At 41.5% G+C, this 115343-nt stretch carries 87 protein-coding genes, 2 tRNA genes and 2 pseudogenes (1 of these 91 running past the window's edge); 18 read left to right on the forward strand and 73 right to left on the reverse strand.

Annotated features, from left to right (window positions below):
* Positions 1 to 80: 80 nt before the first annotated feature.
* The 22 genes and pseudogenes from G608_RS0103545 to G608_RS0103655 form a co-directional block, all read right to left on the reverse strand.
* The gene (locus tag G608_RS0103545) at positions 81 to 1247 is read right to left on the reverse strand and encodes a hypothetical protein (protein WP_330366889.1); all 1167 of its coding nucleotides are present in this window, start codon (positions 1245 to 1247) and stop codon (positions 81 to 83) included.
* Positions 1248 to 1270: 23 nt separating this feature from the next.
* Positions 1271 to 4561 (reverse strand): DEAD/DEAH box helicase family protein, encoded by a 3291-nt coding sequence (locus G608_RS0103550; protein WP_026494871.1) that lies wholly within the window; start codon positions 4559 to 4561, stop codon positions 1271 to 1273.
* A 154-nt stretch (positions 4562 to 4715) separates the two neighbouring features.
* Positions 4716 to 5849: a protein kinase gene (locus tag G608_RS0103555; protein ID WP_026494872.1), complete on the reverse strand. Its 1134-nt coding sequence runs from the start codon at positions 5847 to 5849 to the stop codon at positions 4716 to 4718.
* Positions 5850 to 5898: 49 nt separating this feature from the next.
* Positions 5899 to 6093: a hypothetical protein gene (locus tag G608_RS0103560; RefSeq protein WP_026494873.1), complete on the reverse strand. Its 195-nt coding sequence runs from the start codon at positions 6091 to 6093 to the stop codon at positions 5899 to 5901.
* A 158-nt stretch (positions 6094 to 6251) separates the two neighbouring features.
* Complete coding sequence (locus G608_RS0103565) at positions 6252 to 6683, reverse strand: hypothetical protein (protein WP_026494874.1); 432 nt, start codon at positions 6681 to 6683, stop codon at positions 6252 to 6254.
* Positions 6684 to 6693: 10 nt separating this feature from the next.
* Complete coding sequence (locus G608_RS22160) at positions 6694 to 7863, reverse strand: restriction endonuclease subunit S (protein ID WP_051208788.1); 1170 nt, start codon at positions 7861 to 7863, stop codon at positions 6694 to 6696.
* 92 nt (positions 7864 to 7955) lie between these two features.
* Positions 7956 to 8192 (reverse strand): hypothetical protein, encoded by a 237-nt coding sequence (locus tag G608_RS23525; protein WP_026494875.1) that lies wholly within the window; start codon positions 8190 to 8192, stop codon positions 7956 to 7958.
* 240 nt (positions 8193 to 8432) lie between these two features.
* Entirely contained in the window at positions 8433 to 9932 is a 1500-nt protein-coding gene (locus tag G608_RS0103585) for a class I SAM-dependent DNA methyltransferase (RefSeq protein ID WP_330366870.1), read from the reverse strand.
* A 12-nt stretch (positions 9933 to 9944) separates the two neighbouring features.
* A complete protein-coding gene (locus G608_RS0103590; RefSeq protein WP_026494877.1) occupies positions 9945 to 11003 on the reverse strand; it encodes a Fic family protein in 1059 nt (352 codons plus the stop codon).
* 817 nt (positions 11004 to 11820) lie between these two features.
* Entirely contained in the window at positions 11821 to 12498 is a 678-nt protein-coding gene (locus G608_RS19745) for a hypothetical protein (RefSeq protein ID WP_051208790.1), read from the reverse strand.
* Between the two features lie 70 nt (positions 12499 to 12568).
* Positions 12569 to 13549, reverse strand: coding sequence for a phosphotransferase enzyme family protein (locus G608_RS19750; RefSeq protein ID WP_081677284.1), 981 nt, complete (start codon positions 13547 to 13549; stop codon positions 12569 to 12571).
* A 42-nt stretch (positions 13550 to 13591) separates the two neighbouring features.
* Positions 13592 to 14482: a mechanosensitive ion channel family protein gene (locus tag G608_RS0103605; RefSeq protein WP_026494878.1), complete on the reverse strand. Its 891-nt coding sequence runs from the start codon at positions 14480 to 14482 to the stop codon at positions 13592 to 13594.
* Between the two features lie 23 nt (positions 14483 to 14505).
* A pseudogene (locus tag G608_RS0103610) lies at positions 14506 to 14892 on the reverse strand (PrsW family glutamic-type intramembrane protease); the annotation flags it as partial.
* A gap of 187 nt (positions 14893 to 15079) precedes the next feature.
* Complete coding sequence (locus tag G608_RS22165) at positions 15080 to 16093, reverse strand: diguanylate cyclase (RefSeq protein WP_051208792.1); 1014 nt, start codon at positions 16091 to 16093, stop codon at positions 15080 to 15082.
* Positions 16069 to 16272, reverse strand: a complete 204-nt coding sequence (locus G608_RS0103620) for a hypothetical protein (protein WP_026494880.1) — start codon at positions 16270 to 16272, stop codon at positions 16069 to 16071. The genes G608_RS22165 and G608_RS0103620 overlap by 25 nt, the downstream gene beginning before the upstream one ends.
* A 173-nt stretch (positions 16273 to 16445) precedes the next feature.
* Complete coding sequence (locus G608_RS0103625) at positions 16446 to 19583, reverse strand: InlB B-repeat-containing protein (RefSeq protein WP_026494881.1); 3138 nt, start codon at positions 19581 to 19583, stop codon at positions 16446 to 16448.
* A gap of 87 nt (positions 19584 to 19670) precedes the next feature.
* Entirely contained in the window at positions 19671 to 22046 is a 2376-nt protein-coding gene (locus G608_RS0103630; protein WP_026494882.1) for a transglutaminase-like domain-containing protein, read from the reverse strand.
* Positions 21976 to 23043: a DUF58 domain-containing protein gene (locus tag G608_RS0103635; protein ID WP_026494883.1), complete on the reverse strand. Its 1068-nt coding sequence runs from the start codon at positions 23041 to 23043 to the stop codon at positions 21976 to 21978. The genes G608_RS0103630 and G608_RS0103635 overlap by 71 nt, the downstream gene beginning before the upstream one ends.
* Positions 23040 to 23963, reverse strand: a complete 924-nt coding sequence (locus tag G608_RS0103640) for an AAA family ATPase (protein WP_026494884.1) — start codon at positions 23961 to 23963, stop codon at positions 23040 to 23042. Before G608_RS0103640 ends, G608_RS0103635 begins: the two co-directional genes overlap by 4 nt.
* 65 nt (positions 23964 to 24028) lie before the next feature.
* Complete coding sequence (gene rsgA, locus G608_RS0103645; RefSeq protein WP_026494885.1) at positions 24029 to 24931, reverse strand: ribosome small subunit-dependent GTPase A; 903 nt, start codon at positions 24929 to 24931, stop codon at positions 24029 to 24031.
* Positions 24931 to 26955 (reverse strand): Stk1 family PASTA domain-containing Ser/Thr kinase, encoded by a 2025-nt coding sequence (gene pknB / locus G608_RS0103650; protein WP_026494886.1) that lies wholly within the window; start codon positions 26953 to 26955, stop codon positions 24931 to 24933. Before pknB ends, rsgA begins: the two co-directional genes overlap by 1 nt.
* Complete coding sequence (locus tag G608_RS0103655; RefSeq protein ID WP_026494887.1) at positions 26952 to 27695, reverse strand: Stp1/IreP family PP2C-type Ser/Thr phosphatase; 744 nt, start codon at positions 27693 to 27695, stop codon at positions 26952 to 26954. The genes pknB and G608_RS0103655 overlap by 4 nt, the downstream gene beginning before the upstream one ends.
* Positions 27696 to 27934: 239 nt before the next feature.
* On the opposite strand from G608_RS0103655, the gene G608_RS0103660 reads away from it, so the two are divergent.
* Positions 27935 to 29236 (forward strand): hypothetical protein, encoded by a 1302-nt coding sequence (locus G608_RS0103660; protein ID WP_026494888.1) that lies wholly within the window; start codon positions 27935 to 27937, stop codon positions 29234 to 29236.
* 218 nt (positions 29237 to 29454) lie between these two features.
* Here G608_RS0103660 and G608_RS0103665 read toward each other — a convergent pair whose 3' ends face one another.
* Together G608_RS0103665 and G608_RS22170 are read right to left on the reverse strand one after the other, a co-directional pair.
* Positions 29455 to 29679: a DUF6718 family protein gene (locus G608_RS0103665; protein WP_026494889.1), complete on the reverse strand. Its 225-nt coding sequence runs from the start codon at positions 29677 to 29679 to the stop codon at positions 29455 to 29457.
* A 440-nt stretch (positions 29680 to 30119) separates the two neighbouring features.
* A complete protein-coding gene (locus tag G608_RS22170) occupies positions 30120 to 30998 on the reverse strand; it encodes an Ig-like domain-containing protein (protein ID WP_026494890.1) in 879 nt (292 codons plus the stop codon).
* A 543-nt stretch (positions 30999 to 31541) separates the two neighbouring features.
* Between G608_RS22170 and G608_RS0103675 the strand changes: the two genes are divergently transcribed.
* The 6 genes from G608_RS0103675 (at position 31542) to G608_RS0103700 (ending at position 37033) form a co-directional block, all read left to right on the forward strand.
* The gene (locus G608_RS0103675) at positions 31542 to 32000 is read left to right on the forward strand and encodes a PBECR2 nuclease fold domain-containing protein (RefSeq protein ID WP_026494891.1); all 459 of its coding nucleotides are present in this window, start codon (positions 31542 to 31544) and stop codon (positions 31998 to 32000) included.
* An 827-nt stretch (positions 32001 to 32827) separates the two neighbouring features.
* Positions 32828 to 33733 carry a DUF5688 family protein gene (locus G608_RS0103680; RefSeq protein ID WP_026494892.1) on the forward strand — a complete coding sequence of 302 codons (906 nt, stop codon included), beginning with the start codon at positions 32828 to 32830 and terminating at the stop codon, positions 33731 to 33733.
* Between the two features lie 61 nt (positions 33734 to 33794).
* Positions 33795 to 34265: an AAA family ATPase gene (locus G608_RS0103685; RefSeq protein ID WP_155833206.1), complete on the forward strand. Its 471-nt coding sequence runs from the start codon at positions 33795 to 33797 to the stop codon at positions 34263 to 34265.
* Between the two features lie 27 nt (positions 34266 to 34292).
* Positions 34293 to 34793 carry an AAA family ATPase gene (locus G608_RS0103690; RefSeq protein ID WP_026494894.1) on the forward strand — a complete coding sequence of 167 codons (501 nt, stop codon included), beginning with the start codon at positions 34293 to 34295 and terminating at the stop codon, positions 34791 to 34793.
* Between the two features lie 14 nt (positions 34794 to 34807).
* Positions 34808 to 35164 (forward strand): hypothetical protein, encoded by a 357-nt coding sequence (locus tag G608_RS0103695; RefSeq protein WP_026494895.1) that lies wholly within the window; start codon positions 34808 to 34810, stop codon positions 35162 to 35164.
* 564 nt (positions 35165 to 35728) lie between these two features.
* On the forward strand, positions 35729 to 37033 hold the full coding sequence (locus G608_RS0103700) for a tyrosine-type recombinase/integrase (protein WP_026494896.1): 1305 nt from the start codon (positions 35729 to 35731) through the stop codon (positions 37031 to 37033).
* Between the two features lie 59 nt (positions 37034 to 37092).
* On the opposite strand, the gene G608_RS0103705 is transcribed toward G608_RS0103700, so the two are convergent.
* Positions 37093 to 37166, reverse strand: a tRNA-Met gene (locus tag G608_RS0103705).
* 339 nt (positions 37167 to 37505) lie between these two features.
* Here G608_RS0103705 and G608_RS0103710 point away from each other — a divergent pair.
* Positions 37506 to 37913: an alpha/beta hydrolase gene (locus G608_RS0103710; protein ID WP_081677285.1), complete on the forward strand. Its 408-nt coding sequence runs from the start codon at positions 37506 to 37508 to the stop codon at positions 37911 to 37913.
* A gap of 193 nt (positions 37914 to 38106) precedes the next feature.
* On the opposite strand, the gene G608_RS22175 is transcribed toward G608_RS0103710, so the two are convergent.
* The 7 genes from G608_RS22175 to G608_RS0103745 all read right to left on the reverse strand — a co-directional run bounded on the left by G608_RS22175 (position 38107) and on the right by G608_RS0103745 (position 51880).
* Entirely contained in the window at positions 38107 to 42780 is a 4674-nt protein-coding gene (locus G608_RS22175) for a BspA family leucine-rich repeat surface protein (protein WP_051208794.1), read from the reverse strand.
* A gap of 73 nt (positions 42781 to 42853) precedes the next feature.
* The gene (locus tag G608_RS0103720; protein WP_026494898.1) at positions 42854 to 45097 is read right to left on the reverse strand and encodes an InlB B-repeat-containing protein; all 2244 of its coding nucleotides are present in this window, start codon (positions 45095 to 45097) and stop codon (positions 42854 to 42856) included.
* Between the two features lie 236 nt (positions 45098 to 45333).
* Positions 45334 to 47103 carry an arginine--tRNA ligase gene (argS, locus tag G608_RS0103725; protein ID WP_026494899.1) on the reverse strand — a complete coding sequence of 590 codons (1770 nt, stop codon included), beginning with the start codon at positions 47101 to 47103 and terminating at the stop codon, positions 45334 to 45336.
* Between the two features lie 36 nt (positions 47104 to 47139).
* On the reverse strand, positions 47140 to 48177 hold the full coding sequence (locus G608_RS0103730) for a M42 family metallopeptidase (RefSeq protein ID WP_026494900.1): 1038 nt from the start codon (positions 48175 to 48177) through the stop codon (positions 47140 to 47142).
* A 61-nt stretch (positions 48178 to 48238) separates the two neighbouring features.
* A complete protein-coding gene (locus tag G608_RS0103735; RefSeq protein ID WP_051208796.1) occupies positions 48239 to 49663 on the reverse strand; it encodes an MBOAT family O-acyltransferase in 1425 nt (474 codons plus the stop codon).
* Between the two features lie 2 nt (positions 49664 to 49665).
* Positions 49666 to 51180, reverse strand: a complete 1515-nt coding sequence (locus G608_RS0103740; RefSeq protein ID WP_026494902.1) for a hypothetical protein — start codon at positions 51178 to 51180, stop codon at positions 49666 to 49668.
* Between the two features lie 22 nt (positions 51181 to 51202).
* Positions 51203 to 51880, reverse strand: a complete 678-nt coding sequence (locus G608_RS0103745) for an epoxyqueuosine reductase QueH (protein WP_026494903.1) — start codon at positions 51878 to 51880, stop codon at positions 51203 to 51205.
* A gap of 146 nt (positions 51881 to 52026) precedes the next feature.
* Between G608_RS0103745 and G608_RS0103750 the strand changes: the two genes are divergently transcribed.
* On the forward strand, positions 52027 to 52494 hold the full coding sequence (locus tag G608_RS0103750; RefSeq protein WP_026494904.1) for a GNAT family N-acetyltransferase: 468 nt from the start codon (positions 52027 to 52029) through the stop codon (positions 52492 to 52494).
* A 56-nt stretch (positions 52495 to 52550) separates the two neighbouring features.
* On the opposite strand, the gene G608_RS22180 is transcribed toward G608_RS0103750, so the two are convergent.
* From G608_RS22180 to G608_RS0103810, 11 genes are all read right to left on the reverse strand, one after another.
* Positions 52551 to 53822, reverse strand: coding sequence for a glycoside hydrolase family 25 protein (locus tag G608_RS22180; RefSeq protein WP_051208797.1), 1272 nt, complete (start codon positions 53820 to 53822; stop codon positions 52551 to 52553).
* A complete protein-coding gene (locus G608_RS19775; protein WP_051208799.1) occupies positions 53819 to 55417 on the reverse strand; it encodes a CapA family protein in 1599 nt (532 codons plus the stop codon). The genes G608_RS22180 and G608_RS19775 overlap by 4 nt, the downstream gene beginning before the upstream one ends.
* The gene (locus G608_RS0103765; RefSeq protein ID WP_242829327.1) at positions 55410 to 56048 is read right to left on the reverse strand and encodes an RNA polymerase sigma factor; all 639 of its coding nucleotides are present in this window, start codon (positions 56046 to 56048) and stop codon (positions 55410 to 55412) included. The genes G608_RS19775 and G608_RS0103765 overlap by 8 nt, the downstream gene beginning before the upstream one ends.
* Positions 56049 to 56127: 79 nt before the next feature.
* Positions 56128 to 57855 carry a vWA domain-containing protein gene (locus G608_RS0103770; protein WP_026494906.1) on the reverse strand — a complete coding sequence of 576 codons (1728 nt, stop codon included), beginning with the start codon at positions 57853 to 57855 and terminating at the stop codon, positions 56128 to 56130.
* A 131-nt stretch (positions 57856 to 57986) separates the two neighbouring features.
* Positions 57987 to 58259: a leucine-rich repeat protein gene (locus G608_RS0103775; RefSeq protein WP_026494907.1), complete on the reverse strand. Its 273-nt coding sequence runs from the start codon at positions 58257 to 58259 to the stop codon at positions 57987 to 57989.
* Complete coding sequence (locus G608_RS0103780; protein ID WP_035794627.1) at positions 58260 to 58739, reverse strand: NUDIX hydrolase; 480 nt, start codon at positions 58737 to 58739, stop codon at positions 58260 to 58262.
* A gap of 66 nt (positions 58740 to 58805) precedes the next feature.
* Positions 58806 to 60176, reverse strand: coding sequence for a sodium-dependent transporter (locus tag G608_RS0103785; RefSeq protein WP_026494909.1), 1371 nt, complete (start codon positions 60174 to 60176; stop codon positions 58806 to 58808).
* Between the two features lie 195 nt (positions 60177 to 60371).
* The gene (locus G608_RS0103790) at positions 60372 to 62231 is read right to left on the reverse strand and encodes a leucine-rich repeat domain-containing protein (RefSeq protein WP_026494910.1); all 1860 of its coding nucleotides are present in this window, start codon (positions 62229 to 62231) and stop codon (positions 60372 to 60374) included.
* Positions 62232 to 62567: 336 nt separating this feature from the next.
* On the reverse strand, positions 62568 to 64034 hold the full coding sequence (locus G608_RS0103800; RefSeq protein ID WP_026494912.1) for a leucine-rich repeat domain-containing protein: 1467 nt from the start codon (positions 64032 to 64034) through the stop codon (positions 62568 to 62570).
* A 146-nt stretch (positions 64035 to 64180) separates the two neighbouring features.
* The gene (locus G608_RS0103805; protein ID WP_026494913.1) at positions 64181 to 65188 is read right to left on the reverse strand and encodes a GTP-binding protein; all 1008 of its coding nucleotides are present in this window, start codon (positions 65186 to 65188) and stop codon (positions 64181 to 64183) included.
* Complete coding sequence (locus G608_RS0103810) at positions 65188 to 66174, reverse strand: dipeptidase (RefSeq protein WP_026494914.1); 987 nt, start codon at positions 66172 to 66174, stop codon at positions 65188 to 65190. The genes G608_RS0103805 and G608_RS0103810 overlap by 1 nt, the downstream gene beginning before the upstream one ends.
* Before the next feature lie 120 nt (positions 66175 to 66294).
* Here G608_RS0103810 and G608_RS0103815 point away from each other — a divergent pair, with 120 nt between their 5' ends.
* Both G608_RS0103815 and G608_RS0103820 read left to right on the forward strand, forming a co-directional pair.
* Entirely contained in the window at positions 66295 to 66858 is a 564-nt protein-coding gene (locus G608_RS0103815) for a TIGR01440 family protein (RefSeq protein WP_026494915.1), read from the forward strand.
* Between the two features lie 254 nt (positions 66859 to 67112).
* Positions 67113 to 68051 (forward strand): Uma2 family endonuclease, encoded by a 939-nt coding sequence (locus tag G608_RS0103820; RefSeq protein WP_035794630.1) that lies wholly within the window; start codon positions 67113 to 67115, stop codon positions 68049 to 68051.
* Between the two features lie 53 nt (positions 68052 to 68104).
* Here the strand turns inward: G608_RS0103820 and carB are convergent, their stop codons facing one another.
* From carB to G608_RS0103870, 10 genes are all read right to left on the reverse strand, one after another.
* Positions 68105 to 71389 carry a carbamoyl-phosphate synthase large subunit gene (carB, locus tag G608_RS0103825; RefSeq protein ID WP_026494917.1) on the reverse strand — a complete coding sequence of 1095 codons (3285 nt, stop codon included), beginning with the start codon at positions 71387 to 71389 and terminating at the stop codon, positions 68105 to 68107.
* A 74-nt stretch (positions 71390 to 71463) separates the two neighbouring features.
* On the reverse strand, positions 71464 to 72663 hold the full coding sequence (locus G608_RS0103830) for a carbamoyl phosphate synthase small subunit (protein WP_026494918.1): 1200 nt from the start codon (positions 72661 to 72663) through the stop codon (positions 71464 to 71466).
* Positions 72664 to 72685: 22 nt separating this feature from the next.
* Positions 72686 to 72874 (reverse strand): hypothetical protein, encoded by a 189-nt coding sequence (locus G608_RS0103835; protein WP_026494919.1) that lies wholly within the window; start codon positions 72872 to 72874, stop codon positions 72686 to 72688.
* 53 nt (positions 72875 to 72927) lie between these two features.
* Entirely contained in the window at positions 72928 to 76803 is a 3876-nt protein-coding gene (locus tag G608_RS0103840) for a phosphoribosylformylglycinamidine synthase (protein WP_026494920.1), read from the reverse strand.
* A gap of 63 nt (positions 76804 to 76866) precedes the next feature.
* Entirely contained in the window at positions 76867 to 77454 is a 588-nt protein-coding gene (locus G608_RS0103845) for a TetR/AcrR family transcriptional regulator (protein ID WP_026494921.1), read from the reverse strand.
* Between the two features lie 17 nt (positions 77455 to 77471).
* Positions 77472 to 77939, reverse strand: a complete 468-nt coding sequence (locus tag G608_RS0103850) for a hypothetical protein (protein WP_051208801.1) — start codon at positions 77937 to 77939, stop codon at positions 77472 to 77474.
* A gap of 225 nt (positions 77940 to 78164) precedes the next feature.
* On the reverse strand, positions 78165 to 82253 hold the full coding sequence (locus G608_RS0103855) for an InlB B-repeat-containing protein (RefSeq protein ID WP_026494923.1): 4089 nt from the start codon (positions 82251 to 82253) through the stop codon (positions 78165 to 78167).
* Positions 82254 to 82438: 185 nt separating this feature from the next.
* Positions 82439 to 83263: a 4Fe-4S binding protein gene (locus tag G608_RS0103860; RefSeq protein WP_051208802.1), complete on the reverse strand. Its 825-nt coding sequence runs from the start codon at positions 83261 to 83263 to the stop codon at positions 82439 to 82441.
* On the reverse strand, positions 83263 to 83406 hold the full coding sequence (locus tag G608_RS23120; RefSeq protein WP_242829328.1) for a CD1871A family CXXC motif-containing protein: 144 nt from the start codon (positions 83404 to 83406) through the stop codon (positions 83263 to 83265). The genes G608_RS0103860 and G608_RS23120 overlap by 1 nt, the downstream gene beginning before the upstream one ends.
* Positions 83407 to 83423: 17 nt before the next feature.
* Complete coding sequence (locus tag G608_RS0103870) at positions 83424 to 84194, reverse strand: TlpA family protein disulfide reductase (protein ID WP_026494925.1); 771 nt, start codon at positions 84192 to 84194, stop codon at positions 83424 to 83426.
* A gap of 250 nt (positions 84195 to 84444) precedes the next feature.
* On the opposite strand from G608_RS0103870, the gene G608_RS0103875 reads away from it, so the two are divergent.
* A complete protein-coding gene (locus tag G608_RS0103875; RefSeq protein WP_026494926.1) occupies positions 84445 to 84993 on the forward strand; it encodes a VanZ family protein in 549 nt (182 codons plus the stop codon).
* Positions 84994 to 85123: 130 nt separating this feature from the next.
* Here the strand turns inward: G608_RS0103875 and G608_RS0103880 are convergent, their stop codons facing one another.
* The gene (locus G608_RS0103880; protein WP_051208804.1) at positions 85124 to 86866 is read right to left on the reverse strand and encodes an alpha-amylase family glycosyl hydrolase; all 1743 of its coding nucleotides are present in this window, start codon (positions 86864 to 86866) and stop codon (positions 85124 to 85126) included.
* 400 nt (positions 86867 to 87266) lie between these two features.
* Between G608_RS0103880 and amrA the strand changes: the two genes are divergently transcribed.
* Both amrA and amrS read left to right on the forward strand, forming a co-directional pair.
* Positions 87267 to 88784 carry an AmmeMemoRadiSam system protein A gene (gene amrA, locus G608_RS0103885; RefSeq protein ID WP_026494928.1) on the forward strand — a complete coding sequence of 506 codons (1518 nt, stop codon included), beginning with the start codon at positions 87267 to 87269 and terminating at the stop codon, positions 88782 to 88784.
* A 67-nt stretch (positions 88785 to 88851) separates the two neighbouring features.
* Entirely contained in the window at positions 88852 to 89706 is an 855-nt protein-coding gene (gene amrS / locus G608_RS0103890) for an AmmeMemoRadiSam system radical SAM enzyme (protein WP_026494929.1), read from the forward strand.
* 75 nt (positions 89707 to 89781) lie between these two features.
* On the opposite strand, the gene G608_RS19780 is transcribed toward amrS, so the two are convergent.
* The 6 genes from G608_RS19780 to G608_RS0103920 all read right to left on the reverse strand — a co-directional run bounded on the left by G608_RS19780 (position 89782) and on the right by G608_RS0103920 (position 93835).
* Positions 89782 to 90237 carry a hypothetical protein gene (locus G608_RS19780; RefSeq protein ID WP_051208805.1) on the reverse strand — a complete coding sequence of 152 codons (456 nt, stop codon included), beginning with the start codon at positions 90235 to 90237 and terminating at the stop codon, positions 89782 to 89784.
* Complete coding sequence (locus tag G608_RS0103900) at positions 90234 to 91076, reverse strand: metal ABC transporter permease (protein ID WP_026494930.1); 843 nt, start codon at positions 91074 to 91076, stop codon at positions 90234 to 90236. Before G608_RS0103900 ends, G608_RS19780 begins: the two co-directional genes overlap by 4 nt.
* Positions 91069 to 91821 carry a metal ABC transporter ATP-binding protein gene (locus tag G608_RS19785; RefSeq protein WP_051208806.1) on the reverse strand — a complete coding sequence of 251 codons (753 nt, stop codon included), beginning with the start codon at positions 91819 to 91821 and terminating at the stop codon, positions 91069 to 91071. The genes G608_RS0103900 and G608_RS19785 overlap by 8 nt, the downstream gene beginning before the upstream one ends.
* 17 nt (positions 91822 to 91838) lie before the next feature.
* A complete protein-coding gene (locus tag G608_RS0103910; RefSeq protein WP_026494931.1) occupies positions 91839 to 92891 on the reverse strand; it encodes a metal ABC transporter substrate-binding protein in 1053 nt (350 codons plus the stop codon).
* Between the two features lie 67 nt (positions 92892 to 92958).
* Positions 92959 to 93282 (reverse strand): hypothetical protein, encoded by a 324-nt coding sequence (locus G608_RS0103915; RefSeq protein ID WP_155833208.1) that lies wholly within the window; start codon positions 93280 to 93282, stop codon positions 92959 to 92961.
* 61 nt (positions 93283 to 93343) lie between these two features.
* Positions 93344 to 93835 carry a hypothetical protein gene (locus tag G608_RS0103920; RefSeq protein ID WP_026494933.1) on the reverse strand — a complete coding sequence of 164 codons (492 nt, stop codon included), beginning with the start codon at positions 93833 to 93835 and terminating at the stop codon, positions 93344 to 93346.
* Between the two features lie 252 nt (positions 93836 to 94087).
* Between G608_RS0103920 and G608_RS22185 the strand changes: the two genes are divergently transcribed.
* Positions 94088 to 95368, forward strand: coding sequence for a sensor domain-containing diguanylate cyclase (locus G608_RS22185; protein WP_026494934.1), 1281 nt, complete (start codon positions 94088 to 94090; stop codon positions 95366 to 95368).
* A gap of 91 nt (positions 95369 to 95459) precedes the next feature.
* On the opposite strand, the gene G608_RS23125 is transcribed toward G608_RS22185, so the two are convergent.
* Positions 95460 to 95531 (reverse strand) — tRNA-Trp (locus tag G608_RS23125).
* Between the two features lie 81 nt (positions 95532 to 95612).
* Positions 95613 to 96308, reverse strand: coding sequence for a metallophosphoesterase (locus G608_RS0103930; RefSeq protein WP_026494935.1), 696 nt, complete (start codon positions 96306 to 96308; stop codon positions 95613 to 95615).
* Between the two features lie 176 nt (positions 96309 to 96484).
* On the opposite strand from G608_RS0103930, the gene G608_RS19795 reads away from it, so the two are divergent.
* Positions 96485 to 97558 carry a putative glycoside hydrolase gene (locus G608_RS19795; RefSeq protein WP_051208808.1) on the forward strand — a complete coding sequence of 358 codons (1074 nt, stop codon included), beginning with the start codon at positions 96485 to 96487 and terminating at the stop codon, positions 97556 to 97558.
* 202 nt (positions 97559 to 97760) lie between these two features.
* Positions 97761 to 98945, forward strand: coding sequence for an acyltransferase family protein (locus G608_RS0103940; protein WP_026494936.1), 1185 nt, complete (start codon positions 97761 to 97763; stop codon positions 98943 to 98945).
* Positions 98946 to 98991: 46 nt separating this feature from the next.
* Here the strand turns inward: G608_RS0103940 and G608_RS0103945 are convergent, their stop codons facing one another.
* The 4 genes and pseudogenes from G608_RS0103945 to G608_RS0103955 form a co-directional block, all read right to left on the reverse strand.
* On the reverse strand, positions 98992 to 99765 hold the full coding sequence (locus G608_RS0103945; RefSeq protein WP_026494937.1) for a hypothetical protein: 774 nt from the start codon (positions 99763 to 99765) through the stop codon (positions 98992 to 98994).
* A 29-nt stretch (positions 99766 to 99794) separates the two neighbouring features.
* Positions 99795 to 100709, reverse strand: a complete 915-nt coding sequence (locus tag G608_RS24405) for an NADAR family protein (protein WP_242829343.1) — start codon at positions 100707 to 100709, stop codon at positions 99795 to 99797.
* A gap of 24 nt (positions 100710 to 100733) precedes the next feature.
* Positions 100734 to 101234 (reverse strand): annotated as a pseudogene (locus tag G608_RS24410) (macro domain-containing protein); the annotation flags it as partial.
* Positions 101235 to 101446: 212 nt separating this feature from the next.
* On the reverse strand, positions 101447 to 101809 hold the full coding sequence (locus G608_RS0103955; RefSeq protein ID WP_026494938.1) for a hypothetical protein: 363 nt from the start codon (positions 101807 to 101809) through the stop codon (positions 101447 to 101449).
* Positions 101810 to 102061: 252 nt separating this feature from the next.
* On the opposite strand from G608_RS0103955, the gene hflX reads away from it, so the two are divergent.
* Positions 102062 to 103387, forward strand: a complete 1326-nt coding sequence (hflX, locus tag G608_RS19805) for a GTPase HflX (RefSeq protein WP_035794634.1) — start codon at positions 102062 to 102064, stop codon at positions 103385 to 103387.
* A gap of 49 nt (positions 103388 to 103436) precedes the next feature.
* Here the strand turns inward: hflX and malQ are convergent, their stop codons facing one another.
* The 7 genes from malQ to G608_RS19820 all read right to left on the reverse strand — a co-directional run.
* Positions 103437 to 104951 (reverse strand): 4-alpha-glucanotransferase, encoded by a 1515-nt coding sequence (malQ, locus tag G608_RS19810; RefSeq protein WP_035794637.1) that lies wholly within the window; start codon positions 104949 to 104951, stop codon positions 103437 to 103439.
* Between the two features lie 192 nt (positions 104952 to 105143).
* Positions 105144 to 109577: a hypothetical protein gene (locus G608_RS0103970; protein WP_026494939.1), complete on the reverse strand. Its 4434-nt coding sequence runs from the start codon at positions 109575 to 109577 to the stop codon at positions 105144 to 105146.
* 226 nt (positions 109578 to 109803) lie between these two features.
* Positions 109804 to 111456: an aminoacyl-histidine dipeptidase gene (locus G608_RS0103975; RefSeq protein ID WP_026494940.1), complete on the reverse strand. Its 1653-nt coding sequence runs from the start codon at positions 111454 to 111456 to the stop codon at positions 109804 to 109806.
* Positions 111457 to 111650: 194 nt separating this feature from the next.
* Entirely contained in the window at positions 111651 to 112289 is a 639-nt protein-coding gene (locus tag G608_RS22190) for a sortase (protein ID WP_051208809.1), read from the reverse strand.
* Between the two features lie 118 nt (positions 112290 to 112407).
* Positions 112408 to 113628 carry a Cna B-type domain-containing protein gene (locus G608_RS0103985; protein ID WP_026494941.1) on the reverse strand — a complete coding sequence of 407 codons (1221 nt, stop codon included), beginning with the start codon at positions 113626 to 113628 and terminating at the stop codon, positions 112408 to 112410.
* Positions 113629 to 113638: 10 nt separating this feature from the next.
* Positions 113639 to 114511: a class C sortase gene (locus tag G608_RS0103990; protein WP_026494942.1), complete on the reverse strand. Its 873-nt coding sequence runs from the start codon at positions 114509 to 114511 to the stop codon at positions 113639 to 113641.
* Positions 114512 to 114716: 205 nt separating this feature from the next.
* Positions 114717 to 115343 carry the 3' portion of an isopeptide-forming domain-containing fimbrial protein gene (locus G608_RS19820; RefSeq protein ID WP_051208811.1) on the reverse strand. It continues 957 nt past the right edge of the window, so only the last 627 of its 1584 coding nucleotides appear in the window; the start codon falls outside the window, past its right edge; the stop codon is at positions 114717 to 114719.

The raw sequence follows: 115343 nt of genomic DNA on the forward strand, positions 1-115343 counted from the left end.
AGGCTCTTTCCGGATGTCTTTAGTAACAATTAAATAAGTTTGTGGTGACTCCCTGTAAGTTTTCTCTTGACAGGAGGTCATTACATATCAGTTAATTCAGCATCACTTAAGATACGACCATAATAGTTTCTAAATATATCTTCAGCATTGCGAATAGCCTTAAATCCTTCTTCAACAGATCTGATGCCTACCAAGAACGCCAGTCTTGCATTACCATTAGCTATCTCTGATATTTTTTTCAAATATTCAGGATTAAGAATTCCCAAATCTGTTTTCAAAATGTCCTTAATCTCTTCATCAGTGAGTCTTCCTATCTCTATTACTTCTGGAGTAGAATACTTTGATACTGTAGAAATCACTCGTTCGCGAGCATAATCACGTACAGTGATCAGTATTTTAATTTCATACCCATCAGGAAGCGTCAAAAGAGTTTGTAAAACATTATCCAAGCTGACTACCATATTGGCATCATCAAGAAATATCACGTATTTCCCAGGATCATCGATATAAAACTTTATATCTTCATACAAAAAATTACCATTGCTTCGAACGCAAAAAACCTTATATTCTTTGTCATCCTGTGCACGGCATGCTTCAATCGCCAATCTGGTTTTCCCTATTCCAGACGGTCCTGTCAAAACTGTAACTGTATTATTGCTGATGCTCTTACATGTAGCATCTATTTCTTCTTTTCGATGCAGGAAATTGCAATCAATCGGTGCATTGATACCATTTGCATCATAAACTTTGACAAAATCCTCAATATCAAAAAACTGATTTGTATCAATCTCTACACCTAGCTGATTCTTGGCTATGTGCGGATATATTAATGCCAAATCATGAGAAAGTGTATCAATTCCAATAAGCTCTATTTCAACCCCCTCTAAAAGCTCCATAATGCTATTAAATTGTTCTATATGTATATTTGTTGAACAGTGTCCACAGATAATCTTTTTGATTTTATCTTTCTCTAATGATAATTTGGCAGTATTGAAGCATGACAAAATATCAGCCCGTATTTTATCTGCGGGCTGAGAGCTTACGCTTCCGTAGTTAATCAGTATATACTTCCCATCTTCCGTCAACACATACGCATCCGGAGTTCCCTTTGTCGGCTTATTAGTCGCAGTCTGCACGCCTAAAGTTTGAATATTTGTAAATTTATATTTTTTATAAAGATACTCATCAAACAACGACTGAAAAGCTCCACCTTCCAGCTGCATGATTTTACTTTGTATAGTATTCACATTACCCAATTACATACACCTTCTTACGCTGCTATCGCGTTATCATTTATGCTTTCAATAGCTTTCCGGATTCCCATCCAGACATTTAGATCTGTAAATAACTCAACTACGCTTCCCTGATCAGTAAAAGGCGATTCCTGAAGCACGGACAGATCTTTCATCATGCCATTGTGAACAATATACTCGACAATCTGGTTCACAAAGTATATCTGCCGGCTGTCAAGATAAGTGCCTTCCAAGTACTCTGAAAACGCCGCTTTAGCTGCATTCATATCAAGGCCAACGATCTCACGCACGAGCTCACCCAAAGGCTTAGAACCGTACTCCTGCTCATATTCTTCCTTTGTGCCAAGCTCAGACCAGAGAACTTTTTCCAATGCTTCAATATCATCGTGGGATAACGGTATGTTGGACTTAAGTTTCTTGATTGCCTCATTATCCTGATGCTCACGGATATAGTATTCCGCTTTTGCCTTGTAATTCTTCAGATCATCATTTTCAAGCTCCGACTCGTTCCATGTGACATCAAGAATATCATCCTCAAAGTTTGTATCATAACGAAGTTTGGTATGAGGAATATACTTCATAAGATTACGAAGTTTTTCTCTGATTTCCTCAAACTCATTAATGCCGCAGTTATCGATGTAATCCGTATGAAGTATCTTATCGATAAGTTCTGCCTGTACCTTTATTTCCGGTATGTTTGCAACGCTGGCGATACCCCTGACACGCTTAAACAAATCGCTTCGAGCTTTTCCGTATTTCTTGCCCACAAGGTATGCAAGCTCTATTCCATACATAAGTGCATCGAAACGTACCGCACTTGCTTCGTCATCGTTCGGAAGAATCAGAGGCGCAAGTTCTTCACGTACTATCAAAGTATCTTCATACGTCAGAGTCTGATAATTCACCTCATTTGAATACAAATCAACATATTTCAGGTGCTGCCTTACCGCAAAATTTTCACGCGGAAGTTCCTGCACCTTACCGGTCATCATTTCTACCAAGGCATTACGATATGCTATAAGCCTGTCCACCTGATATTCCAGATCCTGTAGCTTATATGTAATCTCGAACTGTAAGTTAAAGATTGCTCCCTGAAGCGCAATCATATTAGCAGTAGGTTTTCCCTTGCTCATGCGGAAGAACTCAAAGTTACCGCAGAAATCAAAAATGTAAAACTTGCTCTTGTCTTCTCCATCAATAAGTCCCGGACATAGTCTAGTACCGCGTCCGATCATCTGCCAAAACTTAGCATAGCTCATTACCTTCTTAAAGAAGACAAGGTTCAATACCTCCGGTACATCGATACCGGTATCCATCATATCAACGGATATCGCAATCTGAGGCAGCTTATTAGGCTCAGAGAACTCATCAATAAGAGTCTGAGCATAGTTGATCCTATTATCGATTACCTGAGCAAACCCGTTCAAATGTGGGTAGTCCTTATTGAAGATTTCAAGGATTTTTTCGGCATGATCATGATTCTTTGCAAAGATAATAGTCTTTCCAAGCTTCTGACCATAATCTATCTTGATCCCCTCTGTCATAACGGTATGAAGAACCTGACGAATGGTATCTTCGTTAAAAATCCATGAGTTAAGTGCTGATGAACTTATAGCTTCTGGAACATCTCCGTCTTCCATCTCAAAAGTACTTTCATAAATTGCTTTATCTTCCTCAGAAAGATCTGCGTACACGATTCCTTGCTCTATGAACTTAAGCTTTGTCTCTACAGACAAGAAATCCACAAGATATCCATCGGTTACAGCCTGTCCAAGCTCATAACCGTAAGTCGGAACGCCGGGTTCCAATTCAAATATCTCATATGTATTCTTATCGATATCATCCTTAGGTGTAGCCGTAAGACCTACCAGTGGAGCATCAAAGTATGTAAAGATGTCTCTGTATTTGTTATAGATAGACCTGTGTGCCTCGTCGCATATTACAAGGTCAAAATGGCCACTGGTAAATAGTTTCTGATCCTCAACCTTTACAGAATCAATGCAGTTCATCATAGTCTGATACGTAGAGAAAACGCAGTGAGCATTATAGTTATCCTTCTCTTCACAAAGGTTTGTCACCGAAAGGGATGAATAGTTGTTTACAAACGCCCTCTTTGCCTGAGTTACAAGCGATGTCCTGTCCGCAAGGAAAAGGATATTCTTAATCCATCCTGCATCAAGAAGTACATGGCACAGTTCGATTACAGTTCTTGTCTTACCGGAACCAGTTGCCATGACAAGAAGGGCTTTTCTACGGTTCTTCTTATCGAAGCTGTCACATACTGCTTTAATTGCAGCTTCCTGATAATAGCGACCGGCAATCTTCTTATCTACATTTATATGATCAAGGGATGTCCGCATCCTTCTAAGATTGAACATCTTTTCAAGGTCTGCCTTGGAGTATATGCAGGCAACCTTTCTCTCCGGATACTGTCCATCTATAATTCTTGTTTCAAAACCATTTGTTAGAAAAACACACGGTCTTCTCTTATACTGTTTCTCCAAAAGATCCGCATAAAGCTTTGCCTGCTGACGTCCTTTAGATACATCGACGCAGGTTCTCTTTGCTTCTATAACAGCAAGCGGCTTATGAGTATTGTCATAAAGAACATAATCCGCATAGCCGACTTCGGATTTATTTGGCATTCCCGGGAGTTCTACTTCATTGATCCAGTCGGAGCCTTCTTTCCAACCGGCATCCATAAGCATGGCATCAATATAAATCTTTCGTGTTTTATACTCGGAAAGATCCAGAGGCTTCGGAACATAGGTCTCGGCCTGCTCTTCGCGGCGGGATGTCAGTTCTTTCTTTAACGCTGAATTCTCTTCAATGAGCTTCTCAATATCAACGTCAGGGAAATCCTTTTTAACCTGTTCGTTTTCGTCTTTTTTGAGCAAAGACTTGTCAAAACTATGCTCTTCGTATTCATCAGCATAGCAGTAGCATACGAAATCTAAGAAAATCTGAAGGTTCTCAAGGCAGAGTATCGCCTGATCTTCTGTAATCTTCTTGCCGGAGTGAGCCGCATTGTTACCCATCTTACGGATGAAATCCATACGCTTCATAAGGTCTTCATCGATGATATCTCTGAATTCCTCTGTGCTCATAAGACTTATCAGATTATCCTGATACGGCATGGTAAGTGATGCGTCAACCGAATACATCCACTTTATCGCAAACTCCATCGCCCTCCGGCAGTTGATGATGCAGGAGGTAGGGTCTATATATAATATTTTTTCAGCCGCTATTGCCACATCAGAAAATGTGTTGAATTTCGGCTCCTTTTTAAGATAATCGAAATTTGTCATAGCTACGAGAAACACATGACCGCGGAGACGGTTGAAGCAGGACATGCAAGCTTGCTTGCAATGGACTGCTTTAATCGGATCAGCGGGCTGTGTGGCGACAGCCACACAGCGAAAAAGCCGCAGGCTTTCGAGCGGTCATGCCCTATGCCTCCTTTCAGTTCAGAATCTCATGTACTCTTTCCTGTACCATTTTACTGATTAGTTTTAATCTATCCGATGAATAATTATATGCACCTACTTTTTGTAGGTTATATGTTAACATCTTTCTCAATTTTTCTTTTAATCTGCTGTCCATTACCTTTTTTGCCTCTTCCATATAATCTTCATATACACAAGGAAGTAATGTCTCGGCATATTCCTTAAGTAGTTTCTCATCTGCCCAGTTTTCTTCTCCTGCTAGATTAAACAGGGAATTTCCATGGTCAAACAGTGGTGCCGGAGCTATTATCTTATTTGTTTTACTATCAACAAGCACTCCGAAATTGCCAAAGTGCCTGTCAGTATTGTAGATCACTGCATCTAACACTATCATATCGTTAAGTGCATCTACATATTCAGATCCAAGATTCTCATAATACTCTCGTACTGCCCTCATCCCACCTGTTTTTACTACCCGACCTATAGGAACAAAAGCTATATCTTTACTCGTAAATAATTCACATGCAGAGCACAATTGCTTCTTCCATTTTGAAACCTTGTAAGGAACAACATTCATACCCAAGGCTGTCCCTATCTCATATGCATATAATTCCGAATACGGCTCATTTCCCGTATTGGATGCTCCCGATGTAGCTCCTTTATAAAGATAAACTTTCCCGCTAATTCTTCTCCAACATTTTGGAAGCATTCCGTTTGTTGTAAACTCCGGCGAAGATGCCAATGAAGATCTGGCACTGCTCCCATATCCGGTAAAAGCAATCATGGCAAGCACACGGCTGAAATTATTCTCATAGAGATTATTATCTCCAAATGTTCCTGCAAATCCTTCTTCCACTACCCAGTATGAATCATTTAAGGATAAACCTCTGCAAACTGAGATTACATCCATAGGCCTGTTGGCATTAAGACCACACTTTGCAAGGAAGGCATTAACATAGGCTCGGTTTTTGGGAATAGTCCTGTTCTTCAGCCAAGAAGCAATGCCTTTGTCGCTTAGTTCCATGCCTAAAGGAAGCAGATGCTTTTTCTTTTCATTTATCCATGTAATCTGTAACACAGGATCAGACAAGTTCTCAATGATTTTAAATTTAATTATATCTACGTCAAATAGTTTTAAAATGTATTCCATAAAAAAGCTCCCTATTGGGCATTCAAATTAATCAGGTTCGCTATTATATTCACCGTCTAAAATACCGGTCAAGTAATTGACAAAAGTTTGCAAAGCCGACAGTGCCAAGTAATTCTCCCGCCAACTTTTGTTGCTGAACAGGAGCAAGCAGTCGTATTGACTCTATTGCCTTTAGCATATCGCTTTTAGCCTTTCTGTACGCATCCGTTGGCTCAATTTCAACTGAAATCTTATAATCATTCATGGCCTTTCCTCCTTGTTTTTTGATAATATGATAAAGCCTTACCTAAAGATTAACAATGAAGTTTTCATGCCATTTGAGTGCAGTTTTCGTAACATCTCAAGCAACTATTTATATCGCCAAGTATCATGTATGCTGTGATAGTCATAAACAAACCTCATTTACAAATCACTTTCAAACATCCCTATAGTCAAATCAGTTCTTATCTTGTATTTTCTTTTATAATTATCATGAATGGTAATATCTATCTTATCAGCCGGATTGCACAGCTTTTCCATTCCAGCCTTATGATAAGACTGTACTACACTGCTTCCATTAAAGGTAATTCTATCCACTCCGCTTGGTTGTATACGGAGTTCCTGCAATCCATCACGGATATCCACATAAAAGACATGAGTATCAATGCTAAACACTATTTTAGTTATAATCACAGTCCGCATAGAGTCATTAGTTGCATATATAACAAATCGAGGTGCATACTCTGCCTTAATTAGCAACTTCTTTGTATTTTCATACAAATTTAACCATATTCCAATGATTCCAACACAAGTAGCTCCGATTGTTCCTATTCCCGTTATTGCATCCCAGTTCATAATCTTTCTCCTATCCAAAATATTCCTGCATCAGACTATCAAAAAGTGTCTGCGTTTCATCCAACGCCTTCTGCACGGCAACTTTTGATGTGTCGACTTGTTCAATAAATTCAGCAAACTGATCTTGGAGTTCCATTGACGGCACTATAAAAACCTTTTCCTCCAATTTTGACTTAGACAAAATTCCTTTTAATGCCATATTGATATCCTCTACCAAATAATCTTTGGAAATCTGAAGCAAAGTATATAGGAATAAAGTGTTATATTGTTCAGGAACAATGGCATTGATTTGCTGATTAAAAGCAACCCTTCTGTCAGTCACACAAACTCTTCCAATGCTGGCAATACTTCCTGCAATGCAAGCCATTAGTATGGAATTTTCATCCACAATTCTACCTTCTTCCGCACCGGATTCTGATAAGCATTCTGCGGCTTTAGTTGGATTTAACACTCCTGAAACAATATTGTCGGTTTTTATCCATTCCATGTAATCCCCGTAGTACTCGGAAACTTTTCTAGATGGTGTGTTTCCTGTAATTACTTTGCATGTTTTTCCTATTTCTTCAGTATCATATCCAAATGGATTTATTCTCGGATCGCCAAACATCTCGACAAATCGGGCTTTGATGAGTTCATCAAGCATCTCTAGCTCAAGTTGTCTTTTCTTAATTATTACCTCCAGTTTAGAAATACGCTCTATTATTTCTTTTTGCTGGTCCAGTGGTGGCAAAGATATCTCCATCTTATTAGCAGTCTGAATAGTAAATGTTCCCACTGTTGTTCCACTAGAATTTTTGGATATAAAATCCTTTACTTCTTTTGAGTCAAATGCCTTTACAAGGTATTCAGGCAATATCCTATCTGGAGCCTTTTGTTTAAACCATAAGATATTTCCATCTTTGAAATAGAACTCATCTCCTGGTTTTACTACGTAACAAACACCCAAAGTACCAACACCAGTTACCATCACATCACCTGGTTGTGGCTTACCATATCTTTCTGTATATTCTTCATACAAATCTTCATCGATAAATAACTCGTTATCTACATAACCATCCTCTGATAATCGGGCTATTTCCCTTGCTCTATAAAAAGGTACTCCTTCTTCCCTCCATTCAGATTGAAAAACTCTTTTACTAGAGCCAATATCATAAAGATTACTTAGCTTTTCTTTAACCATATCATCCCTACAAATCTCAATTTGAGGTTTGCCTTTCCTTTATGCTGCAAAAATTCTGCTTACTAAAGTCATAATACTGTTTTACCTTCCAATTATATTTTACTAGCTTGAATCACTATCTCTTGCAAGCATTGATCTATCGCCATTTGCTGATACTCCGGCGATACCTTTCGAGCAGCTTCACAATAATCCCTTATAGCCTTTCTCATCTCTAAGATATTCTTTTGTTGTTCTGCTTGATGTTGTTGTAAACTGCTATTATTCTGTTGTCCATAATTTAGTAACGAACTCTGATTAAAAATACTATATGGATAGTTGTTATAATTCATAATTCTCCTTTTTTGTTCTCACTTTGCTACTTTAAACCTCTCTCATCCAACATAAGTTTTCCGACCTTTACCTTCTTCTTTAGTCGTTCTATATGTTCTTTCTCGATTTGCTGTATACTTTCTTCGGTGTTGGTAAATCTTCCGGCATAGTTCCACCAATTTCCCGACCTCAGGAAATTGGTCTAAAACCCGTGACAACTTGTCACGCCTTCAACCGTTTACATATTTCAACTAATTGCGTCACTGCGCCAGCAGTTTTTCCAGCTCATCCATTTCCTGACTGATCTGCTTCTCGATTTCTCTGATATTTGCCATAATCTCTGATGTCGGAGGATATTCTATCGCAACATACTCAACTTCCTTATACTTGTTGATAGAGAGATCGTAGTCGTTATCTGCAATCTCTTTCTTGGATACCATGAAGGATTTATCCGTACGTTTTCTGTTTTTTTCAGCCTCTAGATTCTTGAAGCGGCTGATAATATCCTGAATATCATTATCCTTAATTTCAGTCCGCTTATCATCAAGGCTAAACCCATCCGCTGTCATATCATAAAACCACACATCATCTGTTCCACCATGACCAGTCTTAGTAAAGATTAGTATTCCGGTCGAAACGCCGGCATATGGCTTAAACACACCGGAGGGCATAGAGATTACCGCTTCAAGTCGCTGATTTTCTACAATTTCCTTTCTTATAGCCTTATGTGCATTGGAAGATCCAAAGAGCACTCCATCAGGAACGATACAAGCGCATCTTCCGCCAATCTTAAGCATTCTCACAAACAATGCCAGGAATAAAAGTTCTGTTTTCTTGGTCTTGCAGACCTTCTGAAGGTCTGTTGATATAGTATCCGCATCAAGGTTTCCCTTAAACGGCGGATTCGCCAAAATAAGGGAATACATATCCTTATCAGGGTTCTGGTCAGACAAGCTGTCACGATACTCGATAAACGGATTCTCAACGCCGTGGGTCATCATATTCATGGCACCGATACGTAGCATTGTTCTGTCCATATCATATCCGTGGAACATGTCATTCATGAAATGATTTCTGTTCTGTTTATCAAGAAGGACTTCCTTCTTATATTTTTCTCTTAAGTAGTCACCGCTGGTAACAAGGAATCCTGAAGTTCCGCAAGCTGGGTCGCAGATAAAGTCTGTCGGCTTCGGATCCATCATCTCCACTATCATACGGATGATATGTCTCGGAGTTCTGAACTGACCGTTAACACCGGACTGAGCAATCTTAGAAAGGAGGTACTCATATACATCACCACGGATATCGGTCTGGTGAAGTTCTTCCATCATGGAATATATTTCATCCATAGCGTCAACAATCTTGGAGAGCATCAAAGGAGTGTTTACCTTAAAGATTGCGTCATCCATGTATTTGCTATAGGCTGAGTTCTTGTCTCCGTGAAGATTCTTTATAAAAGGGAATACCCATTCCTGGACAACTGAATACATTCTCTGTGCCGGGAAGTCGTGGAAGGTAGACCACTTAAGCTGATTACCATCAACCTTACGGTCTCCGATCTCAACTTCATCTGCAAATATGCTCTTGTAAGAAAGCCCAAGCATGGCAGCTTCCTTTGCCCGGAGGTTATCTGTATCATCCAGATCCTTTATGAACATGAGGTATGTCATCTGCTCAACAACATCGAGCGGATTGGTGATTCCTCCGTTCCAAAAGATTTCCCACAAACTATCAATCTTATTACCAAGTTCTCCGGTCATTATCGTTCTCCTTTATTCCTTATCTCTGTTCCAAACGTATTTTGTATATCTACCGCCACCAATCTTTATTATGCTTTCCGATGACAGAAGTTCTGACAGTGCCCTTTCAACAGTTATGCGGCTTATGTCAGGGCATTTCTCCATAATCTGCGACTTCGTGATTTCGCCGTAAGTATTTTTAATCAGTTCAGCCACACGCTCCGGCTTTGAAAGACCACTGGTAACTAAAGTCTCTACCCTGTCAGAGAAATCTCTGTATGCAGCAACAACAACACCGAGCGTATACTGAACAAACGGAACGTAATTGTTCTCTTCCTCATGCCAGTTAAGGGAGCTTTCCTGCAGGCACTCATAATATGATGTCTTAGTCTTTTCTATCAGATGTTCTATACTGATATACTTACCAACGATGTATCCGGCTCTGTATAACATCAGCAACGTAAGCAGTCTGCTCATTCTTCCGTTGCCGTCATTAAACGGATGGATGCAAAGGAAATCCAATATAAACATCGGTATCAAAAGCAGTGGATCTATTGTTCCGGTTCCGAGAGCTTTGTCAAATTCATTACAAAGATTCTCGATTGCCTCAGGCGTTTCCCAGGCAGGAACCGGTCTGAATCTCACAAATTTGTTGCCCTGTTCGTCTTCTTCCTCAATGATATTATCCGCCGCTTTATACTTTCCGCCGATATCATAACCTTCAAATTTATAAAGATCTCTATGAAGCTGTAGGATCATATTTGGTCTTATCGAAATATAATCATGACTCTCATGGATTGTATTAAGTACATCCCTGTATCCGGCTATTTCGCGCTCGTTTCTCGTCTTAGGCGTAGTCTTATCTTTAACTAGTGCTTTCAGTCTCGCATCGGAAGTATAGATACCTTCAATCTTGTTGGATGCTTCGGTACTCTGAATCTTCGCAATCTCAACAAGTTGCGTCAGCGAATCTGCCTTCGCTTCTATAAAAAGTGACTGCTCACCTTTATACTCATGGATCTGCGTAAGCAGTGCCACTATTTCCGGTGTCAGTAGTTTTTCCCACTTTTTACTGTAATCAAAATTTCTCATTTTAATATCCTCATTTATACATCAATTTACTCATAAGCGGATATAATGATGCATTTAAATAATAACACTCATTATACTCATTATCAACGCTAATTGCATCAAATTTGCAAAAATGATGCAATTAAGCAATTGATGATATAATTAAATAGTTTATCTAAAATAGTCAAATCGTATTAGATTCCGAATTGATTGCTAAGGATCTTCAATACGACATTGTTGTAATATAAACCGACACTTTTGTTTTTACTTCGCATCATATCTGTTCTCTTTTTGCTACCTTATTTGCTACCTTATTTGCTACTTTATTTGCTACTAACCTAAGAAAAAGCACCCTGCATCACACAGAGTGCTCTCATCATTCATCGGGTGGCTCACCTTCAAAAGGTGTAAACGGGGTGTAAATCAGATACCACTCCGCCCACAAATGGCTTATTTCCGCTATTCCTCGATTTGGCATTAAATCCTGCCGTGGCAAACAAATAGTATTCTAATCATTGCTCTTTTTACCTCTATTTCTGCGTTTTCTTGTTTTTCCTGATATGATCTCATTAGCATATTAGGGCATATTATAGCATGTATTATCCGGCAAAGGGGGCAAAAAAAGGTGCAAATCTACAGAACTTGCACCTCGAATTTTCTTTATGCTTGCAAATTTATCTATTACCCGCTGCATTACAATTCTTTTCCTCCATTCTTTTGAGAGAAAGTACGTATTCTTATCTTTTCAGTTCGTAGCATCTTTCATGTACTTCTCATGGTCATTGTTCATTTCATATCTCAATATTCAAAGATCTATTAGAGCTGCTTAATCTAATCATTATCTTTGGTTTTTAAAACCTTCATATCTTGGTTCGTATTTGTAATGTAATGCCGCTTCCAAAAGATTCAGAGCAAAAATGCCAAGCGAAGCATCAAGAAGAATATCGATTCTTCTTGTGTTCTTCTTAATCCAGTCCCCAACATTTAATTCGTTAATGCCGAGCCCCTGCATTTCACTATCTTTCAAAATAGATTTCGACAGATTGCTGTTGGAGCTTTTCGGTAAATAATGCTGGCTTTCAAACCTTGCATTACTACTAGGCCCCGCTTCTCCTATCTTCAAAAATTCACCATTATAGTTAAATGTGTATATACCCATTTTGCCTTTTCCAAGACTCTTAGGTGTATGTGGCATTCCACGATCGATGATCTCATATCCAGATTCTATTGGCTTACCGGCAGCTCTCGTCACTTCACGTATTATCTCATCAAACTCGCTGACATACTCTGAAACTTCTTTAATCTCTTTTGTCCCGATATTATCTGTACTGACACCAATGGGGTAATACCTTTGTGGTGTATAATTTCTATCCACAGTAACCTTATGAGTAAGCTCGAGATTGTAAAGCTCATTATAAATATGATGCGAATTCTTATCGAAAAGGGCAGTTATCTCCGGAGCAGTAATTCCGGGATTCTTGAAAATAACATCTAATATCTGAGCTCCTATAGTCATAGTTTTCACCTCCATCAGTCACACAGATTCATCTTTCTAAAGCGATCACTATACAGTTCACGATGGCCCCTCAAAAATATGGTATATGCTTTATCAGGCATTCCGCGGCATCTTCGATATCCTCAGGATCAAGCTCTTCTCCTTCACGTGCACAGCACTCAAATTCGTCAACTATGTTTTCGATAAGTACCATGTCAATGAACAGCTGTAGCTGAGAAAGCTCATCGTCGGAAATATCAGTCTCACTCCTGTATCCTGCAAGTACTGTATCAAAATAGCCTTTCATCCCATCCATGCGTTTTCTGGGATCCGGTTCATTTTGAAACCATCCGGTTCCGTGAATCCAAAGATTAGCCAGGTCAAACATGTACCAGCAATACATACAGTTATCAAAATCAAATACCGTGATGTCACCGGTATTCATATCAATATGGTAATTTCCATCACTAAAATCAAAATGCACAAGTCCATAAACGCTCTCGTTCACAGGAAGCTTGTGAAAATCTTCCAGGCGCTCTCCGATCGCTATTTTGAGATCCTTATATTCATCAGGTATCAATTCTTCGATATACTCCTGATTGTATTTATCAAAAAGCTCCGTTCTTTTGTTCAGTGGCTTATATACCTTCGAAAGTCTGTGAATTGCGCCAAGCGTTTTACCCGTGTTGTAAAAGTACTCATCAAGTGGTGCCCCTTCTCTGTACCTGTATCCATTATCTGAAATCAGTATTCCTTGGGCAAAAGAAAACAGCATTACGAAGCACTCTGTTCCATCCTCAAAAAAAGACTCAACAAGATTTTGGTTTAAAGAAGAAATCACATCCGCCACAGGAGCTCCTGCTTCTGCAAGATAATGAACAAACTCTGCCTCAGCCAGATACTCTTCTCTTTTCCTGTCGCCAAGTACTGAAAAGCGCAAAACATATTCCGGTATTCCGTTTCTTTTGCAAATATAAATTTGATTCCTTCCACCTTCGTGGCCAGGGGCTCTACTTAGTTCATATTCTTTTAGACCATACAGACTCTTTGCATTTTCAAGAAATTTGTCCAATAATAACTCTCCTTTTGCAGATTTTGGTCCAGGGGACGGGGTTCATTTTTGCATTACAACACTTGTATATGGATACGGTATCTCGATGCCTGCAGCAGTCAGAGCCTCGAATACTCTTGTATTTATGTCGTCCTTTATAACCTCAGTAGCTGTACCCGGCTTAAAATACACAGTTACTTTCATACAAAGAGAGCTGTCATCTATAGCTATGAAATAGACAGGTCCGTATATCATCTCACCGTTTTTTGCCTTTTTACCGGGATAAGAATATGGGCTCTCTTCTATAGCATCAAAAATTACCTGCTTAGCTTTCTTTATGTCAGATTTATAGTCTACAGGAAAACTAAACTGCACGGATCTTGGAACATAATCATAACTGTAATTCTTAATTGTCTCAGTATTTATGGTACTGTTTGGAATCATCAGCACAATTGTATCTATCAATCGAAGTTCTATATGACGCATAGTGATTCTTTCAACTATACCTGATGTTCCATCCGGAAGCTCAATCCTGTCCCCAAGATCAAAAGGCTTATAAACGCTTATCTGAATACCTGCGAGAATATCCTTTATTACATCCTGCGCAGCGAAGCCTACTACAGCAGCCAAAACTGCAGCACTACCCAGTAGCGAATGCCCGATTTTGTCTCCACCAAGAGGAATTACAACAAATATGATAATAATGGCAAGTTTGACCAGGCTCTCGGCAAACTGAATATGTATCTTTTTGCCCTTCTTTTTTTCTATGGATGCAAAGATCTTTTTACTGATTTTCAGGCATACCCAGCCAATGAAGAAATAGAACCCCAAAAGCAGAATTGTAATCAAAAAAATTATTAGGATTGTCGCCAAAAAGCCACCTGGATTCTCAGACAAATACTGCATTATCTCATCTTTGTGAGTTTCAAAAATCTCAGTTATAAAAGTGTTCATTTGAATTCCTCATGTTTTAATAATCAAAATTGGCCACTAACTCCGTCTCCGTGAGTGTTGATCAGCATAACAGGCTTATCAGTGAGTTCCTTAGCAAGTTCCAGGGCATTAGGGCAATTCGCACCGCCGCTTACGGCAAACTCGATATTTTCCAGAACAGTGAAGCCCAGACCCACGAGAACTGCTGCGATGATCATATCATGCCAGCTCTTCGCCTCCGTATTCTTTAATAGTGCAAGTCGGAAAAAGATATATTTAGCGACTTCCTCCATCAGCGCCGCAGTAAGTAAGGCTGTAAGAAATCCCGCCACTACAGGATTAAAGCCAAAAAACATATCTCTTTCAATAGGGGTTACAATCGAAAATCCAAGTGCTGCAACAACAGAAAGTGCGCCAAAGCCAAGAAATCTTGCTACCGTCTTTTTTGAAAATGGCTCCCCCTGTTTTCCTCTTAAGAAGCCACTTCAGTAAAAAAATAGCATACTACCAATTCTAGAATCATTAGTAAAACATTTTTTCATCCTCCTCATAAAGAAACATAAATAAATGTTACAATATTTATTCATGTTTAAAAAGTTCTTTTTATATTGTTGCCAATCATTCCCTCCTTACTACTCTGTTTCTACCACTTTCCTTGGCAATGTAAAGGGCCTCATCCGCTCTTTTAACAAATGATTCAAGATTGTCTCCCGGCTTATTCTGCCCAACGCCAAAACTCATGGTGATATGCTTCACGGTTTCAAAATAACTTTCTTCAATCTGCTTCCTAAGATTTTCAGCAAACTCAGCAGCTTCACTAATTTCCATATCCGTAAGCACATAGATAAATTCCTCCCCTCCCCAGCGGCCAAAAACATGCCTTGGTCCGAGATTTTCTCTGATAACATCAACAGATGCCCTTAGCACCATGTCTCCAACGTCATGTCCATAGGTATCATTTACATGTTTGAAATGATCTATATCCATAAAAATAAGACATGCCGGAGTGTTATCTGTATTACAAAAATCCAGCACCTCGTTTATCTTGTGTTCTAGCTCCCACCTGTTATATACCTTAGTCAGCTGATCGGTATAAGCAATTCTTCCAAGCTCTTTATTAACCGCATCAAGCTCTGTGGAAGTTCTTTCAAGAAAATGAAGAATTCGATCTATAAAAGGAATATAATCTCTTTCATCATTTTGATCATCATCCTCTATAAGATTCACACAGGCTCTTATTTCATCTTCCATATCGGAATTCTCAGAAAGCCCCACTGCCACCATCGCACTGTTCAGTGCACCTCCGTCACCGGTTGATGACATGAAAAGTTCTGCATAACCTATGGCAACTGAAAACTCCGAAGTAATCTCTTTATAACTGTTTGTCTCACAGGAAGCCCTCTCTTTAAGGAACCTGACTCTGTTTCCACATTCAAACAAAAATACCGCTTCCGGTTTAAAGCTCTTCATTCCCTCAACCGACTTACTTATTACCGCCAGAAGATTATCGGCATTGCCGTAAGAGAGCCTGAATTTTTCGCCCTTTATCACATCCGATGTAAAATGGATTGAGTTATTCTCTCCGTAAGCGGATGGAACTCTTGCAATTACGCAGTCATTCCTATAAGACATGCGTTACTGCAACCGGCAATTATATAATCCACTATCTTTTCATCATCCGCATCTACCTTTGGATTATAAAGCTGCATAAGAACACCTGAAGCATTGATATAATCTTCAGAATCTTTAATTCCTTCTACTATCGGTTTTAGTTCATCAAAAGCATGGAAAACGTATCTTTTCTGGATCATAGAAGTGCTATCCTCTCCGGGGCATAGCCACCAATCAGAACAAGTGTTAAGCTCATTTTAGCATAATTCATTGCATAAAATTATAAAGTGTTCATCAAATTTTCTATAAAAAAATCCGACCAATCAAATTTGATTAGTCGGATTTTGATCAACTCATATTCCGGTGTTTATCTTTAACCCTTTTTAAACTTGAACTTTGCTTTTCCGGCGCCGGCTTTTTTCAGCTTCTTCACCAAACTGTCAAAGGTTTTCTTATCCTTACAGATAATTGTAATCTTTGCTGCCTTCTTTATTCCTTTAAAGCTGCCCTTGCCGACAACCTTGAGATTATTACCCACAATAGTAATCTTCTTAAGGTTCTTACAGCCTGCAAATGCATTTGCGCCAATCTTTTCAATATTTGATCCGATATTGGCACTGGTCAGCTTCTTGCAATTCTTATAAGCATTCTTCTCAATCTCAACAACCTTATAAGATTCGCTTCCATATGTTACAACTTCGCCTGTGGAAACAGTTTTGGCATTTTTATTTGTTGAAGCATGAACTGCTGCCGTTCCTGAAGCGGAAAGCTGGTATTCTTTTCCTTCAACTTCGATTTTGCCATCCTCAGGGAACGCTACCTCTTCAGAGGTGTTCTCTGAAGGATTATTCTGCACAGCATCATCCTTTGCAGGAGCATTTTTTGCAGGAATATTCTGGGCAGGAGTATCGTTTTCTTTGGAAGACTGCTCGTTGTTTACATTTTCCTTCTCTTCAGATTTCTGTTCTTTACCTGCGTTCTCAGTTTCCTCAGATTCCTGCTCTTTTCCTGCGTTCTCAGTACCCTCAGATTCCTGTTCTTTTCCTATATTCTCAGTCTCTTCGGTGGGCTGCTCATTCTTTTCCCAGACTGCATAAAGATACTGGTCTCTATAGAAATATGCAGTATAGCAATAATATATTTTGTCGGGATACTCGCTCCAGCCCTTAAAGGTATATCCGTCTCTTACAGGTTTCTCGATGGATGAAAGATCTGTTCTGGTATCGTATAGCTCCTTCAATACCTTCACAAAACTATCATCACTAAAGCTTCCACCATTCGCAAAAAGTGTCAACGTCTGAGGCTTAGGTGTCCACTGAGCATATAAATTCAGCTCTTCCACATCACCTATAACTATATTCTCTGAAACTTTCTCCTCAGTGTAGTATCCGGTATACCAGCCTTTAAACGTATGAGTTTCTCTTGAAGGCATTATTATCCGGTCAATCGCATCACTGATGGTCTTTCCCTGCTCAATTTCTACCCTCTGAAAAGCTACTGAACTGTTATCCGAATGAAAATATACGGTTGCTTTTTTAACGGTATGATTCTCTTCATTCTCCTGGGGCGTTTCTCCCTCAGTCGTTTCTCCCTCAGTTGTTTCTCCCTCAGTTGTTTCTCCCTGGTTTTCTCCCGTAGATTCATTTTCTTCGGGGATCCACTTTGCATACAGCCAGTGATCATTATAGTCAGTAACTATGCTGTTTGACTTAACCTTTTCGTTATAGTCTTTATTAAAATACCAGCCATCAAATGTAAAACCGGTTCTCTCCAAATCAGGAAGATTATCATAGTACTCATCAAACAGAACTTTTATTTCCTGATACTGCTCGTCATAGCAATTATCAAGCTTTACAGTGACTTCTATTGGAACCCATTTTGCATATAGCCTGTGTCCATTAATTCTTTCAACTACTGTATCTGCAGTAATCTCAGTTTTATAACTGTAATCTGTAAACCAACCGTCAAAAATATAGCCGGGTCTTGTAGGTACAGCCAGTTCACCGTATTTTTCATGGTATCTGACTGTTATCATCTGAGCATTATGGTCATAACCATTTACGAGGCCTACTGTAATCTGTGCCCCTTTCCAACGGGCATAAACAGTTGGTGCTGTATCAAAAGCTGTATCCTCAGTTACAAGCTTGCCACCTGTTTTCTCAGTATACCAGCCATCAAATTCATAATTATCCAGCCTTACATCCGTAGGAATTTCTATTATTTTTCCCTCATATGTACAGGTATCACCATAAGGAAGATATATATATACATCATCTTCAACACCATCAAAGGTAACAGGAAATACCTTCTTGACATTTCTAAATGACTTTGCTTTACCTTTCCCTTCAGGGGCAGTCAAATACCCCATAATTTCTTCATCTCGAAAATGTGTAGAAGTTCCATGCCAATTGGGAATATCATTAAAGTTATGATCTTCAAATTCCGCCGTGGTACGATTGAAAAATTCATGACTAAGCAGCATGAAATATTTGTTTTCAGGATCCTCTTCCCTGTCATCCCATGTAACATCTACATCGTAATAATCATTTCCAAGCTTAACAACATTCCATGCATGCAAATCACCATTACCATAACCGCCAACTACATGACATTCAATTCCCGCTTTGTTAAGAAGCATTTTGAACGCCTTGGCATAGCCATCACAAACAGGCATATTATCAACAAACGCACCATAGGCCGTATGAGCCACGTGCCCTTTTATATTTCTATCCGCAGCTTCATCATTGTAAGTCATGGTCTTCATAAGAGCATCATGTATTATCAATTCTTTGTTAAAATCATCTCCGGATAAATTCAAATTACTGTAGAAGCTTTCAAAAGCATTCTGGAGCTGGTTCTCCATCTGCGCAAGCTGCGCTCCTGTGTAGGTTTGTTTAGGAGTGAAAAATGCATAGTAAACGTATTTGTCTCTGTTGTTTACTTCAGTTACAAAAGGTTGAACATTATATTTATAGACAACACTCTCAAGTTCTTCAGGATGATCATATGCAAGAGCAGAATGAACCGTCTGAACGTGATGATAAAAGTCATCATCATATCCCTCATAAACCTTAACTCCGTAAATAGCTGCATTATTTTCATCTAAGTATTCAGTCGCACCTTTATTTGCCTTGGATAATTTCAGGTATGCATCATAGTATGCCTTCTCAACTGTATTAAGCTGTTTATAATAAAAATCATCTGTACTGAATGAGCCATTTCTTGTTACCAGCTGAGGTTCGCTTTCTTCTAATTCATCAAAAGCTTCAGGCGATATTCTTATAGCATCAGCTATCTCTACGTCTACTGTATCAGCATCACCTGTAGGTAAATATTCACTATACTCATCCTCTGTAGCTATACCCCTGGCAGCTTCATTATTATCCTCTGCTGCCTCGTTATATGTAGCAGCCATTACAGGTGAAGCATCAGGTATGATCATCGAAAAAGCAAGCGCCAGTGACAAAGCCCTTGCTATCCCTTTTACCTTATTACCAAGTATTTCCTTCATTACTTAATTGTCCTCCGAAATCCATTTCATAAAACACATCACATTTTAGGCATACGAAAGCAATTGTATTTTAATTTATGATTATTGTCAACGATCGATTATCGTCCCTGAACCAAGTTTTTCCCTTACCATTCTGGCAAGGTCATTTTCTTTAGCTGTCACTGACGCGGCATCACTACCGCCGTAAATCATTCTGTAATAGGCATTAAATACTATTTCAAGATCAGCTCTAACTTCATCCGGCGCTGCGTCTGTGTAGTCAGATAAAAGACCTCTGTCTGTAAACTCATTCTCTGCTTTCTTCAAAATGAGCTTCTTTATGACTTCTACATCCATGGAGAGCTTTTTCTCCGGGGTGCCATGCTTATATCTAAACCATGTTATGGCAGAGGTTCCAAGCACCAGCACAATCAAAAGAAGTACAATACTAAGCGCAACAGGCCATGCCACCTTAAATATTCTGACAGCCAGCTTTTCTTCCTCTGCATCTACAGAAGCCTCAGTTTCAGAATCTATGGTTACCGATACTTCGGGGATTGCAGGCAATTCTACAGGGTATTCGTAGTTATATGAATCTGCAACCTGGGTCTCCGACTCCACCTTAGCTTTTCTGTGCCAGCTGTGATCTGTCGCAGTGCTGTAGGCTTTTGTTGGCTCGAATGGAATCCAGCCTGCATCCTTCATAAAAGCTTCAGGCCAGATATGTGCGCAGCTACTGCTAACCACGTATTCCTTCCGGGCATCAAAAGGAAATGCGTATCTGTAGCCAACGCATACTCTTGCAGGAATCCCCGAAAGTCTCAGCAGCATTATCATGGATGCCGCGTAGTGAACACAGTACCCCTGCTCTGTTTCAAATAAAAATCTGTCGGCTATATCTGCTATTCCCTCAGAGGTGCTCATATCAGAATCAGGATCATGGCCTCCAACAGCGTTAGTGCTGTATGTATACTGTCTAAGGTACCCTTCGATAGCCTTACATTTGTCGTAATCATTTTTCGCACCGGAGGTGATCTCAGCTGCAAGCTTTTTCATCCTGTCGCTTGCGCCATCTGTGTCTGTGTACTCCGGATAAAGATCTTTATACGCTATTTCTCCATTACTCAAATCACCTTTCTTAGAAGTCGTACTGAGACTATGCTCTATCTCAGAAAGGATTGCCTCGAACTCCCCCCGGTCCAAAAATTTCTCTAAACCGATTCCATAAAGCTCCTTCATATAGCCAGAAGCAGTTTCATAAGAAAAGCTATCACTTACCGAAGTATCAACGTTTTCTCTAAGTAGCCCAATCAAATATGGGCTTCCATAATCAATGTCAATAAAACGCGCACTTATGCTATATCCTTTTTTATGCTTGGTGGTGCTTCCTTTGCTGATAGCTTCGCCTTTTGAATCCGTTAACAGAATAGAGTTAACAGGCGCAATCTCATCTGCGGTATCAAGATATGCATACTCAATATCCATGTGAGATAGCTGTGAAAAAAGCATAGCCATCTCTTTATCAGCGCCTCTTTCATACAGAAACTTAAGGAAATAAACCAACTGCTTTTTATCAGCACCTCGCCCGCCCTGAAGGTAAACAGTACGTCTCATTTTCATGTTTGTATCGGTGTCGTCATCTGTATAAATATGAAAGGGCTTATCCTCCGTCCGTAAAATAAGCTGTGTTTTCTCCGTTCTCTTAATGCTGTTACCGGTGACTCCGAGGGAGCTGTAACCGGTGACATAGGAGCCCTCGCCAAAGGTAAATGAAAGATAGTAGGACACATCATCCGCCGCATTCCTTACGCCCTGTACAATCCGAACACCCGCATCAACGACAGGCGTCCAGTCAATAGGTTTATTCCCCATGGGAAGAGCCAGTACGATAATCCCTACAATCGCGAAATAGTAAAAAGGAAAAGCATCTTCTCTAAGGGCGTATATCAGCTTTTGTAGTGCCGACAAGGTCAGAACAGTAAGGCAAATAAAAAGCAGCTTATCCGTATAATACTTTCCGCTAAAAGCTTTCCATTCAAAGAAAAGGCATAGCGCTGCAATATCCAACACAAAGCATCCCCACAAAAGCACAAGCTCTTTTTTCCGTATAAAAGCAAACAGAACTCTTAGGACAGCTGCCACAACAACTGCAATATCAAGGTATGGCCACGCTTCGTTATCCTTTAAAAGCGCAAATAGCAAAAGCGCAGGAAGTATATGAAAAACTGAAGATATGCTACTAATTATAAAAAATCCAAATAGGTACTCAAGCGCCGAGAAGAACAGGAAAAAGGAAATTACAGACATGATAAAGAAGCCTCTTTCAAGGTCTGTTTCATTACCCTTGAGAAGCAAAAAAACTTCTGTGCATATACTTACAAGAGAAAGCACAAACAGATGAAGCCTAAGCTCATCAGCAAATAACGAAGTGACTTTCTCCGGGCTTTGGATCTTCTCTGATGACGATCCTTGTATCCTGGGCATAATCGCTGCTCCTTTTATCCTCTGTCATATTCATGAGTTCTTCAAATTCTCTGTCCGATCTGTAGAATATGCCATCCGCTACCTGTCCGTAAAAATCAAGAAAACTATCATAGGAATCAACTGTGGCTTCTATGATTGTTCCTGAAGGATAGATCAGTCTAACGGGAACACCCTGCTCTCCAAAATGCCAGGCAGCCGATACCGCAAATTCAAGGAAGAAATCCCGCTTTTTCAAAAATTCAATATCCTGTTCTCTCTCAGGAACATTTGCTGCCTGCATCAAAATGGTAACTCTTCGCTTTTCCATCCTGTCAGGGACTCTTGTCATGAGTGTTCCAAGTCTTGCAGAAACCTTCCAATTGATAGAATTAAGGGCATCACCCTTTTGGTAGGATCTGATATCGCTCCCGGGAGCGTCCTCATAGATTTTGTTACTTTTAAGCCCGGTGCTGTTTATGAGATTTTCAAGCTCTAAAGCTGAGCTTGCCACATCCGTTATCTGCGGACTCACAACTGCTCTGAAGTTATATGGAATGTCAAACTCCGCCGTAAAAATATTGAAGGGGTCCGTAAAAGCCACGCGCTTTATCCCTACATCATAGGATCCCGCATACTTACAGCTTATGCCTGAATTCAGTTCTTTTTTCTCATGGATATCAAGAGACAGACTCTGACCGTTTTCTATCTCATACAGATTGCATCTGTCATCATAGATGAACATTTGCATATTATGAACCGGGAGAAATCCCGCATTTTCGATTGTTGCCCTGTAGTTATGGTCCTCACCCCTGGTGAGCTTATGAACTTCTATTTCCTGGAAAATTCGAAGAAAGCGGAAATTCAGAAAAATATATACCGCAGAAAAAGGCACAAGAAGCAGTACTGCATAAAGCCATGCAAAAGAAACCGGACCTCCGTAAAAGCTTGCAAATACAAGGCTCGCTGCAACGACGATAAGATGTATGATCATGCCTTTTTTATTTACAGAAATATTCATGGCACCTTCACTTGCTCAAGAATCTTTTTCACCAGATCCTCCTTTGTTACTCGGCTAAGTCTTGCCTGGGCTGAGAGGATCAGTCTGTGGGGAATTGTAAGTAATGCTGCTTCCGTAATGTCCTCGGGAATACAATAATTTCTGTCGTTTATGTAGGCGATTGCCTGTGCACACCTTAGCATGGAAAGAAGAGCCCTCGGGGATGCGCCGTAGGAAATCTCCGCTTTGTTCCTGGTGGCATCAACGATATTTACCGCATAAGCTCTTAAGTTTTCATGAATTGTGACAGAGGCAGTCTCCTTTTTCATGGCAATTATGTCATCACCTGAAAGGACAGGGCTTGTCTCATCATGAAGATCGCCATCCAGGAAACGTCTCGCCATATCCTCAGATGCAGAGGCATCGGGATAACCAACAGAGAGCTTCATCATAAATCTGTCCAGCTGTGACTCGGGAAGCGGATAGGTTCCCGCCATTTCCGCAGGGTTCTGGGTTCCTATCACCATGAAAGGCAGCGGCACCGGAATCTCTTTTCCGTCAATCGTAACCTTATATTCTTCCATCACTTCAAGCAGTGCCGACTGGGTCTTGGGTGATGTTCTGTTAAGCTCATCTGCAAGAACAATGTTGTTTACTACAGGGCCGGGAACAACCGTAAACTTGCCATCTGCGGGGCTATAAACTGAAAGTCCCGTAATGTCCGAGGGCGTGGTATCAGGTGTACACTGTATCCTGGAAAAAGAAACAGATAGCGAATCGGCAAGCGCCTTTGCAAGAGATGTTTTACCGACTCCGGGTACATCCTCAAGCAAAAGATGTCCGTCAGCCAAAACAGTGATAATGATCTTATCGATCACATCACCCTTGCCGACTATACGCTGCTCCATGCTATCTTTAAGTCTCTTTGCCTTCTCGTTCATAAGTTCCCCATCCTTTTCCCAAAAAAGCTGCAATATTCTAATATGATGGAATTTCCGGCGAGTCTCTATCTGTAAACAGGCTTCTGATTCTTTAATTCCTCGTAGATAATTCTGTAGTTATCGTATCTTACCCTTGAGATTTCTCCCTTTTCCAGGGCGGTCTTTACGCCGCAGTCAGGCTCAGCGATATGACTGCATCCGCCAAATCTGCAGAAGGGTTCATAGGGCTCAAATTCAGTGTAATACTGTGGAAGTTCCTCCGCAGTGATATCCTTTAATGCCAGCGATGTAAATCCCGGTGTATCGAGGATATAGGTCTTCTCCTTATCATCTGAAAGTGCTGATACGAAGAACATCTCGGAATGTCTTGTTGTATTTCTTCCTCTTGCAATCTTCCTGCTAAGCTCCCCGGTCTCCATTTCAGCCTCAGGGTGAAGCTTATTAAGGAGAGACGATTTTCCAACGCCGCTTGGTCCAGCAACAACGGAAGTTTTTCCTCTGAGCTTTTCGCATAGCACATCAAGCCCCGCGCCTTCGTGTACACTTATGAAAATAACTTCATATCCGCATTTTTCATAGGCATCCATCAGCTCCTGCTGTTCTTCCTTTGTGGCTATGTCCTGCTTGTTAAAACAGATGATAACCGGCAGATTGTTTCGCCTCATCTGAATAAGGAACTTATCAAGAACGTTATAATTGGGATCCGGCTTTACTATTGCAAACAGAACAACCGCCTGGTCGACATTTGCGACCGGCGGTCTTATAAGCATGTTGCGGCGAGGCAAAATCTCGGTGATATTGCCTGTGCCGCTCTCTTCATCAATTATCTCGATATTTACATCATCCCCAACGAGAGGCTTAATGCCGTCTTTTCTGAAAATACCTTTTGCCTTGCATTCATAGACGCGCTCGCTTCCGGTATTCACATAATAAAAGCCGGCTATTCCTTTTACAATTCTCCCCTGCATCAATTCTCCTGAGTAAATGTAACTGCTCTTGTTACTGTGTACTCCTGCGTTGTTCCTTCGATAATGTTACCTTCAGCATCGGATGTGGCGGGAGTAGACGCCAGATACTTAAATGTTATAACACCTGTAGGAGACGTAAGTCCTGTTCTGCTTACACCTGCAATCGGGAAAGAAGCAGTCTCTGTGTCAAGAAGTGATGTACCGTCAGCTGTCACAAAAGAAACATGAACGCTGATGCCATCAGTATAATTCTGACCCTCAGTAGGAGCTGCTATATCTCCTGAAAAAGCATAGGTTGTAGGGCTTGAAGGTCCTTTGGATTTCTCCATATTGATCTTGGTGCCCTTTTCAAGCATCGTTCCAACAGGCTGGCTCTGTGCTGTTATGGTGTCAACAGGATACTGCTCATTATTTACATCAATGATTGTTCCCTGAACAAGTCCTGCTTCTGCAAGGGCTGCAATAGCCTCATCTACAGAAAGGCCAACAAGATTAGGCATTGCTACCTGGTTGGATTCAGGCTCTTCCTCAGAGGAAGCCTCTTCTGCAGAATCGCTTGTTTCTGTACTTGCACTTGCAGAGGTCTCAGCATTTTTCTCTCCGCCTGTACTAACTGTGATGGTAACAGTTGAACCGCTCTCAGCAAATTCGCCTGCTTCCGGTGACTGTGAAACAACAGTATTCTTGGAAGCTGAACTGGTCTCATCATCAATCTTGGCTACCTGGAAGCCTTTGCTGTTAAGAATAGATACAGCCTGTGCATAAGACATGTTACCGCTTACGACATCAGGAACCTCTATTCCGTTCATAACATCGTTCGGATTATATTCACCTTCAAAAATAGTTACATCCGAATAATCATCTGATCCAAATAATCCAATTCCCTTACCAACAAGGAAAATAACAATTACTCCCACAAGAACAGCAGCTACTATAGCAAGTGCGATGGTGATCTTCTCCATGCGGTTACCATACGCACCTGAATGTCTGTCGTACTCGTCCTCATCATCATCATAGTCGCCATTGTCATAGCCACGTCCTGATGAACCGCGTCTCTTCTGCTGTTCATACTCACGCATCACATCAGCATTAAGACGCATCTGCTCTGTGTCAGACATTCCGCCTATGCTCTTCTGCTCTGCCTCTGTGGCAACTCTTGTGGCGCTCTCTTCATCGGGATCCACAAGATTTACAAAATCATCATCAGGTGTGATAAGTGATCTCTTAAGGTCAGTTATAAGCTCTGCAGCATTCTGATATCTTCTGTCAGGACTCTTCTGACAGCACTTCATAACTATCTTCTCAACACTGATAGGAATATCTTCGTTAAACTCAACCGGTGTGGGAAGGTCCTCCTGAATATGCTTTATGGCAATTGCAACAGTTGTATCCCCATTAAAGGGAAGACGTCCTGTAAGCATTTCAAAGAGTGTGATACCGAGTGAATATATATCACTCTTTGCATCCGAATAACCGCCTCTTGCCTGCTCAGGTGATGTGTAGTGAACAGATCCCATTACATTGGAGGTAATTGTGTTACTGGTGGCAGCTTTGGCAATACCAAAATCTGTAACCTTAACCTTTCCTTCCTTTGAAATGATAATGTTCTGAGGCTTAATATCACGATGAATTATGTGATTATTGTGGGCAGCCTCAAGACCCATCGCCACCTGAATGGCAATACTGACAGCTTCCTTAACCGTAAGTCTTGATTTTTTCTCTATATATCTCTTAAGGGTGATGCCGTCAACAAGCTCCATTACTATGTAATGAATGCCGTTCTCATCACCTACATCATAGACATTAACAATATTGGGATGCATAAGGCCTGCAGCAGCCTGGGCCTCAACACGGAATTTGGAGACAAAATTGTCGTTCTCCGAAAACTCCTGCTTAAGAACCTTAACCGCAACCGGTCTGTTCAATTTGTGATCTTTTGCTCTATAAACGTCGGACATACCACCGGTTCCTATTTTTTCAAGGATCTCGTAGCGATCTCCGATCATCATTCCTATTTTTATCATTCAGCTCCTCCGTCAGCAAATGGTTCTATCAAGATAACGGCAATGTTGTCTTTACCGCCATGCTGGTTAGCCATATCAACCAACTTCTGTGCCTTCTCTATTATGTCTCTCTGCCCACTGACTATCATGCGAATTTCCTCGTCCTCGAGCATATTTGTAAGCCCATCAGAACACATGAGCACAATATCCCCCTTCTCGAGTTCGACATTAAAGAAATCCACATCGACGCTATCATCCGCACCTATGGCACGGGTAATAATATTCTTCTCCGCATGAGATCTGGCCTCATCCGGGGCGAGTCCGCCGGCACGTACCATCTCCTGAACCAGTGAATGATCCCTTGTTATCTGTCTGATATTCTCTCCGATAACATAGAGTCTGGAATCACCTACATTAGCGACCTGCAAATACCTACCCATAACAGTGGCTGCCACAACTGTAGTCCCCATTCCGTAAAGATGCTCATCTTCCGCTGCTTTAATCCTAAGCTTCTGATTAGCCTTCTTGATCGCATTCTCCAAAATGCGCACGGGGTTCTGTTCAAGAGACCTTTCAATCTCTTCTACCATAGTATTTACCGTATATTTAGATGCGTAGTCCCCGGCGTTGTGTCCGCCCATACCATCCGCAACAATAAATACGTTAGAGAGATTCCCAATTCGTCTCTCGGAGGTAAACACGTAGTCTTGATTAAGTTTTCGTTTCTGACCCACGTCAGTTATTGAAAATGTTTTTAGCAAGGATGCCTCCGATAAATTTTTTATTGGCATATATATTAGTAAGATATCGTTAAAAATCAATCTATGCCAATTAAAAAATATACCACAAATGGCTCTGATTTACAAATCTTGGCATAACTTTGCGAAAAAACGCTTTTTCTTTTTCAAATTATTAACAACGGTTTTATAAAGCCTTAATTATTGAAGCTTATAATTATGCTATGTATGATCACTTTTTATTAAAAAGCGGAGGATACCACATGAAAACAGGAAGAATAATACGTTCTATTTTTTCATTATCACTGACGTTTTTTCTACTGGCACCGGCTCTTAAGGTGAATGCAGCTTACAATGCACTAAGCTATGCTTCAAGATATTCAAACGATTTCCAAACTCTGCGTCCAGTCGGATATGACGAAGATGTAACCATCCACACTGTAACAGTCGAGGGCGAGACCTCCACCACCTATGACACTGAGTATATAAACAGAACAAATCAGGAATCCTATCAGGACTATCTGCAATATTCAATAGCACAATACGCCATTCCCGAAAAGCTGAGAATACCCGTAGGCGAATATACCGACTTATCACTGACTTTCATAAACGGGATAGCCGAGGTAAGTTCACCGGAATCCGGCAGCAGTGCAATCCTTAAAGTCAGAAACCTTCATACAAAGTCAGTATGCGATGAAAACAATAAGACCATGTTCAGCGGATATGACCTTGAAAAGGACGGCACCTACAATTACTACTATTTCAATGATGAATGCAAAAAGATATATGTGGGCTACTATGCAAATCTTCCCTCTGCTTCCGTTACATCAGTTAAATTCAGATTGTTCGCCAAAAAAGAAGGCAATACAACCATTAAATTTTCAACCTACAACGATGACGGAGAAACTGTAAAAACATATAAGATAAACGTGACAGCTACTGATACAACTCCATTTAAAACAATAACCTTTGGAGGCAAAAATCTTTGGTACAACGGAGAGCCCGGAGCAGATAATAAGAATTATATTTATCAGGGCAAAAAGAGATTCTGCGAGAAGAGCAGCGGAAAGCTGGTCATCAAAATGAACAGCGGTTTCAAACTAAAAAAGATCGAGTACGGAACACTCTACAATGAAGAAACCGGAGCACCTTGGGGATACGATGAAGCGGATTACAACATGTCCTCCACAGATGAAGACGGAACAACCACAACTGTCTCCTACTCAGGAATTTCACAGAGACACAAGGTGGATCTTAACAATGATGGTGATACCCTTGACATTGTAGACGGAGTAAGTGAGAGCAACGTCCTTTTCAGGATGAAAAGAATACGCAACAATAAAAAGCTTACGCTCAGTAAGATTTCACCACTTACCAATTACGAGAATGGCATCAAAGTAACGACCACAACTTACAAGAATGGTGCTCAATCCCAAAGCATTGAGACCTCCGCCAGCGGTAAGGAAAATCTGGCACCAACACTGCTTAAGATTACGTTCTATGATGCAACAGAAAAGCAAAACTACGAGTATGAGACTGTACTAAATAGGAGAATCAAGAAATGATGAGCATGGGATGATAAACGGACGCGAGAGGGGGATTCGATCTCCGCTCAAAATATTTGGTAAACGGACGCGAGAGGGGGATTCGAACCACTTCTCGCTACGCAAATACCAGTAAAATAGCGGATGTTCATGATGTCACAGCCCAAATGTATTCAAAATGTATTCAAAAAATCTAAGTCAGCTATCTACCGCACAGCGGAAAGATGCTGACTTATTTTTTACATATTCATCACTGCTTCTTTAAGCTCATCCTCTGTCTTCACAAAGCTGTAAGGCTCATATTCTCCATACGCAGCTGGTCTGCTTATTGTAACAAGCTGTATTCTTTCCAATCCAACTTTTGAAATCAATTCTTTTTTTAAAGCTACAAGTGCCGGACCATGCTTTGTTTTATAAGCAATACAGCCTCGCTTATTTATATCTTTAGCTACAAGATAACACATTCTTAAGCATCTCCTCAAAATCCAATAGTTGTATTGTATCCATAACAAAATCCTTATTTAGTGTTAGCTTTAATATATCATAGTCAGGTTTTTTCGACAATCAAGCCATGACAGCTCATTACAATTTGAAATGTGTCTGATAATCAAGTACTGTAGAAAATGATTATGACATGTCATAATCCAGAAACACTCTATAATTCTTTACTAGATGATCATTAAAATCCGCTTGTGAAGCCGATTATGACACATTATGACATTGTCATAGCATGTCATAATCCGATATTTATGCATATTTCAACAATTAAAAGAAAATGTGTGTTGAAACAGAAATTATTTATGATAACACAATTTGCATGTAATTTTCAGTGGAAGTATGTAGATAATTAGTATAAAAAATTCCCACTTCACGGATTTTATCCGCAGAGTGGGGGATGAGTTTGTTATTCATATCTAGTTGCAATCCATTTTAAAGGATAAGAACCAACGGGTACGAATTCAGTATCACTTTGCTGAAGCCAGGAGGCTAATATTGTTGCTGATGTTATTTTATATTGTCTGCCCCATGCAACAGTACCGCCAACGTTTCCGTCCGCTGTTGTGACTATATCTCCATTTCGTGCAATAACTATTCCAGCATGAGGTCCAGCAGGTCCTACATAACCCACAACATCGCCAATCTTGATGTCGTATAGATTGTTGTGTCTGCGGATGGGCGCTGTCACACCAAATACTGTGTCCTGAAGAAGCGCAGCAAATGCGCCACAAGCTACACATCTCTCATTGGTCGCTTCCCAAAAATATGTTTTATCCATACCCCAGGGTGTTCCATCAGGATACTGGGATTTCAGTGCCATAATTTTTGCCTGAGCTTCAGCTTCTGTGAGCTGAACAATTTCTTCTTTATCTGTTTCATATCCGCAGACTTTGCATTTCTTGCATTTGTATGCGCCATGTTCTGATGTTGCAGGAATAGTTGTTTCTACATATTTGTGCCGCTTGCAAAAGACTGAAAGCTGACACTTGTAGGTCTTGCCACCTACTTTAGCCTTGATGGTTGTCTTACCAGGCTTCTTGCCAGTTACGACACCCTTGTTTGAAACAGTGGCGATCTTCTTTTTGGAAGAAGACCATTTGACTTTAGCGCCTTTAGCACCTTTGATTTTGAGCTTTGTGGTCTTTCCTACCTTGACTGATGCTTCTGTCTTGTTGAGTTTCACGGCAGCTTCAGCTGTTACGGGATTCATGATGCTGAGTGTGAGCGTGAGCATCAGGACAGAGAAGAGGCAGGAAAGCAGTGATTTGTTGTTTGCCTTTTTCATTGGTTATTTCTCCTTACATTCTGACAAGCAAACGTTGCTTATCAAAATTATATTTATCTTATTATTTTTATCTATATAAAAAGTAACCCATTCCGGTGCTTCTTTTGGGTTACTTTTTCATGATCAATGTCATTATGACATGCTATGACAATGTCATAATGTGTCATACCAGAATAAGCAGCCCATACAGGTATATCCAAAGGGGTTACTTTTAAATAATTAACCCATATAGGGACACTAAAGGGGCTACTTATAATAAATAGCCCCTTTGGAGACCCTCATGTTGCATTATTATATCACAGCGACAAGAATTAATAAATGCACGTCTTAACTTAATACAATGCATACCTTAATTTATATAGGTCCGTTAATTTATTTTTGATAGAGAAACTTTTTATATTTGCATTTGTTATCCGGGCTACTTAGTGCACAATGAAGAAACTTTAGATAAATATGTTTACCACAATAAAATATTATTCTTGTACCAATGGTGCAGTCACCCATATAATAGAATGCGACATCAAATTAAGGAATGTAACATAAATGAAAAGATGTACAGAATTATCAGTCGAGCAAATACTTAAAGAAAAGTGCATATCAATTGGAACAATCCCAAAAGAGATTGCAGAATTCATTACAACTAAAAAGCCTGATCTTCATATAGATACTACGTCAGAAATATCATTTTGGGATAATCGTATTACACATACTGAAAATCATAAAGATGATTTTATGTCCGATATAATGTATGACGATTGTTTCAGGTCAATTCCTGACTTCATCAAGAATCCTGATGTAATAAGTATAAAGAAAGACAACAGCAGCATTTCGTTTATTAAAAGGTTGACACAGGATATAAGTGTTGTTGTCAGGATCACTAACAAAGGAACGTATTCTTATCGTACAATGTATCCGCTTATGTCAGCGCAGCTAGATAAATATCTAGCAGATGGCACAGCATGGGAATATCCCAAAAACGATATTGACTCAGAGAATGAATAGGTTATAATAAAATTACCAAGAGATAGAAGCTGAGGACGGAACAGGCAGCCGTCGCGCCCTTGTGGTCTTAAAATGAGATGCTGGATTGCCACCCAGCCTCTTCTATCTTAACGACAAAAAAGTTCCTATCTTCTGTAAATATGCAGAAAGACGAGGAGCTTTTTTGTTGCCTTTTTAACTGCTATGTTGCAATTATTATTGTTCACAAAAAATATCCATCGATATGCCAAAGGCATATTCTTATATCTTCTCTATTACATCACGGTTGTGATGTCAATTGTCTCCTTTTTTATCACGAGCGTGTGACCAACCATCCATCAGTAAGCCACACGCTGTACTGCGTTGTAACTATATATCGTCCACAATATATCTTTATTGTGATATCACCACCACTTAGAGTGCGTGACATGAGGGTGGTTCAAAACTTAGAGTCCACGATTGCTGAAACGCAGTAATACTGCCCATCTTCTCCAGAGACTTAGAGTCTCTAAGGCGACTTAGAGTTGAAAAAAGATGACGACTCTAAGTCACATAACGCAGACAGAATCTGGGCTTGAATAAAAAACACTCTCTGACCACATATAATGTGGTCCAAAACTAAAAGAGCATAAGAGTCAGCAACACACCCTAAAAATGCACAGCATTTTTGTGTGCTCGGCACAGCCGAGGCTGACCGTGACATTCGCTCTATTCGATGTGTATTCTGCACGTGATATTTTCCTTTTTTTCGCAACTCTAAAGCGTGCTATCTTTGTTTGCCCATTTTGAAAATGGGCCGGTGGGAATAATGAAACTAATAATAACATTTATCCAAAAGGAGGATAAAAATGAACGCAATTACATTTAACGAAACAATCAAAACAAAAGTCTCAAACATTCTCGCTGCAAGGCATCTCGATGTAGATGTTAATGTTGAACATCTAACTAAGGCAAATGGTATTGAATATGATGCCTTAACTTTCACCGGAAAAGATATGCTTCAACCTGTGATCAATTTGAATCAGTTCTTCCATTCTTATCAGTGCCACGATTCTAATATTGATGATATTGCAAATGATATCGCAGATATATATGAAGAATCTTTCCTGCCAGATGACGATTACAAAGTAATCTTCAACTTTGAGCAGGTAAAGAATAAGATATTTCCCTGCCTGTATAACACGGCTATCAACAGCAAAATCAGTGACCAATATATTCATCGTGAATACTTAGACTTGTCAGTATATTATTATGTCACTCTACCTATCAAGAATGATGGATCTGGCACCATTCTTATCAGTAGGAAGTTGCTTGATCTCTGGAATATATCAATTGAGGAGTTGGATCAGACAGCCTTCAATAACCTTCATGTAAATAAACATCCTCAAATAACCTCTATGTATGATTTGTTCAAGGATGAAAATGATGAAAAAGATATATCATACATAGATGATCTGTCTCGCAATATGTTCATTCTTTCCTGTAAAAGTGATACCAACGGAGCTATATACATGACAGATACCGGAATATTAGACCAGCTTTCAAGTATGACTTCATCTGATTTAATAATTCTGCCTTCAAGCAGGCATGAGCTGATTGTCCTGCCATCATATCTTATGAAATCACATGCTGAAATAAATGATTTCAGATCAATGGTACACGAAGTCAATTCAACTGTGCTTCGTCCTGAAGACTTCCTCTCTGACAATGTATATTGCTATTCTGCAGAGGATCATGAACTTAATATAGCTTAATCCAAAAATGATTGACCGAGCCTGGCGCACAGCGCTGGGCTCTGAAAGGATAATAACAAAAATGTATAACGGAAAACTTAGACCTATAAGTTATGCAACACCATCCATTACAGATAAGGCTTACTATAAACCTGCTTTTTACAAGGATGAATTTGCTATGTACTATGACAATCATGGTGATTCTGAAGTCCTCAAAACTCCTCAAACCATATATGAATACCTTGATACGTACGTCTACGGGCATGACTACTATAAAAAGATGCTTTCTGTTTTTGTATGGAAATGCGTTAATAATCACCGACCTACCGGTGCTCTCCTAGTTGCAGGGCAATCAGGAAGTGGTAAGACAGAAATGATCCGAGCTTTAAACGAGATATACGACAATATCTACATATGCGATGGTAGCAGCATCACGCCTCAAGGCTATAGGGGAAACAGTAAGCTTTATTCAGGACTTCAAATGTTAGACATGACTAAGGATGCTCCTATGCCCATATGTGTTATAGATGAAGTCGATAAGCTCATTGACTGATCGCAGTCCGGATGGAATGGAACCGGTTTGGTTGCTGAACTTTTAAAGCTCCTTGAAGGAGGCAATGTTAACATCGGTACTGAAGAAAAGCCTAAGATAATTGATACTTCAAGAATTGCCTTTATTTTGCTTGGTTCCTTCTCTTGCCTTGATAAAAAACATGCATCTTCACCAATAGGCTTTTCTACAGAAAATAGCGAGAAAAAATCAACATCCTTAAATAGAGATGAAGTACTAGCCATGATTCCGCCTGAGCTGAAAGGTCGAATTGAGCAGACTATCATCCTGGATAACTTTAGTGAGGATGACTATTTCAAGATAATGAAAGATGAGAGATATTCGCCCATTAAACGGATAGAGCGCGAATTTAGTATATCTATTTCCATATCCAACGAAAAAGTCAAAAAGATATCTCAGGATGCCTTTCTCAATAAAACAGGTGTCAGAAGCATGAATAATGAAATCAATGAATTTGTGAACCAGCAATTTTTTGAGAATCCTTCTGTAAAAAAGATACAGATGGATTAAGGAGGCAGAATATAATGGAACTTGCTTTAAAATACGATAATAACCGAATAACAGATGTTCATATCGCTCCTACCAAGGAAGAAAATGTGAAGCAGCTGTATGATCTATCTCAGGAACTACTAATAAAAAATCCAGCTGTTGAATTTGCAGATAAAGCTAAAGCGGGAAAATTCAATACCTTGTCTGAGGATGAATACTCATATGCCTTAGATGAAATAGCGGCTATCAATCAACTGTTCTACTGTACTGATGAGCCAAACAAACAACTAGCAGAAATTAACATTTTCCTACTGCTTGAAAGATTACTTCTTGCATATTTGAGGCATATTGAAATCTATATAAGAGATGTAAAAGTATTTAAGCGTTTGTAAATCCAAAATTCATGCTTTAGCATTGTCTGTAAAATTTGGTAATTTTTACCAACAGCTGCCATATTAATATAATATATAGCGCTTTGGTTATCCTTCACGAAATTTTAGAATTGCTGTAAATATCGTTGATTTAGTATGTTCTCTATGCGTACAATTAATGTTGAGATATAAAAAAAACACTAGGAGGTATATAAATACGTCTAGGGACGACGACGGTTCCCCTTCCGCTTGATTCGCACAGGGCGGATGGATCTGCTGTAAAAAAACAGTAATAGATCTTCGCAATTGTTGATATGGCTTAGTGCTGGATGTGCCACATTAGGACGTCGTATATTTATACGCATGTGGGAAACCGCTAATAGATATCTGAATCAGTATCTATTTTGCACAGAAACCGACAGACTAATTACATAGCCTGCTAACCACCCGAACCAGCACAGTTGCAGAACCAAAGTGTAGTATCGCGTGTTAGTGACGCATGCTGACAATAAACCTTCTGTAGCTGTGCGTGTGTATATCAGGGTGGTTTTGTTTTGGATCCTGTTTTTTATAGGAAGGATTATTATGGCTGATAAGGATTCCATAATGCCAGAATTAGCGGAGATTGAATATTACTTTAGAATTGGAATAATACAAATTGATGACATCATGAACTCCGACAAGGAGATAATCATGAACAAAATACTTAAACAAATACACAAATATAAGATCATGCCACCTCGAGATAAATCTGGTAGGTGGAGCACTTATGTACCTGATATAAAAAGCCCCCATGGAAGAAGGCTGATACGCAAGAAAACAGAAACACAACTTTATAGATACTTACTTGAATTCTACCAAATAGACGACAAAAAATCACAAATGACAGTTAAATCACTCTTAATGGAATGGATCGAATTCAAACGAACATTTATAGGCGTACCTAATCAAAAGCAAGCCCTGTCACCAACAACTATTCGCCGTTACGAGAGGGAGATCGACAAATATGTGGCTAATACAGATTTAGCAGAGATGCTTATCAGCGAAGTAACAACTCCTAAGCTCACAAGCCACATGTCTGATATCATCAAAAATAATGATTTATCTGAAAAAGCTGCAGGGAACTTTATTGGATATGTAAAAGGTGCCTTTGCATATGCTTATGAGTCTAATTACCTCGAGAAAGACCCTGCTGCACGTATGAACCGCAAGCTTCTTTTATCAGTCTGTAAATTTACTCCGCCAAAAAGTGACCACGAGCGCGTAATCTCAGAAAGCGAAATAATCGATTTATCATTTGCCATAAGAGACCACGAAGCCCAGTATCCTCATTACATGCCCGATTATGCCATAGAGCTTGCGCTTCTAACCGGTATGCGTGTCGGCGAAATAGTCTGCCTTAAATGGGATGACATTGACGAGGATCATCTTGTAATCCACATCTTAAGATCAGAGCACAGGTTGGATTATTCGGACAAGCCTTCGGAAATTGTGATTGGAAGAACAAAGAATGGCAAGACACGTACATTCCCTCTTACATCAGAGATATCCGAACTCTTAGCCAGGATTAAAGCGCTTAATCATTACAGCTCAGAAGGGTACATCTTCATTCGTGAGGATGGTCACAGATATACCGGGCATGACGTTGGCTGTGCTGTATGCCGCAGAGCAAAAGAAGCCGGAATAGATAAGACTTCAATTCACGAAATCAGGCGAACATTATCATCGCACTTAAATACGAAGCTTGGTCGACCAGCAGTCGCTGAGATGCTCGGACATAGCCCGCAGGTGAATGCATATTACTATGACTACTCAACTGCCAGCAATATGCAGAAAATGGGGGCTTTGAAGGATGTGTATTCAAGTGTATTCAAAAATAAAGACAAGTAAAAGCAACAAAAAATACGAGAAACGGCTTATTTAAGCTATTTCCCGTATTTACTAAATCGTAGCGAGAGGGGGATTCGAACCCTCGACACCGCGGGTATGAACCGCGTGCTCTAGCCAACTGAGCTATCTCGCCATATTCTGTTCGTCGGCTTCTCTCGTCGACCGACTAGGCTAGTATATAACTTGGGGATATTATTGTCAACAAGAATTTTTAAATTTTTTTAAAATATTGTTACTATTCAGAGTTTATCAGCATCTTGCCGTTCTAAATCTTCCATCCGCTTCTTCTCCAACACCACTCCACAAAGCATCTGGCAGATTCGATAAGCTGCAAATAGTAACAATACGATTTCATTCTTTTTTCTTCCTATGCTTATAAGAATTTTATCTTATCATGCTAAAGTAAAAAATGGGTTATGAACAAGAAACCGTAAATTTGTTTATTTAAGCAGGTAAACATGCAAATAAAACGATAGACACAATTAACGATAATTTTAATTGCCCTGACGACATCGAGGAGTTTTTTGATCTCGCGTTTATGGATGGAAAAGGAAATGCGCTGGCTGCCGATATGTATCGACCAAAGATGCAGGACGGCAGCCTGCTTCCTGTTATTATTTTTTCTCATGGCGGAGGTCTTTTTGTAGGAACAAAGAGAATGAACAGGCTGTTTTGTGAAATCATTTCCAGAATGGGATTTGTTGTTTACAGCCTGGATTACAGACTCATTGATAAATCAGATGGGCTGGAGGAAATATCCGATATATGTGCAGCTTTTCGATTTATAAAGGAAAACCTTCATGAGCATGGAGGCGATCCTGAAAAAATTTTTGTCTGTGGAGAAAGTAGGGCATCCTGTCAAGCTGGTATATTACAGTAATTCCAGACATTTAATACACGCTTTCCCTTCACTGGCGCCGCTAGCTCCGGAAACCGCCGCGGTGATGACTTTGCTTAAGAAATGGATGAATGATGTTCTTAAAAAAGAAGAATAGACAATTGCCGCCTTCCGGGAAGCCAAATTTTCCCCGGAAGGCGGTCATTTTTCCTGGCTGTTTTTTTACAGAAAGTGCCTATTTTACAGTCACCTTGCACTTAGCTGTTTTACTCTTTCCTGCTTTGTCCTTGATTGTTACGGTGATCGTGCAGGTACCTTTCTTTTTAGCGGTTACAACTCCGTTCTTTGAAACAGCAGCAACCTTTTTGTTATCTGATTTAAAGGTTGTGCTCTTTATGGTAGCGTTGAAAGGCTTAAATCCTGATACCAGTGAGTAGGTACTTCCTACTGTCATGGTCAGCTTTTTCTTATCAAGGGTGGCCTTTTTAATCTTGACAGGATCCTTCTTGACGGTGAGGTCACATTTAGCTGATAACTTTCCGTCTGCTGTAGTAACCGTGATTGTGCAGGTGCCTTTCTTTTTAGCTTTAATCAGACCATCATTACTTACTGTGGCGATTTTGCTATCACTGCTTAACCAGTTAAGGGCCTGCATATCTGCATTTTGCGGCGCAGGTGTCGCTTCAAGCTTAAAGGATCCGCCTTTACCTAAAGTCAGTTTTGAATAGCTTAAGCTAATTCCAGTTAGCGCGATTTTGTTTTCCACAGAAGCTTTTTGTTCACCTGCAGTATGATTCTGGTCAGTTTTTCCATTGTCGGTGTCTTGTCCACCTGCTTCCGGATCGTCTCCTATCGCCGGTTCCTCACCTGTTCCAGGATCATCTCCTCCGGTTCCTGGCTCAACAGGCTCTTCTTTTCCATCGTCAGTTACAGTTGCTACTATCTTACCATTCGAATCAGTAATACTCAGTTCATAATCATAAGGCTCTACCTCACAGCCAACAGTGGTAATGAAATTCTTGTCAGTTTCAAGTTCAATATTTTCGATCACTCTGGAGTTTTCAAAGCTAATATTGTTTCCATCATACTGTTCTTCCTGGAAACGGATTTCCATTTCACCGGTATCATTGCCTACAAGTTTAAGATCATATTCCTTTTCGCCTGACAGGATTACAAATTTGGAATCGCCAAGGGCCAGTGCAGAAACATCCTCATTGCCTTCAGCAACAATCTTATTGTTAACTACGGAAGCAATTACTACTCCGCTGTCGGGATCCGTTACATAAACATCAACAGGACAATATATACAGCAAAGTCTATGCTTTTTTGCCCAGCTGACATTTGAAGCAAACATACCGCTATCAAAGTCTGCCAGCAAACAGGCCATATATGTTTCACACACATGGCGTTTTAAAGGCCGGATATCACCATTTCCATATGAGTCACCGGTGAGCTGATTATAATAATATTTCATACGGTCACTGGTGTGACCAAGATAATAATCTCTACCATACCGCATGGCTTTATAGTTTTTCTTCTCATATAACTGCAAATATGCAGCCAGATTTCCTATAGCCGACTGATTAAACTTATTTCTTAAAGCACTTTGCAGCATATTTCCATAAGAATTATTTGTCATCGGGACAGCATCTTCGTAGCGAAGAAAATTCATGGTAAAGCCATAGGTCGTAGGTGAATTGTCATAAGACCAGGTTGTCAGAGGGCTGGCATAGGTATAGCAGGTAATATCATTTGCATAACATCCTCCCTCCGCCATAAGCAGGTACTGCAGCAGATTAACGGATGCACCGCCCAGGCTATGACCAGTAAGCAGATACCTGTTGTTGGAATCATTTATTGAATTGATGCCTCTTGCCTTTAGGAATGCCTTCAAATCATTGTAAATATTAGATGCTGATAATAAGAAGCCATCCGGAAGTGCATCCAATGTCATATCGCCATCTCCCGGCGTAGTTCCTCTGCAAACAACAGTTATTATGTTATAGGTATTTTTCCCCTGCTTATATTTTGTAAGCGCAAAGGTATGCGCTGCCACGCTGGGATTATAGATGCCATACATATAATGTGTTCTATTATAATCATTCACCTGATCAACAAGCCCGAGTTCCAGCAGATCCTCATCCAGAGCATTACTACTATTGGTATTACTTCCATTCTCCGACTTGGCACTAAGAATAAGGCATATCTGAGCCAGGTCCTTCTGCGGTATATCAGAACTGTTTAATAGTTTTTTCAAGCTCCAGTTTGGGAAAGTAAAAGAACTCTCACGCATATAATGAAGCGCTGTGACATGGTTATACATAAGATTCAGCTTGCACACGATGTTTTGTTCATCTCTTGTAACCAGAATGTAAAAATAGTGATCCTTCTTACTTGTATCAAGCTGAACGATATGATCCTTTATAATAGCTTCGTCGCTAAAAGATGCATCTGAGTACAGATTCCAGGAGGCACCGGCTGTTACCTCACAGTCAATTTTCGCAGATTTCTGAAATTCCTCTATTTTAAATGTATAAAGCACTATACCAAGCTCCACACTCTTAGAATAATTCGAAGATGGCGCTGTGAATTTTTTAATTCTAAGGACGGGATCATAAACAGGTTCCTGGCTCTCAGGATCCTGTAAGGAGTCGGTATCAGAGCAGATTATAGTTACCGTATCACCAAGCTCATATCCGAGCGCCTTCCACTCAGCAGTTGTCAGCGGATAATAAATAACTGTGTTATAAACACTTGAAAGTGCATAGTATTCATATTTCCAGGACTCAGGAAGATAGATAGCCTCTATTTCTTCACCATAAATCAAATATTTCAGATTACAGTTTTCCAATATTGAAAAGCCACTAAGATCCAGATATTTAAGCTTGTGACAACCACTAAACATGCACTCCATGTTTATTACACCTGAAGTATCGAAGCTTGTAAGATCTATTGCTTCAAGGCCGCTACAACCACTGAACATATAGCCCATTGAAGTCACATTCGCTGTATCAAAGCCGGACAAATCTATAGCTGCTAACGAGGTACATCCTTCAAACATACCCCACATAGTAGTAACAGCAGAAGTATCAAGCTCATCAATTTTTAGCTCTGTGAGACCTGAACAACCATTAAAAAGCTGTGCCATATCCGTCACTTTTGATGTTTTGAATTTACTTAGATCAAGACTTTTTAATCCGGAGCAACCCCGAAACATGCCACCCATACTAGTCACATTGCTCATATTAAAGCCACTGACATCAAGCGTTGTAAGGCTGCTACACTCGTCAAACATCCAGTCCATGTTTTTAACATTAGAAGTATTAAACTTCTTCAAATTAAGTGATGATAATGCCTTACATCTATAAAACATCTCGTTCATATCTACCACCTTCCCGGTATCAAAGGTAGAAAGATCAATGGATGTAACAGCTTCACAGTTCTTAAACATCGCTGATATATCTGTAACATTTGATGTATTAAAGCCATTAAGATCAAGCGTTGTAAGTGACGTGCACCCACCAAACATATCCTGCATATCAGTTACATTTGATGTATTAAAGTGCTTTACATTAAGACTTTTTACAGATTTACATCCACAGAACATGCAGTCCATATCTGTTACACTGGAAGTATCAAAGCTACTTAAATCTATAGATTCAAGTGATTCGCAATTACCAAACATATCACGCATATTGGTAACGTTTGAAGTATCAAAAGAACCTATATTCAGACTCTGCAGTAAAAAACATCCTGAAAACATGCAGGACATATCTTTTACTTCCGAGGTATCAAAACCGCTTAGATCAAGACTCTTAAGTTTGTTGCATCCACCAAACATCTGATCCATAGTTTCCACATTGGAGGTATTAAAATTACTGAGGGATAATTCTTCCAGACTTGAGCAGCCATTAAACATAAAACTCATCTCTTTTGCAGATGCTGTACTGATTTTATCCATCGTTATCTTTTTTAGTTTATAACATCCCTGAAATACACCATGCATGTATTGAACATTTGATGTATCTGATAATTCATTAAGATTGATTTCTTCAAGGTTTCTACAATCGTCAAACAGCTGACGCATATCAACAACTTCAGATGTATCCAATCCATTAAACTCGACACCGGTAAGATTTTTGCATCCGTAAAATAAATTGCAAAGACCTGTTGCCTTGCAGCCCTCTTCAAATGTAACGGAAGTAACCTGTTCGCATCTTTCAAATATATAACCGCCTATACTCGTAGGATATCTTTTTCCATCCTTCTCGGCATAGGCAGGTACAACAACATCCGAATCATTGCCATGGTAATCCCATAACATCAGCACAGAATTATAGTCATCAAATGCATATCCGAAATCTTTATACCACTCAGGATTGTCATCTGCAGCATTTCGTACAGAAACCTCAAGCTCGCTTTCATCAGATGCACTTTCAGCTTCGTCATCCTTTTTCAGCTCGTCCGATATACTGCTATCAGCTGCAGCTTGTGAAGGTGCCTCCTCAGCAGATGCTTTGCTTGCAGAATCTTCTGTATTAGTCTCACTAGCCGCTTCGCTCTCAGATGCTGCATCCTCAGAATTACTGTTCTCAGATGAATTTTTGTCAGTGACTGTTTCATCTGCGGCATCAACAGCTGTAGCTTCTTCGGAAGAATTTTCAGCCGGATCATTCACATCCGACGTATTCGTCTGCGAATCGTCAACCTCAAAAGTGCCAGCATCTTCTGCCGGCTCATCAGCAACCTGTCCCATATCTTCAGTTTTTTCAGGCAACAAATCAACATCTGTCTCCACGGCAGATTCCTGATAATCAGATGCAGCATATACTTTGTTCTGAAAATTCATCTGTGACAAAGATGTAAGAATGGTGAGACTTAGAACTACAGAAAGAACCCGTTTCCTCATTTGCATACCCTCCTTCGTGTAACAACACACTGAAAACAGTATAGCATAAGGAAACGGGATAAAATAGTTTCTATCACTTTCTTTTAATTTTTACCGATTTGGCAATACCTGACTTCTGAATCAGCTTTTTGCTGGTATTAAAATCCTTCTTGCCGGCTTTGATCTTGATGGTTGCCTTTTTATTGATGTTCTTAAAGGCATTTTTATCGACAGTTGTAAGCTTTCCCTTAAAGAAAAAGGTTTTAAGATTTTTAGCACCCTTAAAGGTGTTTTTCCCCACATCAGTCAGATATTTTCCTGTGGTCATGGAGGTTATCTTTTTATTGTTCTTAAAAACTCCATCACCTATTTCCACAACCTTATAGGTTATATCCTTTGCCTTGATGGTAGCGGGAACTTCCACCTTTTTCTTTTTGCCATTGTAGGACACAAGTGACACCTCGCTGATGGACAGGCACTCAAAGATCATATTTTCAACAGTATCACCGTTCTTATCAACAGAGATAACAGAAATAAGCATGGCACCTTCCGGAGTCATTTTCGTCTCTGTAATAGTTTCAGAACCGTCGCTGTTTTTCTGAGCTTCGGAATTGCCGCCTGAATTCCCTCCGGGATTAGTTCCTCCACCGCTTCCATTTCCACCGGAAGAATCTCCGGATCCGCCGGTAGTAATACTATAGTCTACATAGGCTGTAACTCCGCCTGCGGATACCCTTGCCCTGTAATCACCTGCAAAAATCGGCGGTACGAAGCCTTCGGGATAATTGGTCTGGTTTATGCCAACATAGGTCACATAGTTATCCGATACAGAAAATCCTGTGGCCTGGTTAAACTCCTTTAGTCCGATAAGCTTGGCATTGGCACCTCCTGCAGCACCGGGCGTAGCAATGTCAGGCGGATCAATTCTCAGTGTGATCTTATAGTCATTTCCTGCAAATGGGCAAAACTCGTGGTTATTGCAGGTCGCTATAATAGCGTTTCCGCTTGCGGAATAGGTAAAGCTATGCTTGTGTGTTTCCCACTTAGCATATAATGTATAGTCTTCACCGATACCATTTGAAAATGAGAATTTATTCCCATATCTGTCAAACCATCCCGCAAAACAGTAATTTCCTTTTACCGGCTTTTCCGGTTCATTGACTTTTTCATTTGTGTAAATCTTCTGTGAAGGAACAGAGCTTCCTCCATCAGTGTTAAAGCTGACTGTATGGATATTTTCTTTAAGAGCAAGAACAGCTTCATTTCCTCTTCTTCCAACTGCATATTTTGAAGCTTTATCTGCATAAAAAGCTGCTGCATTTCCTCTGCTTGTAAGACCATTTGTTATAGGTACGGGCAACGAGGAATCAGAAACATTCTGCAGGGTAACACCTATTTCGGCATCATCATTAAGGGCTGAAATGATATTAATCTTTTTTCCATCTCCAACTAAAACATTGATCTTCGTAGCCGCTACCGCAGATGGGTTGTCAGTAACAACAGCGCTTCCTCCAATATTAAGGGTTCCACCGGCATAGTTTATGCCTTTAAGCAGACAGCCGGTGATACTTCCGCCTGTCATATTCATAATTCCGCTTTGCGACAGATGAACGCCTCCGCTGGCTGCAGTTATTGCTCCTCCGGTCATATTAAAGGTACCGCCCTTAACAATAATTCCGCCCATGGTATCTCTGGAATTAGCGTTGTTTACGGTTCCTCCTGTCATATTGAAGGAACCCTTGGTCATTTCTATCGCAGCATTTTTAATATTGGATATCTTTCCGCTTGAAAAATTCACATTGCCCCGGGAAAAGATACCATACTCGGAATTCTCAATGGTCACATTGGAGATGTTGGTTGTGAAAGTCTGATTATCACTGACCCTTATAGCTCTGTAGGGTGCATTTTTGATTTTTAAATTTTCGATAGTTACATTTCCGTTGGCATAAATGACCTGCTTAGCCTCATCTGCGTCGGTAATTTTAGAATAGTCAATTGTGAGATTTTTTATGGTCACATTGGCATTTCCGTTTATGAGAATAGAAGTTTTCGTATACTCCTCCGGATAACCGGTCTGCCTGTCTACCCAGTCGTACCAGGCAGTGATGGTATGGCCCTGTCCATCTATGGTTACATCCCCGCCATTTATTATAAGCATTCCTTTTTGCTTAATATCTTCCGGAATATAAACTATACATGAATTTGAAATAACCCGATTTCCCTCACCGCCATAAATCACAAGTTCACCAGCCTTTGCTGAAATTCCAAAGGCCGTAATCATCCCGGTAAGTATAAGTAATGATAATAAAATATTTAAATGGATCCTTCTGATATCCATAAACATATTCTCCAAGTCCGGCAAGTGCCATTATATTTTTGTCAGTAAAAATAAAATGAATATACTAACCAAAATCTATATCGGCATAAATCGCAGAAAACATTATCACTAAAAAAGCCCTCGAAACTTTTAGGGTTTCAAGGGCTCGAATTTAACAAGGAAGCTCTGCTCTCGCTACGCTCGCCAGAGCAACTCCAAAATACTAAGCTCGATAATACCTCGCTAAGTATTTGGGGTTACATCCTGTCCGGTGCGCTGAAGCCAAGAAGATCAATTCCTGTCTCCAGAACCTTAAGTGTTACGTTAAGAAGTGCGATATAGCCGCTCTTCTTTTCTTCATCTGCCTCTGTAAGAATCTTTGTTGAGTGATAGAAGCTGTTAAGTGCATTGGACAGTTCGTAAATATATGCACAGATTCTGTTGGGCATAAGATCTCTTGCAGCACTCTCGACTGCATCAGCAAATCTTGTAAGGAGAAGCATAAGGTTCTTCTCATCAGGAGACTGCGCATTTCTAAGAAGAGCTCCCTTAACGTCTCCGCCTTCCTTCTCATATTTTGAAAGGATAGACTTGATACGTACCATTGTGTAAAGAATGTACGGACCTGTATCTCCCTCGAAGGAAGTGAACTTATCAATATCAAAAATGTAATCCTTGGAAGGCTGGTTTGAAAGGTCGCCGTATTTGATGGCAGCAAGAGCTACCTTGTGGGCTGTATCCTTTGCCTCGTTATCATCAATATCCTGATTGCCTTCCTTGATGCGGCTGTACATCTGCTCATCGATCTCCGCAATGAGCTTCTCAAGACGCATTACGCCGCCCTCTCTTGTCTTGAAGGGCTTGCCGTCCTTGCCGTTCATGGTACCAAAGCCTACAAAATGAAGCTCTGTCTCGGGAAGAACAAGCTTTGTCTTTCTTGCACAGCGGAATACCTGTGTGAAGTAAAGCTCCTGTCTCTTATCTACAACATAGATGAGACCATCGGGCTTAAACTCTTCCATACGCTGCTGGATAGTAGCAAGGTCTGTTGTATTGTAAAGAGATGCTCCGTCTGACTTAAGGATCATGCAGGGAGGAATCTCCTTGGTATCTGTCTCCTCAGCAACATCAACAACGAGTGCTCCCTGGCTCTCGTGAGCGTAGCCGTGCTGTTTCATGTAATCAACCATTCCGGGGATTACTTCATGAACGTCTGACTCACCTCTCCAGAGATCAAAGTTTACGTTCAGGTTCTTATAGTTTTTCTTAAGGTCATTTACAGACACATTCATGATATGGTGCCACAATGCGCGGTAGCCCTTATCGCCGTCCTGGAGAAGCTTTGTAGCCTCCATTGCCTCAGCCTTGAATGCTTCGTCCTCTTTGGACTTAGCGCTTGCTGCGGGATAAATTTCCTCAAGCTCGCTGATAGTAAAGGGAGCTTCCTTGGGGAACTGTCCCTTGTGATCCTTATCAAAATAAGGAAGATCCGGCTGACGGTGCTTAAGCTCTGTGATGATAAGTCCCATCTGAAGTCCCCAGTCACCAAGGTGAATATCGCCTGTGATCTTGTAGCCTGCATACTTAAGGATTCTCTTAATACTCTCACCGATAACTGCAGAACGAAGATGTCCGACATGAAGAGGTTTAGCAACGTTAGGTCCGCCGTAGTCGATCATGAACTCAGGCGCATGAAGCGGTGTGGATACACCAAAATGATGCTCGTGAAGCATTTTTACGATATAACCTCTTACGAAATCCTCGCTTACCTTAAGATTGAGGAATCCGGGCTTTACGGATTCTACTGATGAAAAAATCTCGCTGCCCTCAAGCTTTGCAGCTACATCATCAGCTATCATAAACGGTGCCTTACCATATTTTTTTGCACCGGCCATAGCGCCGTTACACTGGTATTCGCAAAGATCAGGCCTGTTTGAAAGCGTAACCTTTCCAAGCTCTGCATCATAGCCTGCTGCCTCAAACGCAGCTGACACCTCTTTTGAAATCAACTCTAATATTTTCTCCAATTACTTGTCCTCCTAAATATACACCTCAAATTTATATCACTTTGCCACATACTCTGCAAGGAGCTTATAGGTATTCTTAATTCCATCGATATGAGTTCTCTCATAACCGTGGCTTGCTCTTGTGCCGGGTCCGATTGCGCCGTGTCTTACATCGAAGCCTGCAACCAGAGCGGGATCTGCATCTGTTCCATAATGAGGTGTGAAAATATCTGCAACATAGTCAGCGCCTGATTTTTTACCTGCTTCCTCAAGCTCTCTTATCATATCGATATTGTAAGGGAAACGGCTGTCCATGCAGAACACTGAAACCTTGTGCTCGGAGCTTGTCTGCTCGGGTCCGATGCATGCAATATCCAGAGCAAGGAAATCCTTTACATCCTCAGGAATGAAGGATCCGCCGTGGCCAATCTCCTCATAGAAAGAAACATATATGTAAACCTTGCGGTTAAGCTCGATCTTACCATCCTTAACATCATGAAGAAACTCCATAAGAATAGCCAGAAGTGCCTTATCATCTATGAAATGGGACTTGATATAACCGTTTGCATAAGTAAATCTGGGCTCTACAGCAACGTAGTCGCCAATCTCGATTCCAAGCTTTCTTACATCATCTGCACTCTTAACATCCTCATCAAGAACTACGAATGAGTTACAGTCAAATGAAGGAACCTCTTTATTAAGCTCATCCTCTGTAACATGAACCGATGCATTTTTTCTCTGAACGCAGCCGGTAATAACCTTGCCGTTTCTGGTGTGGATACGGACATTCTCACGCTCTGTATGATATGCATAAAGACCGCCAACCTTGTAGACCTTAATGGTGCCGTCCTCGTTAATATGACGTACCATCATTCCGATCGTATCGCCGTGGGCTGTAATAAGAAGAGGATTTCCCTCGCCGCCGATTTCAGCGATTATGCCACCTTTATTTAATGTAGCAGTCTTAAAACCAAGACCTTCTATTTCTTTTACAAGATAATCCTGAAGCTCATGATACTGGCCTGTCACTGAATCTATGGACAGCTCATTTTCAAGCTCATCAAGAAAACGTTTCTCATTAAGTTCGTAGCTCATTTCAAAATACCTCGCAATTATTATTTAAGACAAATCTGATTATAGCACAAAGCTATTGTCCTCAAAATGACATATAGTAAAAGGCGCTGGGATCAACAGTTCCTCCGTAAACACCGAATATCATGGTGTAGAAAAGAATTGCCAGTGTAAAAACAACCCTGAAGGCTCTGCCCTGGGTGCTCAGCCACTGATCTACACGAAGGTCTCTCTTTGCAGTCACATAATCCATTCCGAATAAAACCGGAAGAGCAAGCATCAGAATTACAATTTCCTGTATATTAAGTCCAAGTGAAAACAGCTTATCCGTATCTGACAGTATCCAGAAATCCGGCACAGTGAGCATCTGCCTTATGTATAAAAGGGCCATCTTCGCAGAGTCCGCCCTAAAGAAAATCCATGCAAAATCCACAAAGATAAAGGTTCTTGCAGCGTGAAGAAATCTGCTTCCAAAGGACAGCTCCCCGGTTTTTTTCTTTAATAATCCGTGACTCATAAGGAAATTATCTGCAATAACATATATGCCATGGAGTCCTCCCCAAATAAGGAAAGATATCCCGTTGCCGTGCCAAAGTCCGCTGACAATAAATGTAATAAGGAGATTTATGTACTTCCTGATCTTCCCCTTCCTGTTTCCTCCAAGAGTTATATACACATAATCCTTAAGCCATGAGCTAAGAGATATATGCCATCTTCTCCAAAATTCAGAAACAGACGCAGAAAGGTAAGGCGCCTTAAAGTTATTGATTATCCTGATTCCAAAGAGCCCGGCCACTCCGAGGACTATGTGGGAATATCCCATAAAGTCGCAGTAAAGCTGAAAACCAAAGCTTCCTGCTCCGATAATAAGAGCTACTGTTCCAAATCTGTAATACTCTGAAAAAATAAGATCCGTCACCTGAAGAAATCTGTCAGCAATAACAAGCTTAACGAACATTCCATAGATTATGACGATGGCACTATCGCAGATTATGTTTATATCAAAAAGCTCGCCTCTGCTTATCTTATCAAGCTTTTTAAACTGGGGTATGAGGTTGCCGCCCCGCTCGATAGGACCGGATGTAAGCGTAGGGAAAAAGCACAGATATAAAAGCACATAAACCGGATTTTTCTCTGCTTCGATTTTCCCTCTGTAAATATCAACAAGATAGGATATGGCCTCCAGAACAAAGAAGGATATTCCTATGGGCGCAAAGCCCTTTAGCCCTGTAAACTTAAAGCAAAGAAGCATACCCGCAAGAACGATCACCGATATAGCAAGAATCAGCCTCTTAAGTCCTTGCCCCTTTGCACCTTCCAATACTCTTGAAATCAAATAGGCAAAAAGCGCTACTGCCGGCAAAATATAGAGAGCCGCGGTTCCGCTGGCACAGTAAATAGCAAAACCGGCCACCAGCAAAAATACGCTTCTAAGCCTTGAAGGTATGATAAAAATAAGAACTATTATAGAAATAATAAGCGGAAACAAAACCGAATATGGTATAAGCATTCCTATTCTCCAATGGCATTATAATTTACTTTATCTCTGAAAAGCTCAGAGCTGCTTAGATAAACATCTATTCCGACAGCATCCGTCACATCATCAAGCTCGTCATCGTATACCATGACGTTAAGCCCGTTTACGGCTTTTATGTAGTTTTCGCTCCATAAAAAGATGCCGTCATTTTCGTTCTCCGCCGGAGCATCCGCAGCATATTCCGCGTTGTCCCTTCGCCTGATCACTGAAAGACTTGCATTTTCAAATTTGTGGTTAAAGGCATAAACAGCTTCATCACCGGAAGAAAACAATACACTGCCGTGATCTAAAATAAGCGTTCCGCCCTTATCATAAAATTCATCATAATCTCCGAACTTGCTAAGGACGCCACGTATCATTTCTTCATCACCCAGCTTGTAATTACCTGAAAGGGTGAAAACCAAAACAAAGTCATTCTCATTTGCAGCAACAACATTGCTCCATTCAGAAATGTCGTTCGAAAGATCAAAGCTCTGCTTAAGGAAATGCTTATTATATGCTAAAAGATCCTTGTCCCAGTTCTCATAAGCAGGATCACCTCTGTGATTTCCCACGTCATAGCTTTCGGATAAATACTCTCCGATATAATTCGTTATTTTCTCTGCACCGTAATAGTTGCAGTGATTTAAGTCTCTGCTCTGATCTGTCTGCGGATCAAAACCAATCTCATCAAGCAGATAGTCAAAATCAAGAAAGGTCACTCCCTTTTCTTTTGCTATATCGCTGATGGTATTCTGCTGAGCCATGGAAATCTCGGGTGCAGGATAAGGTGTATGGAATAAAATAAGCTCGATTTTTTCCTTCTCACAAAGAGTGATGAGCTTATTCAGATACTTCTCTCCCACATCGCTTAGCTTCTCTCTTCTGTCTGTGGTAACTATTGAAACCTCTTCATCCGGAGTGGAATACAGGGGCTCAAGGTCTGTGTTTACATAGGGCATACTGATTACAAAATCATCCTTATTAAGGTCCTTGTATCTTTCATGCTCAAGGGGCCACTTCAGTACAAGAGGCGCACCTTCAGTACCTAAGGGCAGTCCAAAATTACCAATCTGGCTAATTGTCAGATCCATATAATTTAGAGAAAATCTTATAGGCGAATCATTGATGGTACTTCCCGCATATTCCGTATCAGGCTCGGAAATGCTGTCATCAGGAATAAAAGCCGTCTCCACCATAATGACCTTCGGCTTTTCATATTTCAAAAACTCTTTGATTGTGTAATACATGATATCCACAGGCTGAGAATTGCCTGCGATGGTATAAGCCGCTATTCCGTAATCCTCCCAAAGATTACGTCCAAGGAGCTGTCCTGCATGGCTGCTTCCCGCAAACAGCACCTCGGTGTTTTTAGCATAGCCCTCGTATACGCTGTATAGTCTTGGTTCCCCCGGGCTTCCCTTAACTGTGAAAACATTTAAAAGCCCGCCAAAAACAATTGTAAAAATTAAGAGGAATGCAACAAGCTCCCATAACCTCTTTCTTTTCATACTAATCCCCCCAAAAAATACCTTAACTTTCTTTTTCCGCAAGACGCTGCAATCTTGAAAACTCGCAGCCGCAAAAGTCCTGTCTGTATAAGTCAAACTTACGAGACAGCTCTATAGATCTCTTATAGCCTTCTTTTTTCTTAAAATCCGATGGCAGGAAAAATGTGCCATGCTTCTTAGCCATTTCGTTACCGATTCTGTTTAGCCTGTCGGCATCCTTAAGGGGCGATATGGTAAGGGTTGTCGTGAAAAAATCAAAGTCCTTCTCGGCAGCAACCTTTGCGCTCTCCTCAAGTCTGAGTTCAAAGCACTTAGTACATCTGTCGCCTCCCTCAGGACAGCTTTCCAAGCCCTTCACCGCATCAAGGAAATCCTTCACCACATAGTCGCCTTCTATAATCTCTATCTTCCTTGCGGATAAATCGGAATTCATCCCTTCAAAATCACCTATTTCCACCTGCCTGTTATATTCGGCAATAAGGCGCTTCTCCTCCTCTACACGTTTCCTGTACTCAGGCTCATTCATGATATTGGGGTTGTAATAAAACACCGTTATATCAAAATACTGCCTAAGATACTCAAGACAATAGGATGAGCAAGGCGCGCAGCAGGCATGTAAAAGAAGACTCGGTATCCTGCCTTCCTTTTGGAATTCTTCTATTTTTTTTTCAAGCTCTTTTGCATAATTTACTTTATTCATTTTCTTTTTTCATTTATACTCATAATAATTCGAGAAAAAACTCATACAAAATTACTATACCACAAACCACTAAATCTTGCTTTAGTTCTTTGCACAATCACAAGATTATGTGCCGCGTCAAACATTTACAACAGGGAGATTTCACCATGAATTTTAGAAAAGCAGAAGAAAAAGACATACCTCAGATGCACGAATTGCTAAGACAGGTCAACCTGGTTCACCATATAGGAAGACCTGATCTTTTCAAAAAGGCCAATAAGTATAATGACGAGGAGCTTAAGGAGATTCTTAAGGATAGCACAAGACCGATCTTTGCCGCAGTTAATGACGAGGACGTGATGCTTGGCTATGCCTTCTGCGTGCACCAGCAGCATATAGATGATCAGCTTCTTACGGATGTAAAGACGCTGTATATCGATGATCTTTGTGTGGATGAAAATGCCAGAGGTCAGCATGTTGGAAAAAGCCTCTACGAATATGTTCTTTCCTGGGCAAAAGAAAATGGCTATTACAACGTGACTCTGAATGTGTGGAACTGCAATGAAGGTGCCATGAAATTCTATGAGTCACTTGGCATGAAGCCCTATAAAGTAGGAATGGAGCAGATTTTATAAGCATCTGCTCCATTTTACATTTTCACAAATATGTAATTATTCTTTTTTCCCGGATGTCATTCTGCAGGAATAAGCTGGATATCAAGGTCCACCATACCATCGACTCCCGGGACCTTACCGGTATTTGAATACTGCCAGAAGGAAAAATAGTAGGGTGTTTGCGGTTTTTCTTCATAGTCCGCATACCAGATGGGATAGTCGGACAGCTGATAAAGATCGAGCTTAAAGGCCTCCCATAACATATTGCAGTAGATCATGGGCTGGTAGCCCGCATCCTCCATTATTTGACAAAATGTAACAGCGTTCTCCGTAAACTGCTCAGCTGAAACATAATCCGTTCTGGCATTTGCGTTAAGTATGCTTTCGGGATCATAAACTACAGGAAGCTCTATATCGTAATCTTCAAGTGCATTCAGCACAAGCTCCGCTTCTTCCCTTGCTTCGTCCGTGTTTATCGCCTGTGAGAAAATATAAACTCCCACATCAAGACCCGCATCATGGGCAGCCTCGATGTACTGCCTGTAGTTCTTATCTTCTCTTAGAATTCCCTCAGCGCCGTAGCCTCTGTAGCCCACGCGGATAATTACAAAATCTATTCCGGATTCCTTAACAGCATTAAAATCTATCTCGCCATCGTGATGTGATATATCAATTCCAAGGCGGTATCTGTAGCTTTTATCTCCCTCGTATTTGATATATCTTCCGTTTTCCTTGAAGCAGTCAAGGATATAGTCATGCTTTCTGACGTCGGGATCAATCTCCACCTGATACTGCTCCTGATACACATCCACAAAATTAAGGACCTCAGGCTCATTCCCCTGTCTTGCCTGATAGCCCATGGCGATATCATCATCCTCTTCGGAGCTTTGGACTGTTTCCTTGTTTTCCTGCTCATTAGAAGCATTGCTACCGGCATCATTGCTACCATTCTGACCTGCATCATCAGTTTTCTTAGAATCAACGGTATTGTCCTTACTGCTGCCAGCATCAGACTTTAAGGCTTCATCCTCATCCTCATCAAGATTTATGGGCTTTTCTATGTTGTTTTTTGGTGTCACAACAAAAGGATTCTGGGTTCCGGGATTTTCTCTCTGCTCTGCTGATCCATCCTTGATTATACCTTCGGATTCACCCTTTATTATGTCTTCCGTACGAACCGCAAGGCTTGCCTTAATGTCTGTCTCGGGCTCCTGCTCTTCTACCACCTCCGTGGTCTGAGTCTTCCTCTTTTCCATGGTATGGTTGAAGACACCGATTCCGATTCCGAGAAGTATAAGCGTCAGGATGATGCCCACATATATTGTTAATAGACTATTCTTTACATTCATTTCCAGATATTCCCCCAAATTTCATTACACAGTTTAACAAGGTACTCTCTGGAGAATGAAGGATCCTGAGTCCTTATCTCATTCTCAGAAGCTAAAGCGTCAGTGTAATCAGAAAGCGGATAAACAGTTACATTCTGAGGGCCGCTCTCAACGTGGCAGACAACTGCTCTCACAGAATAATCCGATACCGCAATGTCGCCATTTTCATCCCTTGAAATAGTTACATTCGCCATACCTCCAAGCATGCGATTAGCGGTTCCGTCTCCTGTACCCGATGTCCAGTTCACGAAATTACCAAGTGAATAATAAACGAGCATGTCGCCATCGCCGTGATTATTGGTGATCCCATCCTTATTTTCAGTGATAAGCTCTATAGGCTCGATAACATGAGGATGTGTTCCAAGGACAAGGTCAGCACCATTTTTCCTGAAAACATCGGTCCATTTTTCCTGACTCTTGTCTATGCCAAGCTTGTATTCCGTTCCCCAGTGAGGACATACAACAGTGAAATCTGCGTTGTCTTCCGCGTATTTAAGGTCTGCAGCTACCTTGTTCTCATCAAGGGTATCAACTATATGCGGCATATCGGAGGGAGCTGATATACCGTTTGTTCCAAAGGTGTAATTAAGTATCGCGATCCTGATACCATCCTTTTCAATGATATCTATGTTCTCATACTCATCCTCAGTTTCGTTGATTCCAACAACAGTGATCTCAGGATGATTTTCCTCCCAATAATTTGTGGTATTCAGGATTCCCTTTTTGCCCTTATCAAGTGCATGGTTGGTGGCATGACATATAACGTCAAAGCCTGCATTTACAAGCGCATCTCCTATAGCATAGGGAGCATTGAAAGCAGGATAGCCGGAAACTCCAAGCTCCTCACCGCCAATGATCACCTCCTGGTTGACCATTGCAATGTCCGCTGCGCTTATTTCATCCTTTGTATGCTCAAAGATAAAGTCGAAGTTGTAGTCACCGTTTGTAGTCTTGGCTGCTTCCTCAACAGGTGTGTGAAGGAGAATATCTCCAACCATGAGAAGAGTTATGCCGTTTTCTGAAGTCGCAGCTGCAGTCCCTTCCTCAGCTTCTTCTATAGCATAAGAGGCTTCGTCATTATTGTCCGCCTTATCCTCACTGCTATCCTTGGTAGCCTCTGTTTCGTAGGCTGCACCCTCTTCCATTTCAGCATCATCAGTTTCGTAGGTGGCTTCCTCCGTCCATGCGGAAGCTTCTGTCTCGTAGGCTTCCTCAGTTGCTGTAGCCGCTTCCTCGTAGGTGGCAGATTCCATGGTGGATGAATTCTTTAGTCCGACAGTCCTTATTACACCGTAAGCCCCTGCTGCCACCAGAGCAAATACTGCTGCCTTTGTGGCAAAGCTCGTTACGAATTTGATGATCTCGGCTGAACCGGGCTTTTCCTTTTTCTTATTATCGAAGTTCTTATCTTCTACATCCGGCTCCGATTCGCTGCTATCCTTAAAGATTGGCCCCTGATCAGCTGCCTTCGCCTGTGCTTCAATATTCTTAAGGATTCGGTTTTTCATCTCCTCGGAGACTTCGATATTTTCCATGATTTCATTATACTTACTCAAAATCGTATGCCTCCTTCAGAATATTTTTAAGCTGCAGTCTGCCTCTGTTTAAGTCAGATCTGACAGTTGACTCGTTTCTTTTAAGAATCAGTGCTATGTCCTTTGTAGAATAACCCTCCTCGTAAAAAAGATGTATTACTTCTCTGTATTTGTCAGGGAGCTGCTTTACCGCATCCCAGATAAAGCTCAGATCTTCCTTGTTCTCAGCTATAAGCTCCTCTGAGAGCTCATCCGCTTTTCTGATATTGAGATAATCAATCTTATTCTTGCTGAGATTGACTGCTACTGTAAGGAGCCATGCCTTCTCATGCTTTTCATTTTCAAATGCGGGTGTGGTTTTGATATATCTGATCAGCGTATCCTGCAAAATATCCTCGGCATCACTCATGTTGTGAAGATAGGAATATGCCAGTCTCAAAATTGAATTGCCGTATTTATCAAGATATCTTCCGGCATTTTTTGCTGCTTCCTCACTGCTAATGACTGCGGTTTTCGTGCTTTCTTCTATGCCATCTGCCATGAAAAGAATTCTGATCTTCTTATGCAGATTAGCTGCTGCCATCTTCAGTGCGTAGCGCGCATCATCAATGATTTCAAATATGATGTTCCTATGCAGTACGCATGTCCCCATGTTAACTCTCCCCTAAGGAAAGGCAGCCTTTATCTGAAGCTGCCCTTCCGCTAAATTCCACTGCATAGTATAACACGTATTATGAGCGCTTTGCCATCATTCTTACCAGCTGGTTGAACTCATCCCTGTACTCATCTCTTGTGGAGAGCTTTTTGTAGTTATCGAGGATGTCATCATAGGATGCTGTTCCCTTGAACTGGCTGTCGCCAAGGATCATTGCAAACTCAGCAACCATGCCTGCAAATCTGATGTTCTCGCTGCCGTTGTTATCATAAGCGCTGTCATTTACTACGATAGAGAAAAGCTTGGACTTATCTGCATCGGGCTCCTTGTAGCGAACACTCACTGTTGCGTACTCATCGCTGAACTCTGTAGCGCATGTATCCACATTTGTTTTTCCATTCTGATACTTAAGTGAAATCTCTCCCTTGCTGCCTACGGGGATGATCTCATAAAGAGCTACTACGCTGTGGCCTGCTCCGATCTCGCCGCCGTCCTTTGTATCATCATTAAAATCTGCATCATCCATAATTCTGTTTTCATAACCGATAAGTCTGTATGCATTTACTCTTCCGGGATTGAACTCTACCTGGTACTTAACGTCCTTTGCGATCGTGATAAGTGTTGTGCCCATCTCATCAACCAGAACCTTTTTGCCCTCATAGAAGCTGTCGATGTATGAATAGTTGCCATTACCGCAATCGGCCAGCTTTTCAAGTCTGTCATCCTTGTAGTTGCCATCGCCAAAGCCTAGAACTGATAAGAAAACTCCATCATCCTTCTTGCCTTCAATGAAGCGCTCAAGCTCTGCAGGGCTTGAAATACCTACGTTGAGGTCACCGTCTGTTGCAAGGATAACTCTGTTTATTCCGTTTTCGATGTAATTGTCCTTAGCTATCTCATAAGCCTTCTGTATGCCTGCTTCGCCGTTTGTGCAGCCCTCAGCTACAAGACTGTCGATGGCCTTCTTAAGCTTTTTCTTATTGGACATGCTCTCACCTGAAAGAACAACTTTCTCGCATCCGGAATAGGTGACGATTGATATTGTTCCTTTGTCAGGAAGGTTGTCCACAAGCTCCTTGAAGCTCTTCTGTAAAAGAGGGAGCTTATCCTCGTCGCTCATGGAGCCCGATACATCAATAAGGAAAACCAGGTTGCTCATGGGTGCTTCCTCAAGGTCTGTCTCCCTTGTTTTCATGCCTACAAACATCAGCTCGTGATCCTCGTTCCAGGGGCACTTTGAAATCTCTGTGGTGATGCCAAATTTCTCTCCTGCTCCCGGGCTATTGAGGTTATATGAAAAATAGTTGATGAACTCCTCGGGTCTTACTGCCTGGGTGTTTATCTCATTAAGTGTGTAGCCATCCTCGATCATTCTGCGAATGTTGGTGTAGGATGCTGTGTCCACATCTGCCGCAAAGGTTGAAAGAGGATTTGTTGCTACAAGGTTGTAGCCGTTCTCTTCAGGCTTGTCGTAGGACTCTGTGTTAGGCTCTGTGTAAAAATAATCAGGATAGTAGCTGTAAACATCTGTGCATTCCTCCGCAGCTTCGCAGTCGAAGGTCTCCTCGGTGTTGCTGCCAAAAAGGCTCTTTGCGCTGCCAACCGGTGCGTAGGATTCTGAAGGCTCTGCCTCAGTGCAGGCATATTCATCTGCATTATCTCCATAGTACTGTGTTGTGGTTTCTGAAGCTGTAGCAGGGCTCTCAGTCGCTGCTGTTTCAGATGCTTTTCCGCAGCCGTAAAGGCTTCCTGTTAAAACTGTTCCACATAAAATAACCGGTGCAAATCTCATTTTTCTACTCATAACTTTCTCCCTCCGTTTAGAGCTTTATTTTTGCTGTTCTACTCTATATACAGATGGGCATCGAAAAATGTTGCACCGGTTATAAAAATTTTTTTACTTTTTTATTTGATTTTGAATCTCTTCAGTAAAAATCAGCCTTTCTTGAATTTGAACTTAGCGTTCTTAGCTCCTGCCTTCTTGATCATCTTAACTGCATTATCGTAGGTTTTCTTATCCTTGCAGATAATAGTGATGGTCGCCTTACTGCTTATACCCTTAAAGCTCTTTGCGCCAACACTCTTAAGATCATTGGCGTTAATTGTTATTTTCTTCAGATTTTCGCAGTCGGTGAATGCTCCTGCGCAAATCTTCTGTATGGGGGCACTTATAAGTACAGAACAGAATTGAACATATTTTATAAACATTTAACCATTGCGCTGTACCAGATTTTTACCATCAAGCACTGCTTCCGTCAGCTTATCACCGTCGTAAGTCAGCTTTAGTGAAAAGAAGGGCTGCTCCGGATTGCTGATAAGCTTTAGGAAAATCAGATCTCCCTCCCAGAGGTTGAGCTTACTTACAGCTTCCATGGGTACCCATTCAAGAGTGCCCTCATCACAGTCTTTTAATTCACCCTCAAAATCATCCGAGGTAAAAAGGCACATATACTCTGTGAGGTCTCCGGCGCAAAAGGTCACAATCGCTCTAAACCTTGCTGATCTGAGAGTCAGTCCCGTCTCTTCAAGGACTTCTCTTTTTACGCAGTCATCAGGGCTCTCACCCTTTTCAAGATGACCTCCCGGGGCTATCCACTTGCCCACATTTATATCGTTCTTTTTCTTTACGCGATGAAGCATCAGGTATTTGCCTTCATGCTCGATGTAACAAAGAGTTGTGATTTCCATTTTGATCTCCTATAAAAAACGCCACAGACAGTATCAATTTTACTATCTGTGGCAACAATAAACAAATCAAAAACTTATAAGTCCAAGAACAGATGCAACTGAACTGAACAGAATGATGATTACGAAAAGCGGGCAAAGGTATTTGATCATAAATCCAAATATAGCTCTTCTTCTGAAAGGATGACCATTCTGCATAACCTCTTCATCAATCTTACTAAGTCCCATGTGATAAACTACCAAGATACAGGTAGCAAATGCTGCAATAGGCATCATCACAGAGTTTGTAAGGAAATCAAAGAAATCAAGGAACTGCATACCAAATATAGTCACATTAGCAAGAGGACCGTTTCCAAGTGATGAAAGACTTCCAAGTATGATCATGACAACTGCCATTACAACTGTGCCCTTTCTTCTGCTCCATCCAAACTCATCGGAAAAAGTAGAAACGCAGCTCTCTGTAAGAGCGATGGCACTTGTTACAGCTGCAAAAAGTACAAGGGCAAAGAAAAGAACTCCTATATATCTTCCAAAGCCCATGCTTGCAAAAATCTTAGGCATGGTAATGAACATAAGTGAAGGGCCTGCCTTAAGTGTCTCAGGATCTCCGCCCGAAAAAGCAAATACAGCAGGGATGATCATAAGGCTTGCAAGTATAGCGATGGCAGTATCGAAGAACTCTACCTGTCTTGTTGAATCCTCAATGCTTACCTCATCTTTTACATAGGAACCAAAGGTAATAAGGATACCCATAGCAATTGAAAGTGAGTAAAACATCTGTCCCATGGCAGAAACCACTGTCATCCATGAGAAGTTCTCCATGTTAGGTACAAGCATGTACTTAACGCCTTCAAGAGCTCCGGGACGTGTAACGGAATACACGCAGATAACAATTGCCAATACCACAAGTATAGGCATCATGAATTTTGATACTCTCTCAATACCGTTTCTAACACCCATGAAAATAACTATTAAAACCATGAGCATGAAAACAATAAACCAAATCTCAGCTTCTGCACCGTTTGAGATAAAGTCCACAAAAAATGTGTCAGTAGCAATGTCCTTCGCTTCACTTCTAAAGTATTCAAATAAGTATTTGCAAACCCACCCGCCGATAACCGAGTAGTAAGGTACGATCAGCATAGGGATTATAGCATTCATCCATCCGCCAAGTCGCATTGCATTAGTTCCGCCAAGGGATCTGAATGCACTTACAGGACTCTTTTTCGTAGTGCGTCCTATTGCTGTCTCAGCGATGATCATTGTGTAACCAAAAGTAAGTGCAAGAACTATATATACGAGAAGGAAAATTCCTCCGCCATATTTTGCACAAAGATAAGGGAATCTCCAAATATTTCCCAAACCTACAGATGCTCCCGCAGCAGCGAGCACAAAACCAATTTTTCCTGAAAATGAGCTGCGATGTTCGTGTTCCAAAATCAAATGTCCTCCTGTCAAAAACAATATCGGATAACATTATATCAGATAGAGTTTCTTTTTCATAGAAAAATATAGTTTAGTATATATTTCAAATAAAAAGAGGGATTAGCTCATTATCTAAAGCGAATACCCTCTCTTTTTATCACTTAGTTTCTATTGTCACGAGAATATACTAAGCATTTTAATTGTCTTTAATTACTTGGTAATCTTTGAACCATTGTCTCTCTTACCCTTTAAGAGCTTGGTGTAAGAAGGAATTGATTTCTTAGGAACCTTGAAGGATGCACCCTTCTTAATCTTCTTAAATGCCTTGGAACCAATCTTCTTTACTTTCTGTCCCTTGAAGGTAACCTTCTTAAGCTTAGGACAATTGAAGAATGCCTTCTTGCCAATCTTTGCAACGTTCTTACCGATTGTAACCTTTGTAAGATTCTTGCAGCCTGTAAATGCGCTGTCACCAATCTCTGTGATGCTATTACCTATTGTAAGGCTCTTTATAGCACTTCCCTTAAAGGCGTTATTTGCAATCCTTGTTACAGCGTAGCTCTTGCCACCGATGGTAACATTAGCAGGAACACTGAAGTTACCTGTTGTTGTACTTGCTGTCGAAAGAGTTGCATTTTCTCCATCAATCTTATAAGTTGCGTTGTTTAATGTAACCTCTGTCTCTGCTACAGGATCCTCAACCTTTTGGGTTTCTTCCTGCTTCTTAGCAGATTCTTCCTGTTTGTTCTGCTCTGAAGTTTCTGAAGCCTGCTTCTTGAACTTGAATTTAAGAGGAGTGTAATATCCGTCACCATCATTTTCAGCAAATTTTTTTGCTTTTTCATTCAGTTCAAGAGCAAATTCATCTCCACAATCACAGGTATCAAGCTGACTGATTATAAGTTTATTATTCTTAATCGCAACTGCGATATCATACTTATCATCGTTTGAATTTAAATTGTAGAATACCAAATTGCCTTCAGAAACTTTCTGATCTGAAAAGGAAATCTGCTCAGGTAAACCATAATTTCCCCTATCTGATGCTAATACGAGCGTATCATACAGAAACAATGCATAAGCGTACTGTGTGTCGTTATTAAGATTAAATAAAAAATCACCTTTATTAAAATCGATTGATAATTCACCCATGTTATATTGCAGTTCATACATATATATGTATACTGTACTATAATACTCGCTTCCAGTCTCATCTAAAGCTTGCTTTTCCTCCCCTGTCAGTTTCAAAGTCCAACCAGGTGAATCAGTAAGGGCATAAAGTTCACTGAATACATAGTAATTATCGTACTTTGTTACAGTAAAATCATACTTATTATCCCTATCCATATCGAAAGACATCTCTACAACCTGACTGCCGGAAGAAGTATATTTTTTAACTTGTGAGCCTATCCTGCCTGCATCGGCTGCGGCATTTAAGGCATTTACAATTCTCTCTGCGATTACTTTTTCCTCATCGCTTTTATACTCTACATCACCCACAGTTAAGTCTAAAGTACACTCGCCCTGATCCTTGGATTTTGCAAGTTTATAACTATAGTTGAAGCTTTCACCTGTATTTACCCTGATGGGCGACATGGGTAAAGTTATACAATCTTCTCCCTCTCGTGGAATGATAGTAGTATAAGGCCAATTAAATTCTTTATTACTATAATTCGTTAAAGACTTAACTTCCACCTTGCAGCTATAGGCCGTGCCTTTCTGAAAAGCATTTTGGGGTATCAACAGCCTATTTGAAGCATAGTTTTCCCCACTGGAAATCCTGAATAGAAAAGTCACCACGTATTTACGATTTCCAACCGTCTTCACACATCTAGCTTCAACGCTGGTATCGCCCAATGTGTAACTTACAGTTGTATCATCGGTGGCCTTAACCACCCTTTCCACATATTCTCTAAACTTCTCCCCGCTCTTGAATTTGTAAAGTGATAACGTGACTGCCGTCTCACTCTCATCTATAACCACCCCATCATCTGCTGCATATGCTCTGATTCCCACAGTGCAAAATAGCAGCATAAACGCTAATGACAAATACAACGACAATTTTCTTAACATAACCCTTCCTCCTGTTTTATTACGGGTAAAATATTGTTTTTCTTTTTTCATCCCCGTAATTTTTAGCCATTTTTCCGCCATTCTTACGTGGATGAATCTCATTTCTCTAAGCACCCCCGTAATCCTGAGCCTTTTTTCCGCCAATCTTACGTGGATAAATCACATTTTCCCATTCATCCCCGTAATCCACTTCACCATTTCCTGATTTTCTTACGTGGATAAATATTGTTTTTTCACGATACCCACGTAATTCAAAACAGCAACTGTAAAAAACTAAAAAGCAGCTAATGATTGACCGACCTTCCATAAATCATTTGACACTACCAAAAACACCTCTTACTGAATTTTGGAACCTGAATCCCTCTTACCCTTCAAAAGCTTGGTGTAAGAAGAAAGCACTTTCTTCGGAACCTTGAATGATGCCCCTTTCTTTATCTTCTTGAAGGCCTTGGAACCAACCTTCTTTACCTTGTTGCCTTTGAAGGTAACCTTCTTAAGCTTAGAGCAGTTATAGAATGCCTTCTTACCAATCTTTGTAACATTCTTACCGATTGTAGCCTTTGTAAGATTCTTGCAGCCTGTAAATGCGCTGTCACCAATCTCTGTGATGCTATTACCTATTGTAAGGCTCTTTATAGCACTTCCCTTAAAGGCGTTATTTGCAATCTTTGTTACAGCGTAGCTCTTACCACCGATAGTAACATTTGCAGGAACACTGAAATTCCCTGCTGCAGTGGTTGCTGCTGTAACAGTAGCATTTTCACTATCAATCTTGTAGGTTGCATTGTTTATGGTGACTTCTGTTTCAGCTACAGGCTCTTCAACCTTCTTAGGCTCTTCCTGTTTCTGTGGTGTTTCATTGGTTACTTCTGCCGTTTTTTCTTTATCGAAAACAAAGGTCAAAGGACTGAAATACTGGATTCCCTTGTTGTCAAAGTCCTTTGCGGCATGGCTGTTTATCTTAAGTTCTACACTTCCTTTGCAGCTGCAGGTATCAAGCTTTTTAAACTCAAGGCCTACACTCTTTCTGGTAATGCCGACATCATATTTTCCATCATTATTGACGTCAACCTTTAAAGGCAGACTATTCTTTATATCCCTGGTTTCTTTATCAAATCTGATCTTATCAATATTATTAAGAGTATTAACAACACGCTCTTCATCTATTGGTGCAAAATGGTCAGAACTAACGAAGATAAAGTTTTCTTCGCTGAGATCCATGGTATAAGGTCCTTCACACATGAGTGATCCTGTGTCGTCGGGAACAGTGAAGGTATAATAGAAAAACATTTCCCCTAACTCATTTGCATCTGCTTCTTTTGTATCATAAACCAGGAATCTATTATCCTGATCACAGAACTTAAGTGTACAATGATCCCATATTTTTTCAGAGTCTACAACCGGGTCGCCCCATTCATCTAATTTACGTGTCTGAGCAAAAATTTGGATTCTGCCGGTATAAGTCTGACCTGCTTGAAGCGTATCTATTTTATTTCCATTTTCTCCATAAAAATATTCTGTATCTTTTCCCACACTAAGATCCACATAAATACTACATATACCCTCCATGTGATTTTGCTTATAATACACTTTAACTGAGTGGGGCTCCTCAGTATTATCAGGAATCAGCTCCCAAATATGCATACCTTCCTTAGGCTTAAGAAGCGGTAGAGTTACAACTCTGTTAACAAAGTCAACCTTAAACTTATCTCCTTCTGCTGCGTGTGTATTAACGGAAACTGTTGCGAATAACATAAAGAACGATAACAAGAACATTAGTGAAAACTTTTTCAAACCAGACATATTAAATTACCCCCTTTTCCAACATGAATTATAGCTAAAAAAGAGGGGGTATATACTACGAATTATGAACAGATTCGTGCATAACTCGTACTTGACAATAATATTTCTTTGTGATTTTGCTTATGCATTCTTAATAAATATTTTGATTATAGTGAAACCTGCGAGCAGTAATCCTTAAAAATATCATTTATGTAAGCTTTATCAAGAGCTTCTCCGATGATGATAAGGACGTTTTTGCTACTGACAATGGGAGTTAAACTTATTTCCTTTTCAGTGGCATTAAGCTCTGCCTGAGAGTTCTCACCGGTTTTTACAAAGCCCTTTATTCTGATTACGTGTCCTGCCTTTTCATCCTTAAACAGAGATGTAGCTGTTTCTCTAAGCTTATCCTCAGGCATCGCCACATCAAAATAAAACAGAGGATTATACTGCTCATCTTCTATAGGAAGCTTTACATAGGAGGCGTGTCTGTATCCGGCTTTTTCTATGTTTTCAAAATCAGAATCTGTCAGGTCAGAAAAGCTTTTAGCAATGAAGTGTTTTTCCGGCGAAAACCAAAATTCGTCCTTATCGCCTTTAGGCTCATTAGCAGGAGCTTTGGATTTACCGGAGCATCCAAGTCCAAACTCAGCCATTATCTCATTTATTTTGCCCATGACATTTTGGGCATCAGTATCCTGTGAAAGCTTACTGAGAACTATTTTCCCTGCACAGGCTATCTCTGACATGAACAGATATCTTGATACACCAGAAAGCTCGCTTACACTCTTAGCATCCACGATAGAGATAACGTTGCCAATCTCATACCATCTATCAAGGGGTTCATCGTAGAGTACGTCAAAGAATTCATCCACGTCATAGATTCCTGAAGGCTCGATTATCACTCTGTCATAACCACTCATACCCATGGAAATAAGCTTGGTTCGAAATCGCCTTCTGTGAGCTTCTTTTCCATCGCCGCCAACTATCATCTCCAGATTACAGTTATCTCCGTAAAGGTCCTGAAGGAGCACCATGTCCACGTTTACTGCGCCGTAGTCATTCTCTATTATGCAGATTTTCTCACCCTTATTAAGAAGATACCTGGCATATTCCCTTATAAAAGTAGTTTTTCCTGATCCAAGAAAGCCTGTTACCAAATCTATTTTTACCATCAGATGCTCTCCAATACTCTCATTACATTTTCACTTGCAAACTTATCAAGAACCGAAGAAGAAAGCCCTTTCTTTGAAAGAATATCAAATAAAAGGTCCATTTCCTCAGGATGCTTTATCTCAATATCGCCGTGTATTCCGTCAAAATCGGTGCCAAGAGCTATGATATCCTCGCCTCCGACCTTATACATATGAAGTACATGTGAAGCGATAAATTCAGCTTTGGACTTTGGATCGCCCTCCCCTATATTCACGAATTCGGGAGCAAAATTAACTCCTGCTACGCCTCCCTTTGAGGCTATGATTTTTATCATTTCATCAGTCAGATTTCTTTGATGGTCTGTCAGCACTCTGCAGCTCGAGTGAGATGCTATAAAGGGCTTTTTGCATGTCTTTGCAACGTCAAAGAATCCGCCGTCCGATAAATGTGATACGTCCACAAGAATGCCAAGTCTGTTCATCTCTTCCACTGCTTCAAAGCCAAAGGTTTTAAGCCCCTTTTCCATAATGCTCTTATCTGCAGAGTTGGGATATCCAAGACAGTTCTCACCGTTCCAGGTAAGTCCGATGGCACGAACGCCGTCGTCATAGACACTTCTTAGCTTATCAAGACTTCCGTTTAAAAATCTTCCATCTTCAAGTGTGAGCATAGCCGATGCCTTGCCTGCCGCCTTATTTTTCCTGACATCCTCTGCACTTAATGCAATCGCTATTGAATCTGAATGCTTCTCTACCTGTGAATAGAGAATGCTTTTAAGCTCGCTGTAATACTCATCATCAGATGGAATCTCTCTGGTAAATCCCGCCTGCTTTTTAGTCTCCTCATCAAGCTCCGGTATAAAAAATACTGCAAAAAACTGCAGCAGCTGCCCTGCCTTGATCATATTTGAAATACTCTGCATACCCTGACCCTCAAAGAGCCTCTCTTCCCCTTCAAAAAAGGCCTTCATCAAAGTATCGCAATGCATATCCGCATACGCTCTCATACTCTCCTCCATTTGGTTATATTAAATTAGTTGTTTTTGGGTTATATTTATAATACAAAATTGAGAATATAATATTACACAACTTCTATAATACTACATTACATCAGAAGGAGCATTACAATGAATTTTGAAGAAATTACAGCCCAGAGCAGACAGGCAGTTACAGAAATACTTGAAGCAGCTAACCTTAAGAAAGGTTCCATTTTTGTCATCGGTTGCTCATCCAGTGAAGTCCTTGGCGATCAGATCGGTACCGCCACAAACGTGGATGTGGCAAATGCCGTATATGACGGAATAATCCCCGTACTTAAAGAACACGGAATATATGCAGCTGCCCAGTGCTGCGAACATCTAAACAGAGCTCTCGTAGTTGAACGTGAAACTATGGAAAAATATGACTTCGAGCAGGTCAACGCCATTCCTCAGCCCAATCATGCTGGTGGCGCCCTGGGAACAGTATGCTATCAGAGATTCGATGATCCGGTTCTTGTTGAAAGCCTTAACTACAAGGCAGATGCAGGAATTGATATTGGCGGCACCATGATAGGAATGCACATGCACAGCGTCGTAGTACCCATGCGCATATCTCTTCGTAAGATTGGCGCAGCGCCCATAATCTGTGCACGTCACAGGCCCAAATATGTAGGTGGTCAGAGAGCCATCTATGATGAAAATCTCATGTGAAAATTAAAGAAGGGTGCAACCTTCAAGGTACCAAAGAAAGTGCTCTCCTCTTACACCAAACTTCTTAAAGGTAAGAGAGACAACGGATCGAAGGTTACTAAGTAATACTTTAAAACATGTGCCGAAAGGGTCATTTAAAAATGGAGACTGCAATTTGCAGTCTCCATTTGCTTTGTATATAATAGGATGCTATAATATATAAAACTATTGTATATTATCGATATTTATATCGCAACATTTCCAGGAGGAACCAAATGACCATAAAACAGATGCGTGAGATTAAGGAAACCAGGGGATACAGCTATAGCCAACTCTCAGAATATACAGGAGTGCCATCTATCACACTCCAGAAGATTTTTACAGGCAAAACCAAGAATCCTCGTAAGGCTACTTTGGATGCTATAGAACGGGTTCTTTCAGGCAATGAAGCTACTTATCAGGGCAAAGCTTATGAGTATGGTTCGTCAGGATTTAGCGGAAATACCGGCGATACTTTATTTGATCTACAAAATACTAATAGCTCCATGCTGATGGAGGGAGCTCCTGCTTTTAGCCCTGATGAAACAACAAATGGCGACAATACTTTAAGGCAGCCCACACCCGAAGGTATAAAATATGGAAGTCCCTATAAGAAACAGGGAGAATTTACTCTTGAAGACTACTATGCTCTTCCTGATGAGCAGAGAGTTGAGCTTATTGATGGAGTGTTCTATGACATGTCAGCACCTAGAATTGTTCACCAGGATATCTCCTATGTAATTCATTCCGCCATAGCTGATTTCATTAAGAAAAACAAAGGAAAGTGTAAGGCATTTTCTGCACCAGTTGATGTACAGATAGACTGCGACGATAAGACCATGGTTCAACCCGATGTTCTGGTTATCTGTGACAGAAGTAAAATAAAGGGTTTTGGCGTATATGGTGCCCCGGACTTTCTTGTGGAAATACTTTCAAAATCCACCAGAAAAAAGGATATGACAATCAAGCTTGTAAAATATGAGGAAGCCGGTGTGCGTGAATATTGGATAATTGATCCGCATAAAAAGTGCCTGATAAAATATAACTTTATGGATGAGGATTTTATTCCTGAAATAATGCCTCTTAAAGGGGAAGCGCCTGTTGCTATCTTTGATGGAAAGCTAAAGATCAGCCTTGATGAAATAGCAGCCTCCATCGAAGAATTTGGTGAATAAGAATAAATCTGAAAAAGCAGCAGCGAAGTTCATCGCTGCTGCTTCTTATTTCACTATATCTTTGCAATATCTACAAGCTCTAAAGTATCTTCTTTATATGCATCCTCCAAGCTTGTTACCAGCGCTCTTGCTGTATCAAGGGCTGTAATTACATTAACGCCTGTCTCGATTGCTGTGCGGCGGATCAGGAATCCGTCACGGGTCTTGTCTCGTCCCTGAGTAGGTGTGTCGATTACAAGGTCTATTCTGTGTCCAAGGATAAGGTCGATGACTGTAGGTGATTCCTGACTTATACGGTTGACCTTACGGGCCTTTACGCCGTTCTCATTAAGAGTATCTGCTGTGGAACGTGTTGCGTAAATTATATAGCCAAGCTTTTCAAAGCGTCTTGCTATATCAATTACTTCACCCTTATCGGAATCCTTAACTGTGATGATCATCTGCTTATGCTTGGGAAGCTTTATGCCTGCTCCAAGGAAAGCTTTGTAAAGAGCTTCACTGTAGGACTTGCTGATACCAAGACACTCACCTGTACTCTTCATCTCAGGTCCAAGGCTGATCTCAGCTCCTCTGATCTTTTCAAAGGAGAATACCGGCATCTTGATGGCGATGTGCTCAGCTTCAGGCTGAAGTCCCGGTGTATAGCCAAGATCTGTGAGCTTTTTGCCCATCATTACCTGTGCTGCCAGATCCACGATCGGAATACCTGTAACCTTACTGATATAAGGAACGGTTCTTGATGATCTTGGGTTGGCCTCGATGATGTAAACCTCATCTCCCACTGCGATAAACTGTACATTTATAAGTCCGATTACATGAAGGGCTTTAGCAAGTCTCTCTGTGTAATCAGCGATAGTCTGCTTAACCTTATCAGACAGTGACTGTGCAGGATAAACCGAGATGGAGTCACCGGAGTGTATTCCTGATCTCTCGATATGCTCCATGATACCGGGGATAACGATGTTCTCTCCGTCGCAAACCGCATCAACCTCTGTCTCAACACCCTGAAGGTACTTATCAACAAGGATGGGATGATCCTGAGCAATTCTGTTGATGATGTTAATAAACTCTTCTATCTCCTGATCTGAAAGTGCAATCTGCATGCCCTGTCCGCCAAGTACGTAGGAAGGTCTTACAAGTACGGGATAGCCAAGTCTGTTTGCAACTTCCTTTGCTTCCTCAGCGGTGTAAACTGTAGCACCCTCAGCGCGCTTAATTCCTGTCTCTTCAAGGATTCTGTCAAAGATCTCTCTATCCTCAGCAGCATCAACATCCTCTGCCTTGGTTCCGTAGATCTTAACGCCCATCTTCATGAGGTCCTGAGTAAGCTTGATTGCTGTCTGTCCGCCGAACTGAACCACAGCTCCGTCAGGCTTTTCAAGGCGAACAATGTTCTCAACATCCTCGGGTGTAAGGGGCTCGAAGTACAGCTTATCTGCTATATCGAAGTCAGTTGAAACCGTCTCAGGGTTATTATTGATGATGATGGTCTCATAGCCTTCCTTTTCAAAGGCCCATGTAGCGTGAACTGAGCAGTAGTCGAACTCGATACCCTGACCGATTCTGATGGGACCAGAACCGAGAACCAGGATCTTCTTTTTGCCTGAGCCTTCTCCTGCTGCCTCATTCTCCTCATCACTGTCCCCGTAAACTGAGTAGTAGTAAGGAGTCTCAGCTGCGAACTCTGCAGCGCAGGTATCAACCAACTTGTAGGCTGCCTTAATTCCATAGAAATCTCTAAGGCCCTTGATTGTCTCTACCGAGAATCTTGTAAGTCTGCTTATTACCTTATCAGGATACTCAAGTCTCTTAGCCTTAAGAAGGGTATCATAGCTAATGATTTTCTTAGCCTCTTCGAATTCCGGTACGTTTTCTTCAGAGACCTTATGTCTTGCTATGGTGCTCTTTTCACCGAGTCTTAAAAGCTTAAGCTCCATCTTAACGAGTGTATGAATCTTGTCGATGAACCAGTGGTCGATCATTGTGATCTCGTGGATCTCGTCATGGCTCATGCCGCGACGAAGTGCCTCAGCAATAACCCAGATTCTCTGATCATCTACAACTGTAAGACGATCCTTTAATTCATCATCATCAAGATCTGAAAAGTCGTAGCTTGTAAGGCAGTCCACATGCTGCTCCAGTGAACGGATTGCCTTCATCATGGCACCTTCAAAATTGGTGCAGATACTCATTACCTCACCGGTAGCCTTCATCTGTGTTGTAAGGGTACGCTTAGCAGTAATGAATTTATCAAAAGGAAGTCTCGGGAACTTAACTACGCAGTAGTCAAGTGTAGGCTCGAAGCTTGCGTAGGTTTTTCCTGTGATTGCATTTTTAATCTCATCCAGTGTGTAACCAAGAGCTATCTTAGCTGCAACCTTGGCAATGGGATAACCTGTTGCCTTTGATGCAAGAGCTGATGAGCGGCTAACTCTGGGGTTAACCTCGATTACGCAGTACTCAAAGCTTGTGGGATGAAGCGCAAACTGTACGTTACATCCACCTGTGATCTGCAGCTCGTCGATGATGTTAAGAGCTGCGCTTCTGAGCATCTGATACTCTTTATCGGTAAGTGTCTGAGAAGGTGCAACTACGATACTGTCACCGGTGTGAACTCCGACAGGGTCGATGTTCTCCATGTTGCAGACTGTGATGCAGTTACCTGCACTGTCTCGCATTACCTCGTACTCGATTTCCTTCCAACCTGCGATGCAGCGCTCAACAAGAACCTCGTTTGCTCTTGAAAGCCTGAGTCCATTCTCAAGGATTTCCTCACACTCTAATCTGTTGTGAGCGATACCGCCGCCTGATCCGCCAAGAGTAAATGCAGGACGAAGAACTACAGGGTATCCGATTTTTTCTGCAAAAGCTACACCGTCATCTACGTTATGTACTACAAGAGATGCTGCACAGGGCTCGCCGATCTTCTCCATGGTATCCTTGAATTCCTGGCGGTCCTCAGCTTTCTTGATGGTCTCAGCAGTTGTTCCAAGAAGCTTTACTCCGTGTGATGCAAGGAATCCTGATTCTGCAAGTTCCATACCAAGGTTAAGTCCTGCCTGTCCTCCAAGGGTTGGAAGCACGCTGTCGGGCTTTTCCTTTTCAATGATCTGCTCAAGTACCTTCACTGTAAGAGGCTCGATATAAACCTCATCAGCGATATCTTTATCTGTCATAATGGTTGCAGGGTTGGAGTTAACAAGGATAACCTCTATGCCCTCCTCCTTAAGGGAACGGCATGCCTGAGTTCCTGCATAGTCGAACTCCGCAGCCTGGCCGATTACGATCGGTCCCGAACCTATAACCAAAACTTTTTTCACATCTTTATTCTTTGGCATGTTATATCCTTTCCAAAAATATTTACCCTCATCCGGCGCTACGCGCCACCTTCTCCCTCTAAGGGAGAAGGCTTTTATTTGCACATCATTCCAATAAATCTGTCAAACAAATATCCGCTGTCCTGGGGGCCGCAGCAGGCTTCCGGATGGAACTGAACTGTGAAAATATTTTTGCCCACATATTTAAGACCTTCATTGGTTCCGTCATTTACATTGACGAAGGCCGGTACAGCGATGCTCTTATCGAGCGTATCTGTATTAACAACATAACCGTGGTTCTGTGATGATATGTAAACTCTTCCGGTTTCAAGATCCTTAACGGGATGATTACCGCCGCGGTGTCCGTATTTCATCTTGTAGGTATCAGCGCCTGTGGCAAGGGCCATGAGCTGATGTCCAAGGCAGATTGCAAAAATCGGCACATCCGATGCGTAGAGCTTCTTAATCTCCTCAATGACTCCCGTGCACTCCTTGGGGTCCCCGGGGCCGTTACTAAGCATGATTCCGTCGGGCTTATCCTTAAGAATCTCCTCAGCGGTTGTATCCTGAGGATAAACCGTTACATCACAGCCTCTTGCTGCAAGGGATGCTGCGATATTATCCTTAGCGCCTACATCAAGAAGCGCAACCTTAAGTCCTTTTCCGTTAAGGTCTTTTACAAGGCTTGGACGCTTTTCTCTCTTGGAAAGGTCGCCCTTAAGTGATGCCTCGTAGTCTTCCTTTTTGAAAACCGCACTTCCTGAAAGAGGCCCGTTGTCGCTAAGTTCCTTACTTCCTGCAATGAACTTTTTCTCTTTGCAGGATACCTTCTCAACAACTTTTCCTGTGTTATATGCCTTAAGCTTCGGGATGATCTCATCCACGTTGTAGTTCTCGTTGGTGGTGATCATGCCGTTCATTGTTCCTTTTTCACGAAGGATGCGAACAAGTTTCCTGGTGTCTATTCTCTCAATTCCGGGAATATCAAACTCTTCAAGAAATTCCTGGATTGTCTCGTCACATCTGAAATTAGATGCAACATCGGACAGCTCTCTTACTATCACGCCGTCAAGCCAGATGCGCTCTGACTCCATGTCGTCTTTACACACTCCGTAATTACCGATAAGCGGATAAGTCATGCAGACAGCCTGTCCTGCATAGGATGGATCTGTAAAAACTTCGGTGTAGCCTGCCATGGAAGTATTAAAGACGATCTCGCTTATAACCTCCTTTTTGGCGCCTATGGCATGACCCTTAAAAACAGTGCCATCCTCCAAAATCAAAAATGCTTTCATTCGCTCCTCCTATAATTAGCCCTCATCCGGCGCTACGCGCCACCTTCTCCCAGAGGGAGAAGGCTTTTCTCATCTGCTTTCCCCCTCTGAGGGAAGGCTTTTTCTCATCTGCTTTCCCCCTCTGAGGGAAGGCTTTTCTCATCTGCTTTCCCCCTCTGAGGGAAGGCTTTTTCTCATCTGCTTTCCCCCTCTGGGAGAAGGCTTTTCTCATCTGCCTTCCCCCTCTGGGGGAAGGTGTCAGACGAAGTCTGACGGATGAGGGTCTTATTTGTAGTACTTAACACCACTCTCGAATATCTTCATATCCTGCTCACCGAAGATATTTACTGCAACGCCGTCGCCGCGACGCTCTGAGTGACACATCTTACCAAGACATCTTCCATCAGGTGATGTAATACCTTCAACAGCCATGTAAGAGCCGTTGATGTTCCAAAGATTATCAAGATGTACCTGTCCATCGGGATCACAGTACTGAGTAGCAATCTGTCCGTTCTCAAAGAGCTTTTTAAGAACATCTGTAGGTGCTACGAAACGTCCCTCACCGTGTGAAGCGGGGTTGGTGTAAACACCGCCAAGCTCAGCGCCCTGCATCCAGGGTGACTTGTTACTTACAACCTTGAGGTAAGCCATTGTAGAGATATGACGTCCGATTGTGTTGAAAGTAAGTGTAGGACTATCCGGTGTCTGACCTGTAACTTCACCGTTAGGTACAAGACCAAGCTTGATCATAGCCTGGAATCCGTTACAGATACCAAGTGCAAGACCGTCTCTGTTCTGAAGAAGGTCGTTAACTGCTTCCTTGATGCTCTCGTTCTGGAAGGCTGTTGCAAAGAACTTAGCACTTCCGTCAGGCTCATCACCTGCAGAGAAGCCGCCGGGGAACATGATGATCTGTGCCTGCTCAATTGACTTCTTGAACTCAGCAACAGACTCTACGATGTCCTGTGCGTTTCTGTTTCTGAAAATCTTAACTATTGTATCAGCGCCTGCTCTCTCAAAGGCCTGAGCTGAATCATATTCACAGTTACTGCCGGGGAATACAGGTATGAAGACTGTAGGCTTTGCAACCTTGTTCTTGCATACATAAACCTCGGAAGCCTTGTATTCTTTTGTAAGTGCGCCGTCATCAAAGATGCTCTTTTTATCTGCGCTTTCCGTATCATCCTCGGAAACAGGTGCAACTGAAGGGAATACCTTCTCAAGCTTGTTCTTCCAATTTGCAAGTGCTTCCTCTTCTGAGATTACTACGTCGCCGACAGTGAACTTGCCATCATCTGTTACAACCCCGATTTCTCTTGCTTCTCTGAGAGCAAGTACATCGCCTGCCTTATCTGCAGGAACCTCAAGAAGGATGTTACCGATTCTGTTGGTGAAGAGATCTTCATTCTTCACGCAGCCTGCGATCTTTACGCCGAAGCCGTTACCAAATGCCATGCGGCTGATTGCTGCTGCAACGCCGTAGCAGTCGATAGCGTAAGCTGCCTTTACATAGCCCTTCTGCATAAGGTCGTGTACTTCATCATAACGGGCCATAACCTTTTCATAATCAGGAAGATCAAACTCATCTCTGTCAATAGGAAGCTCTATAAGCATGTCTCCTGCTGCCTTGAGCTCAGGTGTGATAACATCCTTGCCCTTTGCAACATCTACTGCGAAAGATACAAGTGTAGGCGGAACGTTGATCTCGCCTGATGCTCTCTTTTCATCACCCTCGTAGAAGAAGGAGCCTGACATTGAATCCTTACCGCCGATTGAAGCGATACCGAATCTCAGCTGAGCTTCGAAAGATCCAAGAAGTGCTGTAAGAGGCTGACTCCATCTGGTCTTGTCAGCTGTCATTCTCTGGAAGTACTCCTGGAATGTAAGGTGGAGGTTCTTGTAGTCGCCACCAGTAGCCACGATTCTTGCAACTGACTCTGTTACTGCGTAAGCTGCGCCGTGGTAAGGGCTCCACTTTGAAAGATAAGGATCAAAGCCGTAAGCCATCATTGTAACTGTATCTGTTTTACCGCCAAGAACAGGAAGCTTTGCAACCATAGCCTGTGTCTCGGTGAGCTGATATTTTCCGCCGTAAGGCATTGTAACTGTGCCTGCGCCGATGGATGAATCGAACATCTCAACAAGGCCCTTCTGTGAGCAGACATTCAAGTCTTCCATCTCGGCAAGCCATGCCTTTTTAACATCATTTTCTGCAAGGGCCTTAGCTGCACCCTCACTTGCGATTTTATCTAAATAGTTATCTTCCTTGGAAGGAATGAGAACTTCTACCTCTGTCTCCTGGTGAGCTCCGTTGGTATCAAGGAAGGAACGCTTGATATCTACGATCTTCTTGCCTCTCCACTTAAGGACAAGTCTGGGCTCCTCTGTAACAACTGCAACCTTAACTGCTTCAAGGTTCTCCTCTGCTGCATACTCAAGGAATTTATCAACCTGAGAGGGATCAACAACAACTGCCATTCTCTCCTGTGACTCGGAGATTGCAAGCTCTGTTCCGTCAAGACCTGCGTACTTCTTCGGGACCTTATCAAGATCAACATCAAGACCATCTGCCAGCTCGCCGATAGCAACTGATACACCGCCGGCACCAAAGTCGTTACACTTCTTAATAAGCTCTGAAACCTCAGGTCTTCTGAAAAGTCTCTGCAATTTTCTCTCTGTAGGTGCGTTACCCTTCTGTACCTCAGCACCGCAGGTAAGGATTGAATCTGCTGTGTGTGCCTTGGATGAACCAGTAGCACCGCCGCAGCCATCACGTCCTGTACGTCCGCCAAGGAGTACAATGATATCTCCGGGGTCTGAGCTCTCACGGATTACGTGCTCCTGCGGAGCAGCACCCATAACCGCACCGATCTCCATACGCTTTGCAGCGTAGTCGGGATGATAAACCTCTTTTACATAGCCTGTTGCAAGACCGATCTGGTTACCATAGCTTGAATAACCTGCTGCAGCGCCGCGAACAAGCTTCTTCTGTGAAAGCTTGCCGTTAAGAGTATCAGCAACGGGAACAGTGGGATCTGCCGCACCTGTTACACGCATTGCCTGATATACATAGCCTCTTCCTGAAAGGGGATCTCTGATAGCACCGCCAAGACATGTTGCAGCACCACCGAAGGGCTCAATTTCAGTAGGATGGTTGTGAGTCTCATTTTTGAAAAATACAAGCCAGTTCTCTTTTACAGGGCCGTTGCCGTAGTCAACATCTACAGGAACAACTACTGTACATGCATTGTTCTCCTCGGACTCTTCCATATCTGTGAGCTTGCCGTCCTTTTTCAGCTTCTTCATACCCATAAGAGCGATGTCCATAAGTGAAATGAACTTCTCGCTGCGCTTTGCGGGATCTGCGTAAACATCCTCTCTTGCGCTAAGGTATTTATCATAGGAAGCCTTGATGGGTGCCTGATAAAAGCCTTCATCAAAGCTTACGCTCTTAAGCTCTGTGCCGAAGGTTGTGTGACGACAGTGGTCAGACCAGTAGGTATCAAGAACGCGAATCTCAGTCATGGAAGGATCGCGCTTTTCATCATCGTGGAAGTACTGCTGAATCCACTTGAAATCGTTGAAGGTCATGGCAAGACCGAATGATTCATAAAGCTTTTTAAGCTCATCCTCAGCCATATCCTTAAAGCCATCAAGAATCTTTACATCCTCGGGCTCATCAAAAACATCTACAAGTGTCTCGGGCTTTGCTTCATCTGCGATTCTGGAATCAACAGGGTTCATGGTGTAATCCTGAATCTGCTTAAGCTCTGCGTCTGTGATATCGCCGATAAGCATGTATGTAACTGCAGTGCGGATAACAGGCTCCTCGTCGCCCTTTATAAAGCGTACACACTGCACAGCAGAGTCAGCTCTCTGATCGAACTGTCCGGGAAGTGCCTCAACGCTGAATACTTTAGCGCCTTCCGGAATCTCGATTTCCTCACGATAAAGGATATCAACAGGGGGCTCAGAAAAAACTGTGGTGCATGCCTTTTCAAAGACCTCATCGGAAACATTCTCCACATCATAGCGGATGAATTCCCTTACCTTGGACACACTCTTAATACCGAGATAGCTCTTGATCTCGCTCTTAAGCTCCTTTGCCTTTCCGGCATAGGGTGCCTTCTTTTCAACATAGATTCGTCTGACTTTGCTCATAAATCTCCTCCAGGTTAAATAAATGTATAAAATAAATGCTTCAAGAAAAAGAATCTCGAAGCATCAATTACCACCGGGCATTAAGCCCTCCAATATATACAAAAGCTCACGGTCAACCGCGGCCTCGTTAACACCGATAGTTTTAGCGGAAACTTTAAGACCCTCAACCACGTACATGAGGTTGCGGGCACATCCATAGGGATCGGCACAGATGAATTCACCTGCACGAACACCATTTTCAATTAATGTCTGAACAATCTGGATACCAGCTTCGAACTGCTTGCGAAGCGGATTGTCCTGAGCGGATAAATTTTTCTCTGCGAAATATTCATAGGAAGCAAGAACAAGGCTCTTCTTGCGAAGAATTTCCTTTTTCTGCTCTTTCAAGAAAAGAGCCAGCATATCGCCGGCAGTAGCGTCTCCTGTGAGCGCTTTTGAGATTGCCTCATCATCGTCATCATCGGGTTCTTCAGACAGTACGGCAAGGAAAATCTCCTCAGTGGATGAGAAATAGAGATAAAGGCCTCCACGGCTGATGTCACAAGCTTCCACGACATCCTTCATGGTGACGTTCTTAAATCCCTTTTCTGAAAATACCTCACGGGCTTTTTTCAGAATGTATTTTCTTTTCTGAGCAGACTTCTCACTCATTCAAAAGCTCCCGTTAATTAGTAAGACATCGTTCCCCAAAAATGAATCAGATCATCCATTTTAAAAACCAGTGCGTACAGGACTCCGGTGTAAACACCCTCTGCCCAAACAGCACCCTTGGTCATTCCCTCCAGAATGTATCTGGAAAGCAGTCCCGAAAGATCATCCATATCAGTGATCTCTGCATTCTCGATAAACTTAAGCTCATCCTGATAATTCCTGATATGATTTCTGGTATACACATAGTGATAATTGCGATCCATCATACCGGTCTGCTGAGCCTGTTTTACGAAGCTTAGAAGCGTCGAATCATATACAGGAAACGGCATCGAATTGGATAATTCGCTGTTGGAATAGCTCTCCGCTACCTGCTGCTTGGTGTGTTCTTTAAGCCATGGAATATAGGGTGCAAGAACCGCCACATCATCCGTATATCTGGCTAAAATATCCTCTACACTGTTTTCGCCGTCTTTTCCTTCAAACATGTAAACGCCCCCTCGTATTTAATCGAAAATGTTTCTGAATTTAAAGAAAAATCCTTCGGAACACTTTATCTCAATGAATTATAACATAAGAGATAAAAAAGTGAAGATGGCAAATTGTTCAATTAATAGTTTTATGAAATACAGGTTGCTGACAGATTTGTGCATAGGGTTTTCAGGCGTAATATGAACCCTATTTTTATCAGAAGATAAAAATAGGAAGGGTTATCAGCCCTTCCTAAATTTGAATTTTGCCTTCTTTGCGCCGGCCTTTTTAAACAGCTTTACAAGCTTATTGTATGTCTTTTTATCTTTGCATACGATGGTGATCTTGGCTCCGTTTTTAATGCCCTTAAAGCTTCCCTTGCCGATGCGCTTTAGATTATTGCCATATACGGTAACACCTGAAAGCTTTTTACATCCACTAAATGCTTCAGCGCCGATGGTCTCAATATTTGAACCTATTATAGCTTTCTTTAGCTTCTTATTGTCCTTATAGGCTCTTCTATCGATCTTTGTGATTTTAAAGCTCTTATTACCATAATAAACGTACTCTCCCGTACTTACGGAAGTCGCGTTATTATTGGTAGTTGCCGTTACAGATGCAGTGCCTGACTCTGAAAGCTCATATTCAGTACCGTTCTGCTCATAAATGCCATTCTCGGGAAGGTTATCATTTTCACTGTAATCCTCTGCAATGTCATAATATTCCAGATTACCAGGCTCAGCTGCGGCATGATTCTCTCCGGTTCCATTGCCACCGGACTTACCGGTCTCCTGCTCAGGATCTGCCTCTATTACCTTCCAGACAGCATACAGATGTATGTAATTATTTGTATATACGTGTGTGGACAATCCATTTGTACTCAAATCCATGGTCCATCCAATGAACTCAGAACCATCCCTTACTGGAACCTCCTGTGAGGCTAAGGCTATAATTGTACCTTCTTCTACCTGAGTATACCTTTCTTCTCTTCCATCACTGAAGTGTCCTCCCATCGCATTATACGAAACTGTATAGAATGTCTTGGATTCTGTAGTTTCTCCGGTCTCCTTGGATTCTTCTGTCTCTTTAGAGCCTTCTGTCTCTTTGGTTCCTTCTGTTTCTTTAGACCCTTCTGTTTCTTTAGAACCTTCTGTTTCTTTAGAACCTTCTGTCTCCTTGGGTTCTTCTGTCTCTTTTGACTCTTCTGTCTCTTCGGTTTCTCCTGTTTTCCCGGTTTCTTCTGTCTCTTTAACCTCTTCTGTCTCTTCTGACTCTTTAGGTGTTTTCGTTAATTTTGAGTAGAAATAGTATCTTTCTTCCTTATCAAAAACACTATCACGGCTAAGGATCTCATCAGAATTATAGTTTCCTGTCCATCCTTCAAATGTATATCCTGCCAGAGAAGGCTCTGTTACCTTGTCAAAAGCTTCTCCGTAAGTACTTCCCAAAGCTACCGTCAAGGTCTGTAATGACGGTGTGCCTGTCGAAGAAAAGAAATAGAGATTTACCTGCTTTTGACTCCACTTAGCATAAAAATCCGTATCTTTTCTAATTGTTGTACCAAGTATATAAGATTCTCTTTCTCCTTCACTCCAGCCAACGAAAGTAAATCCATATCTTTCAGGCTTTGGTAATTCGTAATATGTGCCTTCAACAACCTCGATTTTCTCAGTCTTATCATCGTAATCATAGTGCAAGGTGATCGTACAATTACTCTGAGTAAATTTAGCATAGAAATTATATGAATCTGTACTATCAATGACTGTATCACGGGACAGTAAATCTTCAGATTCATTGTTAGCAGTCCCGGTCCATCCTTCAAACTTATAGCCTGCCTTGGAAGGATTATTAACCTTGTCAAAAGCTTCTCCAAAGGTACTTTCGAAATCTACGCTAAGTAACTGGAACGATGGCGTTCCTATTGTAGAATGGAAATATAGGTTAACCTTTTTAGGGCTCCATTCTGCATAAAAATCTGTATCCTTATAAATCCTTGTACCTGATGTATAAGAAGATCCGGTATCCCCATCTCCTCTCCAACCAACGAAACTGTATCCATATCTTTCAGGCTTGGGCAATGTGTAATATGTGCCTTCACCAAACGCAATATTCTCAGTCTTATCATCATAATTGTAGTGCAGGGTCACTACACATGTTTTTTTCCAGATTGCATACAAAGTCGTATCACCGGTTACTTTATAACTTGTGAGACCACTTGTTGCATCTTTTGAAGTATTCCAACCGGCAAAGCTATAGCCACTTTTTGAAGGCTTTTCATGGGTTCCCAAGGTAATGTAGGTATCATACTCTGCATTCTGCTTATCGGAGGTTTGACCATTTTTATAGGCTCCTCCATTGGCGTCATAGGTTACGGTATATGTATTCTTTTTCCAATGTGCATAAAAATACAGAGGCTTTGTTGAATCTATGACTGTATCAGGAGAAATAGCTTCATCAGAATCAAAGCTTTTATACCATCCGACTAACGTATGCCCCGCTTTAGTATAATCGGAAGCCAGACTCATAGCATCACCATAGGTTTTTCCAAAATTTGTACTTCTAACAGTATAGCTTCCATTATCTTTATAAAAATAAGCATTTACCTCAACAGGCTTCCACTGGGCATAAATATTCAGATTCGAACTTACAATCGTATTTTTGTCAACTACACTTCCTCCACTTATTGAATTTGTCCAACCGTTAAAATCGTAGCCATATCTATAAAGAGTCGGAAGCTCCCCGATTGTACTTCCTTTAGCAATCTTCTTTATCTCTGTCTTATTATCATAATTATAATGTAGGGTAACTGTACGTAAATCTGACTGATCCGTTACAGCGTCCTCAACATTATCTCCTCCATTCCAGTGAGCATAAACAGTTATATCAGAATTAATAATTGTATTAGCTGTTACAACTGTTCCTCCGGTTTTCTTCGTATACCAGTTATTAAAGGAACATCCACTTAGAGACATATATTTGGGCATTTCAACAATTTTGCCCTCATAAGTATAGGTGTATTTATAAGGGAGATAATAATATGCACCTTTCTTGACACCATCAAAATCTACTCTGTAAGCCCTTTTTATAATATTGTATGTATACCTTGTTCCTTTTGCTAAAGGAGGATTAAGATATCCCAAATTTTCACTATTTCTCAGATGTTTGGAAACACTATTAGATATTCCAGGAATGGAATAGTTATAGTTTGCAAAAGTATCTGTAGTACAATTAAAGTACTGGTGCGTCCGCAGGTAATTGTATGGATAACCATCAATTTCACTATCATCCCAAGTTGTATCAACTTCGTAATAATCGCCATCAATTTTTACAACATTCCAGGCATGTGCTCCGGAACCTGTGGATCCTGCAACAACATGGGTTTCTATTCCTGCTTTATCCATAAGCATTTTAAATGCTTTAGAATATCCATCACATACGGGTTTCTTTTCAACAAGTGCTCCATAAGCAGTATGTGCCACATGTTTACTGAGATGATTATGATATACATCATAGTTGTATTCTACTGCGGCAATCAACGCATCATGAATTGCCAATTCTTTTGAGGCATCATTACCAGAAAGATCTATACTGTTATAGAAGGAATCACATGCACGCTTAAGCTCAGACTCCATCTGAGCTACCTGATTCCCTGTATAATTTGCTCCGGGAGTGTTGTAAATATATATATTATAATTCCATACTCCATTGGTGTAGGATGTAACAGTGCTGTAGCTTTGTGAAAAAAGTATAGTCTCCAGTTCTTCAGGATGATCATACCATAAGGCGTGAATAATTGTTGACCAGTCCGGTCTTTCAAGTTTTTTTGTCCCTGAATAAAAAAGTACTGCATCGCCTGCCTTATCTGTGCTAAATTCGCCAGTGATAGGACTTTTGTTTTGTCTGCAAAGATCAAGGATTCCATCATAATAAATCTTGTCAAATTCAGTAAGCTGATTGTAATAATATTCACTACTGGAACTGCGGGCATTTCTGGTCTTTAATACCGGAGTGTCACCGTTTAGTTCCTCGAATTCTTCAGCTGAAAGCTCAATCTCCTCCACCTGAGGTTCTTCGATTTCCGGCATATCCCCGGCAGGCAGATCGAATTTTTCGTCTATTTCAAAATTTATGGATTCATCAAAAGAATTATTATCATATGAAGCAGCTCTTACATTGGAAGAACTAGAAATGAGCATGCTTATTGTAATGGTCACAAAAAAAGCACCTATAATGCGGCTGCTGCCTCCGTGCTTATTACTGTAATCATTTATGTAGCCATTTTTAAATATATCGCTAAGTTTATTAAGAAGACATCCCTGTCTTTTGTTCATTTTTGTTCACCTCAAAGAAAAGCACAATCACAATTCATAGTTATGTTGCAATTGTACTTCTTTTTGTGATTTTGTGCAATAGGGATTTTTAAGAGCTCTGGAGTGTTTTGGCATGCAGTTAGTGGGTATGGGCTCGAGAGATTTTTTTACACATTTCAGACTTTTTCGGCTCGTGGGCTCGGTTTCTATCTTCGGCCGCAGCTTATGGCGCCTTCAGGGCATACGGACGCACATTCTCCGCAATGAATACACTCGTGATCTCCTACTTTTTTCGTATCCATCTTGCAGAAATGGATGCAGGCGTTGCAGCCCGTGCATTTTTCCTTATCAACTTTCATTCCAAAGAATGCGATTGGATTAAAGAAAGAATATATGGCCCCCAGCGGACAGATGAATCTGCAAAAGGCTCTGTAGCACACTGAGCAGGCTATGATGCACATTATCAGAACAAAGACCTTCCATGAAAAGAGTAGGCCGAGCTGGTTCTGTAAGTGCTCATCCATTATTACCAGCGGAATTCCCGCTTCAAGAGTGCCCGCCGGACAGATATACTTACAAAATCCCGGGAGGAGCTTAACCATCGGAATTGCCACCACAAAGAGCAAGAGAATAACATATTTTAAATATGACAGTGCTCTTGTTATTCTGTTCTTTTTTATCTTAGGAAAAGGAAGCTTGTAAATAAGCTCCTGAAGAAAACCAAAGGGACAAAGAAAGCCGCAAATTACCCTGCCAAGGAAAATCCCAAACAGAATAATAGTTCCAAGCATATATAAAGGAAGCTTATATGCAGATTTTGCCAGCGCACCCTGCAAACTTCCCAAAGGGCATGCGCATACTGCGCCGGGACATGAATAACAGTTAAGCCCGGGTACGCATACACCTTTTGATGCACCTTTATATATTCTGCCATCTGCAAAACCTGTGATATGGCAGTTATATAAAACTGCGGAAATCAGCTGTGAATACTGCCTTGTATGCGATTTTATTTTTCCTATAAAAGCACTCATCATCCTATCCCTATGCATTCCATGCAGATCATCACTGCCTTGCTCCATACTTCCTTAAAGTCATTCATCATTATTCCGGAAAGAAGCATGATAATGCCGGCTAATAGTATAATGCACTGAAGGATTTTTCCGGTCTTTGACATAATCATCCTCGCTGCAACTACTTCACCAGATAGCTCTCAAGTCTGCTTTTTGTTTGCTCAAAGCCTGCGCCATCCATCATTTCGCCAATTACGTGTCCGTTTCTGTCAACAAAAAACGATGAGGGTACATACTGTAAGGACTTTGTAATATCATAGAGATCATTACTGATTCGAAGATTCATAAACTCTGCGCCGGCATCCTTTAAGATGCTGTTTGCATCGGAAACATTACTGTCAATTCCATCATATACATCGCAGATAATGCCCACCAGATTAACGTTCTCCGGAAGCTCCTTATAGAAAGAAGCATAGTCTCCCATCTCTGCTATGCAGGGTGAACAGAAGGTTCCCCAAACATGGACTACAGTTATGTCATAGTCTGCAAAGATACTCTGATCCACCACATTGTTATCGAGGGAAACCGTCTTAAAGCTCAGCTGCTTATCGGAGATTTCTGATTCAGGGATATTTACTGTGGTTGAAGCTGCTGAAGCGGGTTGTGAAGTGTCTGATGCCTCCGATGATTCTGTGTTGTTCTCTGATTCCTGGACCGCTGACGAATCTGAGTTATTTTCTGCAGCTGTCAATTCGGAGTCTTCTTCGTCCTCATTTTCATCTGTTTCGCTGTCACTGTCTGTATCATCAACATCAGATACACTAACGCTTGTCTCTGCGTCCGCACTTTCATAGTCAGCATCTTCATCATCAGGCATCATCATTATTATAATAAACAGCACCCCCAGCGTTGCCAGTACGATAACGATGGTGTTTTTAATCTTTTTCCACATAAGTCTCCCTCTATTTCTTCTAATTATGATATCAAGAAATTCATTGATATTTTCTACACCAAATATTGCTCTATCATGGTCTTTATTATATAAGAATTTATCGCGTGTTGAGAAGTCTCAAATGTCATAAGATGATACAGTTATTATACGAAATTGTTCTATTTGGGATTTTGCGTTATACTTGTTGCTAATATATTCGTTATTAAGGCTCATGATAAGCCTGCTTAACAGATTTTGAGGATTGTATGAAATGAAGTTTTTCCTTCTTTATATAAAACAAACACTTCGCTTTGTGCTGAAGCCGTTGTCATTTGTGCCTGCTATAGTAATGATGATCCTGATCTTTAACTTCTCCGATCAGCCGGCAGAAACAAGCTCGGCACTTAGCTATAAGGTCGGTGTCGAGGTTCTGACAGTTACAAACGATGTTCTGGACAAGGGCTGGAGCATCAGTAAAATCAGACAGATGAGCACAGATTATCAGCATTATATAAGAAAAGCCGCACACTTTTCAGAGTATCTGCTGCTTGCCATAACGGTTGCATTTCCGCTTTATGTATACGGTTTAAGAGGCATTCCTTTGGTATTGGTGGCAGGAATGATCTGTGTAGGTTATGCCTGTCTGGACGAATATCATCAAAGCTTCATTTCAGGCAGATCTCCGCAAAAGAAGGATGTACTTATCGACAGCTGCGGGGCTTTGCTGGGAATAATAATCACAAGAATTCTAGGATTTACAGGCAGAATGACGATCTTTCGTCCCCTTGCCTATAATGCAAAAGAAGAGCGCGGACACTAAGATTAAAAGTGCCGCGCTTTTTTAGTATAGCGTAATACTGAATTATCCGGCTGTGGAAAAAGTTGCTCCATCATCCAAATCGCAATTCAGTAATCCAGAAGAGTAATGCTATCACCTCTGGGTGGTTCATTTACTCCATTGTCAAAATAGCGATTCCGTGGGCCGGAAGTGTGAGACTATCACCATCAAGTGATGCGTTCTCTTCTCCTGTCAGAAGAAGTCCGGAAAGTGTTCTAAAGCCCTCTGCTCTATCATCCGCGGAAAGGTCTGCTGTCACTGTCTCGTCGGAATTATTAAGAGCGATCAGGATTTTGCCATCAGCCTCTTTCATGCAAACGCCAAAGTCATCGGTTGTGAGCTTATCAAGTATTGTAATCTTGCCACGAGCGATCTCAGGGAACATATTCCTAAGTCTCACTGCGTTTCTGTAGTAATTGTAGATAGAATAGGGATCCTTTTCCTGATCCTGGAGATTACCGTTTGTCATCTCGATTTTCTCCATATCAGAGGGACCCTTGCACATACCCTCTGCTGCCGGGTCACCTGTCCACTGCATGGGTGCGCGCTTGTTCTCATCATTTCCGGAGCCCTTCATGCCAATCTCTTCACCATAGTAGATAAAAGCGTTACCATTCATCATAAGATTCAGAGCACCGGCAAGCTTAACGGAATCAGAAGCACCTTTTCCAACATAATAGCCCGCGCTTCTTGCCATGTCATGGTTTGTATAAAAAGGTGCGTTGACGTAAGCTTCATTTATCCCGGAATAAAGCTCGTCTTCTTTTATCAGCTCTTCAAAGAATTTCGCGGGAGCCATCTTTCCTTTGGCACACTTTACTATCTTGCCTTCGCTTCCAGAAAAGTCAAAATCAAAAAGTGAATCAATTCCGCTTCCATAGTACTGAGAATACTCGGCAGAGTTAGCCCAGGCTTCGCCGACTATGTAAGCATCAGGATTTTCAGCGTATACAGCATCGCAGAATACCTTCAGCTCATCGGTGCTTTTTCCGGTATTGTCTGTAGTATAGGATGTGACCGCATCCATTCTGAAGCCGTCGCAACCAAGGTCAAGCCAAAACTTGGCGATATCTGCAAATTCCTTCTGAACTGCTTCGTTATCAAGGTTTAGATCAGGCATCTCAGACCAGAACCTTGCCTCGTAAAACCAGTCTGTTCCACTTACTCTTTCATAGCCTGTCTGCTGCTGCTTTGAAAAATTGTAGTAGTCAAAATAGGGGCACTGAGTTGCATCCGGCTCAGTTCCATCCGGCAGATCCTTAAGATATGAAACCGCTTCTTTGAACCATGGATGCTGGGATGAAGTGTGATTCATGACCATATCGTTGATGACCTTGATTCCGCGGCTGTGAGCTTCTTCAATCAGCTTTTTGTAGTCGTCGACTGAGCCATACTGGGAATCAACATCACAGTAATCCGTAACATCATATTTGTGATATGTGGGTGAAGGACATATCGGCATGAGCCAGATCATGTTGCAGCCAAGATCTGTGTTCGTGGCATCATCTCCATCATTGACGTAGTCCAGCTTGTCTATTACGCCCTGAAGATCTCCGATTCCGTCACCGTCGCTGTCATAGAATGAATATACGAAAATCTCGTAGGTGGTTCTGTACTTGTCATCTATTACATTAAGTGGATGCTGCGCATTAACTTCATCCATTTGGGATGTGGCTTGCTTGGCCGCTGCCTCTGCTGCCTCGTCATCGCCAGCTGTGGTTGTCAGCTCTGCTTCTGCAACCTGCTCTGTTGCATTATCAGCCGCAGGTGCGCTCTTTCCTGCGCAGCCTGTTGCTGTCGCTACTATCAGCGCTATTGTGGCTGCCCCTGCCACAAATCGATCTCTCCTAAACATTTTTCATGATCCTCCATATGTTCGTTGCATTTCTTACGGGTTTAAGTATTGTTTTCTTGGTGATTATTCTAATTATAACTAACTTACCATTTACAAATATTATCACACATTAACCGCAATACATAGCAAAAAACGTTTTCCATAAAGCGCTATCGCAGGAAATGTCCGCATAGATTACCCGGGAATCAAGCAACCATCAACCATATATCCCACAACTGTCTAGTACACATTAGAATTGTCCACTCACTTTTGCTCCTTACTATGGAGCGCGAAATATTATATAATAGGAAGCGAAATATCATTCATCAATAACCATGCACTACTTGTTGATAGCCACGAACTATTAAATAACAATCGCGCACTACTCGTTAGATACATAATATTATGGGGGGAAATAATTATGCCAATTCTAGGTGCTTTCATGGTTCCACATCCACCAATTATGCTTCCTGAGGTCGGTAACGGCGAAGAGAAAAAAATAAGTGCTACAACTGCTGCCTATGAAAAGGTAGCTGATGAAATTGCTGCGCTTAAGCCTGAGACGATTATTATCTCAAGTCCGCACAGCGTGATGTATGCTGACTATTTCCATATTTCACCCGGTGAATCCGCTTACGGTGACATGTCCAGGTTTCAGGCGGGAGAAGTCTCCTTTGATGCCGAGTACGACTCTGAGCTTGTGGATGTGATCTGCAGAATTGCTGAGGACGGCGGCCCTGATGCTCAGAGGCAAAGCGCTGCCAATGCAGATGACGAAAGCGGCAAAGCCGGTAGCGCTTCGTCAAATAATGGCCGTGAGCGCCACGGTGGAACCGCACCTTCTGAATTTCCTGCAGGCACCATGGGTGAACGCGACCCCAATTTGGATCACGGCACCCTGATTCCTCTTTATTATATTTGTAAAAAATATCAGGATTTTAAAATCATAAGAATCGGTCTCTCCGGCCTCCCTCTTGCTCTTCATTATCAGATGGGCCAGATTATTCAGCAGGCCATAAATGAAACCGGACGAAAAGTTGTCTATGTTGCCAGCGGCGATCTGTCACACAAAATGAAAGAGGATGGCCCTTACGGTTTTACCAAAGAAGGTCCCGAATATGACGATCGAATCATGGAAGTATGCGGAAGCGGTGATTTCAAAAAGCTCTTCGAATTCGACGATGATTTCTGCTCAAAGGCTGCTGAGTGCGGTCACCGCTCCTTTGTGATGATGGCAGGTGCTCTCGATGGTCTTTCTGTAAAAGCAGAAAAGCTCTCTCACGAAGCAACCTTCGGTGTAGGATACGGTATCTGCCGCTTTGAAGTTGGCGGTCCTGATGAAAGCAGACATTTCCTCGATATCTGGAGAAAAGAAAAGCTTGAAGAGCTTCAGAAAAGACAGGCCAGCTCTGATCCTTACGTTAAGCTTGCCCGCTACTCTCTTGAGAGCTATGTAACAGGTGGAAGGACAATTCACAAAAAGGATCTTACAGGGGATGAATGGAAAGATCTTCCGGAGGAGCTTTTCAGCACAAAAGCAGGAGCCTTTGTTTCCATACATAAAAATGGTGCTCTGCGTGGCTGCATAGGAACCATAAGTGCCACCTGCGACTGCGTAGCTGAGGAAATCCTCCAAAATGCCATTAGCGCAGGAACTGCTGATCCAAGATTTAACATGATAACCGCCGATGAACTTCCATGGCTTGAGATAAATGTAGATGTCATGGGCGTTCCTGAGCCAATCTCATCCACTGATCTTCTTGATGTAAAAAAATACGGAGTCATCGTTACCAGCGGAACAAAGCGCGGTCTCCTTCTTCCGAACCTTGACGGTGTCGACAGTGTAAACCAGCAGATAAACATAGCCTGCCAAAAAGCAGGAATTCCTGCCGGAGAAGAAATCTACCTGGAGCGCTTTGAAGTTGTAAGACATATCTGATTATTTAAGAAAATCTCTTGAGTGCTTTGAAGTCATAAGGCATATTTAATTTTTATGGAGAGCTGTCATGCCCGTATGTGAAGTATGTCATCATCACTGCAATTTAAATGAAGGAAGCCTTGGCCTTTGCCGTGCAAGAATCTGCAAGGGCGGCGTCATTCACTGCGCCAACTATGGCTTTATCACTTCTATAGCTCTTGACCCGATTGAAAAAAAGCCGTTAAACAGGTTCCATCCGGGCTCCAATATCATGTCAGTCGGAAGCTATGGTTGCAACCTTCGCTGCCCTTTTTGCCAGAACCACAGCATATCTTATGGTTATGATATGTTACCTCCTCGCCCTGATATTCCTCTCAGGTACGGCACTCCTTCCGAGCTTGTTTCCCTTGCGCTTTCCTGCACGGATTCAGGCAATATCGGAATTGCTTTTACCTACAATGAGCCGCTTGTGGGCTATGAATTTGTGAGAGATACCGCGAAGCTTGCCCATGAATCCGGGCTTTTGAATGTCCTTGTGTCCAATGGCAATGCGAGCGAAGCAGTCTGCGACGAGCTGCTGCCCCACATCGATGCCATGAATATAGACCTTAAGGGCTTTACAGATGATTATTATGAAAAAATATTAAAGGGTAACAGGCAGATGGTTATGAACTTCATAGAAAAGTCCGTACCTGCCTGCCACCTTGAGCTTACAACTCTGATTGTGCCGGGCTTTAACGATACCGATGAAGAAATAGATAGTCTCTCCTTCTGGATAAGCGAACTGGATTCAGGAAAAGGAGCAGCGATTCCTCTCCATATCAGCAGATTTTTCCCGCGTTTTCATCTGACTGACAGAGCCGCCACGGATATTGATCTGATCTACCATCTTGCTGATGTTGCCAGAAAAAATCTTAAATATGTCTACACGGGAAATTGCTGATATTTAATAATTCTCACGTAGTATTTGCACTAGAATACAGACAAATCACGTGATGAATATTAGTGAATTGCCTAATCAAAAGGCGCCGGCATCCAGAATGGCATTTCTTAACGTACAGTAATTAAGACCATTTTCCTCATAAATATCAAAGGTCCCCTCCACTACTATGTCCGCAGCTTCCTGCGGGTAGTCCTCCGGATATTTATAGTCTTCCGTCAGTTCGAATTCTATTCCCTGAGAGCAGCAGGCAGCAGCATCCGAAATGAAGCAGGCAAAGTAATGCTTATCATTTGCCTGATCGTAGTAATCCGAGAAGGTACCTTTCATTTTAATCTTCTTTCCCACGTAATTCTCAGGAAAATATACCATATCGTAAACCTGCCCATACACCGCAGTGCTTGAAAACTGAGTAAGGTCCACATCAATTCCGCCGGTAGCGGCCGAGGTAGCATCACTCCCACATGCGCAGACATAAATCAGCCCGGTAACCAAAAGTGCCCCTAAAAATTTCCCTGATCTAAACTTTCTCATGCCACTGCCCCCTTCAATTTACCTGCCATCAGCGAACAGCAAAAAGCCAGAACATCGATAGCCACTATGGTTGAACCAACAGGAGTACCGGCAAGAATGGAAATCATAATCCCCACAAATGAGCACACCACAGAGATTATGGCAGAGCAAACCGTAACTCTGAAAAAGCTTCTGTAAATGCTCATGGCTGATAATGCAGGAAAAATTACCAGCGCCGATATCAAAAGCGAGCCCACAAGGTTCATGGCAAGCACGATGATAACCGCTATCATGACTGCAATCACTGTATTGTATTTTCCTGCGGGAGTTCCTGTAGCTGTAGCGAAGCTTTCATCAAAGGTCACAGCGAAAATCTTGTTGTACAAAAGTATGAAAGCCCCTATCACAACAACCGACAAGACAGCGCAGATCACAACCTCGCTCAAGGTCAGTGTAAGTATCGATGTAGAGCCGAACAGCGTGCTGCACACATCACCCGTCAGGTTCGAGGACGTGGAAAAAATGTTCATAAGAAGATAGCCAAAGGCCAGGGCCCCTACAGAAATCATGGCGATGGCAGCATCACCCTTTATCTTTGCATTCTGTCCTGTTCTTAAAAGAAGTACGGCGCAAACTATGGTAACGGGTAAAATCAGCGCCATCTGGTTAGTCATTTTAAGAACGCTTGCGATGGCCATGGCACCAAATGCCACGTGGGATAGCCCGTCACCTATATATGAAAATCTCTTAAGCACCAGCGTCACTCCAAGAAGAGATGATGCAAGTGCAATCAGTATTCCCACGATAATCGCATATCTCACAAAGGGATACTGCAGATAAAAGAAAATCTTATCAAGCATAGCTTTTCACCTCTCTAAACGAAAGTTCTGTCTGACACCCCCCGGTTCTCAGCTCCCTTTCTGAAAAAGCAAAACCTTTATTGCTCTTTAAATACTCAGCCTTAGTTCCAAAGAAAACTTCTTTTCCGATATGCAGAATATGGGATGAATACTTCAAAGCTGAGGCTATGTCATGGGATATCATGATGATCGTAATTCCCGAAGCGTTCAGCTCCTTTATGGTTTCATACATCTGCTGCGTTACAACAGGGTCAAGGCCTGCCACAGGCTCATCTAATAGTATCAGTTTTTTCGTAGCACATAATGCTCTTGCAAGAAGAACCCTTTGCTGCTGCCCGCCGGAAAGCTCTCTGTAGCAACGATTTTTAAAATCAGAAATTCCCATAAGCTCCATATTCTTTTCAGCAAGCACCTTCTCCTTTTTTCCGTAAAAAGGCTTAAGTCCCATACTGCTCTGGCAGCCTGAAAGTACAATCTCCCACACAGATGCAGGGAAATCCTTCTGCACCAGAGTCTGCTGCGGAAGATATCCGATCTCATCAGGCTTTAAGCCATCACTGACCAAAATCTCCCCGCTTATTGGCTTTTGTAAATGAAGAAGAGTCTTCATCAGCGTAGTTTTCCCGGAGCCGTTCTCCCCAACAATGCTAAGATAATCCCCCTCATTTATCGAAAAATTCAAATTCTCTATAACTCTGCACCCGTCATATCCAAGTGAGAGATCTTTCACAGTCAGCAATGGCATAATCCCACCTTTCGCGCTTAGTTAAGCGCCTCTTTTAAAACTTCAAGATTGTTTTTCATGATTCCAAGATATGATGCACCGCCTGCTACATCCTTAGAGGTGGTGGATTGCATCGAATCTATGGTTAAAATATTCTGATCCTTGCTTTCCGTGCTGTTCTTTATAGTCTCTGCAATTCTATGGTCAGCACCTTCGATAGTCATGATGTTTTTCAGAGAAAGCTCATCCACTTTTCCTGCAAGAAAAGCAATGGTCTCAAAGCTGGCCTCTGTTTCAGCCGAGCATCCCACAAAAGCCGCATAGTAGCTTAAATTGTAATCATCAACAAGATACCGGAAGGGAAATCTGTCTCCAAAAACAAGGGTATCCGCAGTCCCGTCCTTAACCACTTTTTTATATTCGGTATCAAGATTTTTGAGCTCTGCTATGTAATTTTCAGCGTTCTTAGCATATTCAGAGGTATTGTCAGGATCGATCATAATGATAGCATCCCTTATGGCCTCGCAAAGCTTTGCAGAATTCTTAAGAGAAAGCCAGACATGCTCATCATATTCAGGCTCTTCCTCGCCCTCTTCGCCTTCCTCCTCTTCTTCCTCAGCTTCCATGCCTTCAACAACCTCTTCTTCCTTAACGTCATCCCCAAGGACGTCAAGGAGATTGATCACAGCCATATTTTCATTTGTCGCTTCCTGCAAGGCATCCTCAACCCACTCATCAGACTCGCCACCCACATAGATGAAAAGATCACAGGTTGCAACCTTAAGAATATCCTCAGCGGTTGGCTGATAGCTGTGAAGATCGACGCCGTTATCAAGAAGCATGGTAACCTCTGCGTTTGCCGGATTGTCCCCAAGAATCTCGTTTACCCAGTCATACTCAGGAAAAATCGTTGTCACAATACTTATCGAATCCTCTGATCCCGCAGTATCGGAAAGCGGCACCTCTTCAGCCTCGATGGAATTCGCCAAAACCTCCGGCATTTCAGGATTTTCTCCCGCACTTTCACCGCAAGCGCTAAGAGCCCATACCATGACAATTGCAGCACAAAAAACAGAAATATTTCTTTTCATAATATTCCTCCACAAGTTTATATATTTAGTTTTTTAATTAGGAAAAAATAAGATAAAAAGAGTGTCTTTAATTATTCAGACGTACCTTTTGCCTCACAGGAGTAGGCACAACAAGACAGCGGAATGAATCCGCATGAAATTCAGATACTGAAAAAACAACTAAAAGAGCAGCTGCAAGAATTATCAGACCTGTTCCGATCTGATTAACAAAATTCTCGCTCTGGGCGATCATCTGACAGATTGGACATTCATCCCCGCTGCAATCATGGCCAAGCTCAGCTGCCACAAAGAATGAAGAAAGAAGCACAGCAAGAAGAAGCACTGCGCAGATAATAAGCGAAATGCCTGCTTCACGACTTTTAAAATTGTCTCTGTCGTTAAAAAAGCCCATGTTCTTTCCTTCCTCAAAATCTTCTTCATGGTATTCGATAAAAAATAAATTGTCAAATTGTTTATTTTCCTTCAAGGTCCGCAACTCTTACGGGCTCGCCGTTTAGAAGGATATATCCGGGAGGAAGCTTTGATGCATCTGCCATGGAGGTATAATGTCCCTCGCTGTGAACATGGGGCATTGAGCCTGAAGTATTAAAAATGGACTTGCGATTAAAGGTGTCATAAGTCCCTGATTCTCTGTGATTGTGAGGCATTGCACCTGAATCATTTTTACTGCTTTTCCTGTTATAGGTATCATAGGTGCCGGATGCCTTGTGAGTATGCGGCATTGAAGATGACTCACGGCTTCTTGTTGCTGTAGCAGTTCTGCCGGACTGGGCATTTTTACTGGCCTGAGCTGCTTTCATGGCCTGTTGCTGTACGTTTCGTGAAATCTCAGAGACACTTTTCCCTCCAAGAGGGCCACCCTTCTGGTTGAGCTTTTTCTTAGCTGTTTTACCGAAAACCAGCAATATAATTAACCATATGACTAATCCAACAAGTTCTTCCATATATCCTCCTTGAAATGCAGGTATATCTGACCACGCCCTTTCCCGATCACAAGAGCCGTAATATCAATCAGTCCGAATATTTCTTTATAAACTATATCTAATTATAAGCTATATTCTCCCTAAGTAATGCAAAAAATTAAATTTTTGAGAACTGCCACCCATTTCACAGCCTTTTACTTGCGAATATATAATGATTATTAGATAATTATTATATATTGTCTCTACCGGATTCACTTTACTGAGGAATGAAGCATGGATAGATACGTATTCGATGAAAAAGTTCAGGCTGCCTATGAGCGGTTGCAGAATTCTATAGCTATTTTCCAGTTCATGGAAGATGGTATTGTCCCTATTGTAATATCTGACGGATATTGTGAAATGTTTGGTTACAAGAGCCAGGAGGAAGCTTACGCTGACCTTAACAAAGACGTTTTCTTCAACGTCCATCCTGAGGATGCTGCCAGAATTCTTGACGAATCCACAGCGGGTGCCAAAGAAGGCGGAAAATATGAAATTCTCTACCGGGCTTCTGTAAAAAATAAATCCGGTCACAAGTTTGTTCGTGCTGCCGGAAAATATGTGTATCTGGAAAATGGCGTAACCCTGATCCATGTGTGCTATATGGATGAAGGTGCAGAGACAACCCAGAAAATCACCGATCTTCAGGATTCCGTAACATGGCTCCTAAACAACATGCCTGCCATGTCTTTTTCAAAGGATATAAACACAGGGAAATATCTTGCCTGCAATCAGGCTTTTGCCAATTATGCCCATAAAGAGACTCCTGCAGGAGTAGTTGGTCTGACAGATTTTGAGATTTTCGATCCTGATACTGCCAGTCATTTTGTGGAGGATGATAAAAAGGCGTTCAAGATGGATAAGCCTTACATTTTCTATGAGGATGTCCCTGATGCAGCAGGTAATCAGCGAAGATTCCAGACCACAAAGCTGAAATTCATTGATGAAACGGGAAGAGAATGTCTTCTTGGTCTGTGCCAGGATGTTACGGATGCCATGATCATCAAGCAGGAATATGCTGAAAAGCTTGCCAAAGAGCACACTAATGCCAATGTTGATGCTCTTACTGGTATAAAAAACAGAAGTGCATACCTGGAAGTAGAAAAAGGAATAAACCTGCTGATCAGTGAACATAAGCAAGACGCTTTTGCCATTACATTATTTGATGTAAACGACCTGAAGCTGGTTAACGATACTCTCGGTCACAAGGCCGGGGATGAATACATCTGCCACGCATGCAAGATAATCTGCGACATATTTAAGCACAGCCCTGTTTTCCGTATCGGCGGCGATGAGTTTGTGGCGATTTCAGAAAATGATGACTATGAGCATATTGACGAGCTTATAGATATTTTTGAAGAGAGAAATTTTAACGCACAGCAAACCGGAGATATTGTAATAGCCTGCGGTATGGAAAAATTCGACAAAGAAAACGATGAAAATGTAGTGTCTGTGTTTAACAGAGCTGATGACAAGATGTACGCCCAGAAAAAGAAACAAAAAAGCGGGCGATAACTATAGTAAGCATCAAAAGTATTTGCCTTTTACTATAGTATTTTTGCAAAACAAAAACCTCTTAGCAACTAAGCTAAGAGGTTTTCTTTAGCAGAGGAAGAGGGATTCGAACCCCCATGAACGGTTTTGGAGACCGCAATACTAGCCGTTGTATGATTCCTCTACGCGAGACACTAAGTGTCGTCAACGAATGAAATTATAACACAGCATTTTGTGGAATGTAAATAGTTTTTTCAAAAAATTATCACAAAATCCTCTTTGGCATAAAGTCCAGGTAATCCCCGGAAACAAGGCTGTACTCCACGCCCTTTACATTGCCAAGCAGGCTGTCGTGAAAACGCTCCTTGCCGTGGCAGTGGGCATAGATTACCTGCTCTGCGCCATAGGCCCTGGCCATGTAGGTGAACCTGCTCTCCGTCTCCCCTATCTCTGTGGGCGGATAGTGAAGGAACATAATGAACTTCTCAAAGCCGTCAGCTCTTGCTGCTTCAAATGAAGTCTTTAGTCTCTTGGCTTCCCTCTCAATCAGCATATCCGCATGCTGTCTGGTATCAAAGCCCTCGTAGCAATAGCCCTTGGTCCCAACTATGGCATAGTCCTCATAGGGATAATAATTGTTTTGTAAAAAATTAAGCCTGTCCTTATACATATCATTAAGGCGCTGCGTTTTCTTGGCATTCCAGAAATTGTCATGATTACCGCGAATAAGGATTTTCCTGCCGGGAAGATTTTCTATAAAAAGAAGATCCTGCTCACAGTTTTCAAGGCCCTTCCCCCAACTGTGATCTCCCACAAGCACAAGAGTATCCTCTTCTGTCATTATCTTGTTGCAATTTTTTTCTATTTTTCTCTCGTGTCCTCTCCAGACTTTTCCAAATACATCCATGGTCTTGTCTGACTGATAAGCCAGATGGAGATCGCCAATCGCAAATAAAGCCATAATCATAAACCTCTCTGAAAAAATCCCACCTCTTCAAGAAGTATATCAAAATTCCAATGTCATGTTCTATTAAAAATCTGATATACTGTTTGAGATATTTTTGACTTCTTGCGGATAAATGCAGAAGTCGAACAAATTAAGTTTTTTCCCAAAATAATTACAATAAGGAAACAGACATGAAGAAAGCTATCAGAAAAACATTACTACTTTTTATAAGCGCAGCCACTTTGCTTTTTGGACCGGAGACTGCCTTCGCTGAAGAGACTGATGAAATCCACGGCATTTATGTAAGCGCTTTTGTTGCAGGCACTAAAAGTATGATGGACGATATTATCACAAGTATCGATAAGACCAATATTAACGCCGTTGTCATTGATGTGAAAAATGATGACGGAAACGTAGTCTTCGACATGGATTCAGAACTTATAGATGAGCTTGGTGTAGAAAACATTCTTGTAAAGGATATGCCGGGACTCCTTAATGAACTCCACAGCCACGGAATATATGTGATTGCAAGATGCGTTGCTTTCCGAGATCCCTTCATTGATGAAGTAAAGCCGGAATGGGTCATCCACTCCGCATCAGGAGAAATCTACGCGGATGCCAAGGGCTTTACCTGGATGGATCCCACCAATGAAGATGTCAAAGCATACCTTATCGAAGTAGCAAAGGGCTGCAAAAAAGCAGGCTTTGACGAGGTTCAGTACGACTACGTAAGATACGGCACCGGAATACAGGAGGAAGACATTAACCTTAACGGTTACGGCAGAAGACACGCTATTCTTAAGTTCGTAAAGGAAGCCTCTGCCTCACTGAAAAAAGAACACATACCTTTGTCACTGGACGTATTCGGAACAATCATCAATTCAAAGATAGACAGGGATATCGTAGGTCAGGAGTACTCGCAGCTTTCCATGTACGCTGACTACCTCTCTCCCATGATCTACCCTTCCCATTACTACGACAATACTTTGGGGCTTGATCATCCGGACCTGTACCCCTACGAAGCGATAGATGCAGCCATGAAGCTCTCTGATACCGAGCTGAAGGTGGTTAATCCAAAGGGCACCAGAAATCAGGCAAGCGTCCGTCCATGGCTCCAGGGCTTTACCGCATCATATCTTAAGCACTATAAAAACTATGGCGCCGAAGAGATTAAAGCTCAGATAAAAGCCGTAAACGACAACGGCGTAAGCTCCTGGATAATCTGGAATCCATCCTGCAAATATCCCTGGGAAGCATTTAAATAAATCAAAAACTGCCGGCATGACTACACTATTAACAGTAATCGCCGGCTCTTTTTATAAACAGCAAGAATTCATACAATGATGGTTCATTTTAGTATAGAGGAAACCCTCCGCAGATAATAAGATTATTAGTGGGTATATGCAAGCAAAAGCTTGCTGTCAGAGAATGGAAAGGGCTTCTTTGACAACTTTGGGAGGTAAAAAAATGAATAATCTAATCTACGTGGTGTACCTTATCCTGCCTGTAGTTTTGCTTTGGGGAGCAAAGCCGGCAAAAAGAGGAGAATGGAACACCGAATTCTTGTCTCTGGAGCAAACAAAGGCTCTTCAGGGATTTCTTGCACTTTGCATCATGCTTCATCATGTCAGCCAGAAAAGATGCGCATCCTGGATTTGGCCACAGAACCGTATAATCCACGGTCTTGATATTTTCGTGGACATGGGATATCTCTTAGTAGCCGTATTCCTTTTCTTTAACGGCTATGGTGTCTACAAAAGCTTTCACGCAAAAGAAAACTACTTAAAGGGCTTCTTTTCAAGAAGAGTTCTTCCTGTAATCCTGTCCTTCTACACAACGGGACTTATCTTCTTCGTAGCAAGACTTCTTCTTAAAGAGAAAATGGATACACAGCTTAAGATCTTCTATCTCACAGGAATTAAGCTCTGCAATCCCAATACATGGTACGTTATCGTACTTCCGTTCTTCTACATGGCATTCTATTTTGCCTTCAGATTCATCAAAAAGGACGGCCTTGCAACTGCTGTAGCCTGCGGCTTCGTATTTGCCTACATGCTCTTTGCCACAACCATCGATCACAACGATTTCTGGATCCGCGGACAGTGGTGGTACAACTGCGTTCACCTTTTTGCTGTAGGAATTATCTTTGCAAAGTTTGAAAACAAGATCATACCTCACCTTAAAAAGTTTTACTGGGTATATCTGATCCTTGCTCTTGCGCTCATGATTCCTATGATCAATTTCTCAAACGGCATCTGCAACGTCTTCTCCTACTATGGAGAAAACTGGGGCGCTCCCGATACAGTATTCAGACGCCGCGTATGTCTCGCATCACAGATGCTGCCTACCTGCAACTTTGTATTCTGCATCCTGCTCCTTGGCATGAAGCTCAGAATCGGCAATAAGTTCATCAAGTTCATGGGAACAATAACTCTTGAGTTCTACCTGATCCACGGACTTTTCGTAGAGCTCTTCACCTACGAATTTGACGGCAAGGCAAAGGGAATCTATCCCATCCAGAACCTGCTTCTTTATGTAGTAGTTGTTTTTGCTCTGGGACTTCCTTCAGCAATCCTGCTTAAGAAGCTTCACAATCTTATACTTGGGAAAAATAAGAACAGTATAAAAATAGAGGCTTCCAAAGCCGCTTGAAAAGAATAAAATACAGATAAAAAATCCATCGCCGGATTGGCTTCCCTTAGCCGCTCCGGCGATTTTTCATGCCATGCCACCGGGTGCCACCGGGGACGGAAAAATGATAGTTTTGGTCGCTTATAAAACAGAAAACATCGTTGTATGCATAGGTGTACACTCCAAGCTGCAAAGTCACAAGAGCGTTTAGGAACGTGAAGTAATCGATTTTTCTGTAAAGGAGCATGAAAATTCCAAGAGCAAACAGAAGGCAGGAATAGATAAAAAAGAATCCGCCTATAAAAATAGATAGTCTTTGATATTGGAAGAAATTATGGACAAGCTCGCGCTTCGTTCCGAAATAAACAGGGTGAATCCCCTTAAATGCATTTTTTTCAGGAATATTAAAGGTAATGGAAAGCTCGTGTGGGTACGTTCCGTCCTCAATGGCGATCATGTTGTATTTCTTTGGTACAAAAAGACCCTTGTCGCTGTATTCGGTACCATAAGAATAAACGGTCTCTCCATCTATCTTTACCTCCACTGAGGCAAGACTGTTCTTAAACATGATCGTAGGCGATATCAGATTGGTGGCGGGTATAGTATTTGTAATCGTAATCGTCTCGCCCTTGTAGGTCTCGCCCACAGGGAACTCAGATAGCGTAACTTCTTTATATACCTTGTTTCCACGCTGAACAGACCAGCCCGAGCTGAGCTGACTATAATGATCTGACCTTATTGAATTAAGCAGGTCGCTTCCGAAAACAAGTAAAACCGCACCAACGAAAGTCATGAGTATCGTAAGCACCAGCATCCTTCTTTTAATAGATGCTTTTTTCATGAATACTGCCTGAACCTTCCCTGTATTGACTATTCCTGCAACTTTCTAATACAATCACGAACGCCCATAAGCACAAAGCCAAGGACATTCTCACTTTGCTTTTCCGACTTGTATGCGCGCCATTCCTGAGGTAAAGTCTTGAGCTCGCCCTCAGGTGTAACCAGCTCGCTCTCCTTCATGCCTGCGCCGTAAACATCATCAAAAGGGCTTGCCTCAATCAGCACATCTTCGCCTGTGGCAAGAAGTGCCTTTGCAAACTCTTCATCACAAAGAGCTCTCATATAGAAGCCCCTGAAAATTATCTCTTTAAATGCAGCTCTCCAGGTATTCTCATCATAATTCTGAATGCTGCGTCCGGCTTTCTTACACTTCTGAGGATCAGCCTCATCCATTATGATTTTGTAGGAATCGTAATCTCCAAAAAGAAGAGCCTGTTCAGATATCATGTACTGCTCTGCAGTTACATACTTTCGACCATTTATCATAATGGGCTTACCTGCATGCCAGCTTGAAAGGATGCTGTTATCGCTGCTAGCGGTATCGTGCCAGAAGCAGGTATACTTGTGCTGTTTTCCCTGCTCCACCTCAGAAATAAGCCAGTTTATATCATAGCGGTTCCAAAGCTTAAGACCATCAAGGCTTTCAAAAGTATCAGAAGCTGTCCGGGCAGCACTGTCTACTCCGGTATCGCTGTCAGTCTCGGTATCACCGTCAACCCCAGCCTCACTCTCATTCAAGGCCTCGTCAGCTGCCGTCTCATCTGAGCTGGCATCTTCAGCCGCAGCGTCATCAGTAATCTCTTCCAGGTCTGCAGGCTCTTCTGTGCTTTTGACATCGTCCGAAGAATTATCATCAGTAGAAGGAGCTTCTTCAGCCTTTTCTACAGTCTCTTCAATTACCTCTTCCGTCTTTTCCTCAGTATCTGCCGCCTTACTCTTTTTCACCGGTTTCTTCTTTGGAGCAGCCGCCTTTATTTCTTCAGAATAAGCATTAAGGTACAGATCATCCGTAACAACCCAGCATATATCATCAAATGCATCGGGATTCTTTTTTATAAAATCATTAACCGCAGCCACAGCCACCTTTGCAGCACGCTCAACGGGATAGCCGAGCTCTCCGGTGGATAAGGAGCAGAAGGCAAGCTTTCTGATTTTGTTTTCAGCCGCAATAGTAAGGGCACTTGTATAGCAGGAACGAAGCAGCTCACGCTCGCCTGCCGTTCCGCCCATCCATACAGGTCCCACAGAATGAATGATATAATCGCATGGAAGATTGTAACCATAGGTCAGTCTGGAGTCACCGGTTTCACAGCCGTTAAGCCTGCGACACTCTGTCCTTAACTGCGGTCCCGCAGCCCTGTGTATCAGGCCATCTATTCCTCCGCCCCCAAGAAGTGAATTGTTTGCACAGTTTACAATAGCGTCAAAATCAGTAACCTTGGTTATATCGTCCTTAATAACTCGAATCATCTTATCCCCCTTAAGACAGATATTATTTACGTTATTTCATTCAACAGACAAAAATATATTTTAATTATAATACGAAAAAGTCCATGATTCTCGCTTTTAACGATAAATTTTTTATAAATAAACAGTCCGTATATACACGGCTTAATATTATCTTTTTATCGTACATAATAAAAGCGGTAACCCTTATGACCGGATTACCGCTTGTCAGTGCGTTATAGATTATTCAGCGCATTGCTCATTGCAATATTTACTTTTTCATTCATACTGTCAGTTATCTGCTCCGAAAGCATATCCAGGATTCTACTGCTTCCCTTTGAAAAAGTCATAGCCGATGATTTATCCTGCAGGTCACTTTTCGCATCATCCTTATGGTCAAACTCATATCTGACCCTCATCCCATCACTAAGTGTGCGCATTGCCTGCATCGAATCATAGGTCTTTGCGAAAACATCACCAAACTCCTCTTTCGCTTTGGAAACATTTTCACTGCTTGTGTTCGAACTCTTGGATATAGATTCCGGATTCAGGTACAGATCAGTCAACCTGCCCATAGACGCAGCTAAATTGTAGCTCATAGGCGCCTCCCTTCGAAATCCATTTCTATAAAATATTTTATCACATCTGCAAAATATGTATCGGCATTCACTGCTGTTTTAATAATTCTTTAATCAAAATTTATATTTTAAAAATATTTTCTTTAACGGAGCATAAGTTTAAAGTGTTCCACTGCTTTACAACCCGCAGTAGTTCTGATAACTTTAAAAATGATGTATAAAAATCGTTGTTTTAGGGCAAACTTAATGCCAATTACTAGTTGAAAGGGCTATATGAAAATACAGAGCATAATCGTAAATGAAGAAGCCATGAAGACTCCCGGTGCCATTCTTGTGGGCCTTATGCATGGCAATATTAATGATTCAAAATTTGAAAGGTCAATGAACGAGCTTGAAGCGCTTACAACTGCCTGCGATCTTGAGGTAAAGGGAACAGTCACTCAGACCCTTCCTCACCCTGACCATGGCACCTTTATCGGCAGCGGTAAGGTGGAGGAGCTGAAGAACCTTATAAATATGCTTGATGCGGACATTGTCATCTTTGGAGATACACTCTCTCCAATTCAGATAAGGAATCTTGAAAACATTCTGGATACGGAAGTAATCGATCGCACAGGCCTGATACTCCAGATATTTGCTAAAAGAGCACGAACCAGAGAATCCAGAATGCAGGTTGAGTACGCGCAGCTTCAATTCATGCTTCCAAGACTTGCAGGTATGCGAACAGAGCTCAGCAGGCAGGGAGGCGGCAGCGGCAGACTTTCCAATAAGGGTGCCGGTGAGAAGAAGCTGGAGCTGGACAGACGTCGCATTGAGAAAAGAATGGCGGAGCTTCGAAGAGAGCTTGAAGCAGTTGAAAGAGAACGCGATACCCAGCGTTCAAAGAGAATGTCCGGAGATATACCGAGGATTTCCCTTGTAGGCTATACAAACGCAGGAAAATCAACTCTTCTGAATGCCATGCTTACAAAAAGTCATGCAGACAATGCCGAGAGCAAGATGGTTCTCCAAAAGGATATGCTTTTTGCAACTCTCGACACCACTGTAAGACGAATCGATATGCCTGGGCATAAGCCGTTTCTTTTATCTGACACCGTTGGATTTATAGATGAGCTTCCCACCACGTTGGTAAAGGCATTCCGCTCAACTCTTTCAGAGGCTGTGTATGCGGATCTTTTGCTTGAAGTCATAGATTTCTCAGATCCAGACTACCTTAATCAGATTGAAGTCACAGAGAAAACTCTCCGTGATATAGGCGCAGGCGAAATTCCGATAATTTATGTTTTTAATAAGGCGGATGTAGTAATCGGAAGTGCGGAGCATGCTGCCATGACCATTCCTCATGTAAGAAATGACAGAATCTATATGTCAGCCGAGAACATGATTGGACTTGAGGAGCTGATAACTCTCATTGAGAAAACCCTTGAGGGCGAGCGAATAAATGCGGAATTCCTCATCCCCTACTCCGACGGTCAGGCCCTCCACGACATCTCAACCCGCTCGGATGTTATAGACACAGCTTATGAAGAAGACGGCACTCATCTTACAGTCAAGTGCAGCAAGAAGATGATCATGGAATATATGCCATATACAATTTAAGAGCCTTCAAAAAGCGCACCGTTTTTCCGATGCGCTTTCTTTTTATAACTTATTCTTTCTCATCCTCATCTGAAATATCCTGAGGAACTCTGCTATAAGTTGATACCAAAAGGTTGATACTTCTGGCAAGGTCCTCGGAAAGGAAGTTTGGTGTAAGTCTCCACTGCCAGTTACCCTCAGCGGTACCCGGCGTATTTATTCTCGCTTCTTTCCCTTTACAGAGATAATCCTGCAAAGGGACAATACAAAGATCCGCAACTGATCTATATGCTTCTCTGATAATATCCCACACAAAAGCACCATAATCCGTATTCATGGAATTGATATAGCGCCTTGTAAAATCACGCTCTCCATCATTTATCTCCTGCACCCAGGCAAAGGTAGGCGTATTGTCATGGGTTCCTGTATATACGACACTGTTTTTCGTATGTCTGTGGTTCACATAGATGCTGTCCCAGCTTGTAAAGCCATACTGCAGCACTTTCATTCCGGGAAGTCCAGTGTCCTCTAAGAGCTTCACGTTCTCTTCAGTGGTATTTCCGAGATCCTCAGCAATCATATTAAGGTCACCCAGCTTCTTTTTAAGCACCTTAAAAAGATCCATACCGGGTCCCTTTTCCAGCTTACCATTCTTGGCAGTCTCATCTCCATAAGGAACTGCATAGTATTCTGCAAAGCCGTGGAAATGATCGATTCTTATCACATCAAAAAGTTCTCTGTTTCTCTCTATTCTCTTAACCCACCAGGAGTAGTCATCCTTCTTAAGACCTGCCCAGTCATATATAGGATTACCCCAGAGCTGTCCTGTGGGTGAAAACGCATCGGGAGGACATCCTGCCACAACAGTGGGTACAAGATCCTTATCCATCATGAATACTTCCGGATGTGACCAGCTGTCAGCACTGTCCATTGCAACATAAAAAGGCATATCGCCAATTATCTTTACTTTATGGGCATGGGCATATTTCTTTAGCTTCTCCCACTGCTCTTCGAATTTGTATTGTATAAAAAAGATAAACTCTATTTCATCCTTCTGATCCTTTTTAACCTTATCAAGAGCCTTCTTATCTCTGGCTTTAAGGTCATCAGGCCAGTCAAGCCAGGATTTTCCCTCCTGAAGATCCTTTATAACACTAAAAAGAGCATAGTCCTCAAGCCAGAAGCTCTCTTTTTTCTTAAATGCCTTAAAATCATCAGGAACAGCCTCTTTAAAGCGTTCAAATGCCTTTCTTAGTATAACAGTCCTATTTTCATATAGTTTGCCGTAATCGACCTTCTCCTGATCATTTCCAAAGTCTATACCATTAACATCATCCCAGGTAAGAAGTCCCTCTTCTATCAAAGTCTCCGGGGATATAAAATAAGAATTCCCCGCAAAAGCAGAAAAGGGCTGATAGGGTGAATTACCAAATCCCGTAGGTCCCAGAGGTAAAACCTGCCAGTAGCCCTGCGCTGCTTTCTCAAGGAAATCCACAAACTCATAAGCTTCTCTTGAAAAACATCCTATTCCAAACTTAGACGCCAGCGAAAACACTGGCATCAAAATTCCGCTCTCTCTGTTCATAACCACTCCTCCTCATTAAGTATAAATGGGCACAATTTAACCTTTTTCTCCAGTAGATATTCTTTGCCAACAAAAATACATATATTAACTATATCACAATCTGTGTAAAAACGCATTTTTATGTCCTGTATAACGCAAAAAGAGCGTCACACATGTGACGCTCTTTTGTTAATTTATAATTGGAATACAGAATTATTCATTCTCTTCCTTTTTTCTTTTACCTACTGCCATAAGTGATACTGCTGCGCCGGCTGCAAATACAAGAACAAGTACTCTTGCCGAATTTGTATTGTCTTCTGTGCCACCTCGTCTTGCACCAAGTACAGCGGGTTCCTCTGTTGCAGGAGTCTCAGCAGGTCTCTTTTCACCAAGGACGGATCCCTGGTTAGTAGAACCACCTTCGTCCGGATCATCATCTACGTTGTCATTCGGAATCTTCTCGTCATCGTCCGGATCTTTATCCTTCTTCTTTTTCTTATCATCCTTGTCAGGAACCTCTGTATCCTTTGTTACAGTAAGTGTTCCCTCAACTGTTGTGATATCGTAGTTACCAATATCAGTTGCAGGCTGTCCTTCTACTGATCCATCATAGAGAGCATAAGTAAATGTGTTAGCAACTGAACCGGGATCTGTGATAGTTCCTGTTACATTGAAGTTAGCACCTTCGCCATGTACAAAGCCTGTCTTTTCACCAAGCTCTGAAGCAGTAATTGTCTTCTCTGTAAGAGGTGTTCCATCATAAACCTTGCTTGCTGAACCGGATGTAAGAACAACTTCTCTCTTAAGGACATGAAGGTTACCAATAACCTCTGTAGGATCTGCCTCTAATGTGTCTGCCTTTTCATTATCTGCTTCAAGATCAAGAGGTGATTCAACCTTAACTCCGGTTTCATGCTTAATTACTGTAAGCTTAAACTGATCAGTAATGTTCTGTGTCTTACCGTCAAGTGTCATTGAAATATTAAGGTCCTTTGTATGCAGGTAAATAGGATATACACCTACCTTAGTACCATGACCACCTGTGAGATACATTCCGCTAACTGTTACTGAAAGCTTATCTGTAACTTCCTTAACTACAGGATCGATATTAACAATCTCAGCATTCTCCTCAGCTGAAGCATTTATAGTCATGCTTCCAAGTGCAGAATCAAGGACGTTACCTAAGCCTTCCTTAAGAGAACTAATAAGTCCGGCATTCTTCATAGCGTTCTTTATTACCTCTGTGTTGACTGTAACATCAACTGCCATATTGGCCTTCATGTCAACACCCTGATAATAAACATAAGTATCAAGGCCGTCTTCTTCCTTCTCTGTAGCAAGCTTAATGATAATCTCATACTTCTCTGAACGAGATTCTACGATCAGGTCGCCTTCCTGCTTAGTAATATTGTAATCACAAGCCTTTGTGTTATCCTTCAGTTCGTAAGTATAGAGGTTCTTACTTGTTCCCTTAACTGTCTGAGTACCGGTGAACTTAAATGTTGCACCTTCACCCTCAACCCAGCCTGAATTTGTCTTAAGCTCAGGAGCTTCTTTTACCTCTTCTACACTGATGCCTATAGCATAATCAGCTCTTTGCTCATTTGTAAGAGCTGATCCGTCAAACTCCTTCTTAAGTGTCCATGACTGAAGATTTACATCAATAGGTGTAATAGAGAATGTTCCCTGTACAACCTGTATCTTATCAAATCTGCTGTCAATGATAAAACCTTTTTCATTAAGCTTTGTTGCATCAAGTACAAATGTTTCTCCGGTTGTTTTATTCTTGAGAGTAACTGTTGTTACTTTCTTATTACCTGCCTTACTCTCATCAACGTGTGTAATACCGTTGTTATCAACATTCGCAACAACTGTAATATCATAGGTCTTCTCAAGTTCGCTGCCTGTCACATAATCAGCAGTGGTTGAGTTCTGCTTCTTTCCGTTGTAAGGACTGCTTTCCGAAATAGCCCTTACTGTAAGAGCTGCATCAAAATCTGCTCTCTTGTAGTAAACCTTAAGTACTACAACTCTGGACTCATCTGCTTTAACAATGTCCTTCCACTGATTTACCTGACCATTTACAAGAGTATAATCAATGTTTTCTGTTCCGATTTTTCTTGTAACAGCTTTTTCCGGCTTAACCTCTACAGGAGCACCATCCTCTCCTACAGGAACGTTTATAGCCTTATCATAGGAATCCATGTAATCACTTACGTAAGCGCCATCCTTGTAGCTTAACTTGGCAGGTTCAAAAATACCGTCATCATAGGTTCCGTCAGCCTTCTGGAAATAATAATTCACATAATAATTCTTATTTCTGCTTACTGATTTATATTCAGCAATAAACTTCTGGTCACCCTCTACAGTAGTTTTCGCGATGTCACTTCTCTGAAGGAGATTACCATTCTCGTCGCGCCAGCCTATGAATTCTCTTACATATCCGTTACTGTCCGTCTTTGAATCAGGATCATCAATGTTATAAGTAGAATCGCCGTAAGCCTGTCTTACCGCTTCAGGTTTAGCTGTCTCATTGGATGAAATAAGTGTTACCCCATCCTCATCAAAATACTCTGTCTTGAATTCCTTAGGCTTCCACTGTGCATAAAATTCTGCACTGGCTATAAGGAATACTGTTTCCTTTTCGCTGTATATCCTATCCTCTTCACCGGGATTGGGTACAGCTGCCCAACCTATAAATTCATAATTTTCATTTGTAGTTTCAAATGCATCATCATAACTAAGAACTGTGTAATCATGTCCGGTTCTTACATTATTAACAACAGTAGGCTCTACCGGATCTACCTTTCCGCCATAGTTTGCGTGGTAAGTAACTGAAATATCAGCATTTTTTACATAACCATCGATGTGGTATGACTTGACAGGATCAGCACTGCCTGATGTATCACCTGCAACATTTTTATAAACAAACCACTTAATATCGCTCCATTCAGCAGATCTTGTTGAACCTTTATCATCTTTTATTGTAATACCGGTAAGGAGGGAATCATTTTTAAAATCACTGTTTATAGTATCCTTAGGAATAGTGTTGATAACCATATCAATAAGCCCGGATACATAGGGATCCCACAGGTTATGACGCGAATCAATATTACCCTGTAGCTTGCTATAGATATCAAGTTTATCAAGTTCATACAGGTCATATGCTGTTCCCTGCCATTTCTCATAGGAATAGTTGGGGTTATTTTTTTCAGGATAATATTTGCCCCAATCCTGATTTACTGAGCTTGCAGGAACAGAATACTGCGGAAGTAACACATAATATGCAACATCTACATAAGATGACTCTGTATTGAAATAAAGGTAAAGAACATTCTTTTCGCTATCGGGAGATACTTCATCAAGCTTGAGTTTACTTCCCTCAGCTTTTGTATCCAGAACGTAATCTAATCCGTTCAGAGTCAATTTTTCACTGAACTCAGGCTCAAACGGCTGTCCTACTATAGCTTTGCCGTACTTTTCTACAACAGTCTTGTCACCAATTTTTTCTGTACTGTTGGAATCAACCACAAACCAGGGATTCTTAGAGTACTTGCCATTTACACCTCTGTAAGCATAGATTTTATAATCCGCTTCTACACCCTCTGAATCAAGCTGTGCATTTCTGACAATATCAGCGAGAAATGATAAATCAGTTTCTTCTTCGTCCTCTACAGCTTCAGTCTCTACCACATCCTCAGCATTTATGCTATAAAGAGAAACTGTGTATATTGATAATTCGTTAGTAGAAAATGTAACTTCCTTAGGTGTCTCATTAGCAGCCTCAGCCACCTTAGTTACATTTAAAGAATCATTCTCTACATGATAAACAGAGAGCTTAGTATTCTCATCATCTTCAGTTACCTGAGAGAATTTTACTTCAACAGTGCCAGACTCGGGAAGAACATAACCATCAAGGCTCTGTGAATAGATGTTGATGTCATAGGAAGCTGTCTTAACTTCTACATCTGTATTTGTTGTATTCTCAATATCTTCTTCAACCTTTACCTTAATCTGTTCCTCAAGGCCAGCCTCAACTTCCTTTATATCCAATACAGCATCATCAGGAAGCACTTCAGGATCAGCATAAAGAGATACAAGGATTCCATTAATTTCCTTAGACTCGTTGAATTCCTTCTCTCTAACCTCCTCTACAGGAGCTTCTGTTGTTGCTTCAGTAGAAGCTGTGCTGGCAGCATCTGCTGTTTTCTCTACAACCGCATCGTCTGCAGGTGCCTCTGTTGAGCCTTCGCCGGCTGCATCTGCTGTCTCTTCTGCAGAGTCCTCGTTTGATGCATCTGTAGCCTCATCTGTCACACCATCATTGGTCTCATCTGATACTCCCTCAGTAGATTCTTCCTCTGCTACAGGTGTCTCCTCTACTACAGGTGTTTCTTCTTCGACAGGAGTTTCATCTTCAACAGCTGTCTCATTTTCCTCTACTGCAGATCCCTCTGCTTCGAGATTTGCAGGAGCTGATTCTTCGTCAGATCCTTCGTTTACGCCTTCTGCCTCAAGAGTCCCATCGGTAATCTCTGTTACTTCAGAAGCTCTTGCACCGATACTGTTATAATCTGACGCAAATGTTGACGTAAGAACAATTGCTGCCAACAGTCCGGCAAACTTTCTAGCAATACTCTTTCTCATATTCCCTCCGTGAAATTATAAATTTTTTATAAAATCTAAATAAACTTTCTATATTAGTATATGAATTAATTTTTCTTTTTGCACTACCGAAAATGAACAATTTATTTCAAAATTCGTACTTGACAAGTATACTTTTCCATGAAACAAGCAAACCGCCTGGCTTTTTGAGCACAGGCGGTTTGTATGGTTTTTTTGTACAATTCCTACAAATTTATTGTTTTTTTCCTTATAATTCTTTAAGTACAGCGCAAAGATATTCAAATGTTCTTCCGGCAGATGCAACACTTAACTTTTCACCGGTTGAATGAATATCCTGCATGTCAGGTCCGATAGATACGCAGTCAAGATTTTCAATTTTTTCTGAGAATAATCCGCACTCCAGACCCGCATGTATAGCTTCTACTCTCATATCCTTTTTATAAAGCTTCTTATAAACATCCACCATCTTGTCACGAAGTACTGAATCCTGGCGATATGCCCATCCGGGGTATTCTCCGGAGGTCTCATGTATTCCGTCAAAGCTCTCGATGATGATCTCCATTTTGCGAAGAAGTGCTTCTTTTGCAGGTGCTATTGAGCTTCTTACGGAATAATCAAGAAGGAATGCCTCATCCACAATTCCGGCACCGGTACTTGCAGCATCTTTTCCTTCGATGGCTCCGGATTTATTTGCAACGATCTTCAGGATTCCAAGATTAAGCGAGGTCTCAACCAGGCCATCTATCGAATCACTCATAGCCTGAACTCCGAAAGGCATAGCACAGATGCATCTGGCCAGTTCAATAACCTGAGCACAGGGAATGATTCCGGAGATAACTTCTCTCTTTTCATGAACCTCTGTAAATGCGTCCACGCTGGAATCAAGGTTAACAGAAGCCATATGTGATACATCTGTCTTTTCAGGCGGAAGACTGCTGTCAAACACCTCCTCAACTACGATTGAAAGTCCCGGGTCTCTGTCACCAAGCTCGGTCTTAAAATCATTTTCCACTTTATAAGCTATGGATGAAAGCTTTCCATAAAGTGAGAAGAAGGATACATCAGGTCCCACAATATTTCCGTGGGTCTGAGAAGCAAGTCCCATAAGCAAAAGCTCTGCCTCGCAATCTGAAGCTATAGCATTGTCTGCTACGCCGCCGTTTAAGCTTATAAGACCAATCTCAAGAGCATCCGTGATTTCAAGCAAAAGTCTTCCCATGATAACATTGGCATTTCCTCTGCCCTTTACTATCATCTCTCCGGAATGACCGCCCTTTAGGCCCTTTACATGAATCTTAACCTTTATACCGCTTCTGTTCTCTCTTGTAAGAGGAAGATATCCATGGAAACGTGCACCACCGGCACAGCTCACTATCATAGCGCCTTCCTCTTCATTGTCGATATTGATGAGTCTTTTTCCTTCAATATCGTGACAATCAAGAGCAAAAGCTCCATCCATTCCAACTTCCTCATTGGTTGTAATGATTACTTCAAGAGGCGGATGAGGTATCTTATCGCTATCGAGAATTGCAAGACAGTATGCCACTGCTATTCCGTCATCTCCGCCAAGACTTGTATTCTCAGCCCAGATAAATTCGCCATCCGTCATAACCTTAAGGGGATCCTTGGCCATATCGATTTTAGCGCCTTTTTCCTTAACAGCCACCATATCCATATGTCCCTGCAGGATAACAGGCTCGTGATCCTCATATCCCTTTGTGCCGGGCTTTTTGATTACAACATTGAATTCCTTATCCTGACGGACATAGAGATTTCTGTCCTTTGCAAACTTTACAAGAAAATTACTGATCTTCTTAACGTTATATGATCCGTGGGGGATATTACATATCTCCTCGAACCATTTAAATACTTCTGCGGGTTTTAATTTCTCAAGTGCCATATTTATGTCCTTTCTATTTTATAGTTTTTCCACCTGTTAATAGCTACGGTATGTAAAACTGTTCTTAATATGATTATTCTCAATCGCCTTTTATTCTACCACATATATATAAAAAAACGGTACATATCATCAAATCGATTGTGATATGTACCGCTTATTTATTTTCTTCAAAAAGATATCTGAAGCCTGATATATTACTCTTCTCCCGAGACTGCATTCTCAATCTCGTCGATAACAGAATCCCCGGAACCGGGCTCTACTGTCTTAACAAATTCGCAGCGAACCGTTACACGGCTAGCACCGCCAATGGTACAGGTAAATACTGTGAAATCCCACTCACCTTCGTCCATCTTATCTACATCATAGGTTCCTATGGTCTCTGTGTAGGTAACTTCATAATAATACTGTCTGCCATCTATATCAGTTACTATGACTGTGTCGCCACTGTTTAGCTGATTAAGCTTGCCAAAATGTCTCTGGTAGTTATGACCTGCAACAATGAGATCATTGGTATAAACAGATCCCTTATATCTGCAGGGCGAGGTCTTGGCATTCTCAGATGACCACTCACTCTGAATCGGAAGTCTTATGTCTATAGCAGGTATCGTTATGATACCGATAAAAGACTGTCCATTTACGTCTACCGCCTTCATCTCTCCTGTGGGTGGCATCTCTGTAGGAACATTGGTTATCTGGGCATCTACACTCTCTAAAAGGTTAGCTGCACTTACCCCCGCTGAAATATCCTCATCGCGGTTATAGGCAAATATATAGAACGCCAATGCAAAACATACGAGTCCAAGTAATATGGAAACCTTACCTCTGGTAATCATTAAATCCGCCTTCCCGGGAAAATATCATCCCGAATATTACAAATACAGGTCCCCCAAAACTTTTCCCCACTTTTTACTTAAGCAGTAAAACAATCCACTCAAAAAGCATTATCAAAGCTCAGTGCTCTTTTCTTCTTTTCTCACTTCTGATTCCGTGAATTATAAGAACCAGTCCAAGAATTGCAAGCACAGGAATCGGCCACCAAAGCTGGCCTGTCTGAGGCAGTCTTCTAGCGCCGAGAACCTCGGGAAGCTCACCAAGGAAATTCCTTATTGCACCAAGAACCGAAGGGACTTCGCCGCTCTCGCCTTCTCCGGTTCCGCCTTCAACCTTAACGGACTCATGGCCACCGCCGCCACCATTCTCTTCCTTGTTGCCATCTACATTTCCGCCTTCTTCGCTGCCACCACCTTCGTCATCTTTTCTGGTGTTAACGATCACATAGCTGGTCTCATTCTGTGTAACGGAAACTGTATAGTTAGCAGCATCAACTTCCTCTTCTACAGTGAATTTATGTCCCTTTTCATATTTCCAGTCAAACTGCCAGTTATTACTGCTATCAAGGGTAACTGTATCAAACAGCTCACCGTCTTTGTATATCTTTACCTTAATTGATTTAGGTCTCTTGTCAGCAAAACCGTTATCAACCCACTGTTTATAAACCTTGAACTCCTCAGGATCACTTTCAAGCTTAATAGCTTCGCGCTTAGGCATAACTACTACCTCATAAGAAGCATTCTGCCAGGTTCCATCCCAATTATTACTTCCGGTTTCGTCAAGCATAACCGGGCCGGGAACTGATGCGAGAACATCGTAGTAAATATAACGTGTGCCCTGTATTTCAACGGGATCGCTATAACCGTAATAAAGGCCAGTCTCAACTGTACCAAGATTAGCAAAGCCGTCATCTCCGGAGGTTGCCTCAGCATAAGGAGTAACATTGTTCTCCTTCACACACTTAAGGGCTTTATCGGTTATTTCATCCCACTGCTCATGGGTTGATATGGAATTCATATCCTCAATATTAAGTCCTAAACCATCAAAAGGAGCTTCCACAGTGAACTCACCGCTTTTAGATATGGATGCAAGCTTGAAAACATGGGCTTTAACGCCTGCCATTTTGCCATAGCCCTCATATTCATAGTAGATACTGAGGGTACCGTTTTTACCTGTATCGATATAGCCGCTATCGTTAGAAGTAGCATTGGAAGTTTCTGCATTAACATCACTTCCGTCATCGCTCATGGCATTTACGCTGGTAGGCATAAGCAGCATTGCAACGGTACTCACAGCCGCAAAGCCGCATAATATTTTCCTAAGCTTTTTAGTAGTTTTCATACACTATACCTCAATTACTTCCCTTACTTTTACTTCCCTCAGCCTTTTTCTTTCTTGGCTTTGATGTGCTTGCCAAGAACCATATAAACAGAATAAGTATTATCGGTGCTGCTATGAAAGGTGCAACTACAAGATAGTTATATCTGGTCGCATCAGCAGGCACGATTAATTTAGTCTCTTCGTTATAATCAACACGTTTTGCACGAACCAGAAGTCTGTGTGTATTAACACCATAAGGTGTACAGGTAACCAGTGTCACATAATCTTCTCCTGAGGATATTCCCAGGCTGCCGGTTTCTTCAGGCAGAACAATGTTGATCTGGTCAACTTCGTATGCAAATGTCTGATCCATTATATGCAGTAAAAATGTATCCCCGACTATCATCTGGTCGAGGTCGGAAAACAACTTAGAAGACGGAAGTCCTCTGTGTCCCGATAAAACGGAATGTGAATTTGTGGTACCTGCAGGAAGTGATGTCCCCGGCAGATGTCCGATACCAACCTGTAAAACTGTCTCATCGACGCCGTGGTATATAGGCAAATCCACTCCGATGTTTTCAATCTCAATATGTCCCATGATGCCTGTCCCTGTAGGATCAAGCACTTCATAGTATTCCTTAAGCTCATCATCAGATAGAGCAAAATTTGAACCCTTTTGATAAAGGTTATCATTGTACTGATATGCTGCCTGCCAGTATTTCTCGTAATCCTCTGTTGTCAAATTGGCGAGGGCTTCATCATAGGTCGAAATGGCTCTCGACTGGTTCTTCGAGTTAATGTAATTACTTACTGACGGGTAGAAAAAAATAGCAAGACCCGCAATAAAAATTGCGAGGAATATGAGGTTTGTTACGTTTTTATACCACCTCTTCTTTTTCTTCATTCCACTTCGTCCATATATCTTTCTAAATCTAAATCTTACTTCTAAATGCTGTAATCGTCTGATTACATAGCATACTCGGGCAGGCAGATGAGCCTGCCCGGGCATAATATTTGTTTCTATGTATAGTCCGCAGAAACAAGATTCAATTCAAGTAATTTTATTCTGTAAATATTTTGTATCGTTTTCTTTAAACTAACTTATTAAATTATTCAGCATCGCTCTTTCTGCGTACTACGAAGAATACAGCAGCAGCTACGATGAGAAGTCCACCAACGATGTAGAAGATTGTTGTACCAATTCCACCTGTTGAAGGAAGAACTACTCCTGATTCATTGACTACATCATAACTAAATGAACCTTCGGCTGTGTCTCCTGTGATTGAAATGCCACCACTTGTTGTAATACCTGTAAGCTTAGGATCATCTGACTCAAGCTCATGTTCAGCATTGATTTTGAATTCAATGGGATTAATTGCATTGAAGCCTGTAGGAACTTTAGTCTCTTCAATCTTATATTCGCCTGCATCTAATCCTTTAAAAGCAAATACTGAATCTTTAACATCACCATTATCTGAAACTGTCTTAGTAGGATTTGTGTTTCCCTGTCCGTTAAGAGTTGTTACATCAACCCATTCACCATTTACTTTTTTGTAAAGTTTGAAGTCAGCACCTGTGAGGGGCTTATTGTCTCCATCAATCTTGTTGAAGATTGCCTGATACGTAAATACAATGTTCTTATCCCAAGGTGTCTCACCTGTTCCTTCACCATTCGGGTTGTTACTGAACTTAACCTTGTACTGGTTAGGATTTCCAGCTGAACCAAGAACTGCATT

It is taken from the genome of Butyrivibrio sp. WCD3002, assembly GCF_000424265.1.
Classification (GTDB): domain Bacteria; phylum Bacillota; class Clostridia; order Lachnospirales; family Lachnospiraceae; genus Butyrivibrio.

Bases quoted from the DNA above. Each gene is read 5' to 3' on its own strand.
- G608_RS0103550 (WP_026494871.1), bottom strand. From the start codon at position 4,561: ATGACAAATTTCGATTATCTTAAAAAGGAGCCGAAATTCAACACATTT.
- G608_RS0103555 (WP_026494872.1), bottom strand. From the start codon at position 5,849: ATGGAATACATTTTAAAACTATTTGACGTAGATATAATTAAATTTAAA.
- G608_RS0103560 (WP_026494873.1), bottom strand. From the start codon at position 6,093: ATGAATGATTATAAGATTTCAGTTGAAATTGAGCCAACGGATGCGTAC.
- G608_RS0103565 (WP_026494874.1), bottom strand. From the start codon at position 6,683: ATGAACTGGGATGCAATAACGGGAATAGGAACAATCGGAGCTACTTGT.
- G608_RS22160 (WP_051208788.1), bottom strand. From the start codon at position 7,863: ATGGTTAAAGAAAAGCTAAGTAATCTTTATGATATTGGCTCTAGTAAA.
- G608_RS23525 (WP_026494875.1), bottom strand. From the start codon at position 8,192: ATGAATTATAACAACTATCCATATAGTATTTTTAATCAGAGTTCGTTA.
- G608_RS0103585 (WP_330366870.1), bottom strand. From the start codon at position 9,932: ATGACCGGAGAACTTGGTAATAAGATTGATAGTTTGTGGGAAATCTTT.
- G608_RS0103590 (WP_026494877.1), bottom strand. From the start codon at position 11,003: ATGAGAAATTTTGATTACAGTAAAAAGTGGGAAAAACTACTGACACCG.
- G608_RS19745 (WP_051208790.1), bottom strand. From the start codon at position 12,498: ATGACTATAGGAGCTCAGATATTAGATGTTATTTTCAAGAATCCCGGA.
- G608_RS0103605 (WP_026494878.1), bottom strand. From the start codon at position 14,482: ATGAACACTTTTATAACTGAGATTTTTGAAACTCACAAAGATGAGATA.
- G608_RS22165 (WP_051208792.1), bottom strand. From the start codon at position 16,093: ATGTCTTATAGGAATGACTGCGTAATTGCAAGAGTTCCATCCGCTTAC.
- G608_RS0103620 (WP_026494880.1), bottom strand. From the start codon at position 16,272: ATGATCCAGAAAAGATACGTTTTCCATGCTTTTGATGAACTAAAACCG.
- G608_RS0103625 (WP_026494881.1), bottom strand. From the start codon at position 19,583: ATGAAGGAAATACTTGGTAATAAGGTAAAAGGGATAGCAAGGGCTTTG.
- G608_RS0103630 (WP_026494882.1), bottom strand. From the start codon at position 22,046: ATGCCCAGGATACAAGGATCGTCATCAGAGAAGATCCAAAGCCCGGAG.
- G608_RS0103635 (WP_026494883.1), bottom strand. From the start codon at position 23,043: ATGAATATTTCTGTAAATAAAAAAGGCATGATCATACATCTTATCGTC.
- G608_RS0103640 (WP_026494884.1), bottom strand. From the start codon at position 23,963: ATGAACGAGAAGGCAAAGAGACTTAAAGATAGCATGGAGCAGCGTATA.
- rsgA (WP_026494885.1), bottom strand. From the start codon at position 24,931: ATGCAGGGGAGAATTGTAAAAGGAATAGCCGGCTTTTATTATGTGAAT.
- pknB (WP_026494886.1), bottom strand. From the start codon at position 26,955: ATGATAAAAATAGGAATGATGATCGGAGATCGCTACGAGATCCTTGAA.
- G608_RS0103660 (WP_026494888.1), top strand. From the start codon at position 27,935: ATGAAAACAGGAAGAATAATACGTTCTATTTTTTCATTATCACTGACG.
- G608_RS0103665 (WP_026494889.1), bottom strand. From the start codon at position 29,679: ATGTGTTATCTTGTAGCTAAAGATATAAATAAGCGAGGCTGTATTGCT.
- G608_RS22170 (WP_026494890.1), bottom strand. From the start codon at position 30,998: ATGAAAAAGGCAAACAACAAATCACTGCTTTCCTGCCTCTTCTCTGTC.
- G608_RS0103675 (WP_026494891.1), top strand. From the start codon at position 31,542: ATGAAAAGATGTACAGAATTATCAGTCGAGCAAATACTTAAAGAAAAG.
- G608_RS0103680 (WP_026494892.1), top strand. From the start codon at position 32,828: ATGAACGCAATTACATTTAACGAAACAATCAAAACAAAAGTCTCAAAC.
- G608_RS0103685 (WP_155833206.1), top strand. From the start codon at position 33,795: ATGTATAACGGAAAACTTAGACCTATAAGTTATGCAACACCATCCATT.
- G608_RS0103695 (WP_026494895.1), top strand. From the start codon at position 34,808: ATGGAACTTGCTTTAAAATACGATAATAACCGAATAACAGATGTTCAT.
- G608_RS0103700 (WP_026494896.1), top strand. From the start codon at position 35,729: ATGGCTGATAAGGATTCCATAATGCCAGAATTAGCGGAGATTGAATAT.
- G608_RS22175 (WP_051208794.1), bottom strand. From the start codon at position 42,780: ATGAGGAAACGGGTTCTTTCTGTAGTTCTAAGTCTCACCATTCTTACA.
- G608_RS0103720 (WP_026494898.1), bottom strand. From the start codon at position 45,097: ATGGATATCAGAAGGATCCATTTAAATATTTTATTATCATTACTTATA.
- G608_RS0103730 (WP_026494900.1), bottom strand. From the start codon at position 48,177: ATGAGCTACGAACTTAATGAGAAACGTTTTCTTGATGAGCTTGAAAAT.
- G608_RS0103735 (WP_051208796.1), bottom strand. From the start codon at position 49,663: ATGCTTATACCATATTCGGTTTTGTTTCCGCTTATTATTTCTATAATA.
- G608_RS0103740 (WP_026494902.1), bottom strand. From the start codon at position 51,180: ATGAAAAGAAAGAGGTTATGGGAGCTTGTTGCATTCCTCTTAATTTTT.
- G608_RS0103745 (WP_026494903.1), bottom strand. From the start codon at position 51,880: ATGAATAAAGTAAATTATGCAAAAGAGCTTGAAAAAAAAATAGAAGAA.
- G608_RS0103750 (WP_026494904.1), top strand. From the start codon at position 52,027: ATGAATTTTAGAAAAGCAGAAGAAAAAGACATACCTCAGATGCACGAA.
- G608_RS22180 (WP_051208797.1), bottom strand. From the start codon at position 53,822: ATGAATGTAAAGAATAGTCTATTAACAATATATGTGGGCATCATCCTG.
- G608_RS0103765 (WP_242829327.1), bottom strand. From the start codon at position 56,048: ATGGGGACATGCGTACTGCATAGGAACATCATATTTGAAATCATTGAT.
- G608_RS0103770 (WP_026494906.1), bottom strand. From the start codon at position 57,855: ATGAGTAGAAAAATGAGATTTGCACCGGTTATTTTATGTGGAACAGTT.
- G608_RS0103775 (WP_026494907.1), bottom strand. From the start codon at position 58,259: ATGTTTATAAAATATGTTCAATTCTGTTCTGTACTTATAAGTGCCCCC.
- G608_RS0103780 (WP_035794627.1), bottom strand. From the start codon at position 58,739: ATGGAAATCACAACTCTTTGTTACATCGAGCATGAAGGCAAATACCTG.
- G608_RS0103790 (WP_026494910.1), bottom strand. From the start codon at position 62,231: ATGTTAAGAAAATTGTCGTTGTATTTGTCATTAGCGTTTATGCTGCTA.
- G608_RS0103800 (WP_026494912.1), bottom strand. From the start codon at position 64,034: ATGTCTGGTTTGAAAAAGTTTTCACTAATGTTCTTGTTATCGTTCTTT.
- G608_RS0103805 (WP_026494913.1), bottom strand. From the start codon at position 65,188: ATGGTAAAAATAGATTTGGTAACAGGCTTTCTTGGATCAGGAAAAACT.
- G608_RS0103810 (WP_026494914.1), bottom strand. From the start codon at position 66,174: ATGAGAGCGTATGCGGATATGCATTGCGATACTTTGATGAAGGCCTTT.
- G608_RS0103815 (WP_026494915.1), top strand. From the start codon at position 66,295: ATGAATTTTGAAGAAATTACAGCCCAGAGCAGACAGGCAGTTACAGAA.
- G608_RS0103820 (WP_035794630.1), top strand. From the start codon at position 67,113: ATGACCATAAAACAGATGCGTGAGATTAAGGAAACCAGGGGATACAGC.
- carB (WP_026494917.1), bottom strand. From the start codon at position 71,389: ATGCCAAAGAATAAAGATGTGAAAAAAGTTTTGGTTATAGGTTCGGGA.
- G608_RS0103830 (WP_026494918.1), bottom strand. From the start codon at position 72,663: ATGAAAGCATTTTTGATTTTGGAGGATGGCACTGTTTTTAAGGGTCAT.
- G608_RS0103835 (WP_026494919.1), bottom strand. From the start codon at position 72,874: ATGAGAAAAGCCTTCTCCCAGAGGGGGAAAGCAGATGAGAAAAAGCCT.
- G608_RS0103840 (WP_026494920.1), bottom strand. From the start codon at position 76,803: ATGAGCAAAGTCAGACGAATCTATGTTGAAAAGAAGGCACCCTATGCC.
- G608_RS0103845 (WP_026494921.1), bottom strand. From the start codon at position 77,454: ATGAGTGAGAAGTCTGCTCAGAAAAGAAAATACATTCTGAAAAAAGCC.
- G608_RS0103850 (WP_051208801.1), bottom strand. From the start codon at position 77,939: ATGTTTGAAGGAAAAGACGGCGAAAACAGTGTAGAGGATATTTTAGCC.
- G608_RS0103855 (WP_026494923.1), bottom strand. From the start codon at position 82,253: ATGAACAAAAGACAGGGATGTCTTCTTAATAAACTTAGCGATATATTT.
- G608_RS0103860 (WP_051208802.1), bottom strand. From the start codon at position 83,263: ATGAGTGCTTTTATAGGAAAAATAAAATCGCATACAAGGCAGTATTCA.
- G608_RS23120 (WP_242829328.1), bottom strand. From the start codon at position 83,406: ATGTCAAAGACCGGAAAAATCCTTCAGTGCATTATACTATTAGCCGGC.
- G608_RS0103870 (WP_026494925.1), bottom strand. From the start codon at position 84,194: ATGTGGAAAAAGATTAAAAACACCATCGTTATCGTACTGGCAACGCTG.
- G608_RS0103875 (WP_026494926.1), top strand. From the start codon at position 84,445: ATGAAGTTTTTCCTTCTTTATATAAAACAAACACTTCGCTTTGTGCTG.
- G608_RS0103880 (WP_051208804.1), bottom strand. From the start codon at position 86,866: ATGTTTAGGAGAGATCGATTTGTGGCAGGGGCAGCCACAATAGCGCTG.
- amrA (WP_026494928.1), top strand. From the start codon at position 87,267: ATGCCAATTCTAGGTGCTTTCATGGTTCCACATCCACCAATTATGCTT.
- amrS (WP_026494929.1), top strand. From the start codon at position 88,852: ATGCCCGTATGTGAAGTATGTCATCATCACTGCAATTTAAATGAAGGA.
- G608_RS19780 (WP_051208805.1), bottom strand. From the start codon at position 90,237: ATGAGAAAGTTTAGATCAGGGAAATTTTTAGGGGCACTTTTGGTTACC.
- G608_RS0103900 (WP_026494930.1), bottom strand. From the start codon at position 91,076: ATGCTTGATAAGATTTTCTTTTATCTGCAGTATCCCTTTGTGAGATAT.
- G608_RS19785 (WP_051208806.1), bottom strand. From the start codon at position 91,821: ATGCCATTGCTGACTGTGAAAGATCTCTCACTTGGATATGACGGGTGC.
- G608_RS0103910 (WP_026494931.1), bottom strand. From the start codon at position 92,891: ATGAAAAGAAATATTTCTGTTTTTTGTGCTGCAATTGTCATGGTATGG.
- G608_RS0103915 (WP_155833208.1), bottom strand. From the start codon at position 93,282: ATGGGCTTTTTTAACGACAGAGACAATTTTAAAAGTCGTGAAGCAGGC.
- G608_RS0103920 (WP_026494933.1), bottom strand. From the start codon at position 93,835: ATGGAAGAACTTGTTGGATTAGTCATATGGTTAATTATATTGCTGGTT.
- G608_RS22185 (WP_026494934.1), top strand. From the start codon at position 94,088: ATGGATAGATACGTATTCGATGAAAAAGTTCAGGCTGCCTATGAGCGG.
- G608_RS0103930 (WP_026494935.1), bottom strand. From the start codon at position 96,308: ATGGCTTTATTTGCGATTGGCGATCTCCATCTGGCTTATCAGTCAGAC.
- G608_RS19795 (WP_051208808.1), top strand. From the start codon at position 96,485: ATGAAGAAAGCTATCAGAAAAACATTACTACTTTTTATAAGCGCAGCC.
- G608_RS0103940 (WP_026494936.1), top strand. From the start codon at position 97,761: ATGAATAATCTAATCTACGTGGTGTACCTTATCCTGCCTGTAGTTTTG.
- G608_RS0103945 (WP_026494937.1), bottom strand. From the start codon at position 99,765: ATGAAAAAAGCATCTATTAAAAGAAGGATGCTGGTGCTTACGATACTC.
- G608_RS0103955 (WP_026494938.1), bottom strand. From the start codon at position 101,809: ATGAGCTACAATTTAGCTGCGTCTATGGGCAGGTTGACTGATCTGTAC.
- hflX (WP_035794634.1), top strand. From the start codon at position 102,062: ATGAAAATACAGAGCATAATCGTAAATGAAGAAGCCATGAAGACTCCC.
- malQ (WP_035794637.1), bottom strand. From the start codon at position 104,951: ATGAACAGAGAGAGCGGAATTTTGATGCCAGTGTTTTCGCTGGCGTCT.
- G608_RS0103970 (WP_026494939.1), bottom strand. From the start codon at position 109,577: ATGAGAAAGAGTATTGCTAGAAAGTTTGCCGGACTGTTGGCAGCAATT.
- G608_RS0103975 (WP_026494940.1), bottom strand. From the start codon at position 111,456: ATGGCACTTGAGAAATTAAAACCCGCAGAAGTATTTAAATGGTTCGAG.
- G608_RS22190 (WP_051208809.1), bottom strand. From the start codon at position 112,289: ATGATTACCAGAGGTAAGGTTTCCATATTACTTGGACTCGTATGTTTT.
- G608_RS0103985 (WP_026494941.1), bottom strand. From the start codon at position 113,628: ATGAAAACTACTAAAAAGCTTAGGAAAATATTATGCGGCTTTGCGGCT.
- G608_RS0103990 (WP_026494942.1), bottom strand. From the start codon at position 114,511: ATGAAGAAAAAGAAGAGGTGGTATAAAAACGTAACAAACCTCATATTC.